Source organism: Pseudomonas sp. UBA7530, assembly GCF_002479365.1.
Taxonomy (GTDB): domain Bacteria; phylum Pseudomonadota; class Gammaproteobacteria; order Pseudomonadales; family Pseudomonadaceae; genus Aquipseudomonas.
Window position 1 is genome coordinate 115,344 of record NZ_DLMS01000011.1, and the last position, 100,548, is coordinate 215,891.

A 100,548-nucleotide genomic window follows, 5' to 3' on the forward strand; every position below is an offset into this window, starting at 1 on the left:
TCGCTCCGTTAGCTGTGGCTGGTCACAGCGGTCTTTATCAGCTTGGCATAGTAGAAGCCGTCATGGCCGTCCAGCTGCGGCAGCAACTGGCGACCGTGGGCGGTCTGCAGGCCGAAATCGCCCTCGATGGCGACTTCCCGCGCTTCGGGCGTGCGCGCCAGGAACGCGGCGATGGTGTCGCTGTTTTCCGTCGGCAGTACTGAGCAGGTGGCATAAAGCAGGATGCCGCCGGGCGCGAGGGTCGGCCACAGGGCATCGAGCAGTTCGCCTTGAAGTTGCGCCAGGGCGGGAATGTCTTCGGGCTTGCGCGTTAGCTTGATGTCCGGGTGGCGGCGAATCACGCCGGTGGCCGAACAGGGCGCATCGAGCAGAATGCGCTGGAACGGCTGGCCGTCCCACCAGGCCGCGGTGTCGCGGCCATCGGCGGCGATCAGCGTGGCTTCCAGCTGCAAGCGCTCGAGGTTCTCGCGCACGCGTGCCAGGCGCTTGGCTTCCAGATCGACGGCGACCACTTCGCTGAGGCCCGGCTCGACTTCCAGCAGGTGGCAGGTCTTGCCACCCGGTGCCGCGCAGGCATCCAGCACGCGCTGGTCCGGCGCCAGTTCGAGCAGGTCGGCGGCGAGTTGCGCGGCCTCGTCCTGCACGCTGACGCGGCCGCCCCTGAAACCGGGCAGTGTGGTCACGTCGCAGGGCTGCAGCAGACGCACACCGTCACGGCTGAAGGTGCATGGCTCGGCGGCGATGCCGGCTTCGTGCAGCTCATTGAGGTAGGCGTCGCGACTGCCGTGACGGCGATTGACCCGCAGGATCAACGGCGGATGCGCATTGTTGGCGGCGCAGATGGCCTGCCAGTGCTCGGGCCAGTGCGCCTTGAGCGCCTTCTGTAGCCAGCGTGGATGCGCGGTGTGCAGTACCGGGTCGCGATCAAGTTCAGCGTACAGCGCCTCGTGCTCGCGCTGGGCGCGGCGCAGTACGGCATTGAGCAGACCCTTGGCCCAGGGCTTTTTCAGCGCGCCGGCGCAGCCCACCGTCTCGCCGATGGCGGCGTGCTCGGGAATGCGGCTGTGCAGCAACTGGTAGAGGCCGATTAGCAGGAGCGCTTCCACGTCCTTGTCGGCGGCCTTGAAGGGTTTCTCCAGCAGCTTCTCGGCCAGCAATTGCAGGCGCGGCTGCCAGCGCGCGGCGCCGAATGCCAGGTCCTGCGCCAGGGCGCGGTCGTGGTGCTCGACCTTATCCAGCTGCGGCGGCAGGCTGCTGCCCAGCGAAGCCTTGCCCGAGAGCACGGCCGTCAGGGCGCGCGCGGCCGCCAGGCGAGGGTTCATTGGCCGAGCACCAGGCCGGGCGCGAACTGCTCGCGGCGGCTGTTATAAAGGTCGGCGAAGGCCAGCGGCTTGCCGCCGGGCAACTGCAGGCGAGTCAGACGCAGCGCACCTTCGCCACAGGCGATGGTCAGGCCGTGCTTGTCGGCGGCGAGAATGCTGCCCGGTGTGCCACTGCCTTCGCCGATCTCGGCTGCATGCACTTTCAGCGCCTCGCCAGCCAGCGTGCTGTGGCAGATCGGCCAGGGATGGAAGGCGCGGATCAGGCGTTCCAGCTCCACGGTCGGGCGGCTGAAGTCCAGAAGCGCTTCTTCCTTGTTCAGCTTGTGTGCATAGTTGGCCAGAGCGTCGTCCTGCACCTCACCGACGAGCGTGCCGGCAGCCAGGCCGTCGATGGCCTGCAGCACTGCCTGTGGGCCAAGCTGGGCGAGGCGGTCGTGCAGGCTGCCGCCGGTGTCGCTAGCGCTGATCGGCGTGCTCACCTTGAGCAGCATGGGGCCGGTGTCGAGGCCGGCTTCCATCTGCATCACGGTGACGCCACTCTCGGCATCGCCGGCCTGTACAGCGCGCTGAATCGGCGCGGCACCGCGCCAGCGCGGTAGCAAGGAGGCGTGGCTGTTGATGCAGCCCAGGCGCGGAGTGTCGAGCACCACTTGCGGCAGGATCAGGCCATAGGCGACCACCACCATCAGGTCCGGCTGCAGTGCGGCCAATTCGGCCTGCGCCTCTTCATTGCGCAAGCTGGCCGGCTGAAAGACCGGGATGCCGTGCTCGACGGCGAGTTGCTTGACCGGGCTCGGCATCAGCTTCTGGCCGCGACCGGCCGGGCGATCCGGCTGGGTGTAGACGGCCACGATCTCGTGCTGGCTGGCCAGCAGGGCCTTGAGGTGTTCGGCGGCGAATTCCGGGGTGCCGGCAAAGACGATACGCATAGGGCAGTCACCAAAGAAAAAGGCTTGCCGTGGCAAGCCTTTCGGGTAGTCGGAGGTCAGGCGCGCTGGCGATGCTGTTTTTCCAGCTTCTTCTTGATCCGGTCGCGCTTGAGGTTGGACAGGTAATCGACGAACAGCTTGCCGTTGAGGTGATCGCACTCGTGCTGAATGCACACGGCGAGCAAGCCTTCGGCGATCAGCTCATAAGGCTGGCCATCGCGGTCCAGAGCCTTGATCTTCACCTTCTGCGGACGGTCGACGTTCTCGTAGAAGCCGGGCACCGACAGGCAGCCTTCCTGATACTGGTCCATCTCGTCGGTCAGCGACTCGAACTCGGGATTGATGAAAACGCGCGGCTCGGACTTGTCCTCGGACAGGTCCATGACCACCACGCGCTTGTGCACGTTGACCTGCGTCGCGGCCAGGCCGATACCGGGTGCGTCATACATGGTCTCGAACATGTCGTCGACCAGTTGACGGATGGAGTCGTCCACGACGTCCACCGGTTTGGCGATGGTACGCAGGCGTGGATCAGGAAATTCGAGGATATTCAGGATCGCCATATGCGTTTGTGATGCACTTGTGGAATAAAGTCAAAATCCGCTGCTAAGATGATGAACAGCATTGAAAAACGGCTTCACGCCGCGTATTCAGCGGGTTTGGACGCGGCGCTAGGGCGCTTCACGTGAAGGCACATAATAAAGGGATTCACCGCATGAGGAAATCACTACTCGCCCTGCTCGCAGCCGGCGGAATGGCCCTGACCTGTCTGGCTCAGGCCGCAGTGCAACTCAAGGACGGTCATCCGGACCGTTACACCGTGGTCAAAGGCGATACGCTCTGGGATATCTCCGGTAAATTCCTCAGCCAGCCGTGGAAGTGGCCGGAAATCTGGCACGCCAATCCACAGGTCGCCAACCCGCACCTGATCTACCCCGGTGACACCCTCAATCTGGTCTATGTCGACGGTCAACCACGCCTGATGCTCAACCGCGGTGAATCGCGCGGCACCATCAAGCTGTCGCCGCAGGTGCGCAGCACGCCGATGGCCGAGGCGATCCCGACCATCCCGCTGGAGGCGATCAACAGCTTCCTGCTGAGCAACCGCATCGTCGACACCCCGGAAGAATTCAACGGCAAGCCCTATATCGTCGCCGGCAACGCCGAGCGCGTGGTCAGCGGCGCCGGTGATCGTATCTACGCGCGTGGCCAGTTCGACGAGCAACATCCTATCTACGGCGTATTCCGCCAGGGCAAGACGTATACCGACCCCGAAACCAAGGAGTTCCTTGGTATCAACGCCGACGATATCGGTACCGGCGAGATCGTCGCCGAGGAAGGCGATATCGGTACCCTGTTGCTCAGCCGCTCGACTCAAGAGGTTCGTCTGGGTGACCGCCTGTTCCCCACCGAGGAGCGTGCGATCAACTCCACCTTCATGCCCAGCGAGCCAGCCGGTGAGATCAAGGGCGTTATTCTCGACGTGCCGCGTGGCGTGAATCAGATTGGCCAGTTCGACGTGGTCACCCTGAACAAGGGCGCCCGCGACGGCCTGGAGATTGGCAACGTGCTGGCGGTGTACAAGACCGGCGAAACCGTGCGCGACCGTGTCACCGGCGAGAGCGTGAAGATCCCGGACGAGCGCTCCGGCCTGCTGATGGTGTTCCGCACCTACGACAAGCTCAGCTACGGCCTGGTGTTGCAGGCCAGCCGCCAACTGGCCGTGATGGACAAGGTCCGCAACCCGTAATGCCCAACGAGCCCCGCAAATGCGGGGCTCGTGCTTTCTGGTCGCCAGGATGGCGGCGCAACGCATCAGGGAAGAATCGTCATGCCTACATCCTCCTCGCTGTTCCCCGCAATTTCTCCTGCCGAGCTTGAAGCCCGTCTGCGCCTGCACCTGCTGCCGGAGCTGGGGCCGCGACGTTTTCGCAAGCTGCTGAGTGCCTTCGAGACCGCCTCGGCTGCGCTGAGCGCGCCGGCCAGTGCCTGGCGGGCTCTGGGGCTGCCGGCCGCCTGCGCCGAGCCGCGGCGCAGTGAAGATATTCGCGAGCGAGCGCGTGCTGCACTGCAGTGGCTGGAGCAGCCCGGTCAGCAGGTGCTGATGTGGGACGATCCAAGCTACCCGGCGCTGCTGGCCGAACTGGCGGATGCGCCGCCGCTGTTGTTCGTGGCGGGCGAGCCGAGTGTGCTGGAGTCGCCACAACTGGCCATGGTCGGCAGCCGGCGCGCCTCGCAGCCCGGCCTGGACAATGCACGGGCCTTCGCCCGCAGCCTGGCTGGTGGTGGCTTCGTCATCACCAGCGGGCTGGCGTTGGGCATCGATGGCGCCGCGCATCTGGGCGCGCTGGAGGGCGATGGTAAAACGATAGCCGTGCTGGGTACCGGCTTGCAGTGCCTGTATCCGCGGCGACATGTGGGGCTGGCGGCACGGATCATCGAGCAGGGCGGCGCGCTGGTTTCCGAACTGCCGCTGGACTGCCCGCCGCAGGCGAGCAACTTCCCGCGGCGCAACAGAATCATCAGCGGCCTGTCGCTGGGTGTGCTGGTGGTCGAGGCCAGCCCTTCGAGCGGTTCGCTGATCACCGCGCGGCTGGCCGCCGAACAGGGGCGTGAGGTCTACGCCATTCCCGGTTCCATCCATCATCCCGGCGCGCGCGGCTGTCACCAGCTGATTCGCGATGGCGCCACGCTGGTGGAGAGCATCGAGCACATCCTCGAAGCCCTGCGCGGTTGGCAGACGCAGGCTGTAGCACCCGTGCCCAAGGCAACGTCGGAACAGGCCGAGCATCCGCTACTGGCCTTGCTGCATGCCGCGCCGCACAGTACCGAGGCACTGGTGCAGACCAGTGGCTGGCCATTGGCGCAGGTGCTGGCGGCCTTGACCGAGCTGGAGCTCGATGGCCAGGTGTGCAACGAGGCCGGGCGCTGGCTGGCGCGACCTCGCTGAACGCTTGTCTGCCCTCTCCCGCAAATGGGAGAGAGCAGGCCGTGCCTCCCTATGCACATAGGCTCTACAGTCGTATGGCCGTCTTGGATAGACTGCCGCCCATTGATTCACTGGGAGACGGTCGATGGCCAGCAACTGGCAGATACAGCAAACGGCGCGAGTGGTGCGTGAGGGGGGCGTGATCGCCTATCCGACCGAGGCGGTCTGGGGTCTTGGCTGCGACCCGTGGAACGAAGAGGCGGTGGATCGCCTGCTGGCGCTCAAGGAGCGGCCGATGCGCAAGGGCCTGATCGTGGTCGCCGACGACATCGAGCAGTTCGACTTCCTCCTCGAAGACCTGCCCGAAGTCTGGCAGGAGCGCCTGGCCGGCAGCTGGCCAGGCCCGAATACCTGGCTGGTGCCGCACCAGAATCGTCTGCCCGAGTGGGTCACCGGCGAGCACGACAGCGTCGCCCTGCGCGTCAGCGATCACCCGCTGGTGCGTGCACTATGCCGTTACACCGGCCCGCTGATCTCCACCTCGGCCAACCCGGCCGGGCGCCCGTCGGCACGTTCGCGTCTGCGCGTCGAGCAGTACTTTCCGGGGGAGTTGGACAAGGTTCTGGGTGGGGCACTGGGCGGACGCAAGAACCCCAGCCTGATTCGTGATCTGCGTACGGGCGATGTGATTCGCCCGTCCTGACGCGCTTGAACGCTCGCGGCTAAAGCCCCTCCCACGATTGTGGCGGCTGTGGGAGGGGCTTTAGCCGCGACTGTTTTACGGCAGCAAGATGGTCGAGCCGGTGGTCTGCCGCGAGCTCAGCGCGTCCTGGGCGGCGGCGGCGTCCTTGAGCGCGTAGCGGTTGCTGATTTCCACCTGCAGCTTGCCGCTGCTGATCATCGCGAACAGCTCGTCGGCCATGGTCTGCAGGCGCTGCGCGCTGGTGGCGTAGCCGGCCAGGGTCGGGCGGGTGACGTACAGCGAACCCTTCTGCGCCAGGATGCCCAGATTGACTCCGGTAACCGCGCCCGAGGCGTTGCCGAAGCTGACCAGCAGGCCGCGCGGTGCCACGCAGTCCAGCGAGGTTTCCCAGGTGTCCTTGCCGACGCCGTCGTAGACCACCGGGCACTTGGCGCCGTCGGTCAGCTCCAGCACGCGCTGCACCACGTTCTCATGGCTGTAGTCGATGGTCGCCCAGGCGCCCTGCTCCCTGGCGCGCGCGGCCTTTTCCGCCGAGCTGACGGTGCCGATCAGCTTGACGCCCAACGCCCTCGCCCATTGGCAGGCAAAGGAGCCGACGCCGCCAGCCGCAGCGTGGAACAGGATGGTTTCGCCGCCCTTTAGCTCATAGGTCTGGCGCAGCAGGTACTGCACCGTCAGGCCCTTGAGCATTACCGCGGCGGCCTGCTCGAAGCTGATGCTGTCCGGCAGTTTCACCAGCTTGTCGGCTGGCAGCACGTGCAGTTCGCTGTAGGAGCCCAGCGGGCCGGTGGCGTAGGCGACGCGATCACCCACGGCAAAGCCTTCGACCTCGCTGCCGACTGCCTCGACCACGCCGGCACCTTCGGTGCCCAGGCTCGAAGGCAGCGCGGGCGGCTGGTACAGGCCACTGCGGAAATAGGTGTCGATGAAGTTCAGGCCGATGGCGTGGTTGGCCACGCGAACCTCGCGCGGGCCCGGTACTGCCGGCTGGTAATCGCGGTATTGCAGCACGTCGCTGCCGCCGTGCTGGCTGAACTCAATACGCTTGGCCATCTCGGATTCCTTCTGCTCGAGCCGTCGAAGCGGCGAAAAAGGGTCTATCCAATCCTCTCGATTGACCGACGTCAACTGCGGATGTGCCTGGGTGAATGCTATGCTGCCCGCCGATTCCGCCCTGCTCTCTGTTCAAGGTGCCGCCGTGACTGACCGTACCGAGGCCGTGAAGGCCTATCTGCTCGACCTGCAAGATCGCATCTGTTCCGCCCTGCAAGCCGAAGACGGCCAGGCCGTGTTCGCCGAGGACGCCTGGCAGCGCCCGGCCGGTGGTGGCGGTCGCACGCGGGTGATCGAGAACGGCGCACTGATCGAAAAGGGCGGGGTGAATTTCTCCCACGTATTCGGCGACAGCCTGCCGCCGTCGGCCAGTGCCCATCGCCCCGAGCTGGCCGGGCGCGGTTTCCAGGCCCTCGGCGTGTCGCTGGTGATTCACCCGGAAAACCCCTACGTGCCCACCTCGCACGCCAACGTGCGCTTCTTCAGCGCCGAGAAGGAAGGCGAGGAGCCGGTGTGGTGGTTCGGCGGCGGCTTCGACCTCACGCCCTACTACGCCAATGAAGAGGACTGCGTGCACTGGCACCAGGTCGCCCATGATGCCTGCGCGCCGTTCGGCCCCGAGGTCTATGCGAAGTTCAAGGCCTGGTGCGACCGCTACTTCCACCTCAAGCACCGCGGCGAGCCGCGGGGTATCGGCGGGCTGTTCTTCGACGACCTCAACGAGTGGGACTTCAACACCAGCTTCGCCTTCATACGCGCCATCGGTGACGCCTACATCGACGCCTACCTGCCCATCGTCCAGCGCCGCAAGGCCATGCCCTTCGGCGAGCGCGAACGTGAGTTCCAGGCTTTCCGTCGTGGGCGCTACGTGGAATTCAACCTGGTGTTCGACCGCGGCACCCTGTTCGGCCTGCAGTCCGGCGGGCGTACCGAGTCGATCCTCATGTCGCTGCCGCCGCAGGTGCGCTGGGGCTACGACTGGAAGCCGGAGCCGGGCAGCGAGGAAGCGCGCCTGACCGAGTACTTCCTTACCGATCGCGACTGGCTCCAGGCGGCGCCGTGACCCCGTAGCCCGGATGCAATCCGGGGCATTGACCAGACATCCCCGGATCTCATCCGGGCTACGATCTGTTGCTCACCACCGAGAAATTCCATGGACCGCTACTGCGTCTTCGGCAACCCCATCGGCCACAGCAAATCACCGCTGATCCATCGTCTGTTCGCCGAGCAGACCGGCCAGGCATTGACCTACGACGCGCGTCTGGCGCCGCTGGATGACTTCGTGGGCGACGCCCGCGCCTTTTTCGCCGACGGTCTGGGCGGCAACGTTACCGTGCCGTTCAAGGAAGAGGCCTTTCGCCTGACCGATGAACTGACCGAGCGCGCCCGCCGCGCCGGTGCGGTGAATACCCTGAAGAAGCTGGCCGACGGCCGCCTGCTCGGCGACAACACCGACGGCGCCGGCCTGACCCGCGACCTGCAGAACAACGCCGGTTTCAGCCTGGCCGGCAAGCGCATCCTTATTCTCGGAGCCGGCGGTGCCGTGCGCGGCGTGCTCGAACCCTTCCTGGCGCAGAAGCCGGCCGTGCTGGTGATCGCCAACCGCACCGTGGCCAAGGCCGAGCAACTGGTGCGCGAATTCGCCGATCTCGGCCCACTGGTCGCCGCCGGTTTCGACTGGATCGATGCGCCAGTCGACCTGATCGTCAACGGCACCTCGGCCAGCCTCGGCGGCGAGTTGCCGCCGATTGCGCCAAGCCTGATCCAGCCTGGGCATACGGTCTGCTACGACATGATGTACGGCCGCGAGGCGACCGCCTTCAATCGCTGGGCCGCCGAGCACGGGGCAGCGCGTTGCCTGGATGGGTTGGGCATGCTGGTCGAGCAGGCGGCCGAGGCATTCGAGCTCTGGCGTGGGGTGCGCCCAGATACGGCGCCGGTGCTGGCCGAGCTGCGCCGTCAGCTGGCAGGCTAGCGCATGGACGAGCAAGTGCTGCCTCGTATCAGCGGCTACCACGCCCACGTCTATTTCGACGCCGGCAGCGTCGATCAGGCGCGTACGTTGTGCGAAGAAGCCGCGCGGCGTTTTCCGCTGAAGATGGGCCGGGTGCACGAGCGTCCGGTCGGTCCGCATCCATGCTGGAGTTGCCAGCTGGCCTTCCGCGCCGAACTGTTCGCCGACGTCGTGCCCTGGCTGATGCTCCGCCGCGGTGGCCTGGACGTCTTGCTGCACCCGATCACCGGTAACGAACTGCGTGACCATCGCGACTGTGCGATGTGGATCGGTCGCTCGCACGTGCTGGATCTGAGCGTGCTCGATGACGCCGAGGACTGAAATCCAGCTGCGTAGGGTGATTAGGCGCATATCGCCAATTCAGATGCCCAGCGCATGTTTAGCCGCGCCGTAACCCACCATTGGTGTCACGCGGGAAGATCGCCCGGTGGATTACGCGGCGCGCTATCGCCGCGCGGTCAGGTCGTTCGTGGATTGTGCCGCCCACCCTACGGGTTCGACGCCGCCTCGCTCAGTCTTCGAACTGCACCGGGCAATGCTCGGCGCCTTCCAGCTTGAGAATCTCCTCCACCACCTGTGGTCGTGCCTGGCGTAGCACCAGGCTGCGCTGCAACGCCTGCAGGCGGCGTGCTTCCTGATGCAGCATCTCCACACCGGCATAGTCGATGAAGTTGATGTGCCGTGCATCGATTATCAGGCGCTGGCCGCGGCTGCGCTGCAGCAGTTGCTGGATGTACTGGCAGGCACCGAAGAAGATCGAGCCGTCGATGCGCAGCACCTCGTCGTCGCCGTCGTGCCACAGGCGTACGCGCGGCTGCGAGGTGCGCTTGAGGTAGAAGAACAGCGAAGCCAGCACGCCGGCATAGATCGCCGTCTGCAGCTCCAGCACCAGAGTGGCGGTGAAAGTCAGTAGCATCACCACGAACTCGGAGCGGCTCACCTTGCGCAGCGCGCGGATCGCCGGCAGATCCACCAGACCCCAGCAGATCAGCAGGATGCCGGCGGCCATCACCGGCAGCGGAATATGCGTCAGCAGCGCCGTGCCGAACACCGCGAACAGCGCCACCAGCAGCGCCGAGAACACCCCGGCCAGCGGCGTGCGCGCGCCGGCCTGCAGGTTCAGCGCCGAGCGGGTGAACGACCCGGCCGACAGCGAGCCGGAGAACCACGGCCCGATCATGTTCGACAGGCCCTGAGCGCGCACCTCCTGGTTGGCGTCGAGGAACTGGTGCGATTTCACCGCCAGGGCGCGGGCGATGGACAGGCTGGTGACCAGTCCGAGCATGCCGCAGGCCACCGCTGCCGGTAGCAGGCGCAACACGTCGTCGAGGTCGAAACTCAGCAGGGTCAGAGGCGGCAGGCCGCCGTCGAACGGTGCCACCAGGGCGATGTCAGCGGTGAAACGTGCCGGTAGCAGCCACGCCAGCAGGCTGCCGCAGACCAGGCCGATCAACAGTGCGGGCGCCTTTGGCCAGAGTTTGCGCACGGCCACGCTGAGCAGCAGGGTAACGGCGGCCAGGGTCAGGCTGGGCCAGTGCGCCTCGGGCAGGTGTTGGCCGATCTGCAGCAGGCTGGTCAGGGCCGTGGGTTGGCTGGCGACCTCGACGCCGAGCAGGTTGGGCATCTGGCCGATGGCGATCACCAGGGCCGCGCCGAGGGTGAAGCCGAGCACCACCGACTGCGAGACGAAGTTCACCAGCGCGCCGAAGCGCAGCAGGCCGAGCAGCCATTGGAACAGCCCGGCGAGAAAGGTCAGCAGCAGGATCAGGGCGATGAACTCATCGCTGCCCAAGCGCGCCATGGGCGTGACGCTGGTGAACAGGACGATGGAAATGGCAGCGGTCGGCCCGCAGATCAGGTGCCAGGACGAGCCCCACAGGCAGGCGATGATCACCGGGACGATGGCCGCGTACAGACCGTATTCGGCAGGCAGGCCGGCGATCAGCGCGTAGGCCAGCGATTGCGGCAGAGCCAGGATAGCCCCCGACAGGCCCACCAGCAGATCGTTGCCGAGGGTGCCGCGGCGAGTGCCGGGCAGCCAGCGCAGGAAAGGCAACAGGGTCTGAAGATTGGGTAACGGCATCGTCTGCTGGTTTGCTTCGTCCAGGAAAGTGAAGTGTAAACGACGTGCCAGTTGGCCGCTGGCGGAGCAGCTCGTGTTCCGCCTGCGGTCGCTGCAGGCCGCGCCCGGTAGGCGCAGATTTATCCGCGATCAGGGTCGGGCCCCGCGCCAAGCCCTGTCGCGAATAAATTCGCTTCTACCGGATGAAAGCGCTCACAGCCGTGCCTTCACCGCCGCCAGACCGTCGCCACCGTCGCGCGTGGTGACGCCCTGCAACCAGCCATCGAGCACCTGCGGGTTGGCCTTGAGCCAGGCCTTGATCGCCTCGTCGTTGCTGGCCTGCTTGCTCAGCACCTGATCCATGATGCTGTTCTCCATGTCCTGAGTGAAGCGCAGGTTGCTAAGCAGCTTGCCGACGTTCGGGCACTGCGCGGCATAGCCTTTGCGCGCCAGCGTGTTGACCTGGCCGCTGTCGCCGAAATACTTCTCGCCGCCCTTGAGGTACTTCATGTCGTACTGAACATTCATCGGGTGCGGCGTCCAGCCGAGGAAGACGACGAACTGATCGCGCTTCACCGCACGCCCCACTTGCACCAGCATCGCCTGCTCGCTGGACTCCACCAGTTTCCAGTCGCCCAGGCCGAACTCGTCGGCGTCGATCATCTGCTTTATCGAATCGTTACCCGGCGAGCCGGAAGCGATGCCGTAGAGCTTGTTGCCGAACTTGTCGGCGTGCTTGTCGAGGTCGGCAAAGGTCTTTACCCCTGCCTCGTAGGCATAGGCTGGCACCGCAAGGGTGTATTCGGTGCCTTCGAGGTTCTGCGCCAGCTTGTCCACCTCGCCGCTGGCGACGAACTTGTCGTAGTTGCTCTGCTGCGCCGGCATCCAGTTGCCGAGGAACACGTCGACCTGCCCTTTCTGCAGCCCGGCAAAAATGATCGGCACGGCCAGGGTCTGGCTTTGCGTCTTGTAGCCCAGGCCGTCGAGCAGGAAGCTGGCGATGCCGTTGGTCACGGCGATGTCGCTCCAGCCGGGGTCACCCAACTTGACCGTGGCACAGGCGGCATCTTCGGCCCAGACATTGCCGGCGCTGGTGAGCGCGGTGGCGAGTAACAGCACACTGAATCGGTTCATGGCGTCTCTCCTTTTTTCTTCTGGTTTTCGCGATTGGCAGCTTGCAAGGCTCAGGCCCGTGGCGCGGAGCAAAGGTTCAACCGACGACCGGAAAACGCGCGCGGCGCTCCAGGTCGTCGAGGTCGATATGGTTGCGCATGTATTGCTGGCTGGCGTCGACCATTGGCTGATGGTCCCAACTGGTCAGTTTGCCCTGGCTCAGGGCTTCGGCCACCAGCCGGCGGCGGCGCTGGCTGGCCAGGGTGGCGGTGTGAATGGCCGGGACGTCCCATCGCTCGCGGGCCTCGGCGACGAAGCCTGCTACCGTAGTGCGGTGCTCGGCGGACCCGGCCAGGTTGCGCTGCTCCAGCGGGTCATCGTGCAGATTGAACAGCAGCAACGGGTCCTGCTCGGAATAGACGAATTTCCAAGGCCCGCGGCGGATCATCATCAGCGGGCTGAGCGTGCCTTCGGCCATGTATTCGCCGAGCACTTCGTCATGCCCGCCTTCACTCTTGAGGTGCGGCAGCAGTGAGTGACCATCCAACTCCAGGCCCTGCTCGACCTGGCCGCCGGCCAGTTCCACCAGGGTCGGCAGCAGATCGAGCGTGGAGACCGACTGGCTGACCCGATGCGCGGCGAAGCGACTCGGCGCGTGCACCAGCAGCGGCACGCGGGCGGACATCTCGAACCAGTGCATCTTGTACCAGAGGCCACGCTCGCCGAGCATGTCACCGTGGTCGCCGGAGAAGACGATCAGGGTGTCGCCTGCCAGGCCGCATTCTTCCAGGGTCTTCAGCAACTTACCGATGTTGTCGTCGATATAGCTGCAGGCGCCGAAGTAGGCGCGTCGCGCATCGCGGACCTTGTCCTCGGGCAATGGCTTGTCCCACAGGTCGATGACCTTGAGCAGGCGCTGCGAGTGCGGGTCCTGCTCGGTCTGCTCGACGTGCTGGCGCGGCATGGGGATGTCCACGCCCTCATAGCGGTCCCAGTATTCGCGGGGAATGGTGTAGGGGTCGTGCGGGTGGGTCATCGACACGGTCAGGCAGAACGGCTGCTCGGGCGTCAGGCGCACGTGGTCGTAGAGGTACTGGCGCGCCTTGAACACCACCTCCTCGTCGAAATCCAGCTGGTTGCTGCGCACGCAGGGGCCGGCCTGCAGCACCGAGGACATGTTGTGGTACCAGCTGGCGCGCACGTCCGGCTCGTCCCAGTTCACCGCCCAGCCGTAGTCGGCCGGATAGATATCGCTGGTCAGGCGTTCCTCGTAGCCGTGCAGCTGGTCCGGGCCGCAGAAGTGCATCTTGCCCGACAGCGCGGTGCGATAGCCGAGGCGGCGCAGGTAGTGGGCGTAGGTCGGCACGTCGGCGGGAAAATCCGCGGCGTTGTCGTAGGCGCCGATCTTCGACGGCAGCCGCCCGCTGACCAGGGTGAAGCGCGACGGCGCACAGAGCGGGCTGTTGCAGTAGGCTGAGTCGAACACCACGGCCTGTTCGGCCAGCTTCATCAGGTTGGGCATCTGCACCGGCGAGGCGGCATCGTGCAGCGGCATGATCGGCGCGGCCATCTGGTCGGCCATGATGAAGAGGATGTTCGGGCGCTTCATGGTGGCGATATTCCATACTGTGGGTTTATGCGACAGTGCAGTGCCATAATTCCGGCTGAACGCTGGTAGGGTAAACCCGGCTGCGACACATGCCTCGGATAAGTAAAGCTTATGTTTAAAGTTATCGATGGGCTGTCGCTCGACGCGCTGCGGGTGTTCGAGTCGGCGGCACGCCAGCTCAGTTTCACCGCTGCCGCCAATGAGCTGGGCAGCAGCCAGCCGGCCGTCAGCCAGCAGATCAAGCGCCTCGAACAGCAACTGGCTACGCGTCTGTTCGACCGCGTCTATCGCGGCATTGTGCTGACCGAAGCCGGCGAGTTGCTGCTGGCCCATGTGCAGGAAGGGCTGGCGGCCCTCGATGCGGGGCTGGCTGCTGTCACCGCGCGGCAGCAGCACGAAGTGCTGCAGGTGGCCACCGACTTCGCATTCGCCGCCTACTGGCTGATGCCGCGTCTGCAGCGTTTCAATCGCCTGTACCCGGAGGTCGATGTCAGCCTGATCACCAGCGAGCGTGACCCGGCCACGGTACCCAGTGACATCGACGTGGCGATCCGCTTCGGCGATGGTCGTTTCAAGCACGGCGAAGCACACCTGCTGTTTCGCGAAGAGGTGTTCCCGGTGTGCAGCCCGCGCCTGCTCGGCACACGTCAGCCTCCGCTGCCGACCGAGGCGCTGACCGAACTGCCGCTGCTGCACCTGCGCCCGGAACACCGCTCGCGCTGGTTCGACTGGGAAGGGTTGTTCCGCGCCCTCGGCATCGCCAGCCAGCCGACGCCCGGCGCCCTGCGCTTCGACAACTACACCCTGCTGATCCAGGCCGCCATCGCCGGCCAGGGCGTGGCCATCGGCTGGCGCCATCTGGTGGACGAACTGCTCGCTCAGGGCCTGCTCTGCCGCCTGGGTGAAGCCGAGGCGCAGTCGGCGCTCGGTTATTACCTGGTGCTGCCCGAGCGCAAGCGCCGCCAGCGCCTGACCGCGCGTTTCGTCGACTGGCTGCAGGCCGAGCTGGATTTGCCAGCAGCGAGCGTTTGATCGGGCCATACTGCAAGCGCAAGCGCTGAGTCCTATACTGAGCGCCACCGCACACCGCGACCCTCGTGAAATGTGCTTGCGGTCCCTCCACTCCAACCGGTGAAGTGAATCTTGAAACTCCGTCATTCGATTTTGGGCCTGCTGCTGTGCGGCAGCCTTGTTGTTTCGAACCTCCAGGCCGCGCCGGTCCAGCCCAAGCAGCAGCTGGCCGCCGGCAGCGCATTGCTGATCGACCTGAAGACCGGCCAGGAGCTGTATTCCAGCAACCCGGACCTGCGCCTGCCGGTCGCCTCGGTCACCAAGCTGATGACCGCCATGGTGGTGCTCGATGCCAAGCTGCCGCTGGACGAGGTGCTGCCGATCACCATCCGCGATACCCAGGAAATGCAGGGCGTGTTCTCCCGCGTGCGCATCGGCAGCGAGATCACCCGCCGCGAGATGCTGCACCTGGCGCTGATGTCCTCGGAGAACCGTGCCGCCGCCAGCCTCGCCCACCATTACCCGGGTGGCCACGCGGCCTTCATCGCGGCCATGAACGCCAAGGCCAAGGCGCTGGGCATGCACCACAGCCATTTCGTCGAGCCTACCGGCCTGTCCGAGCACAACGTCGCCACCGCCCGTGACCTGGCGCTGATGGTCAAGGCGGCCAACCAGTATCCGCTGATCCACCAGTTCAGCACCGACTCCGAGGCCACCGTAGCCTTCCGCAAGCCCAACTACACCCTGGGCTTTCGCAATACCAACGCGCTGGTGCGCAAGGCGGACTGGAACATCAACCTGAGCAAGACCGGCTTCACCAATGCCGCCGGCCGCTGCCTGGTGATGGCCACCACCATCGCCAACCGTCCGGTGGCCTTCGTGGTGCTCGGCGCCTTCGGCAAGTACACCCACATGGCCGATGCCAACCGCCTCAAGCGCTGGATGGAGACCGGCAAGGTCACCCCGGTACCGGCAGCTGCGCTCAGCTACAAGCAGCAGAAGCTGGCCGAATGGAGCCTGCAGGCCGCGCAGTGATCTGCAGCGACATGCAGAAAAGGGCGACTCCATGAGTCGCCCTTTTTCGTTTTACCTGCCGTAGCCCGAATGCAATCCGGGGAAACCACGGTTCAGGCCCCGGATTGCATCCGGGCTACGGTCGTTGTGTCTCAGGTCGGGCAGCCGAGTCGCTCGCTGAGGAAATCCAGGAAGCAGGTGATGCGCGAAGCCAGCGCGGTGTTGCGGTAGTACACCGCATTGATTGGCTGGCGCACCTCCACGCGCTGCTCGGCCAGCACCTCCACCAGCGCGCCGCTGGCGCGGGCGGCATCGGTCATGAAGTCGGACAGGCATACCAGGCCCTCGCCGGCCAGGGCCAGTGCGAGGATGGTGTCGCCGCTGGAGGCGCGCAGGCTCGGCGTGATGTGCCAGCGCTCGCCGAGGGCATGACGCAGCGGCCAGTCGTTGAGGCTGTCCGGCTCGGTGAAGCCGATCAGGCTGTGGCCGGGTAAATCCTCGGTGCGTGCCGGCGTGCCATGTCGGCGCAGGTATTCGGGGCTGGCCAGCACGCGGCGATAGCTGTGGCACAGCGGCCGGGCGTGCAGGCTGGAGTCCGGCAGGTTGCCGATACGGATGGCCAGGTCGGTACGCCGCTCCAGCAGGTCGATGATGCGGTCGTCGCTGTTCAGCTCCAACTCGATCTGCGGATAAAGCGCGCGAAACTCGCCGATCAGCGGCAGGATCGCGTGCAGCATGAAGGGCGAGGCGGTGTTGATCCGCAAACGTCCGGCCGGTGCCTGGCGGCGCAGAGTCATCTGCTCCTCGGCTTGCTCGACGCTGGCCAGGATGCGCCGCGCCTGAGCTAGGAACACCTCGCCCTCCTCGGTCAGCTCCAGGCGCCGCGTGGTGCGGCGCAGCAGAGTGACGCCGAGCTTTTCCTCCAGACGGCTAAGCGCGCGGCTGACGCCCGACGCGGTTTGCTCCAGTTGCTCGGCCGCGGCGCTGATCGAACCGCTGTCGACAACGCTGACGAAAGCGAGCATTTCTTCCAGGCTGGTCTTCATCGTTGACCTTCAGTCAAAAGTGTTTGTCAGGTTGACCGCTATTTCCGCATGAGTCTGACGCGGATACTGCTTCCTCTCAACCCGGCCCGCCAAGGGCCTGCAACTTTTGCGCGATCGATGAGGCCGAAACTTCCGTACCCGTTCCGGCCCGATGCTCGGCCAGCGCTGCGTAACCCATGAGGAGTTCTGTATGAAATTCATTCCACCCTTCGGTCTCGGCACTTTCCGACTCAAGGACCAAGTCGCCATCGACTCGGTGCGCACCGGCCTCGAGCTAGGCTACCGGCATATCGACACGGCGCAGATCTACGGCAACGAGGCCGAGGTTGGCCAGGCCATCGCCGACAGCAGCGTGGCGCGTGACGAGTTGTTCGTCACCACCAAGATCTGGACCGAGAACCTCGGCAGTGGCCAGGTCATCGCCAGCTTGCAGGAGAGCCTGCAGCGCCTGGGCCTGGAGCGGGTCGATCTGACCCTGATCCACTGGCCGTCGCCGAATGACGAGATTCCCGTGGCGCAGTATCTGAGCGAACTGCTCGAGGCCAAGCGCCAGGGTCTGACCGCGGCCATCGGTGTGTCCAACTTCACCATCGCCCATTTGCGCCAGGCCATCGAGGCCGTCGGTGTGGAGGAGATCGCAACCAACCAGGTAGAAATCCATCCGCTGCTGCAGAACCGCAAGCTGGTGGATTTCGCCCGTCAGCAGGGCATCCATCTGACCGCCTACATGCCACTGGCCTACGGCAAGGTTCTGGCCGAGCCGGAAATCCAGCGCATCGCCGCTGCTCATGGTGTCAGCCCGGCGCAGGTCGCCTTGGCCTGGTCGCTGCAGCAGGGCTATACGGTGATCCCCTCCTCGACCAAGCGCGAGAATCTGGCCGCCAACCTGGCTGCTGCCGAGCTGCGCCTGAGCACCGAAGACATGACAGCCATCGAGGCGCTGGATCGTGGCGAACGCGTTGCCAATCCAGGCTTCGCGCCGCGCTGGGATTGAGCCGTTAGTGTTGGTGCGCAGGGCGCACCAGACCACGAATGTGTGGGAGGGGCTTTAGCCGCGACTCTGGGCGCTATCTGCCGCCAGCTATATCGATCAACGCGCCGGTGGTATAGCTGGCCTTGTCGTCGAGTAGCCAGACGATCGCCTCTGCGACTTCCTCGGCACGCCCGGCGCGGCCCAGCGGCGTGGTCTTGCCGAGACGCTCGGCGCGATCCGGCTGGCCGCCGCTGGCGTGGATCTCGGTGTCGATCAACCCCGGGCGCACGGCATTGACCCGCACGCCTTCGCCACCCAGCTCCTTGGCCAGGCCGCGGGTCAGCACGTCCATGGCGCCTTTCGCCCCGGCGTAGTCGACGTATTCGAAGGGGGCGCCGAGGCTGGCGGCGATGGACGACACCAGCACCATCGAACCGCCCTCGCCGCCGCGGCTGCGTGCCATGCGTCGGGCACCCTCGCGCGCGGTCAGGTAGCTGCCCAGCACGTTGACGTCGAACATGTGCCGCAGGCGCTCGCCGCTCATCTCCAGCAGCGGCATGGGCGGCGCGACGATGCCGGCGTTGACCACCAGCCCATGCAGCGGGCCGAGCTTGTCCATGGCCGCGAACAGGTGTTGTACGTCGGCTTCGACCGCCACATCACCGGGCAGAGCGATGGCCTTGCCGCCCGCGGCTTCGATCTGCGCCACCACCTCAGCGGCGGCGTCGCGGTCGTTGCGGTAGTTCACCCCGACCGTCCAGCCGCCAGCAGCGGCCAGCAGGGCGGTGGCGCGGCCGATGCCGCGGCTGGCACCGGTTATCAGCAGGTTCTTGCTCATGGCTGGGCTCCCTTGTCGTTTTGGTCTTCAGGTTGCCGAATGTATCCCACGGCCGCCATAGGTGTATCGATGCCAGGCATGACGCTCGGGTATTCAGGCGCTACCATGCGCGCCTCTTTTCGTTCCGCCGCCATCGTCCGGTTCTGCCGGCTTGCCGAGACACCATGAAACCCGCATCCCTTCGCGCCGACCTGCTGGCCGGCCTGACCTCGTCCTTCGCCCTGGTGCCCGAGTGCATCGCCTTCGCCCTGGTAGCCCAGGTCAACCCACTGATGGGCCTGTACGGCGCTTTCATCATCTGCACCCTAACCGCCCTGTTCGGCGGCCGGCCAGGCATGATTTCCGGCGCGGCCGGGTCGATGGCGGTGGTGATCGTCGCGCTGGTGGTGCAACACGGCGTGCAGTACCTGCTGGCCACGGTGCTGCTCGGCGGTCTGATCATGCTGGCGTTCGGCCTGCTGCGCCTGGGCAAGCTGATCCGCATGGTGCCGCACCCGGTGATGCTGGGCTTCGTCAACGGCCTGGCGATCATAATCGCCCTGGCTCAGCTCGAGCATTTCCAGCACGACGGCCACTGGCTGCAGGGTAACGCGCTGTACCTGATGCTCGGCCTGGTGGCGCTGACCATGGTCATCGTCTACCTGCTGCCGCGACTGACTCGCGCGGTGCCGCCGGCGTTGGTGGCGATCCTCGGCATTGGCGCGCTGGTCTACCTGCTGGACCTGCCGACCCATACCCTCGGCGACATGGCGCAGATCGCTGGTGGCCTGCCGAACCTGATGCTGCCGGACATTCCCTGGAATCTGGAAACCCTCTCCATCATCGCCCCTTACGCGGTGTTGATGGCGCTGGTCGGCCTGCTGGAAACCCTGCTGACGCTGAACCTCACCGACGAGATTACCGCCACCCGCGGCCATCCGGATCGCGAGTGCGTGGCGCTGGGCGTGGCCAACATGACCTCAGGCCTGTTCGGCGGCATGGGCGGCTGCGCGATGATCGGCCAGACCGTGATCAACCTCAGCTCCGGCGGGCGCGGGCGGCTGTCCGGCGTGGTCGCCGGGGTGATGATCCTGCTCTTCGTGCTGTTCCTCTCGCCGCTGATCGAGCGCATCCCGCTGGCGGCGCTGGTCGGGGTGATGTTCGTGGTGGCGCAGCAGACCTTCGCCTGGGGCTCGCTGCGCGTGGCCGGCAAGGTGCCGATCAACGACGTGCTGGTGATCGTCGCGGTGACTGCCATCACCGTCGCCACCGATTTGGCCACGGCGGTGCTCTGCGGCATCGTTATCGCCGCGCTCAACTTCGCCTGGCAGCATGCCCGCGAGCTGTATGCCGACAGCGACATGCAGGCCGACGGCAGCAAGCTCTACCGTGTGCATGGCACCTTGTTCTTCGCCTCCTGCACTGCCTTTCTCGCCCAGTTCGAGCCGGCCGACGACCCGCAGCAGGTGACCCTGGACTGCCGCCACCTGAGCTTCGTCGACTACTCCGCCATCGCCGCGCTGAAGACCCTGCGTGAACGCTATGAGCGCGCCGGCAAGCACCTGCGCGTGGTCCACCTGTCCGAGCGTTGCAAGCAGTTGCTCAAGCGGGCCGGCGCTGGTGAGTAGGCCACGCTTGCGGCGTCATAAGGGGATGCAGGTTGCGCTCCCGATGAAAGAGCATTGAAGAGTCCTAAATAAGGACTTATCGTTCCTTAATAGGGACTTAATGGATCTTCATATGCCAAGTCTTTCATTAAGCGAGGCGCTATTCACCGGCACCCAGCGCAAGGTGCTGGGGCTGCTCTACGGCAAGCCGCAACAGAGCTTCTATGCCAATGAAATCGCCCGCCATGCGCAGGTCGGCAAAGGTAGTTTGATGCGTGAGCTGGAACGCCTGCAGCAGGTGGGTATCTTGGTCATGAGCCGTCAGGGCAACCAGACTCACTACCAGGCCAATCCGGGCTGCCCGATCTACGCCGAGCTGCAGGGCATAGTACGCAAGACCTTTGGTATCGACGCGCCGCTGCGTGAAGCGCTCGCGCCGCTGGCCGGGCAACTGGCATGGGCATTCGTCTATGGGTCGCTGGCCAAGGGGCATGAACAGGCCGACAGCGACATCGACCTGATGCTCATTGGCGATGGCCTCAGCTATGCCGAGGTAATGGAGCGACTGTTACCGGTCGAGGCGCAACTGGGGCGAACCATCAACCCAACGTTGTATACTCCGGATCAGTGGCAAGCCAGGAAGGCCGCCGGCAACAGCTTCGTGCTGCGGGTGGCGCAGCAGGACAAGATCGAGCTGATCGGCCACGATCCAGAGGGAACCGAACATGGTCAGTAACGACAATCTGGAAAACCTGCTACGCACGGGCGGCCTCAAGGCCGAACCGGCGGACCGCAAGGAATGCGAAGGCCTGCTGCGTTCGGCCATCGACCGCCTGCAGGACGCCCACAACCCTGCGCTGTCATTCGCCAGCCGCTTCGACCTCGCCTACAACGCCGCCCACGCCCTAGCCCTGACGGCATTGCGCCTGCAAGACTATCGTTCCGACCGCCGCTATCTGGTCTTCCAGTGCCTGGCGCATACCCTCGCCATCAGCAAGGTGCAGGTGCGCCTGTTCGCGCTATGTCATGACCGACGCAATCTGGCGGAGTACGAGGGCTACATGGACGTCGATGAGCCGCTTCTCGCCGAGCTGGTGTCGGCGACCGATGCCTTGCTGCTCGATGTGCGCTAAGCCATGGCGGCGCTCTGGAGCGCATGACGCTCAATCTGCGCCATCTCTGTTTTATGCGAACGCCACGAGCGCGCCGGCTCGGATGAACAGGCAAACTTCGCCGGCGTCGCCAACCGTCTTCGGGCCAATCCGCAGAGCCGGAGCTTCATGTATAGGGAGATAATCGTGAAAAAATTTTGTTCGTGTCGCTGGCCGGGCTGCTGCTCGGTGCCTGCTCCAATCAAGCCGTGCAGCAGGAGCAGGCGCCCTCTGCGACTGAAAACGACCAACGGTTAGTCGGCATCTGGGCGATGCTGCCGCTGCGTAACGGTATTGCCAATGTTGCCGAATACCGCGCCGACGGCAAGGTCCTGCTGCACTCTTTCAACTGCGCCGAGCCTGACAAGCGTGGCATCGAAGAGTCTGACTACCGTTTCAGCGAGGACGGCCGGAGCATTCATGTCTCCTCGCCTCAACGCGCCTTCGACCTTCAGGTGCTGGACCTTCAGCCGAACAGCATGAGGCTCGGTATGCAGGTAGCGGGCTTCGATCTGAATTTTTCCTACCTCAAGCGCAACGAGGTCGCGCCGCTATGCGCGCTCTACGTCGAACCGCAGGTCGATGAAAGTAAGCAGTCAGCGTTCAAGGCAAGCGATTTCGTCGCGGCTCCGGTCATACCGGCACACGCCGATATCGAGCGCTACATGGGGCGCTGGGTGGACGAAAACGGAGAGGTGCAGGTCGAGGTGATCAGGGATTCATCCGGTCGCCCCAAGCTGCATCACGCCAGTGACAAGAACTGGCATTATCTTTTCAACGGCGTTAACTGGCAGGGCGATGAACTGCATTACCAGAGCTTCGCCTACTCGGATCAACCGAGGCTGTTCAGCCATTCGTATCACAAGTCCCAGCATCGCTCGATCCTGTCGCCACAGGCTGAGACCGGAAAGATTCGGTACAGCTTCTTCATCGGCCAGAAACGCTTCGATTACATTCTGATGCGCGCGCGGTAATGCATTAGCGCAGCCGATACTCGAACGAAAAAAACCGCTGCCCTGTCGCCAGGTGCAGCGGTTTTTTTGGGGGGATCGAAAGCGATCAGCGGCGCGCGCCGCGTACCCCTTCGGCCAGTTCGCGGCACAGGCCGAGCACGCCGTCGATGGCTTGCTGCGGGCTCTTCGCCTCGGCGATCTTGTCGATCAGTGCCGAGCCGACCACCGCGCCTTCGGCGCGCTTGGCGACTTCGGCGGCGTGCTGCGGGGTGCGGATGCCGAAGCCGATGCACAGCGGCAGGTCGGTGTGGCGACGCAGGCGCGCCACAGCTTCCTCGACATGATCCATGGTCGCCGCGCCGGCGCCGGTCACGCCGGCCACCGACACGTAGTAGACGAAGCCGGAGCTGCCAGCCAGCACGGTGGGCAGGCGGTCGTCGTCGGTGGTCGGTGTAGTCAGGCGGATAAAGTCGATGCCCGCGCTCTGCGCCGGTTCGCACAGCTCGTCGTTGTGCTCCGGCGGCAGGTCGACCACGATCAGGCCGTCGACGCCGGCTTCTTTGGCGTCACTGATGAAGCGCTCCACGCCGTAGACGAAGATCGGGTTGTAGTAGCCCATCAGCACCAGCGGCGTGCTCTGGTTGCCCTCACGGAATTCACGAACCATCTGCAGCGTCTGCTGCATGCCCTGCTTGCCGGCCAGCGCGCGGATATTGGCGAGCTGGATGGACGGGCCGTCGGCCATCGGGTCGGTGAACGGCATGCCCAGCTCGATCACGTCGGCACCGGCGTCCGGCAGGCCCTTGAGGATGCTCAGCGAGGTGGCGTAGTCGGGGTCGCCGGCGGTGACGAAGGTGACCAGCGCGGCTCGGTTTTCCTGCTTGAGTTCGGCGAAACGGTTTTGCAGGCGGCTCATGCGTGTTTCTCCTGTTCGCCCATGTGGTGCATCACGGTTTGCATGTCCTTGTCGCCACGACCGGACAGGTTGATCACCATCAGGTGATCCTTGGGCAGCTTGGGCGCACGTTTGAAGGCTTCGGCCAGCGCGTGGGCGCTTTCCAGGGCCGGGATGATGCCTTCCAGGCGGCAGCAGTGATGGAAGGCTTCGAGGGCTTCGTCATCGCTGATCGGCACGTATTCGACGCGCTTGATCTCGTGCAACCAGGCATGTTCCGGGCCGACGCCGGGGTAGTCGAGGCCGGCGGAAATCGAGTGGGCATCGGTGATCTGGCCGTCCTCGTCCTGCAGCAGGAAGGTGCGGTTGCCGTGCAGCACGCCCGGCGCGCCGCCAGCCATGCTCGCCGCATGCTTGCCGGTGTCGATGCCGTGGCCTGCAGCCTCGACGCCGACGATCTGCACGCCTTCGTCATCAAGGAAAGGGTGGAACAGGCCGATGGCGTTGGAGCCGCCGCCGATGCAGGCCACCAGCGAGTCGGGCAGGCGCCCTTCCTTGTCCAGGATCTGTTCGCGTACTTCGTTGCCGATCACCGACTGGAAATCGCGGACCATGGCCGGATACGGGTGCGGGCCGGCAGCGGTGCCGATCAGGTAGAAGGTGTTGTGGACGTTGGTCACCCAGTCGCGCAGGGCTTCGTTCATGGCGTCCTTGAGGGTGCCGGTGCCGGCGGTGACCGGGATCACCTCGGCGCCGAGCAGCTTCATGCGGAAGACGTTGGCCTGCTGACGATCGATGTCGGTGGTGCCCATGTACACCACGCACTGCATGCCGAAGCGCGCGGCCACGGTGGCGGTGGCCACGCCGTGCATACCGGCGCCGGTCTCGGCGATGATGCGCTGCTTGCCCATGCGCTTGGCCAGGAGGATCTGGCCGATGCAGTTGTTGATCTTGTGCGCGCCGGTGTGATTCAGGTCTTCGCGCTTGAGGTAGATCTTCGCTCCGCCGAAGTGCTCGGAGAGGCGCTCGGCGTAGTACAGCGGGCTGGCGCGGCCGATGTAGTCGCGCTGGAAGTAGGCGAGCTCTTCGAGGAAGGCCGGATCGTTTTTGGCCTGCTCGTATTCGGCGGCCAGCGAGTTGATCAGCGGCATCAGGGTTTCGGCGACGAACTGACCACCGAAGCGGCCGAACAGGCCGCGAGCGTCGGGGCCGGTACGAAATGAGGTCATGGCGTGCTCCTTGTCGACAGCGCTGGGCTGGCAGGGCGAGTGGTTGATGGGGCCATTCTACCGCCGGCTGAGTGAGATAAAAGCGATTAGATCGAATCGATTCGTCAGAAAAACTCACAGGTCTGATGACGCCAGGCGCTCGTTTCGATAGGCGGTGCAGAACTCGGCGACGCTTGGCCAGTCTCAGCAGCGGCGGCTGCTCAGCCGTTTTTCCAGGGAGAAAAGGGATGCACAAGGTATTGGCGGTAGGCGTGGTGGTTGCGGCGTGGCTGAGTACGGCCCAGGCACAGACACTGGAGCTGGACGACATCGGCGTTTCCCGCGATGTGCCATGCAACGGACTCGACGTGATCATCACCGGAAATGGCAACCAGTTTCGCCTCGCCGGTGACTGTGGCCAGGTTGAAGTGGGTGGCTCCGAACAGCAGGTCAGTTTCGGCGAGGCCACCAGCCTGGTGGTGACCGGCGCGAACAATCGCGTCGAGGCCGAGCGTGTCGGCGGGCTTGATGTCAGCGGCAGCGAACACCGTATCGACAGTCAGGTGCAGGGTAGCGGTCAGCCGGCACAGGTCGCCTTATACGGCGAAGGCCACGTGCTCGATCTGGACTTGAGCGGCCCCGTGCAGATCGAAGTCAACGGCATCGGCCAGCAACTGACTTGGCGTGGCGACGAGCCGCAGATCGAAACCAGCGGCGTCGAGCACCACATCGAGCGCGACTGATTCCATCCGGCAGGTTGGCGGCCCGTCGGGATCGTGATTAGATGCCCTGACTCGTCAGGAAAAATCACCTCTCCCATGAGCCGAGACCTGCCCCCACTCAATGCCCTGCGCGCCTTCGAAGCCGCAGCCCGCCTGCAGAGCGTAAGCAAGGCAGGCGAAGAGCTGCACGTTACCCATGGGGCCATCAGCCGGCAGATTCGTGCGCTGGAAGAACAGCTCGGCGTCAGCCTGTTCCACAAGGAAGGGCGCGGAGTGAAACTCACCGATGCCGGCCAACGCCTGCGCGATGTCGCCTCCGAGAGCTTCGAGCGCCTGAGTAGTGTTTGTGCCGATCTGCGTCGGCAGCAGGCGGAGCGCCCCTTCGTGCTCGGCTGCCCCGGCAGCCTGCTGGCGCGCTGGTTCATCCCGCGTCTGGATCGTTTGCAGCGCGAGTTGCCGGAGCTCAACCTGCAACTGTCGGCCAGCGAGGGCGAACTGGACCCGCGCCGCCCGGGTATCGACGCTACGCTGCTGTTCGCCGAGCCGCCCTGGCCGGCCGACATGCAGGTGCACGCGCTGGCGCCCGAGCGCATCGGGCCGGTGCTCAGCCCGCGTTATGCGCGGCATGCCGAGCTGGCCGGGCAGGCACCTGCGGCGCTGCTCGGCGAGCCCTTGCTGCACACCGCTTCGCGCCCTCAGGCCTGGCCGCAGTGGGCGCATGCGCAAGGGTTGGCACCGGCTGCGCTCAGGCAGGGGCAGGGCTTCGAGCACCTCTACTACCTGCTCGAAGCGGCCGCTGCCGGCCTCGGCGTGGCCATCGCGCCGCAGCTGCTGGTGGCCGATGACCTTGCCGCAGGACGCCTGAGCGCACCCTGGGGCTTTACCGACACCTCGGCGCAGCTGGCGCTCTGGGCGCGCCCCGGCGATACCCGCAGCGAGCGCCTGGCCGAGTGGCTGCGGCGCGAGCTGCAGACGGCGCGCTGAAGCGGAAACCGCTGGTGATAAGTATTCGCAATAGCATGTATGCTTGCTGGCCTTTTCCATCCCCCGCCAGTTGCTCGGCTCTCAAGAGAACCGCGATAGACATGCGCCGCCACTTTTCCTCGCCTTTGCTCAAGAGCTTCCAGACCCACTATGAGGATCTGCTGCGCTTTCTGGCCCGGCGTATGGGCGACTCGCAACGCGCTGCCGATGTCGCCCAGGAAACCTGGCTGCGTCTGGCCCATCAGGACGACGGCGACGCGGTGCGTGACCCGCGCGCCTATGTATTCCGCGTGGCCGGCAACCTCGCCATCGACAACCTGCGCCGCGACCAGCGCCTGGCAGAGCAGCAGGAGGATGGCGAGCTGCTCGAGCAGCTCAGCGATCCGCTGGCCGAGCCGGAGTCGCGCCTGCTCGCCCAGGAAAACCTGGCGCGCCTCGACGCTGCGCTGGCCAGCCTGCCGGCCAATGCCCGCGAAGCCCTGCTGCTCAATCGCCTGGACGGCCTGACCTATGCGCAGATCGCCACGCGCCTCGGAGTCTCCGAGAGCATGGTCGGCAAGTACCTGATCCAGGCCATGCGCCACTGCCGGCAGTGGCGCAGCGAAGAGGAGGCCGACGCATGAGCGAGCTCGACGATCAGGCAAGCGAACTGCTGCTGCGCCTGCATGCCGGTGGCAAGCAGGCCGCCGCGCGCGCCGAATGGCAGCGCTGGCGCCGGCAGAGCCTGGCGCATGCCCGCGCCGCCCGCGACGCCGAGGCGCTGTGGGCAGCGCTGGAGCACACCGACAGCGCCCGCCGCCATCGTCAGCAAAACCGCGCCGCCCGCCGCTGGCGCCTGCCGGCGATGGCCGCAGCACTCTGTCTCGGCCTGCTGCTGACGCTGCTTGGCCGTCCGCAGTTGCTGGAAAATCTCAGCGCCGATCACTACACCGCAGTCGGTGAGCGCCGCCTGATCGAGCTGGAGGACGGCAGCCGGGTCTGGCTCAACAGCGACAGCGCGCTGTCGGTGCGCTACTCCGCCGGCGCCCGCGATCTGGAGCTGCAGCGTGGTCAGGCGTTGTTCGAGGTGGCCAAGGACGCCCAGCGGCCGTTCGTGGTGCAGGCCGCCAACGGCCAGGTGCGCGCCGTGGGCACGCGATTCGATATCGCCCTGCGTGCCGACCGCGTGCAGGTGGAGGTCAGCGAAGGCGTGGTGCAGGTGCGCAGCGGTGCGGCGCCGGGCGTGCGCGTCGATGCCGGCCAGCGGCTCGACTATCGCCAGCGCCAGGCGCCCGGGCCGCTGCAGGTGCTGGATCTGGACAACGCCAGTAGCTGGCAGCGCGGCAAGCTGATCTTCAACCAGCGCCCGCTTGGCGAGGTACTGGCAGAACTGGAGCGTTACATGCCGGGGCGCATTGTTATCGAAGATGCCGCGCTCAGGGAGCAGCGCATCAGCGGCGTGGTCGACCTCGACCAGCCCGAAGCCCTGCTGGCCAACCTCGAGCGCCTGCAGCCGCTGCGCATCACCCGCCTGCCCTGGCTGGTGCTGGTGCAGCCGCGCTGAGGTTCGGACGCCGCCTAGTGGTAGACGCTCTTCAGCGGCGAGCTTTCGAAGCGTGAATCGCGGCTGAAGCCGCTCCTACAGTTGTCAGGCCAGTCGGTAGCCCGGATGCAATCCGGGGCCGAGGCTGAGCCATAGCTTGCCCCGGCAAAAATAATTTTCATCCGGCACTGCAGGATCGTATCGGACGTTTCGTCGTAGAGGGGAACGCGACTTATTCCCAAAAACGAAACTGCCACACGACACGGATAACCCGCCATGCGCCATCCCGTTTCTGCCCTGCACCGCGCCCTCGCCTTCGCGACCCTGATCGGCACTGCCTGGCCGTTGGCCCAGGCCGCCGAGCCGACCCGCTATGACTTGCACATCAGCGCCAGCGACCTGGATGGTGCCATGACCCAGTTCGCCGATCAGGCCGGGCTGCACCTGCTGTTCAACTCCAGCGACCTGCAGGGCCTGCCCAACCCCGGCCTGCAGGGCAGCTTCACCGCCCGCGAGGCGCTGCAGCGGCTGCTCGAAGGCAGCGGCGTGAGCTGGACCTTCACCGATGAGCACAGCGTGCTGTTGCAGCGCAACGCCGCGCCTGCCGCCGCGCCGAGCGGCGAGGCGCAGAGCAACCGCGAGCGGGTGCGTCTGGACGCCATGCAGATCCAGGTGGCGTCGCGCACGCCGACGCAAATCAGCGCCATTCCCGGCACCGTCTGGGTGGTCGAGCAGAAGCAGCTGCGCGAGCAGCTCGACACCGGCGTCAGCCTCAAGGAGGCACTCGGCAAGCTGGTGCCAGGCCTTGACCTGGGCCCGGAAGGCCGCACCAACTACGGCCAGAACATGCGCGGGCGCGGCGTGCTGGTAATGATTGATGGAGTTAGTCAGAACAGTTCGCGCGGCCTCTCGCGCCAGTTCGACAGCATCGCCCCGTTCAACGTCGAGCGCGTCGAGGTGCTCTCCGGCGCCAGCGCTCTGTACGGCGGCGGCGCCACCGGCGGCATCATCAATATCGTCACGCGTAAAGGCGAAGCCGGCCCGGCGCGCTTTCAAAGCAACGCCAGCGTCACCAGCGGCTTCAACAACAGCGATGACCTGTCCACGCGCCTGGCGCAGGCGGTCAGCGGCGGCAACGAGCGCGTGCAGGGCCGCCTCGGCGTCTCCCTGGAGAAGAACGAAGCCTTCTACGATGCCGACGGCGAGCAGGTGTTCCTCGACAACACGCAGACCGACCTGCAGTACAACCGCTCCGTGGACGTGCTCGGCAACCTCGCCGTGCGCCTCGACGACACCCAGCAGCTCGACCTGCTGGCGCAGTACTACGACTCCGGCAACGACGGCAGCACCGGCATTTACTTCCCCAACCTCAATGCCAACGCGCCCTCGGACCTCGACGATGCCGAGATTCGCAACGGCCTCGACACCGACCTCAAGCCGCGCACCCGCCGCACCCTGATCAACGCCAGCTACCGCAACAGCGAGCTGCTCGGCCAGGACTTCTACCTGCAGGGCTACTACCGTCGCGAGGACAACAACTTCCACCCCTTCCCCTACTACAACGCCGGCAGTCCGCGGGGCAGCAACGGCATCTACTTCGCCGGCTCGCAGCAGAACTTCGAAGTCAGCGGCCTCAAGGGGCTGTTCAGCAAGCAGTGGGACGATATCAAGCTGACCTATGGTCTGGACCTCGATCATGAGCGTTTCAACGCTACGCAAAAGGTCTTCGACGCACAGCGCTCTTCGGACAGCGGCGGCCTGGAACTGGACACTCAGAGCAGCGCTGCGCGCTACCCCAGCTATGTGGTCGACGGGCTGTCGGCCTACGCCCAGCTGGACTGGCAACTGACCCAGCACCTGAGTCTGTCCGCCGGCGCCCGCCAGCAGCACATGGACGTCGAGGTCGGAGATTTTCGCGGTGTGCCCGGCGGCAGCAACGACTACGAAGTCGGCCTGTACAACCTCGGCGCGCTCTATGACTTCGCCAACGGTCACCAGCTGTGGAGCAACTACAGCGAAGGTTTCGAGCTGGCCGATCCGGCCAAGTACTACGGCCGCGCCGGACTGTCGGTGGCGGACAATCCGCTGACCGGCATCAAGAGCCGCCAGGTGGAGGTGGGCTGGCGCTTCAACGATGCCTACTGGCAGGCTCAGGCAGCGTTCTACTACATCTGGTCGGACAAGGTGATCAATACCGACAGCGCCACCCTGACCATCAACGTCGACGAACAGAAGAGCCGCGACTTCGGTTTCGAGGCCGCGCTGAGCCGCGACTTCGACAGCGGCTGGCAGGCCGGCACCACCCTGCACCTGGTGCGCTCCGAAGAGGAGGACGACGACGGCGACTGGATCAAACGCGATGCGCGCTACGCTTCGCTGTCCAAGACCACCGCATTCGTGGGCTGGAGCGACGAGCGACGCAGCCTGCGCCTGCAGGGCAGCCACGCAATGGACCTGAGCGACGACGCCGGACACCGCATCGAGGGTTACACCACCTTCGACCTCAGCGCGCGTCAGGACACCGACTTCGGTACCTTCAGCGCCGGTATCCAGAACCTGCTGGACAGGCGCTACAGCACCGTCTGGGGTCAGCGCGCCGCGCTGTTCTATTCGCCAGCGTACGGTCCGGCCTACCTGTACGACTATCAAGGCCGCGGGCGCACCTTCACCCTCGGTTACGAAGTGGAGTGCTGATGGCGGCTGTGGATAAGAAGCGGCTTGTTTCTGAGTGACGGCGCGACCTCTCGGCAGCAGCGCAAGACGCTCGAGATAGCCTGCTCCAGGCGGTAACGGCCGTAGACCAGCCGGCAGAGAAAGGCGCGTGGGCGCTCGAGATGCGCCGGGTCGACCCCGCGCAGTGAGCAGCTGGCAGAAGGTTGCTGCTGCTGCGTCTTCAGCGTCGGCACAGTTGCGCAGCTGGCGCTGGATATGCTGCAGCAGCCAGCGGTGTTTGTCGCTGAAGAAGAGGCGAACTTGGAGGGATCGACTCGATGGTGTCTCATTATTAATGAGAATTTGTCGCATCCTTTCGACTGACCTGAGGCCTGTAAATGAAACCTCTGGCCGGGTGGCTAGTCTTGAAGATGAACCCTTCAATTTCAGGAGCTGAACATGTCCGACCATCACACCTACAAGAAGATCGAGATCGTTGGTTCATCGCATACCAGCATCGAGGATGCCATCGAGAACGCCCTGGCCGAGTGCGCCAAGAGCGTGCGCAACCTGGATTGGTTCGAGGTGCTCGAGACCCGCGGCCATATCGAGAATGGCAAGGTCGGTCACTACCAGGTCACGCTCAAGGTCGGCTTCCGTCTGAGCAATAGCTGATGCCCTGCACGCGGAGGTCGGCGCGGCTGGCGTAGCGCGCCACTCTGCCGGCAGCGGCCGGTAGGTTTCTGCAGGATGGCGGCGATCTCCCGCAGGCTCATGGCGCTATCACCGGCCAGGTTGTAGGGGCCTTTCCGGGCCTGCTCCAGGCCCTGGCGGATGATGTCGGCCACATTCCGCTGCCAGATGAACGCGAAGCGGATGATGCACACGCATGGCAGTCTCCTGGCTGCTGTCACATGGCAGATGAAGCGCCCCGGGATTGTCGGTTTTCGGGCTGTCAGGCTGGTTGCCAATAGCCATTGCGGCCGTGGCGCCGCAAGTCAGCGGCCATGGTGATCGGTGCCAGGATGGGCCAGCGGTTGTGGCCCCGCGCACAGCGGCGGTGCCGGCCGCTGGTGAGGCAGGGCTGGATCGGGCAAGCTGCCTGGGCTGATTTCAGGGAGGAAATGCCATGTTCAGACTCTTGCTGCTGGTGAGCCTGCTGTCGCTTGCGGGGTGCGTCGACAATGATCCGCCACTCGACGAGGAGCGCCGCCTGCTGCTCAGTGGCGAAGATTTCGCCGCTTACGAGGCGCCACAGGAGGGGCGCTACCAGAAGGTGGTGACCTATGCCACGCGCACCATCGACCTTAATTTCGAAAGCCGTGGCAGCGACTGGTTTTACCTCTACACCGGCGTCTCGCTGTATCCACGTGCCGGCGATGCGCTGATGACCAGCTATGCCGAGACCTTCGGTGCGTCGTTTGGCCTGCGCGACAGCGGCCTGGTGCAACAGGATCTGCCGCTGGAAACCAGCCTGGCCAGCCGCGCCAGCCTCAAGCTGCTGGTTCAGGATGGCGAGCCGGTGGGCAATCTGTTCTATGCCACGGTCGGCAACAAGTCGATGTTTACCATCTTCACCGGCGTGTATTTCGAGCAGGCCGGGGACTTCGAGGCGTTCATCGCACCCAAGCTGCTGGCATTGCGCGAATACCAGCACGACGATCCCTTGCTGACCTGGGCGGGCAAAACACTCGGCTTTGGCGAGTGACGGGCACTTAGCCGAAGAACCAATAGCACACGGCAATCGCGGCGATGATCCCGGCCGCATCGGCGACCAGTGCACAGCCCACGGCATGGCGGGCGCGTTGCAGGCCGACCGCGCCGAAGTACACCGCCAGCACGTAGAAGGTGGTTTCGGTGCTGCCCTGTACCGTGGCAGCGATCAGCGCCGGGAAGCTGTCGACGCCGAAGTTCTCCATGGTTTCGATCAGCATTGCGCGCGCTGCGCCGCCGGAGAAGGGTTTGATCAGCGCGGTCGGCAGGGCGTCGACGAAGCGCGTATCCCAACCCAGCGTCTCGATCAGCCAGCGGATGCCGTCGAGGCCGAAATCCAGCGCGCCGGACGCGCGCAATACGCCAATGGCGCAAAGCATCGCGACCAGATACGGCAACAGGCTCTTGGCTACATCGAAACCTTCCTTGGCGCCGTCGATGAAGCTTTCGTACACCGGGACCTTGCGTAGCGCTCCGACCACGAGAAACAGCAGGACCAGGCCGAACAGGGTGAGATTGCCGAGCAACGAGGACAGCGCAGCCAGGGCGGTGGCGCTCATGCCGGCGAGCAGCGCCATGAAGCCGCCGAGCAGCAGCGCGGTAGGAATCAGGTAGGCCAGCACCACCGGATCCCACAGACGCAGACGCTGCATCGCCGCCACCGCCAGCAGACCAGCCAGGGTCGAGGCGCTGGTAGCCAGCAGAATCGGCAGAAACACCAGCGTCGGGTCTTCGGCCCCTTGCTGCACGCGGTACATGAAAATCGATACCGGGAGCAGGGTCAGCGAGGAGGTGTTGAGAACGAGGAACAGGATCTGCGCATTACTCGCCGTCGTCGCGCTCGGGTTGAGGTCCTGCAAGGCGCGCATGGCTTTCAGGCCGATGGGTGTGGCGGCGTTGTCCAGTCCCAGGCCATTGGCGGCGAAGTTCATGCTGATCAGCCCCAGCGCCGGGTGGCCGCGCGGCACTTCCGGCATCAGACGGGCGAACAGTGGTCCCAGCAGGCGCGCCAGCAAGTCCACGAGGCCGGCCTTCTCAGCAATGCGCAGCAGGCCCAGCCATAGCGTCAGGGTACCGAACAGCACCACCATCAGCTCCACCGAGAGCTTGGCCATGGCAAACAAGCTCTCGACCATGGCGCCGAACACGCTGGCATCGCCGCCAAGCAGCCAGCGCGCCAGTGCAGCGACGGCAGCCAGCAGAAAAAAGCTCAGCCACAGGCCATTGAGCATTGCGATCCCCCTTCGTTATGGCGGGGGATGATAACGTGCCGACGGTGACTTATGGGACAGGCTGCAAACTGCCGTCACTCAATACCAGTTGGCATCGGCGCGCAGCTGTTCCATCAGCATCTGCTGAATGTCTTCGTCGGGATCACCCAACCAGCGCAGGGTAGCGTGCTCGCTTGGCACGCGGTCTTCGGGCAGGCCGTCCGGCACCTGCACATAGAGCGCATAGGCATCGTCGTCCTCCCACTCGAAGGCGACATAGGCGCGCTGGCTGAAGCATCTTTGCGCTTCGCATACCTGGCCGACCAGGTAGCGATCGTTGTCGGCTTCCACTGCCTGCATGGGGGTAGACAGGCCGCTGAGATTGATCAGCCAGTCCGGCAGGCGCTCTTCATCTTTGACCAGGTCCTGCCAGGCTTCGCGGTAGTCGGCGTTGCTGCTCAGCAGCTCGCCCGGCTGGAAACTGGCGTCGCGGTCGGCGGCCTGAGCCGCCAGGGCGCCGCCCATCAGCAGGGCGGCAGCGATGGCGTGAATCGAATGCATTAACGACTCCTACATCTTCGGGCGGCGGCCCATGACGAACGAGACGATGAACAGCACCAGGAACACCACGAATAGAATCTTGGCGATACCTGCAGCGGTGCCGGCGATACCACCGAAGCCCAGTACAGCGGCGATGATGGCGATGATCAGGAAAGTGACTGCCCAACTAAGCATGGTGTTTCTCCTCGGTGGATCATGGGGAAGTGGCCCAGGCAGGCCAGAGGTCTTACGCGTTGCTCGGAACCGTTGGCTGGGGCACAGCGCCCGTGGGCAGCTCCAGTCCGGCGGTGTAGCGGCTGATGCACAGGGTCCGGCCAATCAGCAGGACGCTGGCGAACGTCAGACTGAGCAGAAGCAGCGAACTGGCCAGTACCAGAGCAACTATCCACATGGCGGTTCTCCTGTTGCGTTGGAGGCGGATGGCGCGCATTCCGTCTCTTCCTTTCTTGTATCGCGACCGGCGCCTGACCGGTCACCCAGCAAGGACATTGCAGCGCCCGTGCCAGACTTGTTCTTTCAATAAATTCCTTTGGAATCATCTAGTTATATTTATTTGATGGCGCATGATGGCGGGCATCCTGCCCGAATGCGGTTTTTTCTATCGTGCGTTTTGCCCGATAACTTGCAAAAGCTCGGGCGTTGCGAATGGCCAGAATGGTCGCCCGTCGACTGCGCAGTCGGTATACTCGCTGCGCCCGCGTACCATGCGGGTTCCGCGCCCAGAACAACAACCGCGCCGCGAGTCTCGAGCCGATGAACGACTACGAACAGGAAGACCCGATTCCCCAGGGCGACCTCGCCCTGCAGCTCACCGCGTTGCCGCGCGAGACCAATGGTTTCGGTGATATCTACGGCGGCTGGCTGGTGTCCCAGATGGACCTCGCCGGCACCGCGATGGCGAGCAAGGTCGCTGGTGGCCGCGTGGCAACCGTCGCCATCGATCGCATGGCCTTCTTGGTGCCGGTGGCGGTGGGTGCGCAACTGTCCTTCTACACCCAGGCGCTGGAGATCGGCCGCAGCTCGATCCAGATGATGGTCGAAGTGTGGAGCGACGATCCGCTGTCCAACGAATGGCGCAAGGTCACCGAGGCCGTGTTCGTGTTCGTCGCCATCGATGGCAGTGGTCGCACCCGTCCGGTACCGCCGCGCCGCGGCTGAGCGGGCATGCGCCATACAAGCGAATCGCAGTAACGAAAACGCCGGCATAAGCCGGCGTTTTGGTTTTGTCCTGGCAATCAGCCGCGGATGTTGTAGATGTCCTTCTCGTTGCTCTCCGCGTAGTCGTACAGGCGCTGCAGATAGGCTTTCTGATGCTCCCAGACCTTTGTCGCTGCCGGGTCGGCCGCGGCGCTGGCGTCCACCACTTCGGCCGCCACTTCCTTCAGGCGGGCCAGGACTTCATCCGGCAGGCGGCGTACTTCCACGCCATCGGCCTTGAGCTGTTCCATGGCTTCCATGTTCTTGGCGTTGTAGTCGTCGAGCATGTCGCCGTTGACGTCACGGGCGGCGGCACGAACGATGGCCTGCAGATCGGCCGGCAGGGTTTCCCAGGCCTTGAGGTTGACGTCCAGTTCGAACAGAACGCTCGGCTCCTGCCAGCCCGGGGTGTAGTAGTACTTGGCAGCCTTGTGCAGACCCAGGGCCAGGTCGTTGTATGGGCCGATCCACTCAGTGGCGTCGATGGCGCCGGTTTGCATGGCGGTGAAGATCTCACCGGCCGGCATGTTGACCACGGTGCCGCCCATCTTGGTCAGCACTTCGCCGCCCAGGCCGGGGGTGCGCATCTTCAGGCCCTTGAAGTCGTCGACCGAGTTGATTTCCTTGTTGAACCAGCCGGCGGTTTGTACGCCGGTGTTGCCGCAGGCCATCGGCAGCACGCCGAACGGCTTGTACACCTCTTCCCACAGCTGCTGACCGCCGCCGCGATGCAGCCAGGCGTTCATCTCCTGGGCATTCGGGCCGAACGGCGAGGCACAGAAGAACTGCGCCGCCGGGACCTTACCTTTCCAGTAGTACGGCGCGCCGTGACCCATCTCGGCGGTACCGCGGGAGACTGCATCGAACACTTCCAGTGCAGGTACCAGTTCGCCGGCCGCGTACACCTTGACCTTCAGGCGGCCGTTGCTCATTTCATCGACCAGCTTGGCGAAGCGTTCGGCCCCCACGCCGACGCCCGGGAAGTTTTTCGGCCACGAGGTGACCATCTTCCAGTTGAAGGTTTGGGCACTCGAACCCTCTTGAGGTGCTGCAGCGCTCTTGGCCTCTTCTTTACAGCCAGCCAGCGCGGTTGCTGCAAGGCCTACGCCCGCTGCGGCGAGTATGTCGCGACGTTTCATGCAATGCTCCTTTATTGTTGTATTGGTCTTACCACGGGATCGCCGGGGGTAGACCGGGCGTGAATAACATAGGGGTTCGTGACCTACAAGCCTAGCGACTGCGACTAAAGTTGTACGGGCATTGCTGCAATACCCTTTGCCTGCCTAGAATCGCCGGCCTGCGGCCCACAAGGCCGCTGGTGGCGTGATGTGCAGCCAACCGGTCGCTGTCTGCCTCCTACTCATAACGATAAGGACTCACTATGTCCGACAAGCCTTCATTTCCCCTCGCTATTACAAATTTAATCGATGCGCTCAACAGCTGGTTCGGCAAGGCCTGCGCATGGCTGACCGTATTTCTGGTGATCGGTACCGCCATCGTCGTGGTCCTGCGATACGGCTTCGGTATCGGCGCGACAGCTCTGCAGGAGGCAGTTCTATACGCTCACGCGCTGGTGTTCATGGGGGCCGCAGCCTGGGTGCTGCAGCGTAACGGCCATGTGCGTGTCGACATTTTCTACCAGAAGTTCAGCGGCCGCCGCCAGGCGCTGGTGGAGGTCTTCGGCAACCTGCTGTTCCTGCTGCCGGTGGCGCTGTTCCTCGGCTGGGCCAGCTGGGATTACGTCAGCAACTCCTGGGCGACGCTCGAAGCCTCCAGCGAGTCAGGCGGGCTGAAGTTCGTCTATCTGCAGAAAAGCATCATCCTGGTACTGGTCGTCAGCCTGGTACTGCAGGGTATTTCCAACCTGATCAAGGCGCTCTACATCCTCAGCGGTCGCCTGCCGGCTCCGGAGGTGAAACATGGCTGAGTTGATGGCGATTCTGCTGTTCGTCAGTATTTGCGTGGCCTTGATGGGCGGCTTCCCGGTGGCGTTCACCCTGGCCGGCGTTTCCCTGCTGTTCGCCGGTATCGGCGTGCTTACCGGCACCTTCGACCCGGGGTATCTGAGCGCCCTGCCGAACCGCCTGTTCGGCATCATGAACAACCAGACCATGCTCGCCGTGCCGCTGTTCGTGTTCATGGGGGTGATGCTGGAACGCTCGCGGGTGGCTGAAGATCTACTCGAGTCCATGTCGCGCCTGTTCGGTACCCTGCGCGGCGGTCTGGCGATTTCCGTGTGTGTGGTCGGCGCGTTGCTGGCGGCTTCTACCGGTATCGTCGGTGCCACTGTGGTGACCATGGGTCTGCTGGCGCTGCCGACCATGCTGCGCCGCGGCTACGACCCGGCCATCTCCACCGGCACCCTGGCGGCGACCGGTACCCTGGGGCAGATCATTCCGCCGTCCATCGTACTGGTACTGCTGGGTGACGTGATGTCCAGCGCCTATCAGCAGGCGCAGCTGAAGATGGGCATCTTCTCGCCGAAGACCGTCTCGGTCGGTGACCTGTTCGTCGGTGCGTTGCTGCCCGGCCTGCTGCTGGTCGGCCTGTACATCCTCTACATCATCGCCACTGCGATCCTCCAGCCGAAGAAACTGCCGGCGCTGCCGCAGGAAGAACTCGGCCCCATCGAATGGGGCAAGCTGGTCAAGGCACTGGTGCCGCCGCTGATCCTGATCGGCGCGGTGCTGGGCTCGATCCTCGCTGGCTACGCCACACCCACCGAAGCCGCTGCATTGGGCGCCGTGGGCGCGATGTTGCTGGCCTTCAGCAAGGGCAAGCTGAACTTCGGCCAGCTCAAGGAAGTGGCCTATGGCACCACTGAAATCAGTGCCATGGTCTTCATGATCCTGATTGGCGCTTCGCTGTTCTCCCTGGTGTTCCGTGGCTTTGGCGGCGAGGTGCTGATCGAGGACGTGTTCGCGCAACTGCCAGGCGGCGTGCTCGGCGCGTTCTTCCTGGTGATGGTGGTGATCTTCCTGCTCGGCTTCATCCTCGACTTCATCGAGATCACCTTCGTGGTGGTGCCGATCGTCGGGCCGGTGCTGCTGGCCATGGGGCTCGACCCGATCTGGCTGGGCGTGATGATCGCGCTGAACCTGCAGACGTCCTTCCTTACGCCGCCGTTCGGCTTCGCGCTGTTCTATCTGCGTGGCGTGACGCCGCCGAGCATCGCCACCAGCACCATCTACAAGGGTGTGGTGCCGTTCATCCTGATCCAGATTATGCTGCTGGTGATCGCCTACATCTTCCCGGGCCTGATCACCTGGTTGCCGGAACAGGTCTACGGCAAGTAGGTCATAGCTTGCAGTCAGCTGACGCCCGTCCCAGTGACGGGCGTTTTGCTTCTTGCGTGTCACACTATCGTTCATCTATCCCAACGAGAGGTCGTCATGAGCAGCGCCCAAGTCGAACGCGTGGAACTGGATCAACTGACCTGCTGGCGAATCCGCGCTGCCGGCAGCGAGCTGCTGGTGGCTCAGCAGGGTGCGCAGATTCTCGGTTACCAGCAGGGCGAGCAGCCGCCGCTGATCTGGCTGAGCCCGGACGCGGCCTATCAGCGCGGCCAGAGCGTGCGCGGTGGTGTACCGCTGTGCTGGCCCTGGTTCGGCGATCTGCGGCGCAACCCGCAGGCGGTGCAGGCGCATTATCAGCTGGAGCAGGCGCCGGCCCACGGCCTGGTGCGCACGCTTGACTGGGAGTTGCTGAGCATCGATGAGGAGGACGCCGCCGTCACCCTGCGTTTTGCCTACGACACTCGCAACCAGCCGCTGGAGGGTTGGCCGCGGGATGTCGGCCTGACCTTCGTCGTACGTGTGGCGCAGGACCTCGGCATGAGCCTGGAGACCCACAATCGCGGTACGGAACCGCTGACCCTGAGCCAGGCGCTACACAGCTACTTCGCCGTCAGCGACGTGCGTCAGGTCAGCGTCGAGGGGCTCCAGAGCTGTCGCTATATCGACACCCTGCAGGACTGGCAGGAGCTGCGTCAGCAGGACGCCCCGCTGTTCGACGCGGAGACCGATCGCATCTATCTCGATACCGCCGCGCGGCTGAGCATCGTCGACCCGGGCTGGCGGCGGCGCATCCATCTGGACACCCGCGGCTCACGCTCGGCCGTGCTGTGGAATCCCTGGATCGACAAGGCCAGGCGCCTGTCGCAGTTTCCCGATGACGCCTGGCAGGACATGCTCTGCATCGAGACGGCCAACGTGCTGGAGGACGTCGTGCAGCTGAAAGCCGATGAGCGCCATAGACTTGAGCTGCGTCTGTCCAGCGAGCCCAGCGACTAGCCCGTGGCACCGGCCCGGCGCAGGTAGACGGTAGGACGGGCTACGGGCCTGTGCTGCCGTCATCAGTGTCGTGGCTGTGTTTAAAGGTCTTCGTCGGTCACCAGGCGCACTTCGCCCGCTTCCATGGCGTAGGCAGCGTCGGCCAGGTCATTGCTGATCTTCTCGACCTTCAGTTCGCCGCTGACCCACAGCGGCGCGTAGATGTCCTCGAGCGGGATACCCTTCGGGTAGCGCACCAGCACCAGCTGATTGGGCGGTGGTGGCGGCACGTGGATGCAGGCGCCCGGATAAGGCACCAGGAAGAACAGGGTGCTGTTACCTTTCTCGTCGTTTTCCAGCGGCACCGGATAACCGCCCAGGCGGATCGCCTTGCCGTCGAGCTCGGCCACGGTCCTGGTGGAATACATCACCGCTGGCAGGTCCTGGTCCTGCTGGCGCAGGCCGTCCTCGCTGTAGAAGGTGCTGTCGCCTTCGGGGCTGTCGTGGCTGATCTCGGGCATCTCCTCGAGGGCCTTGCGGTCCTCGGGTGGCATCAGGTCGAGCCAGTCGGTTTCCGGTAGTTCGGCGTGGGCCAGGCCGGTAAGCAGTAGCAGGGCGAACAGCAGGTGGTGCATGGAATCAGGCATCTCGTGGCGGCGTGAATGAGAAGCCGAGGGACCAGGCGTCCATCGGCTCCTTGAAGAAGGGCCTCAGCTCTTCTTGATCGCGCCGTAGATTACCAGCAGAACGATGGCGCCGATCACTGCGCCGATAAAACCGGCGGCCTCCCCGGCTTCATAGATGCCCAGCGCCTGGCCGCCGTAGGTAGCGGCGATGGAGCCGCCGATGCCGAGCAGGATGGTCATGATCCAGCCCATGCTGTCATCGCCGGGTTTGAGGAAGCGTGCGACCAGACCGACGATCAGGCCAATTAAAATGGTGCCGATAATGCCCATTGGCGTGTCTCCTTGATGAGTGCCGCTTGTGCGGCAGGCTCGGTATCGGACAGGTGGATGGGCTGTCAGTTCGTCTCGTCGGGCGGCAGGACGCCGTAGCGACGGTAGATCAGCGCAATTTCACCCTCTGCACGCATGCGCTCGAGTTCGGCACCGAGGCGGTCGTACAGCTCACGCCGATCGCTCTGGTAGCGCTTGAGCGAGGCACCGAAGTGGTTGCCCAGCACCTGCCGGTGGGCGTAGTGCGCGTAGCTGTAGTCGCGAAAGCCCATTGCCTGGAGCTGCGCTTCCATCGGCGCAACGTCGAGAACCGCAATGGTGTCGAGCCGTCCGGCGCGGAACATGGCTACCAGCTGCGCATCGTCGCTGGCGAACACGCGGTTCAGCAGATCATCGCTGTCGAAGGGCTCGAAGTAGGCCGTGCCGCGCTTCACACCCAGGGACAGCCGGTAGAGATCTTCGTAGCGGCTCAATCTGCCCTCTTCGCCGGGGCGCGTGACGAAGCGGATATTGAGCTGCTGGTTGCCGATGCTGGGCAGAAAATGGATGTATTCGCGGCGCTGCTCGGTGAGCAGCACGCGTGGCACCAGGTCGACCCGCCCCGAGCGCAGGTCTTCAAGGCTGCGCAGAAAGGGCGCTTCGCGCCAGTGCAGGTCGATCCCGAGGCGCTGTGCGGCGGTCTCCAGCACGCTGATCAGCGGGCCGCTGGGAAGGCCATCGACGGCGTGCATCTCCGGCGGCCGCTCGCGGAAATCGACGCGCAGCACATCGTCGTCGCCAACGCAGGTCAGTGCGAACAACAGGGGCAGCAGGGAAAGGAGACGCTTCATGGAGGAGGCTCTTGAACGACCGCCGTCGTTCAAGAGTTTAGCTGCGAATCGCCCGATCAGTCTGCAGCGATCAGCGCCTGCACGGCGGCGATAGCGGTATCGAGGCGGGCGCGGTCGGCACTGCGCAGGGTGGCGTGGCCAACCTTGCGCCCGGCCTTGAAGGCCTTGCCGTAGTGGTGCAGATGGCAATCGGCGACGCTGATCACCTTGTCCACCGGCGGCACTTCACCGATGAAGTTGAGCATCGCGCTTTCGCCCACCTTGGCGGTGGAGCCCAGCGGCAGGCCGGCGACAGCGCGCAGGTGGTTTTCGAACTGGCTGCACTCGGCGCCTTCGATGGTCCAGTGCCCGGAGTTGTGCACGCGCGGGGCGATCTCGTTGGCCTTGAGCCCGCCGTCCACCTCGAAGAACTCGAAGGCCAGCACGCCGACGTAGTCGAGTCTGTCCAGTACGCGACCGACGTAGTCTTCGGCCAGCGCCTGCAGCGGGTGAGCGGTGCTGGCGATGGACAGGGCGAGAATGCCGCTGTCGTGGGTGTTGTGCACCAGCGGGTAGAAGCGGGTTTCACCGTCGCGGGCACGCACGGCGATCAGCGACACCTCGCCGGTGAAGGGCACGAAACCTTCGAGGATGCACGGCACGCTGCCCAGTTCGGCGAAGGCGCCGGTGACGTCTTCCGGCTTGCGCAGAACCTTCTGGCCCTTGCCGTCGTAGCCCAGGGTGCGGGTCTTCATCACCGCCGGCAGGCCGATGCTGGCCACGGCGGCGTCGAGGTCGGCCTGCGACTGGATGTCGGCGAACTCCGGCGTGGGGATGCCCAGTTCGCGGAACATGGACTTCTCGAACCAGCGGTCACGGGCGATGCGCAGCGCTTCTGCACCCGGATAGACCGGTACGAACTGCGAGAGGAAGGCCACGGTTTCCGCCGGCACGCTCTCGAATTCGAAGGTGACCAGGTCGACCTCGTCGGCCAGCTGGCGCAGGTGATCCTGATCGCCATAATCGGCGCGGATATGCTCACCAAGCGCCTGGGCGCAGGCGTCCGGCGCCGGGTCGAGGAAGGCGAAGTCCATGCCCAGCGGAGTGCCCGCCAGGGCCATCATGCGGCCCAGCTGGCCGCCACCGATCACGCCGATCTTCATTACTGCGCCCTCGGGTCCGGGTTTTCCAGCACGGTGTTGGTCTGCTCGTCGCGGAACTGCTTCAGCGCCGCGTGGAACTGCGGGTGCTGGTGGCCGAGGATGCTGGCGGCGAGCAGGGCCGCGTTGACCGCACCGGCCTTGCCGATGGCCAGGGTGGCGACCGGGATGCCGGCCGGCATCTGCACGATCGACAGCAGCGAGTCGACGCCCGAGAGCATGGACGACTGCACCGGCACGCCGAGCACCGGCAGGTGAGTCTTGGCTGCGCACATGCCCGGCAGGTGAGCGGCGCCACCGGCACCGGCGATGATCACCTGGATACCGCGGGCCTCGGCCTCTTCGGCGTACTGGAACAGCAGATCCGGGGTGCGGTGGGCGGAGACCACCTTGACCTCGTGGGGAATGCTCAGCTTGTCCAGCATCTCGGCGGTGTGGCTAAGGGTGGACCAGTCGGACTTGGAGCCCATGATCACGCCAACCAGTGCGCTCATCAAAGTGCCTCTTCTCTCGGGCGCCTCGCGGCGCGTCAAAAACCAACAAGCCACGCGGGCGGGCCAGCGTGGCTTGTCATGATTCGTTGTAGCCGGGCGCTGCCGGCCGAAGGCCGCGCAGTATAACGCAAAGCCGCCGTCGTCGGGCAGTGGCGACGACCGTTTGTCATGCTGGCCGTGGCCATGCGGAAAAAGCGCCTAAACCTTGCTCTGGAGCAATGCCGGCGTGGGCTGCGCGCGCACACTGGCCAGACACTCGCATGGAAGAGGAACAGCCTATGAACCAGACCATGAAAGCCGCAGTCGTCCATGCCTTCGGGCAGCCGCTGCGTATCGAGGAAGTAAAGACACCACTGCCCGGCCCGGGGCAGATTCTGGTGAAGATCGAAGCGTCGGGTGTATGTCACACCGACCTGCACGCAGCCGAAGGCGACTGGCCGGTGAAGCCGAGCCTGCCGTTCATTCCCGGCCACGAAGGCGTCGGCTACGTGGCAGCGGTCGGCAGCGGTGTGACCCGGGTGAAGGAAGGCGACCGCGTCGGCGTGCCCTGGCTGTACACCGCCTGCGGCTGCTGCGAACACTGCCTGACCGGCTGGGAGACGCTCTGCGAGAGTCAGCAGAACACCGGCTATTCGATCAACGGCGGTTACGCCGAATACGTGCTGGCTGATCCGAACTACGTCGGCATCCTGCCGAAAAGCGTCGATTTCCTGGAAATCGCGCCGATCCTTTGCGCAGGCGTGACGGTGTACAAGGGCCTCAAGGAAACCAAGGCGCGCCCCGGCCAGTGGGTGGCGATCTCCGGTATTGGCGGTCTCGGCCACGTCGCCGTGCAGTATGCGCGTGCCATGGGCCTGCACGTGGTCGCGGTGGATGTGGACGATGCCAAGCTGGAGCTGGCGCGCAAGCTCGGCGCCAGCCTGACCATCAACGCCCGCAAGGAAAATCCGGCCGAGGTGGTGCAGCGCGATATCGGCGGCGCCCACGGCGTGCTGGTCACCGCGGTGTCCAACGCTGCCTTCGGCCAGGCCATCGGCATGGCGCGCCGGCACGGTACGGTGGCGCTGGTCGGCCTGCCGCCGGGTGACTTCCCCACGCCGATCTTCGACGTTGTGCTCAAGGCCATCAGCATCACCGGCTCCATCGTCGGCACCCGTGCCGATCTGCAGGAGGCGCTGGACTTCGCCGGTGAGGGTTTGGTCAAGGCCACGGTGAGCAGCGACAGCCTGGACAACATCAACGGCATCTTCGAGCAGATGCGCGGCGGACAGATCGAGGGGCGGGTGGTACTGCAGTTCTGAGCCGCGAAGGCGCTGGACGGGCCATTTTCCTACAGCGCGGACGCGCAAGGGCGCACAGATTGCCGCCAGGCGGCTGGCTATACTGTGCGCCCTTCATCCGTACAAGGACGTGCCCAATGAAAGCCTATCTTCCGTTTTTTGCCCTCTCCCTGCTGTCCCTCCAGGTTTCGGCCATCGAGCTGGCCAAGCATCCGCAGGTATTCGACGCCGGCCAGGGCGTGAGCCTGGCGCTGGCTCCCTCTGCCGACGGCAAGCAGGCTCTGGTGCAGGTACGTGGTATCAACCACCCGCTCGACGAGGTGGTTTTTCTCACCGAGGTGCGCGAGCTGGGCAACGAGCAGCGCGATTATGGCGTCCGTCTCGATGGTCGTGACTACAACCTGCTGAACAAGCGCCGTGCCTGGGGTGGCGAGAGCTACCAGCTCAACCTGCCCAATACCCAGGGCTTCGAACTCAGCTACAGCGAGGACAAGACCAAAGCGCTCAAGCCCAAGGACCTCCTCGCCCTCTATGAGAAGCAGGAAAAGGACGGCGTTCAGGCGCGCCTCGCGGCCTTCGATCGCAAGCAGCGTCTGGCCGACTACAGCGCCCGCCTGCAGGAGATGGATAGCGAAGCTTCCAGGGCCTGCGGCACGCCGCTGACGACCCAGGTCGACTGGAGCTCGATCAGCGACGAGCAACTGATCAAGCTCAGCGTGCCGAGCTTCTGTGGCGAGGTGGTCAACCAGATGGCCTACCTGTGCGGCAGGGATGATCGCTACAAGACCGAAGCCAAAACCCTCAAGGGCGTCGACTGCCGCTTCGGCGAGGCGATGAAGCTGCGTGAGCAGGACGGCCAACTGCAGTTCACCACTCATCCGGATGAAGCCAACCAGGGCGACTTCATCAACGCCATCCTGCGTAACCGCTGACAGCGATCCCCGCCTTCGGGCGGGGCATCAGCCTTCGCTGTCGAGCAGCTCGAACGCGGTCAGGCGATCGATCCCCTTGCCCATGAACAGGTTGAAGGGCCGCCCGGCCTCCACGGCCATGTGGGTGCAATCGTCGTAATAACGGTCCCCCAGCAGCGTGCGTTGCCCGAGCAGAAAGTGTTTGCCCATGCTGCCGATCTCGAACACCAGTTTCTTGATGGGGGACGTAAGGTGGTCATCGTTATCGATGATCACCTCTATCTGTCTTTCGTCGACGGCCTTTTGCAACTCCGGATCGCTGAAGCGCAGCCTGGCCGGCGTGCGTTCGTTTTCCCTGTCCAGGTAGAGTTGGCCCAAGCTGCCCGCCTGGTCTTCGTCGCCCCGGTTTCGAACTCGTTGAAAGCTCAGCGGTGGCAGTTGCTCATTCAGCTTCACCTCGATACGGCAGAACACTTCCTCCAGTGAGGACGGCCTGTTGAACGCATTGCCGTTCTCCCGCTTGACCAGAAACGGTCGACCATGGGCGACGAACGAGGTACGCAGCGGCGTCGGCAAGTCGTCCTCAATACCGGTGATTTCGAGTGTGGCCGGCCAGTGTTCCCTGGCTTGCACGATCGGCGTGAAGCGTTCGGTCAGGGCTTCACGTTGTGTGGCGTCCAATGGCTTGGATTGCAGCCGGACCCTAAGCGCCTGCTCATCACCATCGACCAGGGTGTAACGCAGATGACCCGGGAGATAGCCGAGCGCCTGAAACTGCTGCTGCAGGCTTTCAAGATAGGAGCCGTCAATGCCGGCGCCCTGGCGAATGGACTCGTCAAAACGCAATTCGACCTGGGGCTCCTGCCCGCACGCGGCGAGTAGCAGGCAAGCGGGTAAAAAGGCGGTACGGAGCGAGTTTCGCATGAGGTTCATCCTTGAAAACGGCCACGGACTCTAGCACGCGCAACCTTTATTGACCTTGCGCGAGTACACGACGTGGGCCTGAATGCCTCTCAACGCGAAAAGCGCGAGGCATGCTTCTTGCGTTCTTTTCTCCCTCCTGCACCGACGGAATGCATCATGCTGCACGCTTCGCTGACCACCTTGCACGTGGTTTCCCTGATCCTGCAACGCTTCGCCGAGCAGCCCGAGTTGCGCCCGCAATTGCTGGCCGGGAGCGGGATTGGTGCGGCCGACCTGGACAATGCCGATGCGCGCATCACCCGGGTGCAGGAACTGCAGGTGTGCGCCAATGCCCTGGCCCTGCGTGCCGACCTGGGCCTCGAGTTGGGGCGCAGCCTGCATGTTTCCTCCTATGGGCTGCTCGGTTACGCCGCGCTCTCGGCTGCCACCTTTGGTGACGCCTGGCGCCTGCTGCTGCAGTACCCAGCACTGCTCGGCACCTATTTTCGGCTCGACCTGCAGGTGGAAGGCGAACTGGCCTGGATCAGCGCCAGCGGCTATCGCCATGCCGAGGCGCTGGAAGTGTTCAACGTGGAGATGTGTCTGGCCTCGCTGAAGCTGATCGGCGACGAGTTGCTGCATCAGCCGCTGCCGCTGGCGTGCGCCGAGTTCGGCCATGCCAGGCCGCGCTACGTGAAGCGCTATGCACACAGCTTTGCCTGTACGCTGCGCTTCGCGGCGCCGCGCAATGCCTTCGCCTTTCCCGCCGAGCTGCTGGAGCGCCGCCTGCCGCTGGCGGACAGCGTCACCCATGGCGATATGGTCGAGCGCTGCCGGCGCCTGAACGTCGAGTTCGGCTGCCGTCAGGCCTGGCTGGAGCGGGTGCGCCAACTGCTCGCCGCGCAACTGGCCGAGCCGCCGGGGCTGGAGAACCTGGCGCAGCAGATGCACTGCTCGCCGCGCACCCTGCGCCGTCACCTGCAGGAACTGGGCACCAGTTACCAGGGCCAGCTTGACGAGCTGCGCTTCGAACGCGCCAAGGCGCTGCTCAATGAGGAGCAATGGCCGGTGTACCGCATCGCCGAAGCGCTCGGTTTCAGCGAGACCGCCAGCTTCCGTCATGCCTTCCAGCGCTGGAGTGGAGTGGCGCCGAGTCGCTTTCGAGCGTAGCGCGGATGCAATCCGGGAATGCCCGGCGCCTTTCCCGATGGCATTAGGGCCACCAGCAGTCTCGTGGGAGCGGCTTCAGCCGCGATAAAGGCTCGCCGCTGAAGCGCCTCCCACGCCGCCGCCGGACATGGGATGTGCGCCACTGCAATCTGGCCATTTCGATCCCCTTTTGGCCGTTGCCAGCGTTCTCGATGCTGGCCGAGCAGGCGAACAATACAGGCACAACAACGATGCCTGGAGCGCCTTGCATGCTCACCTACTACAGTGACGACCACCACCTGCACCACGGCAAATGCGAGCTGATCGACGGGCAGCTGATGCCCTGTTTCGAGAAGCCGCAGCGCGCCGACCACATCCTCGCCCGCGTGCGGAATCGCCAGCTCGGCGAGGTTCGCGCGCCGAAGGATTTCGGCCTGGCGCCCATCGAGCGCATCCACAGCAAGGCCTATCTGGATTTCTTCCGGGGCGCCTGGGCGCGCTGGCAGGCGCAGGGCGGCAAGGGCGACCTGCTGCCGTTTACCTGGCCGGCGCGCACCCTGCGGCCGATGATTCCCAACGACCTGCACGGCCAGCTCGGCTACTACAGCTTCGACGGTGGCGCGCCGATCACCGCCGGCACCTGGCAGGCCGCCTACAGCGCCGCGCAGGTGGCGCTCAGCGCCCAAGCCGAGATCGCCAACGGCGCCCACAGCGCTTTTGCCCTGTGCCGTCCGCCAGGCCACCACGCCGCCGGCGACGTGATGGGGGGCTACTGCTACCTGAACAACGCCGCCATCGCCGCCCAGGCCTTTGTCGATCAGGGCCGCAAGAAGGTCGCGATCCTCGACGTCGACTACCACCACGGCAACGGTACTCAAGACATCTTCTACCAGCGCAGCGACGTGCTGTTCGCCTCGATCCACGGCGACCCGGCCGAGGAGTTCCCGTTCTTCCTCGGTTATGCCGACGAACTGGGCGAGGGTGCAGGCGAGGGCTACAACTTCAATTACCCGTTGCCCATGGGCAGCTCCTGGGAGACCTGGAGTGCGGCGCTGGAGCAGGCCTGCCAGCGCATCGCCGAATACGGCGCCGAGGTGCTGGTGGTGTCGCTGGGCGTGGACACCTACATGGAAGACCCGATTTCGCAGTTCAAGCTCGACAGCCCGGACTACCTGGCCATGGGCCGGCGCATCGCCGCGCTGGGGTTGCCGACACTATTCATCATGGAAGGCGGCTACGCGGTGGAGGCCATCGGCATCAACGCGGTCAACGTACTGGAAGGGTTCGAGGGCGCCTGACTGGCGCCTTAATCAGTGATCAGGAATCTGCCAAACAATAACGACACTTCAGGGGTGACATACACGATGAAAGCCATCAAACAGATGCTCGGCGCCGCCCTGTGCGGCGCCACCCTGCTCAGCAGTGCGGTGCAGGCCAAGGAGCTGCGCGTGTACAACTGGGCGGACTACATCCTGCCGTCCGTGCCCAAGGACTTCCAGAATGAGTCCGGCATCCAGATCACCTGGGACACCTTCGAGACCAACGAGGCGCTGGAGGCCAAGCTGCTCACCGGCAACTCCGGCTATGACCTGGTGATCCCGTCCAACCAGTTCCTCGAAACCCAGATCAAGGCCGGCGTGTTCGCCCCGCTGGACAAGTCGAAGATCCCCAACTGGAAGAACCTCGACCCGGTGTTGCTCGGCCTGCTGGAGAAGAACGACCCGGGCAACCAGTACGGCGTGCCCTACATGTACGGCACCGTGCTGATCGGCTACAACCCGGACAAGGTCAAGGCCGCGCTCGGTGACGATGCGCCGGTCAACAGCTGGGATCTGGTGTTCAAGCCCGAGTACATGGAGAAGCTGAAGTCCTGCGGCGTGGCCATGCTCGACTCGCCTACCGAGATCATCCCCATCGCCCTGCACTACATGGGCCTCGACCCCAACAGCAGCAACCCGGCCGACTACGACAAGGTCACCGAGCTGCTGCTGAAAGTGCGCCCGTACGTGACCTACTTTCATTCGGCCAAGTACATGACCGACATCGCCAACGGCGATATCTGCGTGGCTGTCGGCTATTCCGGCAGCTTCTACCAGTTCGCCAACCGCGCCAAGGAAGCCGGCAACGGCGTGACGATCAACTGGCGCCTGCCCAAGGAGGGTGCGCCGATCTGGTTCGACACCTGGGCCATCCCCAAGAGTGCACACAATGCCGACGAAGCCCACGCCTTCATCAACCACCTGCTCGAACCTAAGGTGATCGCGCCGATCAGCGACTTCCTCGGCTACCCCAACCCCAACGTGCCGGGCATGGAACTGGTGGGCGCGGAAATCGCCGCCGACCACGACCTGACGCCGACAGCGGAAATGCAGAAGTCGCTGTACGTGGTGCAGCCGCTGCCGCAGAAGATCGAGCGCGTGCGTACGCGGGCGTGGACCTCGATCAAGTCGGGTAAGTGATCCACTAAAAGCTCGCGGCTAAAGCCCCTCCCACAGAGTGCGTCGCTTTTGTGGAAGGGGCTTTACCGAGGTGCCCACGTCTAAGTGGGCAACTGCGTTTGCGCCGCTCCGCGTCACATCTGGTGACGCTGACGACTGTGACGATCGTGATGGACGCAGAGCGTCCTGGGCTGCGTTGCCCCGCGGGGCGTGGCAACGATCAAACGGCGGGTAGCGGCCTACACTCAACAAGCACAATAAAAACCGAGGTTTCCCCATGCGCGTTTTTCACTTCAAGACCCTGACGCTCAGCGTCGCCCTCGCCCTCGCCGTCGGCAGCAATGCCGTGCTGGCCGCCAGCCTGGAAGGTGGTGCGGTCGCCGCTCCGGATCAGTACGCCGCCAAGGTCGCCGCCCAGGTGCTAGAGAAAGGTGGCAACGCGGTGGACGCCGCCGTCGCCACCGCCTTCACCCTGGCCGTCACCTACCCCGAAGCCGGCAACATCGGTGGCGGAGGCTTCATGACCCTGTTCATGGACGGCAAGCCGTACTTCCTCGACTACCGGGAAACTGCGCCCAAGGCGGCGACCAAGACCATGTATCTGGACGACAAGGGCGAGGTGATCGAGAACCTCAGCCTGGTCGGCGCCAAGGCGGCCGGCGTGCCCGGCACGGTGATGGGTCTGTGGGAGGCGCACAAGCGCTTCGGCAAACTGCCATGGAGCGAGCTGATCACCCCCGCCATCGGCTACGCGAACGAGGGTTTCAAGGTCGCCGACCAGCAGTTCCAGTACCGCGAAGACGCCATCGGCCTGTTCAACGGCCAGACCAACTTCACCGACTACTTCGACACCATGCGCCCGGGCGAGGTATTCAAGCAGCCGCAGATGGCAGAGACCCTGGAACGTATCGCCGCCAATGGGCCGGACGAGTTCTACAAGGGCAAGACCGCCGACCTGCTGGTCGCCCAGATGCAGCGTGACGGCGGGCTGATCAGTAAAGAGGATCTGGCCGACTACCGCGCCAAGTGGCGCGAGCCGATGCGCGTCGACTGGCAGGGCAACACTCTCTACACCGCGCCGCTGCCCAGCTCCGGTGGCATCGCCCTGGCCCAGCTGATCGGCATCAAGGAACAGCGCGCCGCCGACTTCAAGGGCGTCGAGCTGAACTCCGCGCGTTACATTCATCTCCTGGCCGAGATCGAAAAACGCGTATTCGCCGACCGCGCCGACTATCTGGGTGACCCGGATTTCTCCGACGTTCCGGTCGACAAGTTGGTCGATGCCGAGTACCTCAAGCGCCGCGCCAGCGAGGTCAACCCGACGGCTATCTCGCCGACCGAGCAGGTACGCCCAGGGCTGGAACCGCACCAGACCACACACTTCTCCATCGTCGATGCCGACGGCAACGCAGTCAGCAATACCTACACGCTGAATTGGGATTTCGGTAGTGGCGTGGTGGTCGAAGGGGCGGGTTTCCTGCTCAACGACGAGATGGACGACTTCAGCGCCAAGCCCGGCGTGGCCAACGCCTTTGGTGTGGTGGGCAGTGATGCCAACGCCATCGAACCGGGCAAGCGCATGTTGTCCTCGATGAGCCCGAGCATCGTTACCCGTGACGGCAAGGTCAGCCTGGTGCTGGGTACGCCTGGCGGTTCGAGGATCTTCACCTCGATCTTCCAGGTGCTCAACAACGTCTACGATTTCAAACTGCCCCTGGAAAAGGCCGTCGCCGCCCAGCGCGTCCACCATCAACTGCTGCCCAAGGACACCATCTACTACGACGCCTACGCGCCGCTCACTGGCAAGGTCGCCGACGAGCTCAAGGCCATGGGCTACGTGCTCGAGGACCAGGGCTGGAACATGGGCGACATCCAGGCCATCCGTGTTGACGGGCGTACCCTGGAAACCGCCTCCGACCCGCGCGGTCGTGGCGTGGGCCTGGTGGTGAGGCCCTAAGTCAGAGGCATCGCGCCGATCAGTGCTTTTCTCGGCTACCCAACGTACCGGGCATGCAGCTGGTGGGCGCAGCCGCTGGCCGCAGAAGATCGAACGCGTGCGTAAGCGGGCGTGGACGCCGATCAAGTCGGGTAAGTGATTCATCACCAGCCGCTACTACAGGTTTTGCAGTTTTCTGTAGGAGCGGCTTCAGCCGCGAATGTCTTTGTCCTGCTAAAGCCGGCGCGGCAGGGCACCCTACCCGAAAGCTCAGCCCCCCACTTCCCCCGTCTCCAGCTTGCGCCACAGCAAACGCACCGCCGCCTTGCGCACCAGGGCGCAGCGGTACAGGCGGATTTCCAGCGGGATCTGCCACTGCTCTGCGCCACAGATGGCCAGTTCGCCGCGGGCCAGTTCCGCAGTCACCGATAGCCGTGGCACCCAGGCCACGCCCATGCCCTGCAGCGCCATGCTCTTGAGGCTGTCGGCCATGGCGGTTTCGTACACGGTGGTCGAGCGCAGCGCGCGCTGGCGCAGCAGCAGGTTGACCGAGCGACCGAGAAAGGCGCCGGCGCTGTAGGCCAGCAGCGGTACGCTCTGGCCTGCGTCGAGGTCGTACAGCGGCGTGCCGGACTCGCTCACCGCGCATACCGGCAGCATCGAGGTCGCACCCAGGTGCAGTGAGGGGAAGATCGCCGGGTCCATCTGCAGCGCCGCGTCGGGGTCGTAGTAGGCGAGGATCAGGTCACAGGCGCCCTCGCGCAGCGAGTGCACCGCCTCGCCGACGTTGGTGGCCACCAGGCGGGTGTTGAGCGGCAGGCCATCGCGGCGCAGGCCGGCAATCCATTGCGGGAAGAAACCGAGGGTCAGCGAGTGCGCCGCTGCGATCTGCAGGACTTCACCGCGCTGCCCGTCCAGGTGGTGCAGGTGGCGGATGACTTCGCCAAGCTGCTCCACCAGGCTGCGCGCGGTGACCAGAAACAGGCGGCCGGCCTCGGTCAGCTCGATGGGGGTGCAGGAGCGGTCGACAAGGGTCAGGCCGAGCATCGCCTCCAGGCTGCGGATGCGCCGGCTGAACGCCGGCTGGGTGACGAAGCGCTTCTCGGCGGCCTGGGAGAAGCTGCGTGTGGCGGCGAGAACGATGAAGTCGTCCAGCCATTTGGTTTCCAGGTTCATCGAGTCTCCGTAGCCCGGATGCAATCCGGGGTTGGCCTGTCACGTTGCCCCGGATTGCATCCGGGCTACGCACTATAGGCAGGGCGCGAATCGTGGGAGGCTTCAGCCGCGACCGCTCGCGGCTGAAGCCACTCTAACGGCGATGGTGCACGCCGCAACAGCGTCCGGCGTCACACGAACATTATGCCGATTGTGCATAGGGCAGCAAGCAACGGCATTGGTAGCGAGACGGTAAGAGCCCATATTCTATGGGCATCGCGGCGTTCGCCGTATCTCCCGAGAGTCATCTCCATCATGTCCTCTGCTGCATCTGTTCGCGTCGAAAAAGACCTGCTCGGCACCCTCGAAGTCCCCGCTGAAGCCTATTACGGCATCCAGACCCTGCGCGCCGTGCAGAACTTCCGTCTGTCCGGCGTGCCGCTGTCGCACTACCCGAAACTGGTGATCGGCCTGGCCATGGTCAAGCAGGCCTCCGCCGACGCCAACCGCGAGCTGGGTCACCTGTCCGCCGCCAAGCACACGGCTATCAGCACCGCCTGCGCACGCATCATCCAGGGCGAGTTCCATGATCAGTTCGTGGTCGACATGATCCAGGGCGGCGCCGGCACCTCGACCAACATGAACGCCAACGAGGTGATCGCCAACATCGCCCTCGAAGCCATGGGCTTCGAGAAGGGCCAGTACCAGCACCTGCACCCGAACAACGACGTGAACATGGCGCAGTCGACCAACGACGCCTACCCGACCGCCATCCGCCTCGGCCTGCTGCTGGGTCATGACAGCCTGCTGAGCGCGCTGGATAAGCTGATCCAGTCGTTCGCCGCCAAGGGCCTGGAGTTCGGCCACGTGCTGAAGATGGGCCGTACCCAGCTGCAGGACGCCGTGCCGATGACCCTCGGCCAGGAGTTCCGCGCCTTCGCCACCACTCTCGGCGAAGACCTGCAGCACCTGAAACTGCTGGCGCCGACTCTGCTCACCGAAGTCAACCTGGGCGGTACCGCGATCGGCACCGGCATCAACGCCGACCCGAAGTACCAGGCCCTGGCGGTCAAGCGCCTGGCCATCATCAGCGGTCACCCGCTGACCCCGGCTGCCGACCTGATCGAAGCCACCAGCGACATGGGCGCCTTCGTGCTGTTCTCCGGCATGCTCAAGCGCACCGCGGTCAAGCTGTCGAAGATCTGCAACGACCTACGCCTGCTGTCCAGCGGCCCGCGTACCGGCATCAACGAGATCAACCTGCCGGCGCGTCAGCCGGGCAGTTCGATCATGCCGGGCAAGGTCAACCCGGTGATTCCCGAAGCGGTCAACCAGGTGGCTTTCGAAGTGATCGGCAACGACCTGGCGCTGACCATGGCAGCCGAAGGCGGCCAGCTGCAGCTGAACGTAATGGAGCCGCTGATCGCCTACAAGATCTTCGACTCGATCCGCCTGCTGACCCGCGCCATGGACATGCTGCGCGAGCTGTGCATCGACGGTATCACCGCCAACGAGGCGCGCTGCCGTGAACTGATGGAAAACTCCATCGGCCTGATCACCGCGCTCAACCCCTACATCGGCTACGAGAACGCCACCCGCATCGCCAAGGTCGCCCTGGAAAGTGGGCGCGGTGTGCTGGAGCTGGTGCGCGAGGAGCAGCTGCTGGACGAGGCCACCCTGGCCGACATCCTGCGCCCCGAGAACATGATCGCCCCGCGTCTGGTTCCGCTGCAGGGCTGATTCATCGAATGACGCACGCCGCCCTTGGGCGGCGTGTTCATTTCCGTCCCCGACTCGCTCAGGCGGAGGACGACACCGCTCAAGGCCGCACAGACGGCCCCACAACAACGACAATCCGGGTGTACAACCATATGAGTCAGAGCAATACCGCTTCCCCTTCCCTCCTTGCCCGCGTACCACTATGGCAGCAGATCCTCATCGGCCTGGTGCTCGGCGTCGTGGTCGGCATGCTGTTCAAGAGCGGCGCCCTGGCGCTGGCGCCGGTCGGCGCGCTGTTTCTCAATGCGATCAAGATGCTGATCGTGCCGCTGGTGTTCGTCTCCCTGGTGGCGGGCATCACCGCCATGAGCGACAGCGCCAAGCTTGGCCGCATCAGCGTCAAGACCATCGCCATCTACCTGGTCAGCACCGCCTTCGCGGTGAGCATCGGCCTGGCCTTCGGCACCCTGTTCTCGCCCGGTGAAGGCATGAACATGGTCGCCAGCGGCACTCAGGAGGCCAAGCAGGCGCCCTCGCTGGTGCAGATCCTGGTGGGCCTGGTGCCGACCAATCCGGTGATGGCCTTCGCCGAAGGCAACATCCTGCAGATCATCGTCTTCGCCATCGCCCTGGGCGTAAGCATGAATCTGATCGGCGAGAAGGCCGCGCCGGTGGTCAAGCTGTTCGACAGCCTGGCCGAGGTGTTCTACAAGCTCACCGACCTGGTGATGCGCTTCGCCCCCATCGGCGTATTCGCGCTGATCGCCGGTGTGGTCGCCTCCCACGGTATCGAAGTGCTGCTGCCGCTGGCCGGTGTGATCGGGGTGATCTACCTGGCCAGCATCGCCCACATGCTGCTGATCTACGGCGGCCTGATCGGCGGCCTGGCGCGCCTCAGCCCGCTGCGTTTCTTCCGCGGTATCGCTCCGGCGCTGGCGGTGGCATTCAGTACCTCGAGCAGCTCCGGCACCCTGCCGGTGTCCATCGAGTGCGCGCGCAAGAACCTCGGCGTGTCACAGGGCGTGGCCGGCTTCGTGTTGCCGGTGGGCGCCACCATCAACATGGACGGCACCGCCATTTACCAGGGCGTGCTGGCGCTGTTCATCGCCCAGGCCTTTGGCATCGATCTGAATGCCGGCCAGTACCTGATGATCATCCTCACCGCCACCCTGGCCTCGGTCGGCACCGCCGGTGTACCCGGCGCCGGCCTGATCATGCTCGGCCTGGTGCTGACTTCGGTCGGCCTGCCGCTGGAAGGCGTGGCGCTGATCGCCGGTATCGACCGTATTCTCGACATGGCGCGCACCACGGTGAACGTCGCTGGCGACCTGATGACCACCACACTGGTGGGCAGCAGCGAGAAAGAGTTGGATCGCGAGATCTACAACAGCGACAACGCTGCCTGAGCAACCGTTTTCATAGGAGGCCTTCACCAGCCTCAACCTTCAGGGATGGCTTCGGCCATCCCTTTTTTATCCGTTTGTTGACGCGGTTGTGGTAGCCACTAATTGTGGGAGCGACGGGGGCGCCTAGCCTTGTCCGCGAGCTCTTCAACCATTCGCGGGCAAGCCTAGGCGCCCCGTCGCTACCACAACGACACCTCTATTCAGCGCCTGGTCAGTTGCCGATACAGCTGCGGCAGGTACAGCGGCAGATGCTGTGGCTTGTCGATCAGCGTGTAGCCGCTGGCGCCAAACATGTACGGCAGGTAGTCGCCGGCCTGCTGGTCGATGGTGATGCAGAACGGCAGCACGCCGGCGCGGCGGGCTTCGAGCACGGCCTCGCGGGTGTCCTCCACGCCGTAGCGGCCTTCGTAGAGGTCGAGGTCGTTGGGCTTGCCATCGGTGACCAGCAACAGCAGGCGCTGGCTCTGCTGGCGCTCGCCGAGCAGGCGGGTGGCCTGGCGGATGGCCGCGCCCATGCGCGTGTAATAGCCGGGGCGTACGGCGAGGATGCGACCGCGAACCTGCTCGTCGTAACGCTGGCCGAACTGTTTGAGCTCCTGCATGCGCACCTGCTGGCGGCGCAGCGAGGAGAAACCATACAGGGCGAAATCGTCCCCGGCTGCCGAGAGCGCCTCGGCGAACAGCAGCAGGCTGTCCTGGATCACGTCGATGACCCGTTGCTCGTCGTTGAGGTGCGATTCGGTGGACATCGACAGGTCGGCGAGCAGCAGGCAGGCCAGCTCGCGGCGAGTGCTGCGCTGTTCGAGAAACAGGCCCTTCTCGCAGGCCCCGCCCTGTCGGCGCTGCACCTGGAAGTCGAGCCAGGCGCTGAGGTCCAGCTCGCTGCCCTGTGGCTGCTGGCGCAGCCATTGGCGGTCGTTGCGCAGTACCTCGAACTGGCGGCGCAGGCGCCGTGCCGGCAGTGCCAGGTGCGTCGGCAATGGCTGCGCCTCGGCCGCGCGCGGGTGGAAGAGTTGCAGGCTGACGTGGCGTTCGAGCAGGGCCGAGCGGCGGTAATCCCACTCCGGCAGGTGCAGGCCCGCACCCAGCGGAAGGTCGTCCTGCTCCGGCGACGGCAGGTCGAGGTCCAGATGCAGGCCGCCACCCTGGCGCGTGCGCTGGCGCGACAGGGTCAGCTCGTCGAGGTCCTCGGCCACGCGGGCGGCATCGAGGTCCTCGCTGTCATCGTTGCAGCGGTCCAGCTGCACGTGCTCGGACCAACTGAACAGATTCTCCAGGCGGAACAGCAGCAGGCCGCCCTTGCCGCTGGTGTCGTCGATGCGCGAGGCGCGCTTGCGCAGTGAGCGTTGCGCCGGGTTGGGGTTGCGGGCGCTGCCTTCGCCTTCCTCGGGCAGTTCGCTGGAGGCGCCGGGCCCCTGGCCCTGCGGCGGATACAGCCACAACGCCAATGGCCAGGGGGCGCGTTCGTCGTGGGCGAAATGGGTGACGCTGCCGGGCTCACGCAGCGCCTGGCGCAGGTCGCGCTCCAGCGCCGCACTGGCGGGTGGCAGGCTGTCGGGGGCGGGCCGCAGGCGCAGGTGCGCGTCGACCAGCCGTTGGTAGCGAGGGCGCATGGCCGGGTAGCGTTGCAGCAACTCGTTCACCCAGCGCTGGTTGTCGCGCCCCCAGTGGCGCATGCCGTCGGCGACCGCGCCGAGCATCGCCAGCCAGCGATACAGCTCGCGGTTCAGCTCGGCCTGCGGGAACACGGCGAGGGTCGGCGGCAGGCGCATGTTCTGCGCATCGCGCCAGGCCACCGGCATCTGCCGGCAGGTGCCGGCGACCTGTTGCAGCAGGCTGCGCCACAGCAGCAGTTCGCGCGGCTGCGCGACCTGGATCTGTACGCCACTGGCGCCCCCGACCGCGTGAAAGAGCAGGGCCAGAGCGCGCTGCTGATCGCTCAGCTGCACCTGGGCGTGGGTGAAGTCCGGGTCGCTGCGGCGGGTGATGAAACGGTGCCAGACGCTACCGACCCATTCCTCGACTTCGATGCTGAAGGCCATACCCGACTCCCTGAAAATGAGATGTGGGAGGGCTTTAACCACGACTGTCGCCGCTGAAGCGCCTCCCACCGTTACCCCTTGTCGTCGATCAGGCGGTGGCCATCACGATGTTCTTGCGCTGGATGAAGCTCAGCAGGTAGCAGACCAGGCCGAGGGCGAAGCCGATACCGGCAACCAGGCGCGCCCAGAAGTACGGCGCCAACTGGTCCATGGTGGCCATGAAGGCCATCGCTTCGTTGTCGCTCGGCCAGCGTTGCAGCCAGATCTGCGCGGCGCCGGCGGCGGTCAGCAGCAGGGTGATCAGCACCATGGAGATGGTCATCAGCCAGAAACCGGCGATCTCGACGCGCTGGGCGCTTTCCTGTGGCGCCTCACCGATGCCACGCAGGCGCGGCATGGCGTAGGAGATCATGGTCATGACGATCATCGCGTAGGCGCCGTAGAACGCCAGGTGGCCATGCGCTGCGGTCAGCTGAGTGCCGTGGGTGTAGTAGTTGACCGGCGCCAGGGTGTGCAGGAAGCCCCACACGCCGGCGCCAAAGAACGCGGTCACGGTGGTGCCCAGTGCCCACAGACCGGCGGCACGGTTGGGGTGCTGGCGACGACGACGGCGCACCATGTTGAAGGCGAACAGCACCATGGCGAAGAACGGCAGCGGTTCCAGGGCCGAGAAGATCGAACCCAGCCACAGCCATACGCCTGGTGCGCCGATCCAGAAGTAATGGTGGCCGGTGCCGATGATGCCGGTGATCAGGGCCATGGCGATGATCACGTAGAGCCACTTCTCGATCACCTCGCGGTCGACGCCGGTGACCTTGATCAGCACGAAGGCCAGCATCGCGCCCATGATCAGCTCCCACACGCCTTCCACCCACAGATGCACCACCCACCACCAGTAGTACTTGTCGCGGGCGAGGTTTTCCGGGTTGAAGAAGGAGAACAGGAACATCACCGCGAGGCCGATCAGGCCGGTCATCATCACCACGCTGACCGTGGTCTTGCGACCTTTGAGCAGGGTCATGCCGATGTTGTAGAGGAAGCCCAGGGCGACCACCACGATGCCGGCCTTGGTGATCGTCGGCTGTTCGAGGAACTCGCGACCCATGGTCGGCAGCAGCTCGTTGCCGGTGATCCTGGCCAGGGTGGCGTAGGGCACGGCGAGGTAGCCGAGGATGGTCAGCGCGCCGGCGATGGCGAACACCCAGAACAGGATAATCGCCAGCTTCGGGCTGTGCAGTTCGCGGTCGGCCTCTTCGGGGATCAGATAGTAGGCCGCGCCCATGAAGCCGAACAGCAGCCAGACGATCAGCAGGTTGGTGTGCACCATGCGCGCCACGTTGAAGGGGATCAACGGGAACAGGAAGTCACCGACCACGTACTGCAGGCCCATGATCAGGCCGAACAGGATCTGCCCGACGAACAGCATCAGGGCGAACACGAAGTAGGGTTTGGCCACGGCTTGCGAGGCGAATTTCAGATGCGGATTGGCAGTGGTCATTTCTCAGCCCTCCCTGTTTGGCGGCCAGTCGTTGGTATCGATCTTCGAGGTCCACTTGAGGAACTCGGCAAGATCGTCCACTTCCCTGTCGCTGAGGTTGAATTGCGGCATCGCGCGGCGGCCGGGAACGCCCAGCGGCTGGGCCGCCATCCAGGCATGCAGGAAGCTGCTGAACTGTTCTTCGCCACCGCGGCGGACGAACACGTTGCCCAGCTCCGGCGCGAAGTAGGCGCCCTCGCCCAGCAGGGTGTGGCAGCCGATGCAGTTGTTCTGCTCCCAGATCAACTTGCCGCGCACCACCGCTTCGTTCATCAGGTGTTCGTTGGTGCGTTCGGGGAAGGTTTGTTCGCTGTGGAAGGTCAGGGCCAGGAATATCAGGATGAAGAACACGCTTCCCCCGAAGTAGATATTTCTGGCCATTCCCTTGGTGAAGGTTTCCGACATGGTCATGTCCTCAAAGGCTTGGCGAGGTCATTTTCGGACGGCACCCCGGGAAAACCGCTTGATGGCGATCAAGAAGGCGCAATCGCAATACTGGGCAGGGAAAGGGCAACTCGGGTTGGCGGCGAATTCCGCGTGGGTGCAGAAAAGATCGCGGACAAGTCCGCTCCCACAGGAAGGGCGCCGCTCGCAGTTCTTTTGTGGGAGCGACGAGGACGCCTAGCCTTGTCCACGAGCGGGCGACACCGCGCTCGGGCTCTTGTGGGAGCGGACTTGTCCGCGAATGGGTAACACAGCGCGGTGCCGTGCTGCATGTGAAAAGCCGCGGACCCGCCCGCGGCCACAGTCAAGAAGCGCGACCCTCTTTTGTGGCGGCGGACGTGTTCGCGAACAGGTCTCCGGCTCGCTCAGGGCGTGCCGAAGTACAGCGCGCTCGCCATGCACAGCGACCACGCCAGCAACGATGCGCGCCATAGGCGCGGGCCGTGGCGCAACTCCATGAAGCCGTCGACGATCAGCCAGGCCTTGCCCAGCGCTGCCGCCGACAGCGCCAGGGCGGCCCAGGAGGCGACCGGCGCGGTGACCAGCCACAGGCTCAGCAAAGACAGCAGTACCAGGCCCAGCCAGCACAGGAAGGCGTTCATCCGGCTTACCTCTGCAGATAGAGCAAGGGGAACAGCAGCACCCAGATCAGATCGACCATGTGCCAGTACAGGACGCACGACTCCAGTTCGCCGTGCTTGTCGGCCTGCGCGTACACGCCGCGCCGGCAGCGCCAGGCCAGCCAGGCGAACAGCAGCAGGCCGGGCAGCACGTGGAGGAAGTGGAAGCCGCCGAGAATCCAGTACAGGGTGAAGAAACGGTCGTACTCCAGATCCAGCCCGGCGTCGATCAGGTGCCCGAATTCGCGGCCCTTGAGCACCACGTAGACGCAGCCGCTGGCCAGCGCGGCGAGCAGCCAGACGCTGGCCTGGCGACTGTGCCCGGCACGTACCCGGTGCACCGCCAGTGCGGCGAAGAAACCGGCGGTGAGCAGGCTGAGGGTCAGTGCCAGGCCGATGGAGCCGTCGAGCAGCGCCCGGCTGGCGGCGAATTGCGCGCCGGATAGCGCCTGGGTGATGGCGAAGCTGAGGATCAGCAGGGCGAACACCGTCAGCTCGGCGAGGATGAACAGCCACATCGCCAGGTCGCCCGGCAGGCGGGCGACCTGGCGCTCAGCCGAAGTGGACATCGACCAGGTCCATCAGCGCGGCGACCGTTTGTGCGTCGTCCGACAGCGGTTCGGCCAAGCAGGCGCGACACGCCGTGCGGGCGTCCATGCCGTTGTGGATCAGACGCGCGGCGTAGATCAGCAGGCGGGTCGAGGCCACCTCCTCCAGGTCATGCTGTTCGAGGCGGCGGATGTCCTGGCCGAGGGTGACCAGGCTGCGCGCCAGCGACTCGTTGACTTGCGCCTCACGGGCGACGATCTGGCACTCCTGCTCGACGCCGGGGTAATCGAAGCGCAGCGCCACGAAACGCTGCCGGGTGCTGGGCTTCATGCCCTTGAGCAGATTCTGGTAGCCGGGGTTGTAGGACACCACCAGCATGAAACCGGGCGGCGCCTGGAGGATTTCGCCGGTGCGCTCCAGGTACAGTTCGCGGCGGTCGTCGGCCAGCGGGTGCAGCACCACCACGGTGTCCTGGCGCGCCTCGACCACCTCATCCAGGTAGCAGATGCCGCCCTCGCGCACCGCGCGGGTCAGCGGGCCGTCCTGCCACCAGGTGCCTTCGCTGCCGATCAGGTGTCGGCCGACCAGGTCCGCGGCGCTTAGGTCGTCATGGCAGGCCACGGTGTACAGCGGCAGCTGCAGGCGCTGCGCCATGTGCTGGACGAAGCGCGTCTTGCCACAGCCGGTCGGGCCCTTGAGCAGTACCGGCATGCGCTGTTGCCAGGCCTGCTCGAACAGCAGCTGTTCGTCGCCCTGTACCTGATAGAAGGGGGTGTCGTGCATGACGGTTCCTGTTTCGCTACGGGTTCGGCTGCACGCTAGCGGGCGCGGATGGGCGCTCTCAAGCGCCACGCGCGACAGACTTGATTGCGGTCAAGCGCCGCGGCAAATGCCTCTGTTTATGATCCTTTCCAAACAACGCGCCAGCCGCCAGCTGTATCCGGCAGGCCATATCTACGATGAGGAAATGATCATGAACAAAGCGCTGATTCCGCTGGCGGCCCTGCTGAGTCTGGCGGCCCTGCCGAATGCCCATGCTGCGTCCGGCGAGGAGCTGTTCAAGAGCAAGCCCTGCGGTGCCTGTCACAGTGTGCAGGCCAAGCTGGTCGGTCCGTCCCTGAAGGACGTGGCAGCGAAGAACGCAGGCGTCGACGGCGCGGCGCAAACCCTGGCCGGCCATATCAAGAACGGCAGCAGCGGCGTCTGGGGCGCCATGCCGATGCCACCAAATCCGGTTACCGAGGAGGAAGCCAAGACCCTGGCCGAGTGGGTGCTGACGCTGCAATGACCGGCTGGCCGACTGCGACCAGATCACCCATGAGAGGGCAGGCGTTTGAGGATCGCCTGCCCTTTTTCGTTGGTTCATCGCCACTGCCCGTGATGTTGCTCATTTAGCTGGCAGGGAGTGCTTTTCATCCCTTGCCCCTCTCCCCCAGCCCCTCTCCCATGAATGGGAGAGGGGAGCCAATCGCGTAGTCCTGAGTGAATGGAGTCGTTTTTGTGGGAGCGGCCTTGGCCGCGAATGATCAGGCAGCGATGCAGGACTTGCGCGATCCGCTCCCTCGCCATCTCCCATCCCGAGTGAATGGTGTCGTTTTGTGGGAGCGGCCTTGGCCGCGAATGACCAGGCACCGACACAGGCCGCTCTTGATCGTAATCAAGGAGATCGGCAAGACGCGCGACCTACCATCCGCCGCAATTGAGCAGTGGATGTAGGTAGCCTGATGAAGCCCCAGCTTTTGGCCGTTGGCGCGTTGCGCGCATGGGGGGCCGGTCTCGCCGTTCTTCTGGCCCTGATCGCGCTCGCGCTGCCCTTGCAGGCCAGGGAGTACGACGCCGAGCAGCAGCGCATCGAGCAGTTCTTCCCCGACGCTGACAGCTTCTCCGAAGCTGCGGGCAAGTATCAGGTGCGTACGTTGCGCAAGGGCGAGGAAATCCTCGGCTACGCCTTCCAGAGCATCCACGTCACCGACATGCCCGCCTACTCGGGCAAGCCCATCAACATGCAGGTGCTGCTCGATCCGCAGGGCGTGATCCTCGACGCCTACCTGCTCGAACACCATGAGCCGATCGTCCTGATCGGCATTCCCGAGCAGAAGATCCACGACTTCAACGCCCATTACTCCGGAGTCAAGGCCGGTCAGCGCGTGGTGGTCGGGCGCTCCAGCGATCCCGACGCGGTGACCGTGGATGCGGTGACCGGGGCCACCGTGACGGTGATGGTGATCAACGAGATCGTCATGCGCGCCGCCCATGCCGTGGCGGTCGACCTGGGCCTGATCGAGGCCGGCAGCCATGTGCGGCCGAGACCGTCGCGGGTGCGCGAGGATGTCTTCCACGAGGCGGACTGGAGCGAGTTGACCGGCAATGGCGCGATTCGCCGCCTGCACCTGACCCGTGGCCAGGTCGACGACGCCTTCAACGGCACCGAGGCCGAAGGCATCGATGTAGCTGCGCCAGAACAGCGCGACGAGACCTTCATCGATCTCTACGTCGCGCCGCTGAACCCGCCGACCGTCGGCCGCAACCTGCTGGGCGAGCGCCAGTACACGGAGCTGATCGGCAGCCTCAAGCCGGGTGAGCAGGCTTTTGCCGTACTGGGCAATGGCGAGTATTCCTTCAAGGGCTCGGGCTACGTGCGCGGTGGCATCTTCGATCGGGTGCAGCTGCGCCAGTTCGGCGATGTCATCAGTTTCCGCGACCTCGACTTCATCCGCCTATCGGACGTGTACGCAGGCGGCATGCCCGAATTCTTCGAGATGGCGATCTTCATCGCCCGCAAGCAGCACGCCTTCGACCCCGGTTCGCCGTGGAGCCTGGAGCTGCTGGTGCGGCGCCAGATCGGCCCGGTCGAGGGCATCTTCACCAGCTTCGAGTTGCCCTACCAGATTCCCGAGGACTACATCGAGCGGCCGCAGCCGACCGCTGCGGAGCTGGCGGCGATCGAGGAGGCCAACCGCCCGCTGTGGGTCAACATCTGGTACCAGAAGAGCTTCCAGATCGGCGTGCTGCTGGTGGCCCTCGGGCTGCTCACGGTGATTCTGTTCCTGCAGGACAGCTTCGCCCGCAAGCCGCAGTTCCTGCACTGGTTGCGCCGTGGCTACCTGCTGTTCACCGTGTTGTTCATCGGCTGGTACGCATTGGGCCAGCTGTCGGTGGTCAACGTGCTGACCTTCGTCCACGCGGTGTTCCAGGATTTCCGCTGGGAGCTGTTCCTCACCGACCCGATCATCTTCGTGCTCTGGGTGTTCACTGCCGCCAGCATCCTGCTCTGGGGCCGTGGCGTGTTCTGCGGCTGGCTGTGCCCGTTCGGCGCGCTGCAGGAGCTGCTCAACGAGCTGGCGCGCAAGATCAGGATTCCCCAGTACGAACTGCCCTTCGCCGTGCATGAGCGACTCTGGGCGATCAAGTACATCGTCCTGCTGGTGCTGTTCGGCCTTTCCCTGGAGTCGATGATGGTGGCCGAGAAGGCCGCCGAGGTGGAGCCGTTCAAGACCGCCATCACCCTGAAGTTCGACCGCCAGTGGTGGTTCGTGCTGTACGCGGTGGTCCTGCTGCTGGTCAACCTGTTCACCCGCAAGGTCTATTGCCGCTACATCTGCCCGCTGGGCGCTGCCCTGGCGATCCCCAGCAAGTTCCGTCTGTTCGACTGGCTCAAGCGCCGCAAGGAGTGCGGCAACCCCTGCCAGCTGTGCGCCAAGGAATGCGAGATCCAGGCCATCCACCCGGACGGTCGCATCAACGGCAACGAGTGCCACTACTGCCTCGACTGCCAGATGACCTACCACAACGATAACAAATGCCCGCCGCTGATCAACAAGCGCAAGAAGCGCGGCAAGAAGGCTGCCGACCCACAACTGATTCCCGCCGTCGAGGTGAGCGATGCCTGACCACGAGCCGAACCGGGCTCGCGGCAGGCGTGTTATTTCCCAACAGGAGCGACCCATGAGCGACAAACAAAGCGATAAGGATGAAAAAACCGGTCTGAGCCGGCGCGGCTTTCTCGGCGCCAGCGCACTTACCAGTGCCGCCGTGGCCGCCAGTGGCCTGGTCGGCGGGGTGATGACCCGCGACAGCTGGGCAGCGGCTGCCAAGGAGGCGCAGCAGAAGATCCATGTCGCCCCCGGCGAGCTGGACGAGTACTACGGCTTCTGGAGCGGTGGCCACCAGGGCGAGGTGCGTGTGCTCGGAATTCCCTCGATGCGCGAGCTGATGCGCATCCCGGTGTTCAACGTCGACTCGGCGACCGGCTGGGGCCTGACCAACGAGAGCCGGCACATCCTCGGCGACAGCGCCAAGTTCCTCAATGGTGACTGCCACCACCCACATATCTCGATGACCGACGGCAAGTACGACGGCAAGTACCTGTTCATCAACGACAAGGCCAACAGCCGCGTCGCACGCATCCGCCTGGACATCATGAAGTGCGACAAGATCACCACCATTCCCAATGTCCAGGCCATCCACGGCCTGCGCCTGCAGAAGGTGCCGCACACCAAGTACGTGTTCTGCAACGCCGAGTTCATCATCCCGCACCCCAATGACGGCAAGGTCTTCGACCTCGAGGACGAGAACAGCTTCACCCTGTACAACGCCGTGGATGCCGAAACCATGGAGGTGGCCTTCCAGGTCATCGTCGACGGCAACCTCGACAATACCGACATGGACTACACCGGGCGCTTCACCGCCGCCACCTGCTACAACTCGGAGAAGGCCTTCGACCTCGGCGGCATGATGCGCAACGAGCGCGACTGGGTGGTGGTGTTCGACATCCCGGCCGTGGAGAAGGAGATCAAGGCCGGTCGCTTCATCACCCTCGGCGACTCCAAGGTGCCGGTGGTTGACGGGCGCAAGAAGGACGGCAAGGACAGTGTGGTGACCCGCTACATCCCGGTGCCGAAGAACCCGCACGGCCTGAACACCTCCACCGACGGCAAGTACTTCATCGCCAACGGCAAGCTGTCGCCGACCTGCACCATGATCGCCATCGACCTGCTGCCCGAGCTGTTCGCCGGCAAGCTCAAGGACCCGCGCGACGTAGTGGTCGGCGAGCCCGAGCTGGGCCTCGGCCCGCTGCACACCACCTTCGATGGTCGCGGCAACGCCTACACCACGCTGTTCATCGACAGCCAGGTGGTCAAGTGGAACATGGAAGAGGCCCGTCGCGCCTACAAGGGCGAGAAGGTCAACTACATCAAGCAGAAGCTCGACGTGCACTACCAGCCCGGCCACCTGCACGCCTCGCTGTGCGAAACCAGCGAAGCCGATGGCAAGTGGCTGGTGGCGCTGTCGAAGTTCTCCAAGGACCGCTTCCTGCCCACCGGCCCGCTGCACCCGGAGAACGACCAGTTGATCGACATCTCCGGCGACGTGATGAAGCTGGTGCACGACGGCCCGACCTTCGCCGAGCCGCATGACTGCATCATGGCCCGCCGCGACCAGATCAAGACGCGCAAGATCTGGGACCGCAACGACCCCTTCTTCGCCCCGACCGTGGCCATGGCCAAGAAGGACGGCATCAAGCTGGAGGAAGACAATAAGGTCATCCGCGAAGGCAACAAGGTGCGCGTGTACATGACCTCCATGGCGCCGGCCTACGGCCTGACCGAGTTCAAGGTCAAGCAGGGTGATGAAGTCACCGTGGTGATCACCAACATGGACCAGATCGAGGACGTGTCCCACGGCTTCGTCATGGTCAACCACGGCGTGAGCATGGAGATCAGCCCCAACCAGACCTCGTCGATCACCTTCATCGCCGACAAGCCCGGTCTGCACTGGTACTACTGCAGCTGGTTCTGCCACGCGCTGCACATGGAAATGGTCGGCCGCATGATGGTCGAGCCGGCCTGACGCCGGGGCCGGGAAAGGCTGCCTTCCCCGGCCTCGCTTTCAGCAGCCACACCTCATCGTGGGAGCGGACTTGTCCGCGAGTACTTGTGGATAAACGTTCGAGTCCGCTCCCACAAAACGCGATGCACCGTACGAACAGGTGGACGAAGGTAAGTGCAGTGATCCGATATACCAAGTTCCCCGCGACCTGCGCCGTGCTGCTGCTCGGTGCGGGCTCCGCCATGGCGCAGGTGCAGCCTATCTCGACGCTGCCGCTGCAGGCGCAGGGCGAGAACCGCTGGCTGCTACCGGCAGGCGAGTATCCTGGGCAGTTCGTCATCGACCAGCCCATGCAACTGCGTTGTGCGGCCGGCGCCGTGCTGCAGGCTGAGGGGCAAGGCAGTGCGTTGTTGATCGAAGCCAGCGACGTCAGCGTCGAAGGCTGCACCCTCCTCGACTGGGGCCGCGATCTCACCGCCATGGATGCCGGCGTGCATATCGCCCATACCGCCCACGATGTGGTGGTGCGCGACAACCACCTGAGCGGGCCGGGCTTCGGCCTCTGGGTCGACCGCAGCGAGAATGTCAGCCTGATCGGCAATCGCATCGAGGGCGACCCGGGCATCCGCTCGCAGGACCGCGGCAACGGCATCCATCTGTTCGCCGTGCGCGGTGCGCGAGTGATCGACAACCACGTACGCAACACCCGCGACGGCAGCTACATCGACACCTCCCACGGCAACCACCTGGAGGGCAACGTCCTCGAGGACCTGCGCTACGGCGTGCACTACATGTTCGCCAACGACAACCGTGTGATCGGTAACGTCACCCGGCGCACCCGTACCGGCTTCGCGCTGATGCAGAGCCGCAAGCTGACCGTGGTCGGCAACCGCTCCGAGCAGGACCGCAACTACGGCATCCTGATGAACTACATCACCTACTCGACTATCCGCGACAACGTCGTCACCGACGTGCAGCCCGGCGACACCGGTGGTGACAGCATGATCAGCGGCGATGAGGGCAAGGCGCTGTTCATCTACAACTCGCTGTTCAACAGCATCGAGAACAACCACTTCGCCCGCAGCACCCTGGGCATTCACCTCACCGCCGGCTCCGAGGACAACCGCATCGCCGGCAATGCCTTCGTCGACAACCAGCAGCAGGTGAAATACGTCGCCACTCGCACCCAGGAGTGGTCGGTGGACGGCCGCGGCAACTACTGGAGCGACTACCTGGGCTGGGACCGCAACGACGACGGCCTGGGCGACGTCGCCTACGAGCCGAACGACAACGTCGACCGCCTGCTGTGGATGTACCCGCAGGTGCGCCTGCTGATGAACAGCCCGAGCATCGAGGTGTTGCGCTGGGTACAGCGCGCATTCCCGGTGGTCAGGTCGCCGGGCGTGCAGGACAGCCATCCGCTGATGCGCCCGCCCACTGCAACACAGTCGAATACCGGCCTGGAGGCTGCGCCATGAATGCCGTCGATATCCACAGCGTCAGCCAGCGTTACGGGCGCATGACCGTACTGCACGACCTTGACCTCAGCCTTGGCGAAGGCGAGGTCCTTGGGCTGTTCGGCCATAACGGCGCCGGCAAGACCACCAGCATGAAGCTGATCCTCGGTCTGCTGTCACCCAGTGCCGGCCAGGTGCGCGTGCTCGGCCGCGCGCCCGATGATCCACAGGTGCGCCGCCAGCTCGGCTACCTGCCGGAGAACGTCATGTTCTATCCGCAGCTCAGCGGTCGTGAAACCCTGCGTCACTTCGCACGCCTCAAGGGCGCGGCGCTGAGCCAGGTCGACGAACTGCTGGAGCAGGTCGGCCTGATGCCTGCCGCCGAGCGGCGGGTGAAAACCTATTCCAAGGGCATGCGCCAGCGTCTCGGCCTGGCCCAGGCGATACTCGGCGAGCCGCGCCTGCTGCTGCTCGACGAGCCCACGGTGGGCCTCGATCCGATCGCCACCCAAGACCTCTACCAACTGATCGACCGCCTGCGCCAACGCGGCACCGGCATCATCCTCTGCTCACACGTATTGCCCGGTGTGGAAGCGCACATCAATCGCGCGGCGATTCTTGCCGGCGGCCGCCTGCAGGCGGTCGGCAGCCTCGGCGAGCTACGCAGTGCCGCCGGCCTGCCGGTGCGCATCCGTGCCACGGGTATTCGCGCCGGCGAACGGTTGCTGCAGCGCTGGGACGCGGCCGGCCACTGTGCGCGCAGCCTGGGTGAGCAGAGTGTCGAGGTGGAGGCGCTCAATGGCCACAAGCTGCCGCTGCTGCGCCAGTTGCTCGATGAAGGTGCTGCGCAGGACATCGAGATTCACCAGCCTTCGCTGGAGGATCTGTATCGCCATTACATGGAACGCGCCGGTGCTGCGGGCGTGCTGGAGGGCAAAGCATGAGTCAGGTGTGGAACATCGCGCGCAAGGAGCTCAGCGACGGCCTGCGCAATCGCTGGTTGTTGGCCATCAGCCTGCTGTTCGCCGCTCTGGCAGTGGGCATCGCCTGGCTCGGCGCGGCAGCCTCAGGGCAGCTGGGTTTTACCTCGATCCCGGCGACCATCGCCAGCCTGGCGAGCCTGGCCACCTTTCTCATGCCGCTGATTGCCTTGCTGCTGGCCTATGACGCCATCGTCGGCGAGGACGAGGGCGGCACGCTGATGCTGTTGCTGACCCACCCTCTGGGGCGCGGGCAGATACTGCTCGGCAAGTTCGTCGGCCACGGCCTGATCCTCGCCCTGGCGGTGCTCATCGGCTTTGGCGGCGCGGCACTGGCCATCGGCCTGCTGGTGGAGGATGTCGAGTTGGCCACACTGGCCTGGGCGTTCGGCCGCTTCATGCTGTCCTCGACGCTGCTCGGCTGGGTGTTCCTGGCGATGGCCTACGTGCTCAGCGCCAGGGTCAGCGAGAAATCCAGCGCGGCCGGCCTGGCGCTGGGGGTGTGGTTTCTCTTCGTGCTGGTATTCGACCTGGCGTTGCTGGCGCTGCTGGTGTTCAGCGAAGGCAGGTTCAATCCCGAACTGCTGCCCTGGCTGCTGTTGCTCAACCCCACCGACATCTACCGCCTGATCAACCTGGCCGGCTTCGACGGCAGCGGCATGGGCGTGCTGACGCTGGGCAGCGACCTGCCCCTGCCCGGCAGTGCGCTGTGGCTGTGCCTGCTGGCCTGGGCCGGAGCCTTGCTGCTACTGGCCTACGTCGTTTTTCGCCGGCGCCCGACCTGATGCACCCGCGCGAGTGTGAGTTTCTGTGGGGGCGGCCTCGGCCGCGAAGCTTTTCTGCCCCCCTTATTCGCGGACAAGTCCGCTCCCACATGCATGGCGCCCGTGGGAGCGGACTTGTCCGCGAAATCCCAGCGTCTGCCACCACCGCCCAACCTTCCCACTGACTCGAGGAACCTCGCCCCATGAACTACCTGTACCGCACCAGCGCGATAGCGCTGCTCGCCACCGCCACCGCCACCGCCCTCGCCTTCGGCCTGGCCGGCTGCGGCGACAAGGAACAGACCACGCAGACACTGGAGTCGGTGGCCTTTCATCCGAGTGATGAGTGTCATGTCTGCGGCATGATCATCGCCGACTTCCCTGGCCCCAAAGGTGAGGCGGTGGCCAGTTACGGCGTGAAGAAATTCTGCTCCACCGCCGAGCTGCTCGGCTGGTGGCTGCAGCCGGAGAACCGCGTCAGCGGCGCCCGGCTGTACGTCCACGACATGGGCCGCAGCGTGTGGGAGCACCCGGACGACGAACACCTGATCGATGCCACCAGCGCCTTCTACGTGATCGGCATTTCGCTGAAGAACGCCATGGGCGCGCCGCTGGCCAGCTTCGCCAGCGAGAAGCAGGCGCAGCAGCTGGCGGCCATGCACGGCGGGCGCGTGCTGCGCTTTGACGAAATCGACCAGGCGCTGCTGCAGGAGGCCGCAGGCCAGCAGCATGGTGGCGCCATGCACGGGCATGCACATGGCCATGCCGTTCACTGAGCTGCGATTAACCAGAGGAGATAAGCGCCATGATGGGTTTGAGTGTGTGGAAACTTTTGGTCATCGCACTGCTGGTAATGATGCTGTTCGGCACCCGCCGCCTGCGCAGCATTGGCTCGGATCTGGGCGGTGCGATCAGCGGCTTTCGCCGCTCGATGCGCGATGATCGAGATCCGGTGACGAGCGACGAAGCGCCGCGTGAGCTGAAGTAGTCGCGGACCCCGTTCGCGGACAAGTCCGCTCCCACAAAGCCCGCTCCCTCCAGTGGTGCTGAGAACCTGTGGGAACGGACTTGTCCGCGAAGCGCTTTGCCGGCATGAAAAGTCTGCTGTGCTATACCAAAGTCTCCGCTTATCAGGAGGCAAAGGAATGCCCGCCCAATCCCACCGCTTGCGCCTTGGCCGCCACTGCCAGCCAGGCCGTCCCTACCTGCTGACCACTACCACTCAACGGCGCCAACCACTGTTTGGCGATTTCGATCTGGCGCGCCTGCTGGTGGCCGAGCTGCGTGCCGCCAGCGAAGAGGGCTGGGTGACGTCGTTGGCTTGGGTGGTGATGCCGGATCACCTGCACTGGCTGGTCGAACTGCACGGCAAGCCGCTGGACAAGCTGATGCGGCGGATCAAGAGCAATAGCGCGCGGCATATCAACCGCAGACGTGGGTGTTCAGGCGTGCTGTGGCAGCAGGGCTTCCACGACCGGGCCATTCGTCGGGAGGAGGACCTTCTGCCCGTTGCGCGTTACATCATCGCCAATCCTTTGCGGGCGGGGTTGGTCGAGCATATTGGCGATTACCCGTTGTGGGATACTTGCTGGTTATGAGGCTTGAGGCTTGAGGCTTTGGCCTGGAAGAGCTTCGCGGACAAGTCCGCTCCCACAGTTTGGAAGCCGGTGTGCCGCTGGTTTGAAGGAAGAGACGCCGTCGCTTTTGTGGGAGCGGACTTGTCCGCGAATGGAGCTGCAACGGTGGATCAGGATGATCAGCGAGTCGTTTGGCGAGATGCCCAGGCGCGCTGCGAAATCAGCAGAAAAGCTTCGCGGACGAGTCCGCTCCCACAGGTTGGGAGCGGGTGTGTCGCTGGTTTGAAGGAAGAGATGCCGTCGCTTTTTTTGTGGGAGCGGACTCGTCCGCGAATAGAGGGTTAAGCAGCGATCACTCCCGCACCAATCGAAACCCCAGGTTGCTCGGCGGCACGCCCACCGAGCAGGCGCCGCTGATCGGGTCACGAACGAAGTCGGAGAGCCCGCTGGGATGTTGCCCGGCAGCGATGCGGATACCGCAGAAGTCGCCCTTGCCGAAGCAGCTGTCGGTCCATTCCCAGACATTGCCGGCCACATCGAGCAGGCCGTTGGCGTTGCTGCCCTGGCTGCCGAAGGCCCGCGGGCGCGGGTCCAGCGGCTTGCGTCGGGACTCGCGGTCGTACTCCGCCAGCCAGCGCTGCGCCGGGTTGCGGGCGTCATCGAAAACCTGTGCCTGAATGTCCTGGAACGCCTCGCCAGCGGCCAGGACCCACTCTGCATATGTCGGCAGACGGTGAATTACGCCCGTGCGCTGCGTCAGCCACTGGGCGTAGGCGCTGGCGTCCATCCAGCTGACGCCCACGGCCGGCAGGTCGGCAGCGCTCGCCTCGCGCAAGTCGCCATCCAGTGGCAGGCAGGCGTTGGCCGCGACGCAGGCCGCGTATTCCGCCTGGCTGACCTGGCGGCGCATGATGGCGAAGCCGTCGCTGTGCTGTTCGAAGGTCGCACCGCTGGCATCGGCGGCCTGGTACCGGGCAGTGCCGGCAGCGATCCGTACCCAGTCGTTTTCGTCGATGCCGCTCGTCTGCATACATCCGCCGAGCAGCATCGCACCCACCAGCAGTGCTCTCATCGCCATGCCCTTACTTCGCAGTGATCGGGCCGGGGGCCTTGATCTGCTTCATCAGGTCATCGTTCCACTCGCCTTCCACCTTGAGGTGGCCGGCAGCGCCCAGCTCCATCGCCTCGATCAGGTTGTGGTTGACGTAGGCGTACACGCCCGGCTGCTTGAAGGTGTACAGCGCCGCACCGGCCGAGCCGCCGCGGATGAACCAGGTTTCCAGGTTCTTCTCCGGCGGGTTGTCGAACTTGCCGGTTTCCCAGACCCAGTCGCCGTGGCCACCGATCAGGTGCGGGCGGGTGTCGCGGTTGGCCTGCGAATGGATGAACAGCACGGTCTCGCCGACCTTGGCGGTCAGGGCGCCGTCGCCAGTCAGTGCACCGACCTTGCCGTTGAACACCACGTGGGTCGGGATCAGGGTGCGCATCGCTTCGCGCGAGTCCTGGAAGCTGGAGCCGAGGTCGGGGTAGTCCTTGTACTTGCCGTCCTTGTCCTTGGGTATGTACAGGTCGAATTCGCCGATGGTGTAGGCGCGGTCGTAGTGCAGCGGCTTGCCCTCCGGGTCCTTGAGGCCATCGCGCGGCAACACCATGAGGGTGCCACTCATGCCGGCGAGCACATGCCAGGCGACCATGCCTTCCGGCGCGCAGTGGTAGACGAAGGTGCCGCTGCGGTCGGCCTTGAAGCGCAGCACCACTTCTTCGCCCGGTGCCACCTGGGTCAGCTTGGCGCCGCCCAGCGCGCCAGTGGCGGCATGGAAGTCGATGTTGTGCGGCATGGCGTTGCTGGCCGGGTTGACCAGGGTGAGCTCCACGTAGTCGCCCTCGTGCACGACCATGGTCGGGCCGGGCATGGAGCCGTCGAAGGTCATGGCCTGCAGGGTGGTGCCCTGGCCGTCGATGACCATCTTCTTCTCCTCGATGGTCATGCGGAACTGCACCACCTTCGGCTTGGCGCTGGTGGCCTGCTCATGCGCATGCACTTGTGGCGGCGCGACCAGGTCGACCTTGACCCGCTCCAGGCCAGCGGTGGTGTCGGCCAGCAGCGAGGTGCTGGTGAAGCTCAGGGCGATGGCGCTGGCGATCAGTAGCGGTTTGAAGCCTTTCATGCTGTGTCCCCTTTTATGGTTGGCTGGAACCATTTCAGGGCAAGCGATCTTCGCCTTCTTTGTCCTGGAACAAAGAAGTGGTGGGCAGCGACAACTTACCGCAGCGGCTGACGCAGGCGACGCGCTACGATCAGCACATCCGCCGCATTGCACCGAATTGATGCCTTATGCCTCCCGAACTCGAGCTGATCGCACGCCTGCCTCTGTTCTCGCCCTTGAGCGACGACGAGCTCGAGCACGTCGTGGCGCACGCTCAGCGGTGCGATGTCCTCAAGGGGGATTTCGTGTTCCGGCAGGGCGAGGCGGCCCGGCATTTCTTCTTTCTGCTCGGCGGCCACCTGCAGATTTCCCAGCTGACCCCGGCCGGCGAGCGTGTGGTGGTGCGCTACGTCTGTGCCGGCGAGTTGTTCGGCCTTGCCCGCGCCATGGCGCTGAGCCATTTTCCGGCATCCGCCGTCGCGGTGGAGAACAGCAGCGTGCTGCGCTGGCCATCGACGCAGTGGGAGTCGCTCAGCCGGGTTTGCCCGCATTTGGGCGAGCATGTGGTGCGCGCGCTCGGGCAGCGCCTGCAGGACGCCCACCAGCGTATCCGCGAGCTGTCCACTGAGCGCGTCGAACAGCGCCTGGCGCACGCCCTGTTGCGCCTGGCCCAGCATTCCGGGCGCCGCACCGGCAACGGCGTCAGCATCGATTTTCCCCTGTCGCGTCAGAACCTCGCGGAAATGACCGGCACCACCCTGCACACCGTCAGCCGTCTGCTCAGTGCCTGGAAGGAGCGCGGACTGCTGGAGCTGGGGCGCCAGCACGTGGTGCTCCTCGATTTGGACGGCATCGCCCGCTATGCCGAACCACCGGAGACCGAGCATGTTCAGTAACACCATTGCGACCCGAATGATCGCCTCGTCGGGCAGCCAGGAATCGTCCCGGGTGCAGCATCGCGTTCATCACCAGATCTTGCGCAGCCATCACCTGTTCGAGCCGATGGCCGACGAGCAGCTGGACGAACTGCTGGCCGACAGCCAACTGCTCAACCTCGACAAGGGCGACATCCTGTTCATGCAGGGCGAGCCGGCGCACGCGTTCTTTTTCGTGATCTCCGGGGCGGTGAAAATCTACCGCCTGACCCCGGACGGCCAGGAAAAGGTGTTCGAGGTGATCGGCGAGCGCAATACCTTCGCCGAGGCGATGATGCTAATGGACACCCCCGACTACGTGGCCTCGGCCCAGGCGCTTGGCCCGACGCAGCTGTACCGCTTCTCCAACGCCACCTACATGCGCCTGCTGCAGGGCAACTCGCGACTGACCTTCGCCCTGCTCGGCAAACTGTGCATCCGCCTGCACCAGCGCATCAACGAGATCGAAACGCTGTCGCTGAAGAACGCCACGCACCGCGTGGTGCGTTACCTGCTCACCCAGCTGGCGCGCAGCGAGGGCGACGAAGTGGAGCTGCCGATGGCCCGGCAGCTGATCGCCGGGCACCTGTCGATTCAGCCCGAGACCTTCTCGCGCATCATTCGCCGTCTGGTTGACGAGCAGATCATCACCCAGCAGGCGCGGGTCATCCGCATCCTGGACCGGCAGCGCCTGGAACAGTTCGAGTAGCGCCATGAGCACCCGTACCTGCCTATACTGCCAACGCCCGCAACCCGCTTCAGCGCTCGAATGCGGCGATTGTGGCATGCCCTTGCCCACTCACCTGCCACAGCTGCGCCGGCAGCGACGCTTCCTGTGGTTCTGCATGGGCCTCACGGTGTTCTGCGTGGTGATGATGCTGTGGTTGCCGCGTAGCGTCTGAACGGGCGGCGAAGGTCACTCCATCTCGAACAATCCGTCACGCACCTGCGCGCTGCCCAGGCGCTGGCGAATGTCGTCGTCGATGCGTGCGTCGTCCGGCGCGTAGAGCATCAGTTGACGATAGGCGTTGACCCGGTTGATCTCGTTGCCCAGGTACTGCCAGACCACGCGGGTGCAAGCCGGAGTGCGGCGGTCGCCGCTGGAAACGCCGGTCTTGATGCCGTTGAGGCGGATGATGCGGCTCTTGAAGCTGGGAATGAGGATGGTCTGGCTCATCTCGTTGCCGGTGAGCGACTCGTAGTCCACCAGAAACAGGCGGTCCTGCAGAAAGAACGCGGTGCCCAGGTAGCGGCAGCGCACCCAGTCCTCGCTGCCACCCCGGGTAGACTCCTGACGTTCCTGGCGCTCCTGGCGCTCGAACAGGTAGTTGCCGCGCTCCTCGCGCAGGTGCACCAGCGACAGCAGCACGTGCCCCGGCACCGACATGCAGTTGGAATATTCGAAGTAGTAGCCGCAGTAGCGCTCCATCGGGCTGGCCTGGCGACGCAGCGGGGCGAACAGTTCCAGCAGCGGATCGCTGCCGCCTTGCTGCTGCGCAGCGCCGCTGCGGGCGCCGATCAGGCGGGAGAACTGCTCGGCCGGCATGGCCAGTTCGAAGGGTTCGACACCGAAGAAATCGCAGATACGCTTGAGGTTGTGCGAGGTCGGCCGGCTCAGCCCGGCCAGGTAGCGATTGAACTGCGCACGATTGATCGCCAGCTTGCGACACACCTCGGCAATCGAGCGGTAGTGGCTGCAGAGCAGTTTCAGGTTGGCGCCGAGGGAATCGGACATATAGCTGCTCCAGCTGATGCGAATGACGCGATTCTAGCATCAACTCGCGTCGTTTCGCCGCGACCTGCGAAATTGCCCGATGAGGCCTCTATCGCGAACCATTCCGCAATCCGCCCGGCGGGGCGTAATCCCACTCAGAACAACAAGAGAGAAAGCCTCCATGCTCGATCTTCTCAATGACCTCATCTGGAGCAAGCTGCTGATCGTGATGCTGATCGGTCTCGGCCTGTACTTCACCATCGCTTCACGCTTCGTCCAGCTCCGCTACTTCGGCAGCATGTTCCGCATCTTCAGCGAGGCCTTGCAGCGCCAGCCGGGCCAGCTCAGCTCGTTCCAGGCCCTGATGCTCTCGGTGGCCGGCCGCGTCGGCGCCGGCAACATCGCCGGGGTATCCGTGGCGATCATGCTCGGTGGCCCTGGCGCCATCTTCTGGATGTGGATCGTGGCCCTGGTCGGCATGGCCACCAGCTACTTCGAGTGCTCCCTGGCCCAGCTGTACAAGCGTCGCGAAGCCGATGGCGGCTACCGCGGTGGCCCGGCGTTCTACATCCAGCACGGCCTCGGTCAGCGCTGGCTGGGCATCGTCGTGTCGATCCTGCTGCTGGTGACCTTCGGCTTCGGCTTCAACGCCGTGCAGTCCTTCACCGTCGCCAGCTCGCTGCATGACACCTTCGGCGTTCCGACCCTGGCCAGCGGCATCGCCCTGACCGTGGTGATCGGCCTGATCATCTTCGGTGGCATCAAGCGCATCGCGCAGTTCGCCGACGTGCTGGTGCCGGTCATGGCGTTCTCCTACATCGCCATGGCAGTGCTGGTGATCGGCATGAACATCGGCGAGGTGCCGGCCACCTTCGCCCTGATCTTCAACAGCGCCTTCGGCCTCGAGCCGGCCTTCGCCGGTGGTATCGGCGCAGCCATCATCATGGGCGTCAAGCGCGGCCTGTTCTCCAACGAGGCCGGCCTGGGCAGCGCGCCGAACGTGGCCGCCGTCGCCGAGGTCAAGCACCCGGCCGCGCAGGGCATCGTGCAGTCGCTCAGCGTATTCATCGACACCCTGATCCTGTGCAGCTGCACTGCGCTGATCATTCTGCTCTCGGGCGTCTACCAGCCAGGCATGGAGCAGGCCGGTGTGGTCCTGACCCAGAGCGCCGTCGCGGCCGTGGTCGGCGAGTGGGGCCGGGTATTCATCAGCCTGGCGCTGCTGCTGTTCGTCTTCACCACCCTGATCTACAACTACTACCTCGGCGAGAACGCCCTGGGCTTCTTCAGCCAGAAGCGCGGCCCGGTGATGGTTTACCGTGTGCTGGTGATCGGCCTGGTGCTGTGGGGTTCGGTGCAGGACCTGGGCACCGTGTTCGCTTTCGCCGACGTGACCATGGGTCTGCTGGCGATCTGCAACCTGATCGCCCTGGCGCTGCTGTTCAAGGTAGGCCTGCGGGTGATGCGCGACTACGATAGCCAGGTCAAGGCAGGCGTGAAGTCGCCGGTGTTCGATGCCAAGCAGTTCGCCGATCTGGACCTCGACCCTGCCGTGTGGGACAACCAGTCGAGCAATGCCGCCGACCCGGCGCAGGTCGGTGATCGCGCCTACCAGCGCTGATCTGACTCAGACGGAAAAAAGGGGGCAAGGCCCCCTTTTTCTTGGCCTGCCGAACTCTGGCAGCCATTCTTCGGGCAGTCGTGAGCGATGTTGTGAACGTTGCGTTTGCCCGTGATTTGCGAGGAGAGCCCATGGCGACCCCAGAAAAACTCCTGGTGCTGTACACAGGCGGCACCATCGGTATGCAGATGAGCGCAGACGGCCTGGCGCCGGCCTCGGGTTTCGAGGCGCGCATGCGTACCCAGCAAGCCAGCGAGAACACCAGCGAACTGCCGCAGTGGAGCTTTCGCGAGCTGCTGCCGCTGATCGACAGCGCCAACATGAACCCCGGTCACTGGCTGGCGTTGCGTGACGAGATCGTCACGGCCGTGGAGACGCATGGCCATGACGCCGTGCTGGTGCTGCATGGCACCGATACGCTGGCCTACAGCGCTGCGGCGCTGAGCTTTTTGCTGCTCGGCCTCGACGTGCCGGTGGTGCTGACCGGTGCCATGCAGCCGGCCGGTGTGGACGGCGGCGATGCCTGGCCCAACCTGTTCGGCGCCATGCGTGCGCTGCACCGCGGCGTGACGCCGGGCGTGCACCTGTACTTCAACGGTCAGCTGCTGCACGGCGCGCGCTGTTCGAAGCTGCGCAGCGATGCCTTCGATGCCTTCCAGGTGCTGCCGCGTCAGCGTCAGGCCGAGCATGTCGCGATCAGCGCCCTTATCGACTACCGTCAGGCGCGCGAGCGGGTGAACCTGGCCGTACTTCCGCTGCATCCGGCCGTGCAGGCGGGTCACCTCAGCGCCCTGCTCGACAGTGGCGTGAAGGGCGTGCTGCTGGAGTGCTACGGCAGCGGTACCGGCCCGGCCGGTGATGCCGAGCTGATGGCGGTGCTGCTCGATGCCCATGCGCGCGGCGTGGTGCTGGCGGCGATCAGCCAGTGCGCGCAGGGGCATGTGCAGTTCGGCGTGTACGCCGCCGGCAGTCGTCTTGCCGAGGCCGGGTTAGTGTCCTGCGGCGGTATGACCCGTGAGGCCGCGCTGGGCAAGCTGTTCGCCCTGCTCGGCGCCGGATTGACGCAGACCGAGGTGGAGCACTGGCTGGCGCGCGATCTCTGTGGTGAGATGAGCGACTGATCCACCTGCCCAAACAGAGGAAGGACGATGAGTATCGAAATTCGCCCTGTAGTCGCTGCCGATCACCCCGCCTGGTTGCCCTTGTGGCAGGGCTACCAGCGCTTCTACATGACCGATATCCCGGCCGAGACCGGCGCCGTCACCTGGCAGCGCTTTCTCGACCCCGCCGAGCCCATGGGCGCCGCGCTGGCCTGGCGCGGTGATCAGGCCGTCGGCCTAGTGCACTGGGTCATCCACCGCTCGACCTGGACCACCGGCGATTACTGCTACCTGCAGGACCTGTTCGTCGCCAAGGGCGAGCGCAGCGGCGGCGTCGGTCGTCAGCTGATCCAGCATGTCTACGAGCAGGCACGTGCCGCAGGCTGTTCACGGGTGCACTGGCTGACGCACGAGAGCAACAGCCAGGCCAAGCTGCTGTACGAGCGCATCGGCGAGCGCTCGGGTTTCGTGCAGTACCGCAAGCTGCTGTAGCGCGATGTACCCGCTGCCGTAGCCCGCATTCATCCATAGCGGCGTTCCTTCCCGGATTTCATCCGGGCTGCGCCGCCTCAAGGACGTCGCGCGATGAAATCGATCTCCACCAATGCGTGGCGGGCCAGCCCCGTGGTGCCGATACAGGTGCGCGCCGGGCGCTTGCCTTCGGGGAAGTAGCTGGCGTACACCGCGTTGAAGCGAGCGTAGTCGCCATAGAAATCGGTGAGGAAGGCACGCGCCGACACCACGTTTTCCAGGCCCAGGCCGAGCCCTTCGAGGACCACCAGCAGGTTGTCGAAGGTCTTGTGCGTCTGCGCCTCGATGCCTTCCGGCAGTGGCGCCGCTTCGTTGCCCGGATCGATCGGCAACTGGCCGGTGATGAACACCCAGCCATCGGCTTCGCAAGCATGGGAGAACGGCGCGACCGGCGCTGGCGCAGCGGCGAACATATGGTATTCGGGCATCGACATGGGCACTCCTGGTCTTCAAGTTAGCAGGCTGTTGAAAAACTATCTGCGTTGACAATACTGCGTTAAAAACGGCCTCAAAATGCTCATTTACAACTCGTAAACTGCGCTTTTTCGGCCGTTTTTTCCTTGTCTTGCCTGCCTCGCCTACGTTTTTCATCGGCCTGCTAGTGGCCGCACGACGGTGCGGCCTGTTGCGACCATAGCCTATCGAATCAGAACACCGACCAGCCGATGCGTTCGCTGAGCAGCTCTAGAGCTTTCATGCCGGCCAGCGAATTGCCGGCCGCGTTGAGCTCGGGCGACCACACGCAGACGCTGAAGCGCCCCGGCACCACAGCGACGATGCCACCGCCGACGCCGCTCTTGCCAGGCAGGCCGACGCGATAGGCGAAGTTGCCGGCCTCGTCGTACAGCCCGCTGGTGGCCATGATGGCGTTGATCTGCTTACTCTGCCGGGGCGACAGCACCTGCTCGCCGCTGTGCTTGCAGAAGCCCTGGTTGGCCAGGAAGCCGAAGGCGCGCGCCAGATCGACGCAGCTCATGCGCAGCGCGCAGCAACTGAAGTAGCTGCGCAGCACGGCCTCGACGTCGTTGTGAAAGTTGCCGAACGACTGCATCAGATACGCCGCCGCGGCATTGCGCGCGCGGTGCTGGTATTCGGACTCGGCGACATGGTTGTCCACCGTCACCTCGGGGTTGCCCGACAGACGCCGGACGAAGTCGCGCATCGACAGCGCCGGCGCGGCGTAGCGCGACTGATTGATGTCGCAGATCACCAGCGCGCCGGCGTTGATGAACGGATTGCGCGGCTTGCCGCGCTCGAACTCGAGCTGCACCAGCGAGTTGAACGGCTGCCCGGACGGCTCGTGGCCCAGGCGCTGCCAGATGCCTTCGCCGCTGTGGCCGATGGCCTGCACCAGGCTGAACACCTTGGAAATGCTCTGGATGGAAAAGGGCAACTGCGCATCGCCGGCGACATGCAACTGACCATCGTTGCCATACACGGCGATGCCCAACTGATCGGGCGCCACGCCGGCCAGCGCCGGGATGTAATCGGCCACCTTGCCCTGGCCGATCAGCGGGCGGACTTCATCGAGAATTTCGTTCAACAGCGCTTGCATGTTCGGGCTCGCGAGTAGGCCGGGGAGCGTCCCGGCAGGTCAGTGCTAGACGCCAGCGGACGTCATCGAATCACAGGCAATGGCTTGCCCTGGACCGCTAGCGCCCCTAGGCTCGGTCCTCCCCTGTCGCTGGCGTAGTTCGATGTCCACCGTTCTCAATGTGCTGCTGCCGATCTTCGGTCTGATTCTGGTCGGGTTCATCTGCCGGCGCACCAATCGCCTGGGGCCGACCGCCGCTTCGGAGATGAACCGCTTCGTGGTCTGGCTCGGCCTGCCGGCCTTGCTCTTCAGCCTCACCGCCAAGGCCGACTGGGCGCAGATCTGGCAGCCCGGCTTCCTGCTCGCCTTCACCGGCGGCATGCTCGCGGTATTTCTCGCCACCCTGGCGTATCGCTGGAAAACCACCGGCAGCCTGGTCGACGCCAGCATCGACGGGCTCAGCGCCGGCTACGCCAATACCGGCTACATCGGCATTCCGCTGTGCGTGCTGGTGCTCGGTGATGACGGTATGGCGCCGGCACTGATCGCCTCGCTGATGGTGGTCTGCGTATTGTTCGGCCTGGCGGTGGTGTGCATCGAGGTGGGCCTGCAGAGCGACAAGGGCCTGGGCGGCGCCATCGTGCAGGTGGTCTCGGCGCTGCTGAAGAATCCGCTGGTGGTGGCACCGCTGCTCGGTGCGGCCTGGGCGCTGGGTGGTGTGCAACTGCCGGTAGCGCTGGACGAATTCCTGCGCCTGCTCGGTGCCGCCACCGTGCCCTGTGCGCTGGTCTCGCTGGGGTTGTTCCTGGCGCAGCGGCAGAGCGGGTCGAGTGAAGGTGCCTGGCCGCTGGTGGCGTTGAAGCTGGTGTTGCAGCCGCTGGTAACCTGGTTCATCGCCTTCGTGCTGCTCGACCTGCCGCCGTTCTGGGCGCACGCCGCGTTGCTGTTAAGCGCGCTGCCCACCGGCACCGGACCGTTCATGCTCGCCGAGTATTACCAGCGTCAGGCGGCGCTGGTGTCGCGGGCGATCCTGTTCTCCACCCTCGGCTCGCTGCTGACTCTGTCGCTGATCCTGCTGGCGATCAGCCCTTGAGCTGCAACTCCACGCCCAGCTGCTGCGACAGGCAGGGCCAGCGCCGCCAGGCCAATGTGGTGCTCGGCGCCGCCAGGCGCTCGCGGTAGGCCTGCACTGAGGGCTGGTCGAAGCTGGCGCCATCGAGCATGCCGGCCAGAGCGTGATGCACGGCTTCATCGAGCTGGTTGGCGAAGGGCTCGCCGATCAACTGATGCGCGATCAGATTGGCACGCGTGGTGTCCAGCGGGATCAGTGGCTGGCCGAAGTGGGCGATGTAGCGGTCGTTGACCTCCTCCACCAGGCGATGGGCCAGATAGGCCTCGTCGAGCAGGCCTTCCAGCCCTTCGTGGCCGTCCATCAAGGCCGGTGGTTGCAGGAAGAAATGCTCGGCGATCTTCAGCACGGGCTTCACCGCGGACTCGATTCCGGCTTCGCGCGCCACCTCGGCGGCGGCATCCAGCACGTCCGGTACCTCCTCGATATACGCGATGACGAAGGCAGCCAGCGCGCCCTGCGCGTCGCCCTCGGGCAGGCGAATGGACGGATGCAGGCGATCCAGCTGAGCCTGGAGAAAATGGGCGAGCGCCTGGCTGCCGCTTTCCTGCTGACGAGCATGGGCGATCAATTGACGAAGGGCGGCGGTGTTCATGACTGCTCCTACATATCAGGACATGGACGTGAACCTTAGCCGGCTCCTGCGGTCGGCTAAGACACGATTGTCATAACTTTTTCATACTTATGCGAGTCCGCTATATCCACCTGTATCAGAACGGCTACAGCCCGCAGCAGCCGCGGCGTTTAGGACAAGGGCTGTGTGGCTTCGGCCATTTTCGCTGGTACGTTGCGAGGTGAAAGTCGCCGTCTATACTCGATTTCGAAAGGCAGTACCTGATGGAACCGGACGGGCTCACGCACGGAGAGGTTTCGGCAGCAGTCGCCAGCAGTCGGGTGTGCTTCGTGGACAGTGAGTCCGCAGCGCATGCCCTATTGGCAGTCGATCCCTTAGCCGCAGGCTCAGCCGGCGGGATAACAAGAACAATCAAGGGGAACCCGCAATGATGCGACATCCACGAGTCTGGATGGGCCTCCTGCTGTGGCTGGCATTAGGCTCGGCGCACGCCCAGTGGACGGTCAACATGACGCCTGGTGTAACCGACGTCAGCCGCTCCGTGTTCGATCTGCACATGACCATTTTCTGGATCTGTGTGGTGATCGGCATACTGGTATTCGGCGCCATGTTCTGGTCGATGATCATGCACCGCCGCTCCACCGGCCAGGAGCCTGCGCACTTCCACGAAAGTACCACCGTCGAGATTCTCTGGACCGTCGTGCCACTGGCCATTCTGGTGGTGATGGCGATCCCGGCGACCAAGACGCTGATCGAGATCTACGACACCTCCGAGTCCGAGCTGGACATCCAGATCACCGGCTACCAGTGGAAGTGGCACTACAAGTATCTGGGCCACGACGTCGAGTTCTTCAGCAACCTGACCACACCGCGCTCGCAGATCAACAACCGCGAAGCCAAGGGTGAACACTACCTGCTGGAAGTCGACGAACCACTCGTGGTGCCGGTGGGCACCAAGGTGCGCTTCCTCATCACTGCTGCCGACGTCATCCACTCCTGGTGGGTGCCGGCGCTGGCGGTGAAGAAGGACGCCATCCCCGGCTTCATCAACGAGTCCTGGACCCGCATCGAAGAACCGGGCATCTACCGCGGCCAATGCACCGAGCTGTGTGGCAAGGACCACGGCTTCATGCCCGTGGTGGTCGAGGCCAAGTCCAAGGAGGACTTCGATGCCTGGCTGGCCGAGCGCAAGCAGGCTGCGGCTGCCGAGCGCGAGCTGACCAGCAAGGAATGGACCATGGAAGAGCTGATGGCGCGCGGCGAGAAGGCCTACAACACGGCCTGCGTCGCCTGCCACCAGGCCAACGGCGAAGGCCTGCCGCCGATGTTCCCGGCGCTCAAGGGTTCGGCCATCGCCACCGGGCCGGCCGAGGGCCACATCGACATCGTCTACAACGGCAAGCCGGGCACCTCCATGGCCGCCTTCGGCAAGCAGCTGTCGCCGGTCGACCTGGCCGCCATCATCACCTACGAGCGCAATGCCTGGGGCAACAACCTCGGTGAGATGGTCACGCCCAAGGACATTCTCGATTTCTCCAAGGCGCAGGAGTAAGGACATGAGTGCAGTGATCGATCACGGTCATACTGACCACCACCATGGCCCGGCCAAGGGTCTGATGCGCTGGGTGCTGACCACCAACCACAAGGACATCGGCACGATGTACCTGTGGTTCAGCTTCTGCATGTTTCTGCTGGGTGGCTCGATGGCGATGGTCATCCGCGCCGAGCTGTTCCAGCCGGGCCTGCAGATCGTGCAGCCGGAATTCTTCAACCAGATGACCACCATGCACGGCCTGATCATGGTCTTCGGTGCAGTGATGCCGGCCTTCGTTGGCCTCGCCAACTGGATGATCCCGCTGATGATCGGCGCGCCGGACATGGCCCTGCCACGGATGAACAACTTCAGCTTCTGGCTGTTGCCGGCGGCGTTCGGCCTGCTGGTCAGCACGCTGTTCATGGAAGGTGGCGGGCCGAACTTCGGCTGGACCTTCTATGCGCCGCTGTCGACCACCTACGGGCCGGAGAGCACCACTTTCTTCATCTTCGCGGTGCACCTGATGGGCATCAGTTCGATCATGGGGGCGATCAACGTGGTCGCCACCATCCTCAACCTGCGCGCCCCCGGCATGACCCTGATGAAGATGCCGCTGTTCGTCTGGACCTGGCTGATCACCGCCTTCCTGCTGATCGCGGTGATGCCGGTGCTGGCCGGCTGCGTGACCATGATGCTGATGGACATCCATTTCGGCACCAGCTTCTTCAACGCCGCCGGTGGCGGCGACCCGGTGCTGTTCCAGCACGTGTTCTGGTTCTTCGGCCACCCCGAGGTGTACATCATGATCCTGCCCGCCTTCGGTGCGGTCAGCTCGATCATCCCGGCCTTCGCGCGCAAGCCGCTGTTCGGCTACACCTCGATGGTCTACGCCACGGCTGCGATCGCCTTCCTGTCATTCATCGTCTGGGCGCACCACATGTTCACCGTCGGCATCCCGCTGACCGGCGAGCTGTTCTTCATGTACGCCACGATGCTGATCGCCGTGCCCACCGGGGTGAAGGTGTTCAACTGGGCCAGCACCATGTGGCAGGGCTCGATGACCTTCGAGGCGCCGATGCTGTTCTCGGTGGCCTTCGTCATCCTCTTCACCATCGGTGGTTTCTCCGGCTTGATGCTGGCCATCGCGCCGTCGGACTTCCAGTACCACGACACCTACTTCGTGGTGGCGCACTTCCACTACGTGCTGGTGCCGGGTGCGATCTTCGGCATCTTCGCCTCGGCCTACTACTGGCTGCCGAAGTGGACCGGCCACATGTACGACGAAACCCTGGCCAAGCTGCATTTCTGGATGAGTTTCATCGGCATGAACCTGGCGTTCTTCCCGATGCACTTCGTCGGCCTGGCCGGCATGCCGCGGCGTATCCCCGACTACAACATGATGTTCGCCAACTTCAACATGGTCTCCAGCATCGGCGCCTTCATGTTCGGCGCAACCCAGTTGCTGTTCCTGTTCATCGTCATCAAGTGCATCCGCAGCGGCAAGCCGGCGCCGGCCAAGCCCTGGGACGGTGCCGAAGGCCTGGAGTGGACGGTGCCGTCACCGGCGCCCTATCACACCTTCAGCACGCCGCCGGAAGTGAAATAGGAGGTCTGCCGTGAGCGAGGTCATCGCGACGCGTCGCCTGGTTACCCGTCTGCTGGTCGTGGTGGTGGTGATGTTCTGCTTCGGCATCTTCATCCTGCCGCCGTTCTACGACGCCATGTGCCGGGTCTTCGGCATCAACGGCAAGACGGCCGGGGCCTACCAGGGCGAGCAGTTGGTGGATGAGCAGCGCCAGGTGCGCGTGCAGTTTCTCGCCACCAACGCTGCCGGCATGGTCTGGGAGTTCGGACCAGAGGCCGACGAGATCCTGGTTCACCCTGGGGAGGCGCGCGACATGCTTTTCGTTGCCTACAACCCCAGCGATCACCCGATGAGCGCGCAGGCGATTCCCAGCGTATCGCCGTCGAAGGCGGCGGCCTTCTTTCACAAGACCGAGTGCTTCTGCTTCACCCAGCAGGTGCTGCAACCGGGCGAGCGCATCGAGATGCCGGTGCGCTTCATCGTCGACCGCGACCTGCCGCAGGACGTGAAGCACCTGACCCTGGGCTACACCCTGTTCGATATCACCGAACGCAAACCGCCAGTGGCTCAGGCGACCCTTGCTCGGGCGACTCCATAAGGAGAACAACAATGTCGAGTCACGAAAGTCACGAGAACTATTACGTACCGGCACAAAGCAAATGGCCCATCGTCGCCAGTGTCGGTCTGCTGGTCAGCTTCTATGGCATAGGAACCTGGTTCAACGACCTCTCGGCCAACCGGGAAAGCTCGAACGGGCCGATGATCTTCTTCGTCGGTGGGCTGATTCTGGCCTGGATGCTGTTCGGCTGGTTCGGCAACGTCATCAAGGAAAGCCGTGCCGGCCTCTACAGCGCGCAGATGGACCGCTCCTTCCGTTGGGGCATGAGCTGGTTCATCTTTTCCGAGGTGATGTTCTTCGCCGCCTTCTTCGGCGCCCTGTTCTACATCCGCATGTGGTCCGGGCCCTGGCTCGGCGGTGAGGGTGACAAGGGCGTTGCCAACATGCTCTGGGAAGGCTTCGAATACAGCTGGCCAATGCTGCAGAACCCCGACTCCAAACTGTTCCCGCCACCGAGCGGGGTGATCGACCCCTGGCATCTGCCACTGGTCAACACCATCTTGCTGGTGTCTTCCAGTTTCACCATCACCTTCGCTCACCACGCCCTGAAGAAGAACCACCGCGGCCCGCTCAAGGCCTGGCTGGCAGCGACCATCGTGCTGGCGCTGGCGTTCCTGTTCTTCCAGGTCGAGGAGTACATCGAGGCCTACACCGAGCTGGGGCTGACCCTGGGCTCGGGGATCTACGGCGCGACCTTTTTCATGCTCACCGGCTTCCACGGTGCGCACGTGACACTGGGCACCATCATTCTGATCGTGATGCTGGTACGCATCACGCGCGGGCACTTCGATGCCGATCAGCACTTCGGTTTCGAGGCCGCCGCCTGGTATTGGCACTTCGTCGACGTGGTCTGGCTCGGCCTGTTTATCTTCGTCTACGTCTTGTAGCGCAGCTTCACCAGGTGACGTGAGAAACCAGTTGCCCTGAATAGAAGCCCCAGGCGATCAGGGCAACGGTAATGGCGGTCAGGCCGACACGGACAGTCAGAGCGCCTACCACGCGGGAACCATGGCCTTCGTCCTTGACCAGGAAGAACAGGCCGCTGAACAGGCTGGCGAGCGTAGCCAGCAGCATTAGGACGATCGCGGCCTTGAGCATGCGGGACTCCGGGGGATTGAAGTGATGCAATGCAGTATAGCCAGCAACCCCGACCGTCACGGCAGGACGCAATGAGTGCCTTCCGTCCCGGTTGGCTGCCCAGCCTGCTGGTCGCCCTGCTGCTGCCGGGCCTGATCTGGCTGGGCTTCTGGCAGTTGCAGCGCGGCGAGGAGAAGCGCCAGCTGCTGGCCAGCTTCGAGGCGCGGCGTCAGGCCGAGCCGGCCAGCCTCGAGCAGCTCGAACCCGTGCGTGATCCGGCCTATCGCCGGGTCCAGCTACGCGGGCACTTCGACGACGAACACAGTCTTCTGCTCGATAGCCGCGTGCGCGATGGCCACGCTGGTGTCGAGTTGCTGCAACCCTTCTATGACCAGTCCAGCGGCCTCTGGGTACTGATCAACCGCGGCTGGTTGCCCTGGCCTGACCGCCGTACACCGCCGCAGTTCGAGACTCCCGATGGTGTACTGCAGCTCACGGCCTGGATCTACGTCGCGCCTTCCGGCGGCCTGAATCTGCGCTCCGGCGCGGCGACCGACGGCTGGCCGCGGCTGATCACTCAGGTGGAGGCGGAAAGTCTCTGGCAGCAACTGGGCCGCGGCGGGTTGCCGTTCGAGGCGCGCCTTGAACCGGGGCCAGCCAGTTACCGCGTCGACTGGCCAGTAGTCAGCATGAGCCCGAGCAAGCATCTGGGCTACGCGGTGCAATGGTTCGCCCTGGCCGCCGCGCTGCTTGGCCTGTTCATCTATCTCGGAATTCACAACGCACGGGAGAGCCGTCATGAACCCAGCCATCGCCATGCCTGAGGCGCCGCGCAAGGGGCGTGGTCGCCTGCAGTTGCTGCTGATCCTGGCCATCGCCATCGGCCCGATGTTTCTCGCCAGTGCCATGTACCAGTGGCGCTTCTGGGTGCCGGAGACGCGCAGTTACCACGGCGTGCTGATCGGTGACGGTCGCACCCTGGCCGACCTTGGCGTGCAGGGTGAGATTGAGCCCGGTTGGCAAATTCTGGTGACGGCACCGGGCGCGTGCGAAGCGGACTGTCAGCAGTTGGTTTACCTGGCGCGGCAGATCCAAATCGGCCTCAACCGCGAAACCTCTCGTGCCAGCCACGGCCTTGCGCTGGCCGAGCCGCTGACCGCCGATTACGACGCCACGCTCGCGCGCGAATATCCGCAACTGGGACGCTATCGGCTGGATCTGCAGGCTTACGACAAGGCCGCCGAGGCGGTGCCCGGTGCGCAGCTGTGGCTGGTCGACCCGCACGGCAATCTGGTGCTGCGTTATCCGGCCGGCAGCAACGGCAAGGCGATTCTCGATGATCTGCGCTATCTGCTGAAAATTTCCCTGATCGGCTGACGCTGCGCTCTGTCCATATCGACAGCGCGCCAAGCCCAGTGCCCAAGGAGTCGACATGCACAAGCCCGGTTACCGTCTAGCGTTGTTCGCCACCCTCCTGACCGTGGTGGTGGTGCTGCTAGGTGCCTACACCCGCCTGACCCATGCTGGCCTGGGCTGTCCGGATTGGCCGGGTTGCTACGGTTTTCTCGGCGTTCCGATGAGCGAGCACAAGCAGGCCATCGCCGAGGCGCGCTTTCCCGAGGCACCGGTGGAGGTCGCCAAGGGCTGGTACGAGATGATCCACCGCTACTTCGCTGGCGCGCTCGGGCTGGTGATCCTGATCATCGCTGTCCAGGCCGTGCGCCGTCGTGAGGAGCCAACGCAACCCGTCAAACTGCCGCTGGCGATCCTGGCGCTGGTGATCCTGCAAGGCGCCTTCGGTATGTGGACAGTCACCCTGCAGCTCTGGCCGCAGGTGGTCACCGCCCACCTGCTCGGCGGCTTCGCCACCTTGAGCCTGCTGACCTTGCTCACCTTGCGCCTGTCGGGGCGCTTCGCCCCGCTGCAAATGCCGGGGCGCCTGCGTGCACTGGCGGCTGCCTGCCTACTGCTGGTGATCGGGCAGATCGCCCTCGGCGGCTGGGTCAGCTCCAACTATGCCGCGGTCGCCTGTGTCGACCTGCCCACCTGCCATGGCGAGTGGTGGCCGGCGATGGACTTCGGCAAGGGTTTTCACCTGACCCAGCATATCGGTCCCAATTACCTGGGTGGGCAGCTCGACAGCGATGCCCGCACCGCCATTCACATGAGCCATCGCATAGGCGCGCTGCTGGTGACGATGGCGCTGCTGGTGCTGGCCTGGCGGCTGCGCGCGGCCGGGCTGCCGCGCCTGGCCGGTCTGCTGCTGCTGGCGCTGGCCGCGCAGGTCAGCCTGGGCATCAGCAACGTGATCTTCCACCTGCCGCTGCTGGTGGCGGTGGCGCACAACGCTGGTGGCGCGGCCCTGCTGCTGACCATGGTGCTGATCAACTATCGCCTGCGGAGCGCTTCTGCGACGACTTGTAAAACATCCGATCTGGCGGACAGGCGCACGACGCTCGTTTCCAGCGGTCTGGTTCAAGGCCGGTAAATAACGAATCAGGGAGAAATGCCATGGCGACAATGCTGCGCACCCACTCCGAACGCGCCACCTGGCGCGATTATCTGGAGCTGACCAAGCCAAGGGTGGTGATGCTGATGCTGATCACCTCGCTGGTCGGCATGTTCCTCGCCACCCGTGCAGGCGTGCCCTGGACGGTGTTGTTGTTCGGCAACCTCGGCATCGGCCTGTGCGCTGGCGCCGCTGCGGCGGTCAATCACGTGGTGGACCGGCGCATCGACTCGATCATGGCGCGTACGCACAAGCGTCCGGTCACGGCTGGGCGCGTTTCGCCGGTGGCGGCGCTGACTTTCGCCCTGGCTCTGGCCATTGCCGGCATGAGCCTGCTGATGGTGTTCACCAACGAACTGGCCGCCTGGCTGACGCTGGCTTCGCTACTCGGTTACGCAGTGATCTACACCGGCTTTCTCAAACGTGCGACGCCGCAGAATATCGTCATCGGCGGCCTGGCGGGCGCTGCGCCGCCGCTGCTGGGCTGGGTCGCCGTCACCGGTCACCTGAGTGCCGAGCCGCTGCTGCTGGTGCTGATCATCTTCGCCTGGACGCCGCCGCATTTCTGGGCCCTGGCCATCCACCGCAAGGAAGAATACGCCAAGGCCGACATCCCCATGCTGCCGGTGACCCACGGTGAGCACTACACCAAGGTGCATATCCTGCTTTATACCCTGGTGATGTTCGCGGTGACGCTGCTGCCTTACGCCATCCACATGAGCGGCCCGCTTTACCTGGCCTGCGCTGTGCTGCTGGGCGGCCGCTTCCTGCACTGGGCCTGGGTGCTGTACCGTGACAGCAAACCGCACGCCGCGATCAACACCTTCAAGTACAGTATCTGGTATCTGTTCCTGCTGTTTATCGCTTTGCTGGCGGATCACTATCTGTTGCTGAACATTTAAGGCTCTTCATGACGCGTACCCACACAACGGTTTTCGTTCTTGTCGCAATCGTGGCCCTGGTGCTGGGGCTAACCGTCAACAAGGTGCTCAGCAGCAAGAGCCAGGGTGACCCGGCGGCGTTGCTCGATGCCGGGATTGTCCTGCTGCCGCAGAACCGCAGCCTGCCGGCGCTGAGCCTGGTCGATCAGGACGGCAAGGAAGTCGCGGTTGATCAGCTCAAGGGCGACTGGAAGCTGCTGTTCTTCGGTTATACCTTCTGCCCGGACATCTGCCCGGCCACCCTGGCCCAGCTGCGCCAGTTGCAGGGACAGTTACCCGAAGAAACCCGCGCACGGCTCGAGGTAGTGATGGTCAGCGTCGACCCGCACCGCGACACGCCGGAGCAGTTGAGCAAGTACCTGGGCTTCTTCAATGCGGGCTTCAAGGGCCTGACCGGCGAAGAGGAAACCCTGCAGAAGTTCGCCAACTCGGTGAGCATCCCCTACATCCCGGCCGACACCAGCAAGGAAAACTACACCGTCGATCACAGCGGCAACCTGGTGATCATCGGCCCGGATGGCACCCAGCGCGGCTTCATCCGCGCGCCGATCAACAATGCCAAGCTGGCCGAACAACTGCCGGGCCTGGTTTCGGGTAGCTGATCCGCTGGGGTGCGCTTACGCACCGCTATTACCATCATTTCCCGGATTTCATCCGGGCTACGGCCCGACGCAGACCCGTAGGGTGGGTTAGCGGCGCAAAGCCCCGGTCGCATAAACGCAACTGAACTTGGCGCGCCGCGTAACCCACCAGGCAATGGATGGCGCTGCGCCGACGGTGGGTTACGTCGCCGTAGGAACAGAGAGAGTTATTCAGCAATGCGTTACAGGTGGCTAACTCATCCTACGAAACGCGTCGATCTCACTACAGTGCGAATGGCAGCGGCAGGTTGACCTGTTGACGCTGCGCCAGGCGCCGCTGGAATTCGGCCGGATCATGAATCAGCACTTCCTGCCCGGCGAAGGATTCGGCGGCGATCAGGCGCGACAGCCAGAAGCGCACGCAGGCCACGCGCAGCATGGCCGGCCACAGCTCGGCTTCTGCAGCGCTGAACGGCCGCAGCGCCGCATAAGCGCCGAGCAGCGCACGGGCGCGAGCACCATCGAGGCTGCCGTCTTCGTGCGAGCACCAGTCGTTGAGGGTGATCGCCAGGTCATAGAGCATCGGCCCGGAGCAGGCGTTGTAGAAGTCGATCACCCCGGCCAGATGGTTGCCGTCGAACAGCACGTTGTCGCGGAACAGATCGGCATGCAGGTTCGCCCGCGGCAGAGCGAGGATGCGCGGTTTCAGCTCGGCGATCTCGGCCAGTGCATCACGCAGCAGCGGCAATGCCTGCGCATCGAGTTTTTGCGCCTGGCTCGGACCTTCGGCGAGCATCCAGTCCAGGCCGCGGTCGCTGCGGCGTTCGATGGGCGCATCACGCGTGGCCAGGTGGATGCGCGCCAGCAGGCTGCCCACCTCCTGGCAGTGGTGGGCGTTAGCGTCGCGCACATGCTTGCCGGAAAGCCGCGGCTGCAGCAGCGCCGGCTTCTCCGCCAGGCTGCGCAGTGCCGCGTCGTCCTGCGTGCGCAGGGCGTAGGGCACCGGCAGGCCGGCGTCGTGGAGCACGTCGAGCAGTTCGATGAAAAATGGCAGGTCGGCCACCGGGCCGCGTTCGACCAGGGTCAGGACGTACTCGCCCTGCTCTAGGCTGACGAAGAAGTTGCTGTTTTCGCTACCCGCAGCAATGCCCTGAAAGTCACGCAACCGCCCAAGCCCGTAGGGCGCCAGGAAGACTTCGAGCTGATGACGCTCCAGGGGGGTGAATACCGACATATCAGACCTTAATCGCTTACCAGCTAAAGATTTCCCACGAAGGGATCAGCATGTCCGGATCGTCCGAACGTACAAAGTTGCCGTCGCTGCCATCGGCGCGAACGAGAAAGTAGGGTTTGCCGTTCTTCGGGATGACCTTGATGGCATAAAGGAAGCCATTGACCCGGTATTCCTGAATGGTGCGGTCGCCGTCCTGGCGAATGGTCACGTCCGGGTCGCCCGAGACCGGGTCATCGGCATGCGCGGCAAGTGGAAGACAGGCCAGCAGGCCGACCAGCAAAAGGCGATTCAATGTACCCATGATAACCTTGCTCCTTGATATTCACCGATGCAGCCATTCTACCGCTGCACCCGCCGAAAAGGTTGATCCCGCGCATGAGCCAAGCTCCCCTCGTTCTGGTCGACGGTTCCTCGTACCTGTACCGCGCCTTCCACGCCCTGCCGCCGCTGACCACCTCCAGGGGCATGCCCACCGGAGCGGTAAAGGGCGTGCTGAACATGCTCAAGAGCCTGCGCAAGCAGTACCCGAACAGCCCGTTTGCCGTGGTCTTCGACGCCAAGGGCGGCACTTTCCGTGACGAGTTGTTCGCCGAATACAAGGCCAATCGCCCGTCCATGCCGGACGAACTGCGGGTGCAGGTCGAGCCGCTGCATGCCAGCGTGCGTGCCCTTGGCCTGCCGCTGCTGTGCGTCGAAGGTGTGGAAGCCGATGACGTGATCGGCACCCTGGCCCGCCAGGCCGCCGGCGAAGGTTGCGACGTGGTGATTTCCACCGGTGACAAGGACATGGCGCAGTTGGTCTGCCCGCACGTTACGCTGGTCAACACCATGACCGGAAGCGTGTACGACATCGATGGCGTGAAAGGGAAATTCGGCGTCGGCCCTGAGCTGATCATCGACTACCTGGCGCTGATGGGCGACAAGGTCGACAACATTCCCGGCGTACCGGGCGTGGGCGAAAAAACCGCGCTCGGCCTGCTGGTCGGGGTCGGCGGTGGCCTCGATGTGCTCTACGCCAACCTCGATAAGATTCCCGAGTTGCCGATTCGCGGCGCCAAGAGCCTGCCGGCCAAGCTCGAGGAACACCGCGACATGGCTTATCTGTCGTATCAGCTGGCGACCATCAAGACCGACGTGCCATTGAACATCGCCATCGACTCGCTGCATCCCGGCGAGCCGGACCTTGCCGCCCTGGTCGAACTGTACGGTCAGCTGGAATTCAAGAACTGGCTCGACGACCTGTTGCGCCAGAACAAGACGCTGGCGGCCAAGGCAGTGGCCCCTGCCGGCGACCTGTTCGCCGAGCCGGCCAGCGAGGCCGTCGAAGACGCGGCCGAGCCAGCGCCGGCCAGCGCCGGTGACTACCAACTGGTGCTGGAGCAGGCACAGTTCGATGAGTGGCTGAAGAAGCTGGAGCAGGCCGAGCTGATCGCCTTTGACAGCGAGACCACCAGCCTCGATGCGCAGCAGGCGCAACTGGTCGGTCTGTCCTTCGCGGTCAAGGCCGGTGAGGCAGCCTACGTGCCGCTGGCGCACAGTTACATGGGCGTGCCGCAGCAGCTCGATCGCGATGCGGTGCTCAAGGCGCTCAAACCGATCCTCGAAGACCCGGCCAAGGCCAAGGTCGGCCAGCACGCCAAGTACGACATCAACGTCCTGGCCAACGCCAGCACACCGATCACGGTGCAGGGCGTGGCCTTCGACACCATGCTCGAATCCTACGTGCTGGACTCCACCGCCACCCGTCACGACATGGACAGCCTGGCGTTGAAGTACCTGAATCACAGCACCATTCGCTTCGAGGACATCGCCGGCAAGGGCGCCAAGCAGCTGACCTTCGATCAGATCGCCCTGGAACAGGCCGGCCCCTATGCCGCCGAAGACGCCGACGTGACCCTGCGCCTGCACCAGGAGTTGTGGCGCCGCCTCGAAGCCGTGCCGTCCCTGGCCAAGGTGCTGCGCGAAATCGAAATTCCGCTGATGCCGGTGCTGGCGCGCATCGAGCGCAACGGCGCGCTGGTCGATGCCAAGCTGCTTGGCGAGCAGAGCGTCGAACTGGGCGAAAAACTGGTGGAGCTGGAGCGCAAGGCCTTCGAGATTGCCGGCGAGCCTTTCAATCTGTCCTCACCCAAGCAACTGGGCGTGATCCTTTACGAGAAACTCGGCTACCCGGTGATCAGCAAGACTGCCAAGGGCCAGCCCTCAACCGCCGAGGCGGTGCTCGCCGAACTCGCCGAGCAGGATTTCGAGTTGCCCAAGGTGCTGATGCAGTACCGCTCCTTGAGCAAGCTCAAGAGCACCTACACCGACAAGCTGCCGGAGCAGATCAACCCGCGTACCGGGCGCATTCACACCAGTTACCATCAGGCGGTGGCGGCAACTGGCCGGCTGTCGTCGAGCGACCCGAACCTGCAGAACATCCCGATCCGCACCGCCGAGGGGCGGCGCATCCGCCAGGCCTTCGTTGCGCCCCAGGGCTACAAGCTGATGGCGGCGGACTACTCGCAGATCGAGTTGCGCATCATGGCCCACCTGGCCAAGGACGAGGGGCTGTTGAGTGCCTTCCGCGACGATCTGGACGTGCACAAGGCCACTGCCGCCGAGGTATTCGGTGTGGCGCTGGAGGAGGTGACCAGCGATCAGCGACGCAAGGCCAAGGCCATCAACTTCGGCCTGATCTACGGCATGAGCGCCTTCGGTCTGGCCAAGCAGATCGACGTCGAGCGCAAGGAGGCACAGGCCTATATCGACCGCTACTTCGCCCGTTATCCAGGCGTGTTGACCTATATGGAGCGCACGCGCGCCCAGGCTGCTGAGCAGGGCTATGTGGAGACGGTCTACGGCCGTCGCCTGTACCTGCCGGAAATCCATGCGCAGAACCAGGCGATGCGCAAGGGCGCCGAACGTGCGGCGATCAACGCGCCGATGCAGGGCACTGCAGCGGACATCATCAAGCGCGCGATGATCGCCGTGGATGGCTGGTTGCAGGAGAGCACCATCGATGCGCGCATCATCATGCAGGTGCACGATGAACTGGTACTGGAGGTGCGCGAGGAGCTGGTCGATGAGGTTGGAGCCAAACTCAAGAGCCTGATGAGTGGCGCCTCCGATCTGGACGTGCCGCTACTGGTGGAAGTAGGCGTTGGTACCAATTGGGACGAAGCGCACTAAGTTAGGCAGCGCCGCGGCGTACAGCCGCGGCCGCTCTGGCTTAGGGGTTTGAGGAATCAAAAGACACTTTCTTATGGCAAATGGTTTTTAGGGCGCCGATGAACTTTCCCCAAACCCGTCCGGTCAGATTTCATGAATGGCCGTTGAGGCCTTCATGCTCCTTTGTTGTGTTAAGTGTTGGCAGACATCTGAACCCCGCCCTAGCGGTTCAGACCTTGGACCCCGAACTTCTCCCTCCCCATACGAAGCTCGGGGTTTTTTTTGCCTATAAAAAACTGCCGCTAGCGGCATTCTGATGACCCTCTCCCATTTATGGGAGAGGGTGCCCGAAGGGCGGGAGAGGGCGCTTGTGATGCTCTTTCACGTCCAAACGGGCTGCTGCAGCTCCGTCGGTGCTCCGCGCGCACCGAACATTGCTACGTTCCCGGCGCGCCCTGCGTCTTATTCCTGCTCGACGCCTTCCTCACCCTCTTCCGGCAACAGATCCAGCCAACCGGCCAGCACCATCTGCGCCTCTTCCACGCCCATGCGCTTGGGCGCCGAGAACAACTGGATGCTGATGCCTTCGCCCCACTGCTTGCGAATGTCCTGACGCACCTTGAGTAGGGCGTTCTTCGCCGCGCCGAAGGCCAGTTTGTCTGCTTTCGTCAGCAGGATATGCAGCGGCATGCCGCTGGCCACCGACCAATCCAACATCATGCAATCGAATTCGGTCAGCGGATGGCGAATATCCATCATCAGCACCAGACCGCACAGGCTTTCGCGACTGCCCAGGTACGCTTCCAGATGCTTCTGCCAGTGCTGCTTGAGCGGGATCGGCACCTTGGCGTAGCCGTAGCCGGGCAGGTCCACCAGGCGGCGTTCGTCGTCCAGGCGGAAGAAGTTGAGCAGTTGGGTGCGCCCTGGCGTCTTCGACGTGCGCGCCAGGCTGGCATGGGTCAGGGTGTTCAGCGCGCTCGACTTGCCCGCGTTGGAACGGCCGGCGAAGGCGACTTCCAGACCGCTGTCCTCGGGGCACTGGTCGACCTTGGCGGCACTGATGAGGAAGCTGGCCTGCTGGCACAGACCGATGATGGGGTTCTTCGGGAGCATGGAGGGTATCCGGTGGTTGCCTCGATTCCGTGAGAGGGTGCCTACAAATTGCTGCGCTCGACCATGCTGCGTTGGAACCAGCCTCAAAATGCTCATGTACCACTCGTACATTCCGCGTTCTCGGCTGCCTCCGCCTTGCCTGACCTTCGCTCGCTGCTTTGTAGATACTCCTCTGGCGGCTCGAGGGCTTGCGACATTTCCGCGCACCTGCTGCACGCCAGGTGGCGTGGCAAGCGGCGTCGTTTCCGTTTCAGCGTTGCCAGTATATAATGCCGCAGATTTTGTGTGCGCTTTGTCCCACCCGCAGGAACCCAATTGCCGGGAGCGATTACATCTCTGCTCGATAGAAAGCAGGACGCTTCCAACCCTGATGAGGTTGATCTGATGAAGAAAATGCTGCTCGCAGCCGCCGTCATGACTCTGTCGTTCAACGGCTATGCTGCTCAGGATCCGCAAGCGGTGTACGACCGCTCCTGTGGCGTATGCCACAACGGCCAGATCCCCACGGCGCCCAAGACGGGCGACAAGGCCGCTTGGGAACCACGCCTGGCCAAGGGCATGGATACACTGGTGCAGAGCGTCACCAATGGTTTGAATGCCATGCCGCCGCGCGGCCTGTGCATGGACTGCACGGCCGAGGATTACCAGGCGGTCATCAAGTTGATGACCGAATGAGTAAGCCCAGCCGATAACCCTTTCTCTCTTAGCCGTAATTGGATTAGCTGATGAACAAAGTACTCGTGAGTCTGCTGTTGACCCTGGGCCTCACCGGTGTGGCTCAGGCTGCTGGCGATGCCGAAGCCGGTCAGGGCAAAGTCGCTGTCTGTGGTGCCTGCCATGGCGCCGATGGCAACAGCCCTGCGCCTAACTTCCCCAAGCTGGCCGGTCAGGGCGAGCGTTACTTGCTCAAGCAGCTACACGACATCAAGTCCGGCGCTCGTCCGGTGGTCGAGATGACAGGCATGCTGGACAACCTCAGCGACCAAGACATGGCTGACATCGCCGCTTACTTCGCCAGCCAGAAGATGAGTGTCGGTGCTGCCGATCCCAAGCTGGTCGCACGTGGTGAAGCGCTGTTCCGTGGCGGCAAGCTGGAAGAAGGCATGCCATCCTGCACCGGCTGCCATTCGCCAGACGGCGCTGGCCTGGCTGCTGCCGGCTTCCCGCACCTGGGTGGCCAGCACGCGCAGTACGTGGCCAAGCAGCTGACCGACTTCCGCGAAGGCAATCGCACCAACGACGGCGACGCGATGATCATGCGCGCCATCGCCGCCAAGCTCAGCAACAAGGATATCGAAGCTGTTTCCAGCTTCATCCAGGGTCTGCACTGATTAGACCGCCGTTGCTTTTGGCAAGACAAAGGGTGGCTTCGGCCACCCTTTTTCGTATGCGTCATGGCTACAATGGGCGGAACCGGCCCAGCGGTAGCGAGTCATAGTCTCGAATCGCCATCAGGGCGAAGCTTATCCAGCCAAGGAGTACCCTCATGCGTAACCTGATTCTCGGCGCCGCTCTGGCGATCAGCAGCCTGTTCGGCCTTACTGCCCACGCCGAACCGGTCGCAGGCCAGCAGTATGTCGAGTTGAAAAGCCCGGTGCCGGTGTCCAAGCCCGGCAAGGTCGAGGTGGTGGAGCTGTTCTGGTACGGCTGCCCGCACTGCTACCAGTTCGAGGCGACGCTCAATCCCTGGGTCGAGAAACTGCCGGAAGACGTCAACTTCGTCCGTGTCCCGGCGCTGTTCGGCGGCGTTTGGAACGTGCACGGCCAGGCATTCATCACCCTGGAAATGATGAAGGTCGAACACAAGGTGCATGACGCCGTGTTCAATGCCATCCATCAGGAGAAGAAGAAGCTGGCCTCGGCTGAAGAGTTCGCCGACTTCGTCGCCACTCAGGGCGTGGATCGCGACGCCTTCCTCAAGACCTTCAATTCCTTCGCCGTCAAAGGCCAGATGGAAAAGGCCAAAAAACTGGCCATGGCGTACCAGATCACTGGCGTACCGGTGATGATCGTCGGCGGCAAGTACCGCTTCGACCTGGGTTCGACCGGCGGCCCGCAGCAGACCCTTCAGGTGGCTGACCACCTGATCGCCAAGGAGCGCGAGGCGCTCTAAGCGCCCCGCAGGCGCTAAACATGATGCGCCGCTGGCGGAAGACACGTGCGGTTGGTCTGTGCGATCCACAGATCAATCCGCACTGCTCGCCGCAGGCTGACTGGCCAGCCGACAGCCTTTTGCGCCTGCTCAGTTTCAATGTCCAGGTCGGCATCAACACCCAGCGTTATCACCACTACCTGACGCGCAGTTGGCAGCATTTACTGCCCCATGCCGGGCGCACCGGCAACCTGCAGCGCATTGGCGATCTGCTCGCCGATTTCGACCTGGTGGCGCTGCAGGAAGTCGATGGCGGCAGTCTGCGCTCGGGCTATGTCAATCAGGTTGAATACCTGGCCCAGCAGGGTGCCTTCCCCTACTGGTATCAACAGCTCAATCGCAATCTCGGGCGTCTCGCCCAGCACAGTAACGGCGTGCTTAGCCGCTTGCGGCCTACCTTGTTGGAGGATCATCCGTTGCCTGGACCACCTGGGCGGGGGGCGATCTTTCTACGTCTGGGTGAAGGCGAGCACGCGCTGTGCGTGGTGATGATGCACCTGGCCCTGGGTGCCCGCACCCGTACCCGGCAGCTGGCCTACATCCGCGAGCGGGTCAGCGAGTTTCGTCATCTGGTGCTGATGGGCGACATGAACACTCATGCCGTCGATCTGCTGGAGAACTCCCCGCTGCGTGATCTCGGTCTGCTTGCCCCGCAGGTCGAGGCGACCTTTCCCAGCTGGCGCCCGCAGCGCTGTCTCGACCATATCCTGCTCAGCTCTGAGCTTGAACTAGGACGCGTCGACGTACTTAGTCAGCCCATTTCCGATCATCTTCCCGTGGCCGTGGAAATCCGCCTGCCAGGAGCACAGAATAGCGCGCAAATGCCTATGCTGAAGACGCCATCTCCTGAGTAAGCCGTATGAGCGATGACGCGCAACGCTGGAAAGACAAATACCTGAGCAGCCTGGAGCAGCAGGAAAAGCTCGAGCGACTCTGGGAGTCGCGTCTGGATCTGTTGCGCCGTGGCCTGGTGCGCAGCAGCTTGGCTGCCGAGGGCGCGGACAAGGCGGTCGATCAATGCATGCAGGAAATGCGTGACATCCTCCGTCGTGATGAGATGGATGCCGCCTTGGGTGGCCTGATTCCCCGTCTGGAAAAGGCCGTGCTGGATTCCGAGCAGCGCCGCCAGCAGCGTGCCGGCGAGGCCGCCACGGCACTGGCAGGTCTGATCGAACAGCTCCAGCGCCTGCAGCCACCGCGTGAGGTGCGCAAGGCGCTCAAGTCGCTCGGCAAGCAGCTGCAGGATGCCACCAGTCACCAGTATCTGCTGCCCGCGCTGCTCAGCCAGCTGAGCAATCTACAAGGGCAGGCGCTGACAGTTCTGCAAACGCCGGTGCAGGAGCAGCCGGGCTTGCTGCAGCGTCTATTCGGCTCACGCGGCGAGAGCGGCGAAGAGGCCGCACATACTAATCCTGCACCTGCACCTGCACCT

The 100,548-nt window shown here is 64.5% G+C and carries 101 protein-coding genes and 1 pseudogene; 63 read left to right on the forward strand and 39 right to left on the reverse strand.

Features of this window, described 5'->3' with window-relative positions; translation table 11 throughout:
* Positions 1-8 precede the first annotated feature (8 nt).
* The 3 genes from rsmB to def are packed head-to-tail and all read right to left on the reverse strand — an operon-like array spanning position 9 to position 2,814.
* Positions 9-1,322 carry a 16S rRNA (cytosine(967)-C(5))-methyltransferase RsmB gene (gene rsmB / locus B2U07_RS14475; protein ID WP_275546480.1) on the reverse strand — a complete coding sequence of 438 codons (1,314 nt, stop codon included), beginning with the start codon at positions 1,320-1,322 and terminating at the stop codon, positions 9-11.
* The gene (gene fmt, locus B2U07_RS14480; RefSeq protein WP_296277169.1) at positions 1,319-2,251 is read right to left on the reverse strand and encodes a methionyl-tRNA formyltransferase; all 933 of its coding nucleotides are present in this window, start codon (positions 2,249-2,251) and stop codon (positions 1,319-1,321) included. Before fmt ends, rsmB begins: the two co-directional genes overlap by 4 nt.
* A 56-nt stretch (positions 2,252-2,307) precedes the next feature.
* Positions 2,308-2,814 carry a peptide deformylase gene (gene def / locus B2U07_RS14485; RefSeq protein ID WP_013713230.1) on the reverse strand — a complete coding sequence of 169 codons (507 nt, stop codon included), beginning with the start codon at positions 2,812-2,814 and terminating at the stop codon, positions 2,308-2,310.
* 152 nt (positions 2,815-2,966) lie between these two features.
* On the opposite strand from def, the gene B2U07_RS14490 reads away from it, so the two are divergent.
* From B2U07_RS14490 to B2U07_RS14500, 3 genes are all read left to right on the forward strand, one after another.
* The gene (locus tag B2U07_RS14490; protein ID WP_275546482.1) at positions 2,967-4,001 is read left to right on the forward strand and encodes a LysM peptidoglycan-binding domain-containing protein; all 1,035 of its coding nucleotides are present in this window, start codon (positions 2,967-2,969) and stop codon (positions 3,999-4,001) included.
* Positions 4,002-4,082: 81 nt separating this feature from the next.
* Positions 4,083-5,201 carry a DNA-processing protein DprA gene (dprA, locus tag B2U07_RS14495; protein WP_275546483.1) on the forward strand — a complete coding sequence of 373 codons (1,119 nt, stop codon included), beginning with the start codon at positions 4,083-4,085 and terminating at the stop codon, positions 5,199-5,201.
* Positions 5,202-5,325: 124 nt separating this feature from the next.
* The gene (locus B2U07_RS14500) at positions 5,326-5,883 is read left to right on the forward strand and encodes an L-threonylcarbamoyladenylate synthase (protein ID WP_197858761.1); all 558 of its coding nucleotides are present in this window, start codon (positions 5,326-5,328) and stop codon (positions 5,881-5,883) included.
* A gap of 75 nt (positions 5,884-5,958) precedes the next feature.
* On the opposite strand, the gene B2U07_RS14505 is transcribed toward B2U07_RS14500, so the two are convergent.
* Positions 5,959-6,936 carry an NADPH:quinone reductase gene (locus tag B2U07_RS14505; RefSeq protein ID WP_275546484.1) on the reverse strand — a complete coding sequence of 326 codons (978 nt, stop codon included), beginning with the start codon at positions 6,934-6,936 and terminating at the stop codon, positions 5,959-5,961.
* Positions 6,937-7,081: 145 nt separating this feature from the next.
* Here B2U07_RS14505 and hemF point away from each other — a divergent pair, with 145 nt between their 5' ends.
* From hemF to B2U07_RS14520, 3 genes are all read left to right on the forward strand, one after another.
* Entirely contained in the window at positions 7,082-7,999 is a 918-nt protein-coding gene (gene hemF, locus B2U07_RS14510) for an oxygen-dependent coproporphyrinogen oxidase (RefSeq protein WP_275546485.1), read from the forward strand.
* Between the two features lie 90 nt (positions 8,000-8,089).
* Positions 8,090-8,911 carry a shikimate dehydrogenase gene (aroE, locus tag B2U07_RS14515; protein WP_275546486.1) on the forward strand — a complete coding sequence of 274 codons (822 nt, stop codon included), beginning with the start codon at positions 8,090-8,092 and terminating at the stop codon, positions 8,909-8,911.
* A 3-nt stretch (positions 8,912-8,914) separates the two neighbouring features.
* On the forward strand, positions 8,915-9,271 hold the full coding sequence (locus tag B2U07_RS14520) for a DOPA 4,5-dioxygenase family protein (protein ID WP_275546487.1): 357 nt from the start codon (positions 8,915-8,917) through the stop codon (positions 9,269-9,271).
* Positions 9,272-9,461: 190 nt separating this feature from the next.
* On the opposite strand, the gene B2U07_RS14525 is transcribed toward B2U07_RS14520, so the two are convergent.
* The 3 genes from B2U07_RS14525 to betC all read right to left on the reverse strand — a co-directional run bounded on the left by B2U07_RS14525 (position 9,462) and on the right by betC (position 13,734).
* Positions 9,462-11,033: a SulP family inorganic anion transporter gene (locus tag B2U07_RS14525; RefSeq protein WP_275546488.1), complete on the reverse strand. Its 1,572-nt coding sequence runs from the start codon at positions 11,031-11,033 to the stop codon at positions 9,462-9,464.
* Between the two features lie 192 nt (positions 11,034-11,225).
* The gene (locus B2U07_RS14530; RefSeq protein ID WP_275546489.1) at positions 11,226-12,146 is read right to left on the reverse strand and encodes a choline ABC transporter substrate-binding protein; all 921 of its coding nucleotides are present in this window, start codon (positions 12,144-12,146) and stop codon (positions 11,226-11,228) included.
* A gap of 76 nt (positions 12,147-12,222) precedes the next feature.
* Positions 12,223-13,734 carry a choline-sulfatase gene (betC, locus tag B2U07_RS14535; RefSeq protein WP_275546490.1) on the reverse strand — a complete coding sequence of 504 codons (1,512 nt, stop codon included), beginning with the start codon at positions 13,732-13,734 and terminating at the stop codon, positions 12,223-12,225.
* Positions 13,735-13,845: 111 nt separating this feature from the next.
* Between betC and B2U07_RS14540 the strand changes: the two genes are divergently transcribed.
* Positions 13,846-14,766, forward strand: a complete 921-nt coding sequence (locus B2U07_RS14540; protein ID WP_275546491.1) for a choline sulfate utilization transcriptional regulator — start codon at positions 13,846-13,848, stop codon at positions 14,764-14,766.
* Between the two features lie 111 nt (positions 14,767-14,877).
* Positions 14,878-15,780 (forward strand): D-alanyl-D-alanine endopeptidase, encoded by a 903-nt coding sequence (gene pbpG / locus B2U07_RS14545; RefSeq protein WP_275546492.1) that lies wholly within the window; start codon positions 14,878-14,880, stop codon positions 15,778-15,780.
* Positions 15,781-15,911: 131 nt separating this feature from the next.
* On the opposite strand, the gene B2U07_RS14550 is transcribed toward pbpG, so the two are convergent.
* Entirely contained in the window at positions 15,912-16,805 is an 894-nt protein-coding gene (locus B2U07_RS14550) for a LysR substrate-binding domain-containing protein (protein ID WP_275546493.1), read from the reverse strand.
* 190 nt (positions 16,806-16,995) lie between these two features.
* On the opposite strand from B2U07_RS14550, the gene dkgB reads away from it, so the two are divergent.
* Positions 16,996-17,799 (forward strand): 2,5-didehydrogluconate reductase DkgB, encoded by an 804-nt coding sequence (dkgB, locus tag B2U07_RS14555; RefSeq protein WP_275546494.1) that lies wholly within the window; start codon positions 16,996-16,998, stop codon positions 17,797-17,799.
* A 73-nt stretch (positions 17,800-17,872) separates the two neighbouring features.
* Here the strand turns inward: dkgB and B2U07_RS14560 are convergent, their stop codons facing one another.
* Entirely contained in the window at positions 17,873-18,616 is a 744-nt protein-coding gene (locus B2U07_RS14560; protein WP_275546495.1) for an SDR family oxidoreductase, read from the reverse strand.
* Between the two features lie 164 nt (positions 18,617-18,780).
* Between B2U07_RS14560 and B2U07_RS14565 the strand changes: the two genes are divergently transcribed.
* The 4 genes from B2U07_RS14565 to B2U07_RS14580 all read left to right on the forward strand — a co-directional run bounded on the left by B2U07_RS14565 (position 18,781) and on the right by B2U07_RS14580 (position 22,327).
* Positions 18,781-20,223 (forward strand): SulP family inorganic anion transporter, encoded by a 1,443-nt coding sequence (locus B2U07_RS14565; protein ID WP_197858778.1) that lies wholly within the window; start codon positions 18,781-18,783, stop codon positions 20,221-20,223.
* Between the two features lie 112 nt (positions 20,224-20,335).
* Positions 20,336-20,938, forward strand: coding sequence for a transcriptional regulator (locus tag B2U07_RS14570; protein ID WP_275546496.1), 603 nt, complete (start codon positions 20,336-20,338; stop codon positions 20,936-20,938).
* The gene (locus B2U07_RS14575) at positions 20,928-21,335 is read left to right on the forward strand and encodes a hypothetical protein (RefSeq protein WP_275546497.1); all 408 of its coding nucleotides are present in this window, start codon (positions 20,928-20,930) and stop codon (positions 21,333-21,335) included. The genes B2U07_RS14570 and B2U07_RS14575 overlap by 11 nt, the downstream gene beginning before the upstream one ends.
* A gap of 182 nt (positions 21,336-21,517) precedes the next feature.
* Positions 21,518-22,327, forward strand: coding sequence for a hypothetical protein (locus B2U07_RS14580; protein WP_275546618.1), 810 nt, complete (start codon positions 21,518-21,520; stop codon positions 22,325-22,327).
* An 85-nt stretch (positions 22,328-22,412) separates the two neighbouring features.
* Here B2U07_RS14580 and trpA read toward each other — a convergent pair whose 3' ends face one another.
* Both trpA and trpB read right to left on the reverse strand, forming a co-directional pair.
* Positions 22,413-23,222, reverse strand: a complete 810-nt coding sequence (gene trpA, locus B2U07_RS14585) for a tryptophan synthase subunit alpha (RefSeq protein WP_275546498.1) — start codon at positions 23,220-23,222, stop codon at positions 22,413-22,415.
* Complete coding sequence (gene trpB, locus B2U07_RS14590) at positions 23,219-24,430, reverse strand: tryptophan synthase subunit beta (RefSeq protein ID WP_275546499.1); 1,212 nt, start codon at positions 24,428-24,430, stop codon at positions 23,219-23,221. Before trpB ends, trpA begins: the two co-directional genes overlap by 4 nt.
* 227 nt (positions 24,431-24,657) lie before the next feature.
* Between trpB and B2U07_RS14595 the strand changes: the two genes are divergently transcribed.
* The 7 genes from B2U07_RS14595 (at position 24,658) to B2U07_RS14635 (ending at position 31,997) form a co-directional block, all read left to right on the forward strand.
* On the forward strand, positions 24,658-25,152 hold the full coding sequence (locus tag B2U07_RS14595; protein WP_275546500.1) for a DUF3060 domain-containing protein: 495 nt from the start codon (positions 24,658-24,660) through the stop codon (positions 25,150-25,152).
* Between the two features lie 75 nt (positions 25,153-25,227).
* Positions 25,228-26,115 (forward strand): LysR family transcriptional regulator, encoded by an 888-nt coding sequence (locus tag B2U07_RS14600; RefSeq protein ID WP_296277170.1) that lies wholly within the window; start codon positions 25,228-25,230, stop codon positions 26,113-26,115.
* Between the two features lie 101 nt (positions 26,116-26,216).
* Positions 26,217-26,738, forward strand: coding sequence for an RNA polymerase sigma factor (locus B2U07_RS14605; protein ID WP_296277171.1), 522 nt, complete (start codon positions 26,217-26,219; stop codon positions 26,736-26,738).
* Positions 26,735-27,658, forward strand: a complete 924-nt coding sequence (locus B2U07_RS14610; RefSeq protein ID WP_296277172.1) for a FecR domain-containing protein — start codon at positions 26,735-26,737, stop codon at positions 27,656-27,658. Before B2U07_RS14605 ends, B2U07_RS14610 begins: the two co-directional genes overlap by 4 nt.
* A gap of 255 nt (positions 27,659-27,913) precedes the next feature.
* Positions 27,914-30,331, forward strand: coding sequence for a TonB-dependent receptor (locus B2U07_RS14615; RefSeq protein ID WP_296277173.1), 2,418 nt, complete (start codon positions 27,914-27,916; stop codon positions 30,329-30,331).
* Between the two features lie 417 nt (positions 30,332-30,748).
* A complete protein-coding gene (locus tag B2U07_RS14625) occupies positions 30,749-30,964 on the forward strand; it encodes a dodecin (RefSeq protein WP_275546504.1) in 216 nt (71 codons plus the stop codon).
* Between the two features lie 454 nt (positions 30,965-31,418).
* Positions 31,419-31,997 (forward strand): hypothetical protein, encoded by a 579-nt coding sequence (locus B2U07_RS14635; protein WP_275546505.1) that lies wholly within the window; start codon positions 31,419-31,421, stop codon positions 31,995-31,997.
* 7 nt (positions 31,998-32,004) lie between these two features.
* Here B2U07_RS14635 and B2U07_RS14640 read toward each other — a convergent pair whose 3' ends face one another.
* The 4 genes from B2U07_RS14640 to B2U07_RS14655 all read right to left on the reverse strand — a co-directional run bounded on the left by B2U07_RS14640 (position 32,005) and on the right by B2U07_RS14655 (position 34,165).
* Positions 32,005-33,234, reverse strand: a complete 1,230-nt coding sequence (locus B2U07_RS14640) for a nucleoside recognition domain-containing protein (protein WP_275546506.1) — start codon at positions 33,232-33,234, stop codon at positions 32,005-32,007.
* A 78-nt stretch (positions 33,235-33,312) separates the two neighbouring features.
* Positions 33,313-33,774 carry an inhibitor of vertebrate lysozyme family protein gene (locus tag B2U07_RS14645; RefSeq protein ID WP_197857635.1) on the reverse strand — a complete coding sequence of 154 codons (462 nt, stop codon included), beginning with the start codon at positions 33,772-33,774 and terminating at the stop codon, positions 33,313-33,315.
* 9 nt (positions 33,775-33,783) lie between these two features.
* Positions 33,784-33,948, reverse strand: coding sequence for a DUF1328 domain-containing protein (locus B2U07_RS14650; protein WP_197857636.1), 165 nt, complete (start codon positions 33,946-33,948; stop codon positions 33,784-33,786).
* A gap of 52 nt (positions 33,949-34,000) precedes the next feature.
* Positions 34,001-34,165, reverse strand: a complete 165-nt coding sequence (locus B2U07_RS14655; RefSeq protein WP_275546507.1) for a hypothetical protein — start codon at positions 34,163-34,165, stop codon at positions 34,001-34,003.
* Positions 34,166-34,527: 362 nt separating this feature from the next.
* On the opposite strand from B2U07_RS14655, the gene B2U07_RS14660 reads away from it, so the two are divergent.
* A complete protein-coding gene (locus tag B2U07_RS14660; protein WP_197857638.1) occupies positions 34,528-34,932 on the forward strand; it encodes an acyl-CoA thioesterase in 405 nt (134 codons plus the stop codon).
* A gap of 77 nt (positions 34,933-35,009) precedes the next feature.
* On the opposite strand, the gene B2U07_RS14665 is transcribed toward B2U07_RS14660, so the two are convergent.
* Positions 35,010-36,110 carry a TRAP transporter substrate-binding protein gene (locus B2U07_RS14665; RefSeq protein WP_275546508.1) on the reverse strand — a complete coding sequence of 367 codons (1,101 nt, stop codon included), beginning with the start codon at positions 36,108-36,110 and terminating at the stop codon, positions 35,010-35,012.
* Positions 36,111-36,352: 242 nt separating this feature from the next.
* Here B2U07_RS14665 and B2U07_RS14670 point away from each other — a divergent pair, with 242 nt between their 5' ends.
* The 3 genes from B2U07_RS14670 (at position 36,353) to B2U07_RS14680 (ending at position 39,263) form a co-directional block, all read left to right on the forward strand.
* Entirely contained in the window at positions 36,353-36,898 is a 546-nt protein-coding gene (locus B2U07_RS14670) for a TRAP transporter small permease subunit (RefSeq protein WP_275546509.1), read from the forward strand.
* On the forward strand, positions 36,891-38,267 hold the full coding sequence (locus B2U07_RS14675; protein WP_197857641.1) for a TRAP transporter large permease subunit: 1,377 nt from the start codon (positions 36,891-36,893) through the stop codon (positions 38,265-38,267). The genes B2U07_RS14670 and B2U07_RS14675 overlap by 8 nt, the downstream gene beginning before the upstream one ends.
* Positions 38,268-38,363: 96 nt before the next feature.
* Positions 38,364-39,263, forward strand: coding sequence for a D-hexose-6-phosphate mutarotase (locus B2U07_RS14680; RefSeq protein ID WP_275546510.1), 900 nt, complete (start codon positions 38,364-38,366; stop codon positions 39,261-39,263).
* A gap of 80 nt (positions 39,264-39,343) precedes the next feature.
* Here B2U07_RS14680 and B2U07_RS14685 read toward each other — a convergent pair whose 3' ends face one another.
* The 5 genes from B2U07_RS14685 to purE form a co-directional block, all read right to left on the reverse strand.
* Positions 39,344-39,877, reverse strand: a complete 534-nt coding sequence (locus B2U07_RS14685) for a DUF3299 domain-containing protein (protein WP_275546511.1) — start codon at positions 39,875-39,877, stop codon at positions 39,344-39,346.
* Positions 39,878-39,952: 75 nt separating this feature from the next.
* Positions 39,953-40,198 carry a GlsB/YeaQ/YmgE family stress response membrane protein gene (locus tag B2U07_RS14690; RefSeq protein ID WP_197857644.1) on the reverse strand — a complete coding sequence of 82 codons (246 nt, stop codon included), beginning with the start codon at positions 40,196-40,198 and terminating at the stop codon, positions 39,953-39,955.
* Between the two features lie 65 nt (positions 40,199-40,263).
* Complete coding sequence (locus B2U07_RS14695) at positions 40,264-41,028, reverse strand: substrate-binding periplasmic protein (RefSeq protein WP_197857645.1); 765 nt, start codon at positions 41,026-41,028, stop codon at positions 40,264-40,266.
* A 56-nt stretch (positions 41,029-41,084) separates the two neighbouring features.
* Positions 41,085-42,170, reverse strand: a complete 1,086-nt coding sequence (locus tag B2U07_RS14700; protein ID WP_275546512.1) for a 5-(carboxyamino)imidazole ribonucleotide synthase — start codon at positions 42,168-42,170, stop codon at positions 41,085-41,087.
* Positions 42,170-42,661 (reverse strand): 5-(carboxyamino)imidazole ribonucleotide mutase, encoded by a 492-nt coding sequence (gene purE / locus B2U07_RS14705; protein WP_275546513.1) that lies wholly within the window; start codon positions 42,659-42,661, stop codon positions 42,170-42,172. Before purE ends, B2U07_RS14700 begins: the two co-directional genes overlap by 1 nt.
* Before the next feature lie 278 nt (positions 42,662-42,939).
* On the opposite strand from purE, the gene adhP reads away from it, so the two are divergent.
* Both adhP and B2U07_RS14715 read left to right on the forward strand, forming a co-directional pair.
* Entirely contained in the window at positions 42,940-43,962 is a 1,023-nt protein-coding gene (adhP, locus tag B2U07_RS14710) for an alcohol dehydrogenase AdhP (RefSeq protein ID WP_197857648.1), read from the forward strand.
* Between the two features lie 116 nt (positions 43,963-44,078).
* Positions 44,079-44,873, forward strand: a complete 795-nt coding sequence (locus B2U07_RS14715) for a hypothetical protein (RefSeq protein ID WP_275546514.1) — start codon at positions 44,079-44,081, stop codon at positions 44,871-44,873.
* Between the two features lie 27 nt (positions 44,874-44,900).
* Here the strand turns inward: B2U07_RS14715 and B2U07_RS14720 are convergent, their stop codons facing one another.
* On the reverse strand, positions 44,901-45,776 hold the full coding sequence (locus B2U07_RS14720; protein WP_275546515.1) for a hypothetical protein: 876 nt from the start codon (positions 45,774-45,776) through the stop codon (positions 44,901-44,903).
* 156 nt (positions 45,777-45,932) lie between these two features.
* On the opposite strand from B2U07_RS14720, the gene B2U07_RS14725 reads away from it, so the two are divergent.
* From B2U07_RS14725 to ggt, 4 genes are all read left to right on the forward strand, one after another.
* The gene (locus B2U07_RS14725) at positions 45,933-46,925 is read left to right on the forward strand and encodes an AraC family transcriptional regulator (protein WP_275546516.1); all 993 of its coding nucleotides are present in this window, start codon (positions 45,933-45,935) and stop codon (positions 46,923-46,925) included.
* Between the two features lie 248 nt (positions 46,926-47,173).
* Positions 47,174-48,202 (forward strand): histone deacetylase family protein, encoded by a 1,029-nt coding sequence (locus B2U07_RS14730; RefSeq protein ID WP_275546517.1) that lies wholly within the window; start codon positions 47,174-47,176, stop codon positions 48,200-48,202.
* 66 nt (positions 48,203-48,268) lie between these two features.
* The gene (locus B2U07_RS14735; protein WP_275546518.1) at positions 48,269-49,363 is read left to right on the forward strand and encodes a polyamine ABC transporter substrate-binding protein; all 1,095 of its coding nucleotides are present in this window, start codon (positions 48,269-48,271) and stop codon (positions 49,361-49,363) included.
* A 256-nt stretch (positions 49,364-49,619) separates the two neighbouring features.
* On the forward strand, positions 49,620-51,299 hold the full coding sequence (ggt, locus tag B2U07_RS14740) for a gamma-glutamyltransferase (RefSeq protein WP_275546519.1): 1,680 nt from the start codon (positions 49,620-49,622) through the stop codon (positions 51,297-51,299).
* Positions 51,300-51,548: 249 nt separating this feature from the next.
* Here the strand turns inward: ggt and B2U07_RS14745 are convergent, their stop codons facing one another.
* Entirely contained in the window at positions 51,549-52,454 is a 906-nt protein-coding gene (locus tag B2U07_RS14745; RefSeq protein WP_275546520.1) for a LysR substrate-binding domain-containing protein, read from the reverse strand.
* A 294-nt stretch (positions 52,455-52,748) separates the two neighbouring features.
* On the opposite strand from B2U07_RS14745, the gene aspA reads away from it, so the two are divergent.
* Together aspA and B2U07_RS14755 are read left to right on the forward strand one after the other, a co-directional pair.
* Positions 52,749-54,173, forward strand: coding sequence for an aspartate ammonia-lyase (aspA, locus tag B2U07_RS14750; RefSeq protein ID WP_296277174.1), 1,425 nt, complete (start codon positions 52,749-52,751; stop codon positions 54,171-54,173).
* 131 nt (positions 54,174-54,304) lie between these two features.
* On the forward strand, positions 54,305-55,558 hold the full coding sequence (locus B2U07_RS14755) for a dicarboxylate/amino acid:cation symporter (RefSeq protein ID WP_296277175.1): 1,254 nt from the start codon (positions 54,305-54,307) through the stop codon (positions 55,556-55,558).
* Between the two features lie 200 nt (positions 55,559-55,758).
* Here B2U07_RS14755 and B2U07_RS14760 read toward each other — a convergent pair whose 3' ends face one another.
* From B2U07_RS14760 to B2U07_RS14785, 6 genes are all read right to left on the reverse strand, one after another.
* Positions 55,759-57,600: a nitric oxide reductase activation protein NorD gene (locus tag B2U07_RS14760; protein ID WP_296277176.1), complete on the reverse strand. Its 1,842-nt coding sequence runs from the start codon at positions 57,598-57,600 to the stop codon at positions 55,759-55,761.
* Positions 57,601-57,688: 88 nt separating this feature from the next.
* A complete protein-coding gene (locus B2U07_RS14765; protein WP_296277177.1) occupies positions 57,689-59,098 on the reverse strand; it encodes a cbb3-type cytochrome c oxidase subunit I in 1,410 nt (469 codons plus the stop codon).
* Between the two features lie 3 nt (positions 59,099-59,101).
* Entirely contained in the window at positions 59,102-59,542 is a 441-nt protein-coding gene (locus tag B2U07_RS14770; protein WP_275546525.1) for a c-type cytochrome, read from the reverse strand.
* A gap of 404 nt (positions 59,543-59,946) precedes the next feature.
* Complete coding sequence (locus B2U07_RS14775; protein WP_296270376.1) at positions 59,947-60,183, reverse strand: cytochrome C oxidase subunit IV family protein; 237 nt, start codon at positions 60,181-60,183, stop codon at positions 59,947-59,949.
* 5 nt (positions 60,184-60,188) lie between these two features.
* On the reverse strand, positions 60,189-60,770 hold the full coding sequence (locus tag B2U07_RS14780) for a cytochrome c oxidase subunit 3 (RefSeq protein WP_296277178.1): 582 nt from the start codon (positions 60,768-60,770) through the stop codon (positions 60,189-60,191).
* Positions 60,754-61,533 carry a CbbQ/NirQ/NorQ/GpvN family protein gene (locus tag B2U07_RS14785; protein WP_296277179.1) on the reverse strand — a complete coding sequence of 260 codons (780 nt, stop codon included), beginning with the start codon at positions 61,531-61,533 and terminating at the stop codon, positions 60,754-60,756. The genes B2U07_RS14780 and B2U07_RS14785 overlap by 17 nt, the downstream gene beginning before the upstream one ends.
* Before the next feature lie 190 nt (positions 61,534-61,723).
* Between B2U07_RS14785 and B2U07_RS14790 the strand changes: the two genes are divergently transcribed.
* The 9 genes from B2U07_RS14790 to B2U07_RS14830 all read left to right on the forward strand — a co-directional run bounded on the left by B2U07_RS14790 (position 61,724) and on the right by B2U07_RS14830 (position 71,378).
* Complete coding sequence (locus B2U07_RS14790; RefSeq protein WP_275546619.1) at positions 61,724-62,038, forward strand: c-type cytochrome; 315 nt, start codon at positions 61,724-61,726, stop codon at positions 62,036-62,038.
* 436 nt (positions 62,039-62,474) lie between these two features.
* Entirely contained in the window at positions 62,475-64,640 is a 2,166-nt protein-coding gene (gene nosR / locus B2U07_RS14795; RefSeq protein WP_296277180.1) for a transcriptional regulator NosR, read from the forward strand.
* 55 nt (positions 64,641-64,695) lie between these two features.
* Positions 64,696-66,600, forward strand: coding sequence for a TAT-dependent nitrous-oxide reductase (gene nosZ / locus B2U07_RS14800; protein ID WP_296277181.1), 1,905 nt, complete (start codon positions 64,696-64,698; stop codon positions 66,598-66,600).
* A gap of 221 nt (positions 66,601-66,821) precedes the next feature.
* A complete protein-coding gene (locus tag B2U07_RS14805; RefSeq protein WP_419096360.1) occupies positions 66,822-68,057 on the forward strand; it encodes a nitrous oxide reductase family maturation protein NosD in 1,236 nt (411 codons plus the stop codon).
* Positions 68,054-68,980, forward strand: a complete 927-nt coding sequence (locus tag B2U07_RS14810) for an ABC transporter ATP-binding protein (protein WP_296277183.1) — start codon at positions 68,054-68,056, stop codon at positions 68,978-68,980. Before B2U07_RS14805 ends, B2U07_RS14810 begins: the two co-directional genes overlap by 4 nt.
* Positions 68,977-69,801 carry an ABC transporter permease gene (locus B2U07_RS14815; RefSeq protein WP_296277184.1) on the forward strand — a complete coding sequence of 275 codons (825 nt, stop codon included), beginning with the start codon at positions 68,977-68,979 and terminating at the stop codon, positions 69,799-69,801. The genes B2U07_RS14810 and B2U07_RS14815 overlap by 4 nt, the downstream gene beginning before the upstream one ends.
* Positions 69,802-69,983: 182 nt before the next feature.
* Complete coding sequence (locus B2U07_RS14820) at positions 69,984-70,556, forward strand: nitrous oxide reductase accessory protein NosL (protein WP_296277185.1); 573 nt, start codon at positions 69,984-69,986, stop codon at positions 70,554-70,556.
* A gap of 29 nt (positions 70,557-70,585) precedes the next feature.
* Positions 70,586-70,768, forward strand: coding sequence for a twin-arginine translocase TatA/TatE family subunit (gene tatA, locus B2U07_RS14825; RefSeq protein ID WP_296270367.1), 183 nt, complete (start codon positions 70,586-70,588; stop codon positions 70,766-70,768).
* A gap of 157 nt (positions 70,769-70,925) precedes the next feature.
* Positions 70,926-71,378, forward strand: coding sequence for an REP-associated tyrosine transposase (locus tag B2U07_RS14830; RefSeq protein ID WP_275546536.1), 453 nt, complete (start codon positions 70,926-70,928; stop codon positions 71,376-71,378).
* A gap of 331 nt (positions 71,379-71,709) precedes the next feature.
* Here the strand turns inward: B2U07_RS14830 and B2U07_RS14835 are convergent, their stop codons facing one another.
* The gene (locus tag B2U07_RS14835; protein ID WP_296277186.1) at positions 71,710-72,435 is read right to left on the reverse strand and encodes an SUMF1/EgtB/PvdO family nonheme iron enzyme; all 726 of its coding nucleotides are present in this window, start codon (positions 72,433-72,435) and stop codon (positions 71,710-71,712) included.
* Between the two features lie 4 nt (positions 72,436-72,439).
* The gene (gene nirK, locus B2U07_RS14840) at positions 72,440-73,525 is read right to left on the reverse strand and encodes a copper-containing nitrite reductase (RefSeq protein ID WP_296277187.1); all 1,086 of its coding nucleotides are present in this window, start codon (positions 73,523-73,525) and stop codon (positions 72,440-72,442) included.
* 167 nt (positions 73,526-73,692) lie between these two features.
* Here nirK and B2U07_RS14845 point away from each other — a divergent pair, with 167 nt between their 5' ends.
* Genes B2U07_RS14845 through B2U07_RS14855 form a run of 3 tightly spaced genes read left to right on the forward strand, consistent with a single transcriptional unit; the run spans position 73,693 to position 75,320 of the window.
* The gene (locus tag B2U07_RS14845; RefSeq protein WP_296277188.1) at positions 73,693-74,400 is read left to right on the forward strand and encodes a Crp/Fnr family transcriptional regulator; all 708 of its coding nucleotides are present in this window, start codon (positions 73,693-73,695) and stop codon (positions 74,398-74,400) included.
* A 16-nt stretch (positions 74,401-74,416) separates the two neighbouring features.
* A complete protein-coding gene (locus B2U07_RS14850) occupies positions 74,417-75,127 on the forward strand; it encodes a Crp/Fnr family transcriptional regulator (protein ID WP_296277626.1) in 711 nt (236 codons plus the stop codon).
* Between the two features lie 4 nt (positions 75,128-75,131).
* Positions 75,132-75,320, forward strand: a complete 189-nt coding sequence (locus tag B2U07_RS14855) for a protein DnrP (RefSeq protein WP_197857668.1) — start codon at positions 75,132-75,134, stop codon at positions 75,318-75,320.
* Positions 75,321-75,334: 14 nt separating this feature from the next.
* Here B2U07_RS14855 and B2U07_RS14860 read toward each other — a convergent pair whose 3' ends face one another.
* Positions 75,335-76,153: a helix-turn-helix domain-containing protein gene (locus tag B2U07_RS14860; RefSeq protein ID WP_197857669.1), complete on the reverse strand. Its 819-nt coding sequence runs from the start codon at positions 76,151-76,153 to the stop codon at positions 75,335-75,337.
* Between the two features lie 160 nt (positions 76,154-76,313).
* Here B2U07_RS14860 and B2U07_RS14865 point away from each other — a divergent pair, with 160 nt between their 5' ends.
* The 3 genes from B2U07_RS14865 (at position 76,314) to B2U07_RS14875 (ending at position 79,345) form a co-directional block, all read left to right on the forward strand.
* Complete coding sequence (locus tag B2U07_RS14865) at positions 76,314-77,753, forward strand: alanine/glycine:cation symporter family protein (protein ID WP_197857670.1); 1,440 nt, start codon at positions 76,314-76,316, stop codon at positions 77,751-77,753.
* A 131-nt stretch (positions 77,754-77,884) separates the two neighbouring features.
* Entirely contained in the window at positions 77,885-78,874 is a 990-nt protein-coding gene (locus B2U07_RS14870) for an asparaginase (RefSeq protein ID WP_275546543.1), read from the forward strand.
* 27 nt (positions 78,875-78,901) lie between these two features.
* Entirely contained in the window at positions 78,902-79,345 is a 444-nt protein-coding gene (locus B2U07_RS14875) for a GNAT family N-acetyltransferase (RefSeq protein ID WP_275546544.1), read from the forward strand.
* Positions 79,346-79,422: 77 nt separating this feature from the next.
* Here B2U07_RS14875 and B2U07_RS14880 read toward each other — a convergent pair whose 3' ends face one another.
* A complete protein-coding gene (locus B2U07_RS14880) occupies positions 79,423-79,818 on the reverse strand; it encodes a RidA family protein (protein ID WP_013713310.1) in 396 nt (131 codons plus the stop codon).
* A gap of 212 nt (positions 79,819-80,030) precedes the next feature.
* Positions 80,031-80,939: a glutaminase B gene (glsB, locus tag B2U07_RS14885; protein ID WP_275546545.1), complete on the reverse strand. Its 909-nt coding sequence runs from the start codon at positions 80,937-80,939 to the stop codon at positions 80,031-80,033.
* A 142-nt stretch (positions 80,940-81,081) separates the two neighbouring features.
* Between glsB and B2U07_RS14890 the strand changes: the two genes are divergently transcribed.
* Positions 81,082-82,011, forward strand: coding sequence for an AEC family transporter (locus B2U07_RS14890; protein ID WP_275546546.1), 930 nt, complete (start codon positions 81,082-81,084; stop codon positions 82,009-82,011).
* On the opposite strand, the gene B2U07_RS14895 is transcribed toward B2U07_RS14890, so the two are convergent.
* Positions 82,001-82,642, reverse strand: a complete 642-nt coding sequence (locus B2U07_RS14895; protein WP_296277189.1) for a hypothetical protein — start codon at positions 82,640-82,642, stop codon at positions 82,001-82,003. The genes B2U07_RS14890 and B2U07_RS14895 overlap by 11 nt on opposite strands.
* Before the next feature lie 406 nt (positions 82,643-83,048).
* Between B2U07_RS14895 and coxB the strand changes: the two genes are divergently transcribed.
* From coxB to B2U07_RS14915, 4 genes are read left to right on the forward strand one after another with little or no spacing between them, the layout of a single operon-like run.
* Positions 83,049-84,173, forward strand: a complete 1,125-nt coding sequence (gene coxB / locus B2U07_RS14900; protein WP_197857676.1) for a cytochrome c oxidase subunit II — start codon at positions 83,049-83,051, stop codon at positions 84,171-84,173.
* A 4-nt stretch (positions 84,174-84,177) separates the two neighbouring features.
* Complete coding sequence (gene ctaD, locus B2U07_RS14905; protein WP_275546548.1) at positions 84,178-85,761, forward strand: cytochrome c oxidase subunit I; 1,584 nt, start codon at positions 84,178-84,180, stop codon at positions 85,759-85,761.
* Positions 85,762-85,771: 10 nt separating this feature from the next.
* On the forward strand, positions 85,772-86,338 hold the full coding sequence (locus B2U07_RS14910; RefSeq protein ID WP_275546549.1) for a cytochrome c oxidase assembly protein: 567 nt from the start codon (positions 85,772-85,774) through the stop codon (positions 86,336-86,338).
* Positions 86,339-86,349: 11 nt separating this feature from the next.
* Positions 86,350-87,246 (forward strand): cytochrome c oxidase subunit 3, encoded by an 897-nt coding sequence (locus B2U07_RS14915; RefSeq protein ID WP_275546550.1) that lies wholly within the window; start codon positions 86,350-86,352, stop codon positions 87,244-87,246.
* A 7-nt stretch (positions 87,247-87,253) separates the two neighbouring features.
* On the opposite strand, the gene B2U07_RS14920 is transcribed toward B2U07_RS14915, so the two are convergent.
* Positions 87,254-87,457 (reverse strand): twin transmembrane helix small protein, encoded by a 204-nt coding sequence (locus tag B2U07_RS14920; protein WP_275546551.1) that lies wholly within the window; start codon positions 87,455-87,457, stop codon positions 87,254-87,256.
* Positions 87,458-87,528: 71 nt separating this feature from the next.
* Between B2U07_RS14920 and B2U07_RS14925 the strand changes: the two genes are divergently transcribed.
* Genes B2U07_RS14925 through B2U07_RS14945 form a run of 5 tightly spaced genes read left to right on the forward strand, consistent with a single transcriptional unit; the run spans position 87,529 to position 91,488 of the window.
* Positions 87,529-88,260 carry an SURF1 family protein gene (locus B2U07_RS14925; protein ID WP_296277190.1) on the forward strand — a complete coding sequence of 244 codons (732 nt, stop codon included), beginning with the start codon at positions 87,529-87,531 and terminating at the stop codon, positions 88,258-88,260.
* Entirely contained in the window at positions 88,235-88,813 is a 579-nt protein-coding gene (locus B2U07_RS14930) for a hypothetical protein (protein WP_296277191.1), read from the forward strand. The genes B2U07_RS14925 and B2U07_RS14930 overlap by 26 nt, the downstream gene beginning before the upstream one ends.
* Positions 88,814-88,868: 55 nt before the next feature.
* On the forward strand, positions 88,869-89,924 hold the full coding sequence (locus B2U07_RS14935; RefSeq protein WP_296277192.1) for a COX15/CtaA family protein: 1,056 nt from the start codon (positions 88,869-88,871) through the stop codon (positions 89,922-89,924).
* Positions 89,925-89,947: 23 nt separating this feature from the next.
* Complete coding sequence (gene cyoE, locus B2U07_RS14940; RefSeq protein ID WP_013713322.1) at positions 89,948-90,847, forward strand: heme o synthase; 900 nt, start codon at positions 89,948-89,950, stop codon at positions 90,845-90,847.
* Between the two features lie 8 nt (positions 90,848-90,855).
* Positions 90,856-91,488: an SCO family protein gene (locus B2U07_RS14945; RefSeq protein ID WP_017361113.1), complete on the forward strand. Its 633-nt coding sequence runs from the start codon at positions 90,856-90,858 to the stop codon at positions 91,486-91,488.
* Positions 91,489-91,750: 262 nt separating this feature from the next.
* Here the strand turns inward: B2U07_RS14945 and B2U07_RS14950 are convergent, their stop codons facing one another.
* Positions 91,751-92,701 carry a homoserine kinase gene (locus tag B2U07_RS14950; RefSeq protein WP_296277193.1) on the reverse strand — a complete coding sequence of 317 codons (951 nt, stop codon included), beginning with the start codon at positions 92,699-92,701 and terminating at the stop codon, positions 91,751-91,753.
* Positions 92,702-92,717: 16 nt separating this feature from the next.
* Positions 92,718-93,002, reverse strand: a complete 285-nt coding sequence (locus tag B2U07_RS14955) for a DUF2782 domain-containing protein (protein WP_275546559.1) — start codon at positions 93,000-93,002, stop codon at positions 92,718-92,720.
* Positions 93,003-93,076: 74 nt separating this feature from the next.
* Between B2U07_RS14955 and polA the strand changes: the two genes are divergently transcribed.
* Positions 93,077-95,872, forward strand: a complete 2,796-nt coding sequence (polA, locus tag B2U07_RS14960) for a DNA polymerase I (RefSeq protein ID WP_296277194.1) — start codon at positions 93,077-93,079, stop codon at positions 95,870-95,872.
* A gap of 441 nt (positions 95,873-96,313) precedes the next feature.
* On the opposite strand, the gene yihA is transcribed toward polA, so the two are convergent.
* Entirely contained in the window at positions 96,314-96,964 is a 651-nt protein-coding gene (gene yihA / locus B2U07_RS14965) for a ribosome biogenesis GTP-binding protein YihA/YsxC (RefSeq protein ID WP_296277195.1), read from the reverse strand.
* 384 nt (positions 96,965-97,348) lie between these two features.
* Here yihA and B2U07_RS14970 point away from each other — a divergent pair, with 384 nt between their 5' ends.
* The 5 genes and pseudogenes from B2U07_RS14970 to B2U07_RS14990 form a co-directional block, all read left to right on the forward strand.
* Entirely contained in the window at positions 97,349-97,639 is a 291-nt protein-coding gene (locus tag B2U07_RS14970) for a c-type cytochrome (RefSeq protein ID WP_296277196.1), read from the forward strand.
* 50 nt (positions 97,640-97,689) lie between these two features.
* Positions 97,690-98,295 (forward strand): c-type cytochrome, encoded by a 606-nt coding sequence (locus tag B2U07_RS14975; RefSeq protein ID WP_197857687.1) that lies wholly within the window; start codon positions 97,690-97,692, stop codon positions 98,293-98,295.
* Between the two features lie 155 nt (positions 98,296-98,450).
* Positions 98,451-99,077 carry a thiol:disulfide interchange protein DsbA/DsbL gene (locus tag B2U07_RS14980; protein ID WP_275546563.1) on the forward strand — a complete coding sequence of 209 codons (627 nt, stop codon included), beginning with the start codon at positions 98,451-98,453 and terminating at the stop codon, positions 99,075-99,077.
* Between the two features lie 20 nt (positions 99,078-99,097).
* Complete coding sequence (locus B2U07_RS14985) at positions 99,098-99,970, forward strand: endonuclease/exonuclease/phosphatase family protein (protein WP_296277197.1); 873 nt, start codon at positions 99,098-99,100, stop codon at positions 99,968-99,970.
* Positions 99,971-99,975: 5 nt separating this feature from the next.
* A pseudogene (locus tag B2U07_RS14990) lies at positions 99,976-100,548 on the forward strand (GGDEF domain-containing protein); the annotation flags it as partial.

Bases quoted from the DNA above. Each gene is read 5' to 3' on its own strand.
- rsmB (WP_275546480.1), bottom strand. From the start codon at position 1,322: ATGAACCCTCGCCTGGCGGCCGCGCGCGCCCTGACGGCCGTGCTCTCG.
- fmt (WP_296277169.1), bottom strand. From the start codon at position 2,251: ATGCGTATCGTCTTTGCCGGCACCCCGGAATTCGCCGCCGAACACCTC.
- def (WP_013713230.1), bottom strand. From the start codon at position 2,814: ATGGCGATCCTGAATATCCTCGAATTTCCTGATCCACGCCTGCGTACC.
- B2U07_RS14490 (WP_275546482.1), top strand. From the start codon at position 2,967: ATGAGGAAATCACTACTCGCCCTGCTCGCAGCCGGCGGAATGGCCCTG.
- dprA (WP_275546483.1), top strand. From the start codon at position 4,083: ATGCCTACATCCTCCTCGCTGTTCCCCGCAATTTCTCCTGCCGAGCTT.
- B2U07_RS14500 (WP_197858761.1), top strand. From the start codon at position 5,326: ATGGCCAGCAACTGGCAGATACAGCAAACGGCGCGAGTGGTGCGTGAG.
- B2U07_RS14505 (WP_275546484.1), bottom strand. From the start codon at position 6,936: ATGGCCAAGCGTATTGAGTTCAGCCAGCACGGCGGCAGCGACGTGCTG.
- aroE (WP_275546486.1), top strand. From the start codon at position 8,090: ATGGACCGCTACTGCGTCTTCGGCAACCCCATCGGCCACAGCAAATCA.
- B2U07_RS14520 (WP_275546487.1), top strand. From the start codon at position 8,915: ATGGACGAGCAAGTGCTGCCTCGTATCAGCGGCTACCACGCCCACGTC.
- B2U07_RS14525 (WP_275546488.1), bottom strand. From the start codon at position 11,033: ATGCCGTTACCCAATCTTCAGACCCTGTTGCCTTTCCTGCGCTGGCTG.
- B2U07_RS14530 (WP_275546489.1), bottom strand. From the start codon at position 12,146: ATGAACCGATTCAGTGTGCTGTTACTCGCCACCGCGCTCACCAGCGCC.
- betC (WP_275546490.1), bottom strand. From the start codon at position 13,734: ATGAAGCGCCCGAACATCCTCTTCATCATGGCCGACCAGATGGCCGCG.
- B2U07_RS14540 (WP_275546491.1), top strand. From the start codon at position 13,846: ATGTTTAAAGTTATCGATGGGCTGTCGCTCGACGCGCTGCGGGTGTTC.
- B2U07_RS14550 (WP_275546493.1), bottom strand. From the start codon at position 16,805: ATGAAGACCAGCCTGGAAGAAATGCTCGCTTTCGTCAGCGTTGTCGAC.
- dkgB (WP_275546494.1), top strand. From the start codon at position 16,996: ATGAAATTCATTCCACCCTTCGGTCTCGGCACTTTCCGACTCAAGGAC.
- B2U07_RS14560 (WP_275546495.1), bottom strand. From the start codon at position 18,616: ATGAGCAAGAACCTGCTGATAACCGGTGCCAGCCGCGGCATCGGCCGC.
- B2U07_RS14565 (WP_197858778.1), top strand. From the start codon at position 18,781: ATGAAACCCGCATCCCTTCGCGCCGACCTGCTGGCCGGCCTGACCTCG.
- B2U07_RS14570 (WP_275546496.1), top strand. From the start codon at position 20,336: ATGCCAAGTCTTTCATTAAGCGAGGCGCTATTCACCGGCACCCAGCGC.
- B2U07_RS14575 (WP_275546497.1), top strand. From the start codon at position 20,928: ATGGTCAGTAACGACAATCTGGAAAACCTGCTACGCACGGGCGGCCTC.
- trpA (WP_275546498.1), bottom strand. From the start codon at position 23,222: ATGAGCCGCCTGCAAAACCGTTTCGCCGAACTCAAGCAGGAAAACCGA.
- trpB (WP_275546499.1), bottom strand. From the start codon at position 24,430: ATGACCTCATTTCGTACCGGCCCCGACGCTCGCGGCCTGTTCGGCCGC.
- B2U07_RS14595 (WP_275546500.1), top strand. From the start codon at position 24,658: ATGCACAAGGTATTGGCGGTAGGCGTGGTGGTTGCGGCGTGGCTGAGT.
- B2U07_RS14600 (WP_296277170.1), top strand. From the start codon at position 25,228: ATGAGCCGAGACCTGCCCCCACTCAATGCCCTGCGCGCCTTCGAAGCC.
- B2U07_RS14605 (WP_296277171.1), top strand. From the start codon at position 26,217: ATGCGCCGCCACTTTTCCTCGCCTTTGCTCAAGAGCTTCCAGACCCAC.
- B2U07_RS14610 (WP_296277172.1), top strand. From the start codon at position 26,735: ATGAGCGAGCTCGACGATCAGGCAAGCGAACTGCTGCTGCGCCTGCAT.
- B2U07_RS14615 (WP_296277173.1), top strand. From the start codon at position 27,914: ATGCGCCATCCCGTTTCTGCCCTGCACCGCGCCCTCGCCTTCGCGACC.
- B2U07_RS14625 (WP_275546504.1), top strand. From the start codon at position 30,749: ATGTCCGACCATCACACCTACAAGAAGATCGAGATCGTTGGTTCATCG.
- B2U07_RS14635 (WP_275546505.1), top strand. From the start codon at position 31,419: ATGTTCAGACTCTTGCTGCTGGTGAGCCTGCTGTCGCTTGCGGGGTGC.
- B2U07_RS14640 (WP_275546506.1), bottom strand. From the start codon at position 33,234: ATGCTCAATGGCCTGTGGCTGAGCTTTTTTCTGCTGGCTGCCGTCGCT.
- B2U07_RS14645 (WP_197857635.1), bottom strand. From the start codon at position 33,774: ATGCATTCGATTCACGCCATCGCTGCCGCCCTGCTGATGGGCGGCGCC.
- B2U07_RS14650 (WP_197857636.1), bottom strand. From the start codon at position 33,948: ATGCTTAGTTGGGCAGTCACTTTCCTGATCATCGCCATCATCGCCGCT.
- B2U07_RS14655 (WP_275546507.1), bottom strand. From the start codon at position 34,165: ATGTGGATAGTTGCTCTGGTACTGGCCAGTTCGCTGCTTCTGCTCAGT.
- B2U07_RS14660 (WP_197857638.1), top strand. From the start codon at position 34,528: ATGAACGACTACGAACAGGAAGACCCGATTCCCCAGGGCGACCTCGCC.
- B2U07_RS14665 (WP_275546508.1), bottom strand. From the start codon at position 36,110: ATGAAACGTCGCGACATACTCGCCGCAGCGGGCGTAGGCCTTGCAGCA.
- B2U07_RS14670 (WP_275546509.1), top strand. From the start codon at position 36,353: ATGTCCGACAAGCCTTCATTTCCCCTCGCTATTACAAATTTAATCGAT.
- B2U07_RS14675 (WP_197857641.1), top strand. From the start codon at position 36,891: ATGGCTGAGTTGATGGCGATTCTGCTGTTCGTCAGTATTTGCGTGGCC.
- B2U07_RS14680 (WP_275546510.1), top strand. From the start codon at position 38,364: ATGAGCAGCGCCCAAGTCGAACGCGTGGAACTGGATCAACTGACCTGC.
- B2U07_RS14685 (WP_275546511.1), bottom strand. From the start codon at position 39,877: ATGCACCACCTGCTGTTCGCCCTGCTACTGCTTACCGGCCTGGCCCAC.
- B2U07_RS14690 (WP_197857644.1), bottom strand. From the start codon at position 40,198: ATGGGCATTATCGGCACCATTTTAATTGGCCTGATCGTCGGTCTGGTC.
- B2U07_RS14695 (WP_197857645.1), bottom strand. From the start codon at position 41,028: ATGAAGCGTCTCCTTTCCCTGCTGCCCCTGTTGTTCGCACTGACCTGC.
- B2U07_RS14700 (WP_275546512.1), bottom strand. From the start codon at position 42,170: ATGAAGATCGGCGTGATCGGTGGCGGCCAGCTGGGCCGCATGATGGCC.
- purE (WP_275546513.1), bottom strand. From the start codon at position 42,661: ATGAGCGCACTGGTTGGCGTGATCATGGGCTCCAAGTCCGACTGGTCC.
- adhP (WP_197857648.1), top strand. From the start codon at position 42,940: ATGAACCAGACCATGAAAGCCGCAGTCGTCCATGCCTTCGGGCAGCCG.
- B2U07_RS14715 (WP_275546514.1), top strand. From the start codon at position 44,079: ATGAAAGCCTATCTTCCGTTTTTTGCCCTCTCCCTGCTGTCCCTCCAG.
- B2U07_RS14720 (WP_275546515.1), bottom strand. From the start codon at position 45,776: ATGCGAAACTCGCTCCGTACCGCCTTTTTACCCGCTTGCCTGCTACTC.
- B2U07_RS14725 (WP_275546516.1), top strand. From the start codon at position 45,933: ATGCTGCACGCTTCGCTGACCACCTTGCACGTGGTTTCCCTGATCCTG.
- B2U07_RS14730 (WP_275546517.1), top strand. From the start codon at position 47,174: ATGCTCACCTACTACAGTGACGACCACCACCTGCACCACGGCAAATGC.
- B2U07_RS14735 (WP_275546518.1), top strand. From the start codon at position 48,269: ATGAAAGCCATCAAACAGATGCTCGGCGCCGCCCTGTGCGGCGCCACC.
- ggt (WP_275546519.1), top strand. From the start codon at position 49,620: ATGCGCGTTTTTCACTTCAAGACCCTGACGCTCAGCGTCGCCCTCGCC.
- B2U07_RS14745 (WP_275546520.1), bottom strand. From the start codon at position 52,454: ATGAACCTGGAAACCAAATGGCTGGACGACTTCATCGTTCTCGCCGCC.
- aspA (WP_296277174.1), top strand. From the start codon at position 52,749: ATGTCCTCTGCTGCATCTGTTCGCGTCGAAAAAGACCTGCTCGGCACC.
- B2U07_RS14755 (WP_296277175.1), top strand. From the start codon at position 54,305: ATGAGTCAGAGCAATACCGCTTCCCCTTCCCTCCTTGCCCGCGTACCA.
- B2U07_RS14760 (WP_296277176.1), bottom strand. From the start codon at position 57,600: ATGGCCTTCAGCATCGAAGTCGAGGAATGGGTCGGTAGCGTCTGGCAC.
- B2U07_RS14765 (WP_296277177.1), bottom strand. From the start codon at position 59,098: ATGACCACTGCCAATCCGCATCTGAAATTCGCCTCGCAAGCCGTGGCC.
- B2U07_RS14770 (WP_275546525.1), bottom strand. From the start codon at position 59,542: ATGTCGGAAACCTTCACCAAGGGAATGGCCAGAAATATCTACTTCGGG.
- B2U07_RS14775 (WP_296270376.1), bottom strand. From the start codon at position 60,183: ATGAACGCCTTCCTGTGCTGGCTGGGCCTGGTACTGCTGTCTTTGCTG.
- B2U07_RS14780 (WP_296277178.1), bottom strand. From the start codon at position 60,770: ATGTCCACTTCGGCTGAGCGCCAGGTCGCCCGCCTGCCGGGCGACCTG.
- B2U07_RS14785 (WP_296277179.1), bottom strand. From the start codon at position 61,533: ATGCACGACACCCCCTTCTATCAGGTACAGGGCGACGAACAGCTGCTG.
- B2U07_RS14790 (WP_275546619.1), top strand. From the start codon at position 61,724: ATGAACAAAGCGCTGATTCCGCTGGCGGCCCTGCTGAGTCTGGCGGCC.
- nosR (WP_296277180.1), top strand. From the start codon at position 62,475: ATGAAGCCCCAGCTTTTGGCCGTTGGCGCGTTGCGCGCATGGGGGGCC.
- nosZ (WP_296277181.1), top strand. From the start codon at position 64,696: ATGAGCGACAAACAAAGCGATAAGGATGAAAAAACCGGTCTGAGCCGG.
- B2U07_RS14805 (WP_419096360.1), top strand. From the start codon at position 66,822: ATGGCGCAGGTGCAGCCTATCTCGACGCTGCCGCTGCAGGCGCAGGGC.
- B2U07_RS14810 (WP_296277183.1), top strand. From the start codon at position 68,054: ATGAATGCCGTCGATATCCACAGCGTCAGCCAGCGTTACGGGCGCATG.
- B2U07_RS14815 (WP_296277184.1), top strand. From the start codon at position 68,977: ATGAGTCAGGTGTGGAACATCGCGCGCAAGGAGCTCAGCGACGGCCTG.
- B2U07_RS14820 (WP_296277185.1), top strand. From the start codon at position 69,984: ATGAACTACCTGTACCGCACCAGCGCGATAGCGCTGCTCGCCACCGCC.
- tatA (WP_296270367.1), top strand. From the start codon at position 70,586: ATGATGGGTTTGAGTGTGTGGAAACTTTTGGTCATCGCACTGCTGGTA.
- B2U07_RS14830 (WP_275546536.1), top strand. From the start codon at position 70,926: ATGCCCGCCCAATCCCACCGCTTGCGCCTTGGCCGCCACTGCCAGCCA.
- B2U07_RS14835 (WP_296277186.1), bottom strand. From the start codon at position 72,435: ATGGCGATGAGAGCACTGCTGGTGGGTGCGATGCTGCTCGGCGGATGT.
- nirK (WP_296277187.1), bottom strand. From the start codon at position 73,525: ATGAAAGGCTTCAAACCGCTACTGATCGCCAGCGCCATCGCCCTGAGC.
- B2U07_RS14845 (WP_296277188.1), top strand. From the start codon at position 73,693: ATGCCTCCCGAACTCGAGCTGATCGCACGCCTGCCTCTGTTCTCGCCC.
- B2U07_RS14850 (WP_296277626.1), top strand. From the start codon at position 74,417: ATGATCGCCTCGTCGGGCAGCCAGGAATCGTCCCGGGTGCAGCATCGC.
- B2U07_RS14855 (WP_197857668.1), top strand. From the start codon at position 75,132: ATGAGCACCCGTACCTGCCTATACTGCCAACGCCCGCAACCCGCTTCA.
- B2U07_RS14860 (WP_197857669.1), bottom strand. From the start codon at position 76,153: ATGTCCGATTCCCTCGGCGCCAACCTGAAACTGCTCTGCAGCCACTAC.
- B2U07_RS14865 (WP_197857670.1), top strand. From the start codon at position 76,314: ATGCTCGATCTTCTCAATGACCTCATCTGGAGCAAGCTGCTGATCGTG.
- B2U07_RS14870 (WP_275546543.1), top strand. From the start codon at position 77,885: ATGGCGACCCCAGAAAAACTCCTGGTGCTGTACACAGGCGGCACCATC.
- B2U07_RS14875 (WP_275546544.1), top strand. From the start codon at position 78,902: ATGAGTATCGAAATTCGCCCTGTAGTCGCTGCCGATCACCCCGCCTGG.
- B2U07_RS14880 (WP_013713310.1), bottom strand. From the start codon at position 79,818: ATGTCGATGCCCGAATACCATATGTTCGCCGCTGCGCCAGCGCCGGTC.
- glsB (WP_275546545.1), bottom strand. From the start codon at position 80,939: ATGCAAGCGCTGTTGAACGAAATTCTCGATGAAGTCCGCCCGCTGATC.
- B2U07_RS14890 (WP_275546546.1), top strand. From the start codon at position 81,082: ATGTCCACCGTTCTCAATGTGCTGCTGCCGATCTTCGGTCTGATTCTG.
- B2U07_RS14895 (WP_296277189.1), bottom strand. From the start codon at position 82,642: ATGAACACCGCCGCCCTTCGTCAATTGATCGCCCATGCTCGTCAGCAG.
- coxB (WP_197857676.1), top strand. From the start codon at position 83,049: ATGATGCGACATCCACGAGTCTGGATGGGCCTCCTGCTGTGGCTGGCA.
- ctaD (WP_275546548.1), top strand. From the start codon at position 84,178: ATGAGTGCAGTGATCGATCACGGTCATACTGACCACCACCATGGCCCG.
- B2U07_RS14915 (WP_275546550.1), top strand. From the start codon at position 86,350: ATGTCGAGTCACGAAAGTCACGAGAACTATTACGTACCGGCACAAAGC.
- B2U07_RS14920 (WP_275546551.1), bottom strand. From the start codon at position 87,457: ATGCTCAAGGCCGCGATCGTCCTAATGCTGCTGGCTACGCTCGCCAGC.
- B2U07_RS14925 (WP_296277190.1), top strand. From the start codon at position 87,529: ATGAGTGCCTTCCGTCCCGGTTGGCTGCCCAGCCTGCTGGTCGCCCTG.
- B2U07_RS14930 (WP_296277191.1), top strand. From the start codon at position 88,235: ATGAACCCAGCCATCGCCATGCCTGAGGCGCCGCGCAAGGGGCGTGGT.
- B2U07_RS14935 (WP_296277192.1), top strand. From the start codon at position 88,869: ATGCACAAGCCCGGTTACCGTCTAGCGTTGTTCGCCACCCTCCTGACC.
- cyoE (WP_013713322.1), top strand. From the start codon at position 89,948: ATGGCGACAATGCTGCGCACCCACTCCGAACGCGCCACCTGGCGCGAT.
- B2U07_RS14945 (WP_017361113.1), top strand. From the start codon at position 90,856: ATGACGCGTACCCACACAACGGTTTTCGTTCTTGTCGCAATCGTGGCC.
- B2U07_RS14950 (WP_296277193.1), bottom strand. From the start codon at position 92,701: ATGTCGGTATTCACCCCCCTGGAGCGTCATCAGCTCGAAGTCTTCCTG.
- B2U07_RS14955 (WP_275546559.1), bottom strand. From the start codon at position 93,002: ATGGGTACATTGAATCGCCTTTTGCTGGTCGGCCTGCTGGCCTGTCTT.
- polA (WP_296277194.1), top strand. From the start codon at position 93,077: ATGAGCCAAGCTCCCCTCGTTCTGGTCGACGGTTCCTCGTACCTGTAC.
- yihA (WP_296277195.1), bottom strand. From the start codon at position 96,964: ATGCTCCCGAAGAACCCCATCATCGGTCTGTGCCAGCAGGCCAGCTTC.
- B2U07_RS14970 (WP_296277196.1), top strand. From the start codon at position 97,349: ATGAAGAAAATGCTGCTCGCAGCCGCCGTCATGACTCTGTCGTTCAAC.
- B2U07_RS14975 (WP_197857687.1), top strand. From the start codon at position 97,690: ATGAACAAAGTACTCGTGAGTCTGCTGTTGACCCTGGGCCTCACCGGT.
- B2U07_RS14980 (WP_275546563.1), top strand. From the start codon at position 98,451: ATGCGTAACCTGATTCTCGGCGCCGCTCTGGCGATCAGCAGCCTGTTC.
- B2U07_RS14985 (WP_296277197.1), top strand. From the start codon at position 99,098: ATGATGCGCCGCTGGCGGAAGACACGTGCGGTTGGTCTGTGCGATCCA.